This is a genomic window from Citrobacter sp. GW821-FHT02E08, from assembly GCF_059421685.1.
Genome location: NZ_JBWKVL010000012.1, coordinates 57,672 through 158,209, shown reverse-complemented (window position 1 = coordinate 158,209; position 100,538 = coordinate 57,672). Strand labels below are relative to the sequence as shown.

Sequence of the window (100,538 nt, the reverse complement as noted above, 5' to 3'; positions counted from 1 at the left end):
TTCTCTTCAACCGAACCGGCTGTTTGTGTGAAGTGATTCACATCCGCCGTGTCGATGGAGGCGCATTATAGGGAGTTCTCTGGCGCCCGCAACCCTTAAATGACAGAAAAATGACTGACTGCTGCATTCCACAGCAAAATGCCGCCTTATACCCATTTACACACAGAGTTATCCACAATGATGCCGATATTTCCAGCCACAACGACTTACAGAGTCGTGTATCTATGCCGCGGGGACATGTCATTTATCTATACCTGACACACACTCTGCCTTTCCTGCATCCCTACATCTATATAGATGTTCATCACCGTAGCCCCTTTGGGAACAATCAGCTGTTCAACGACAGCAGCGTTAGCGCATCTCCAACACGACGGCTCTATTGAGCCCCCTTAATAGGCCGGTTCTTGCTTTTGGTGCAAATGGTCAATGATCTATTCCCATCACCAATCGTCCCCTGATTTTGCCGACGCGGCAGGAAGGTCGCAGTGAGTGGCAAAGGGTGACAAGAGGTGTGGTGAGAGACGGATATCGATTTGCGCTTGTCGCCCCAGGGTGGGTCTCTTGATCCAACACATCTATATATAGAAGAGCCTGGTGCACTCTAAATGCAAAGAACCCGCCTACAGGGCGGGTTCTTTGCATTCATAGGTATAGGATCAGGTCGGTTTCCGGCCTCTCCCTCCCATTTATTCTGTTCCTGTCGCTGCCGGACATCGCCGGATGCGGTTTTCCCTCTGGTATGGGGCAGTCAGGCTCACCTTTTCCGATAAACGTTGGCCGTTCCGTGGATCTTGTTATTGGTGTTGCCCGAGGTCATCACGAAAATGTCTCCCCCTTTTTCATCTGCTTTTTTAGAAAGCTCAGCTTTCGCCTCAGCCGTACTGGTCGTACCTGATGTGGCGATCTCACCGACGTTGACATACTGATCGGCGACTTTCTCGAAGTCTTTTTGCAGCATCATTTCCGCAGCCTGCGCACTGAAAGAAAAAGCAGCGACTAGCGCTCCAGCAATTATCTTTTTCATATATCCCTCGTCATCACTGGCTATCACACTTAAGCACTTGTGTTTATTTTGAAGAATCAGATGGTCACTCAAAATATGTATGTCTGTTCTCTGTCATAAGTGGAAAGTCATTTACATTACATGTACCCCAAAAGACCTACATCACTCACCACACGCCAGACATCATAACTATATGAACAATTACCGTAATACTGTCAACAATAATAAAATCGCCACATCTGAAATGGATATAACGACTATGCAACTCTTGGGGATGAAAACAGAATAAACGACAACCACATTAATTATCGTTAATATAAAATCCTGCCTCATTGAGAAGAAAAAATTCTGATAAAAAGCAAAAAAGACGTCAGTACATAACGCAGAATCTCTTTCATTGCACATTTCGCCTTATATAACCCTGAACACTTTACTTAAAATAATATTAAGAATAACCCAGCCACACAAAAATATTGAATAGTTTAAGATATTTAAACACTTAACATTTCATCAAAACAGGAATGATGAAAATATGCGAAATCCATCACAAAAAAAAGGCTGTGCCAATCTAGCTTTTCGGAAAATAAACGTTGTTATTGATATCGCATTATATGATTATTGAATACATCGACAGTGTACAGTCAGTAGGAACAGAGAATAGATGGCATGTTCAAAAAACAATTCATTTACAAAAGAAGTGTCCAACCAACTGATCGCATTGATTAATGAAAGACCAGAAGACAAGTTACAGATTGATGATCTTGTTACTATCTCTGGGTTTTCAAAGTTTTACCTGCAATCTTTTTTTAAAGCACACACGGGAATATCGCTTGGACGCTTTATAAAGGATATCTACCTTAATCATTCTGCACTTGAATTAATGAATTCACAGAATACTATTCTAAATATTGCCTTAAATGCAGGATACAGTTCACAGCAATCATTCTGTCGGGCATTCCGCAAAAAATATAAAATAACCCCAGGCGAACTCAGAAAGTCAGGCGTTAAAGCAGAAGATTTTATAACTGAAAACTAAACAGCATCATTGACTATTTTTCCAGTACGATACGCTTGTACTCTGGCCCCATCCGTTCCAATATTCTCCGCAATAATTCATGGTTCCCCTGCTCCTTGCGCAGAGAAATACCTCAAAAATAATGCATAAAAAAAGACCGCACGGGCGGCGGTCAAATGATGTGTTAAGAATAGTAATTGTTTATTTCTCTTTCAGGCACATTTACTCACATTTCATAAACATCATCAACTCAGAAAAAAGAATCCTTTCTCTTACTTGAAGCGCCTTATGAAATATTTACAAAATAGCGTTTAAAAACTCACCATGCAATTCAATTATAATTATTATATTCCATATAGTTAAATCGTTCCGTAATTCTAAACGATTAACTCTAGCGAGACATATTGAATAAGGTATCCTGCTTTCATTACCATTAAGCAAGACATTATCTAAACAAGTAAAATTAACAGAATATTCACGAAAACCGTACTGACTCAAAACAATATCTCGGGATTTATCATCCCGTGAGACATAACCACGCTGTCCCCCTTAGTACTATTCCCCCTAAACCATAACTTAGGGGTGATACGTCAGCGAAAGAAGATGGGTCGAGCTTAGTTTTACCAACCCGACGGAGGGAGGAGGAATAGTATGTTCCTTAATTATTTTGCACTTGGCGTTTTAATCCTGGTGTTCCTGATAATTTTTTACGGTGTCATCATCATTCATGACATTCCTTACGAAATTGCCAAAAAACGTAACCACCCGCATGCCGATGCCATACATGTTGCCGGATGGGTAAGCCTGTTCACGTTACATGTCTTGTGGCCGTTCCTTTGGATTTGGGCCACGTTGTATCGCCCCGACCGTGGATGGGGAATGCAGACTGCACAGCAACCGCAGTATGAAAACCTGCAATTGCGTATTGCTGAGCTTGAACGGCTGGTGAAAAAGCAACAACAACACGCTGACTCTGATAACACTCAAGGCAATTAATTGTGGATTTATTAATTATTCTGACTTACGTGGCTCTGGCCTGGCTGGTCTTTAAAATATTCAAGATTCCTGTCAATAAATGGAGTATCCCAACAGCAGCTCTGGGTGGAATCTTTCTGGTTGGTGCCCTGATTCTATTAATGAACTATAACCACCCTTATACCTTTAAGGCGCAAAAAGCGGTGATATCCGTTCCGATTACGCCACAGGTGACGGGGATTGTTCGTAAGGTCACGGATAAGCCAAACGAACTGATCAAAAAAGGCGAAGTTCTTTTTGAACTGGATCCGACACGCTTCCAGGCCCGCGTTGCGAGACTGGAAGCCGATATTGTCACCGCAATCCATAATGCTGATTCGCTACAGGCGCAGATGGATGAAGCCGTCGCGAATACCGCGACAGCAGCTGCGCAACGCGATCGCTTGTACAAAGATTACCAACGCTATTTGCAAGGCAGTAAGGCGAAGGTGAATCCGTTTTCAGAAAGCGATATTGATCATGCCCGGCAAAGCTACCTCGCTCAGGATGCGGCAGTAAAGTCATCCGTTGCTGAGCAAGCGCAAATCAAAAGCCAGCTTGATAGCCTTCTCAACGGCGAACAATCGCAAGTTGCCAGCCTGCGCGCCCAGCTTGCTGAAGCGAAGTTTGATTTAGAGCAGACCGTTGTCCGTGCGCCGAGCGATGGCTACGCTACTCAAGTGTTGATCCGCCCAGGTACTTTTGCTGCGGCATTACCGCTGCGTCCGGTAATGGTATTTATTCCCAAACAAAAACGGCAGATCGTGGCGCAATTCCGCCAGAACTCATTGTTGCGTTTAAAAGCCGGTGATGAAGCCGAGATCGTGTTCAACTCTTTACCAGGCCAGGTATTCACAGGAAAACTGGCAGGCGTGCTTCCGGCGATTCCAGGCGGTTCGTATCAGGCCCAAGGGACATTGCAATCATTGACAGCCACGCCGGGTACTGAAGGTGTTCTCGCCCTCATTGATCTGAACCCAGATGAGAGTATTGATGCCTTACCGGATGGCATATACGCGCAAGTTGCCGTCTATTCAGATCATTTTTCTCATGTGGCCATTATGCGTAAAGTATTACTGCGTATGACCAGTTGGATGCATTACCTCTATCTGGACCATTAAGCAGTTCATTGTGCCTTGTTGATGTTGGGTAATTATTTCAGGTCGTAGATCATCTACACTGGAAACAAGGCACAATGTTTACAGAACAGACATAATGAAACAACTAAAAATCAGAGATTTAAAAATACTGCTGGATCTTGTTGAAACGAAAAGTTTCAGTCTGTCTGCGAAAAATGCGGGTCTGACCCAGGCCAGCATCAGTAAAAGCATTGCGGCAGTGGAAGAAACGTTAGGCATTAAAATAATTGATCGGGAGAGTCGCCCTGTCAGGCTAACCGCCTTCGGCGAAACGCTATTGCCTCGCATTAGAAAGCACATTATTGAAAATGATGAGCTCTTTGAACTGGTTGAGCATTACAAGAAAGCCCCTACAGGCGAAGTAAACATCTTTTCCCCTTCAGGTATGCAGGCTTATCTTGCAGAAAATATTCTGCCGCCCTTGTTTCAACGATTCCCTGATTTGAACGTAACAATAACAACATCCAATCACTATAAAGCCGACTACTTTAAAGGCGTAAGTTTTAATAATTCCTGCGATATGCTGATTTCGTATTCGCCACCGCATAATCAGAATCTGATCGCCAGAAAAGTAAAACGCATACGGATGGATGTGTTTGCAAGCCCAGAATTCCGTGAACGCCATCCCTTTACTACACCAGAAGAGTTATCCCGGCATCCTTTTATTTTGTTAAGTTCAATGGCGAATAACAGTTATGAAAATATTTTTGAGTTTGCGAATGCAGAGACTGCAGAAGTAAAATCGGTCGCTGTTACAGGAAAACTAAAGTTCGACAATGTTTACACCGCCATCAATTGCTGTCGGAATGGGATGGGGTACATGGTCACGTCCGATTTACTTCTGAAAGATACCAGCGGAATACAGGCCGTCCTGCCTCCAGAATGGGGCATTTATATTGATTGCTATGTCATTTATAGAAGCCGGAAGAACCTGCCGTTCCGTGTACAATCATCGTTAGATTATATTATTGAGCTAATGGCTCAGGAAAATAAGCCGTAACAGCAGCAGGTCGTAATGTCATTAGACACAGGTCTGCTGTGATGAGTGAAGAGTACACTGTCATACTCATGCAAACGCCTTTGCTTTGCGGGAGTCGTCATTCACCGCCAGAGCAAATTTCAAAAAGGTTTCCCCGATCATTTTATCCAGTTCTACCGCGTATTTGGTTGGACGCAAACAACGCCCTTCTCTTTCAAAAAGCGGTACGGGAAAGTAGGAACAAAAGCGTTTGAGCATTATACTCACTGTGGGCGCTGAACAGTTCAACACCACACTGGCATTAAATATCGTCTTATAGCTCATAACCGCAGAAAAGTAGAGTGCAGAATTAAAGTCAATATTTTTCAGATACTCAAAGTCATGTTTTTCAAGCATATCATTATTCTCAATGTTCACTCAATTAGCCTCTCATATAACAACATAAAATATAAGTATTTTAAATGATTGAACAAACAATCATTAGCGCTATGAAGTTATAAAACAAAACTATATACAACCAGATATAGTTAAGTAACGTGGCGATTTATTGCGGAGTCAACATCGATAATAATGAATAACTCCAACACCACAGGTTAATTAAACTATTTTGTAAATTAAAATAGTTAGCGCGTTATTAAATACTGACTTGGAAAATTAATACAAATTCAACTCAGGAGTTGTCCTGATGAATGTTTAAGAGAGTACCAAAACCACAAAAAAGATAAACAATTAAAAGATGCAAAACAGCGAATACTATTATTCCAAAATTGTCATAGAGCCATCGACTTCATCACTCAGTTCCCGTTCCCTGAACCAGAAACAGAACACCAACAGCACCCCAGTGCACTCAAACGAGAGAAAACGTCATCTCCCTATGAAAAGGGGGCTTTTGACAATACGGCACCGTCCCCCCACACCGGCCCTACTTCAGGGAGTCCGACGCTCCTCCTCTGGCAAAATTGATCCAGACACAATTTTGCGAAATAACTCTTGATGCAAAACTTGATCTTTATGATAATCATTCTTGTTATCATTTTCATAACGGACGTGCCTGGTATGCTTAACACTACGGCAGCACAACACATTAAAGACACTACGCCGCTCTCCCCTTCTCGCGCGAAGCGCCAGATAGACAGCAAGATGCTGCTTGGCGAAGAGGGATGGGTGCTGATTGAACATAAAGGTCAACATTACCTGCTGCGCCAGACGCAATCCGGAAAACTGATCCTGACTAAATAAAACATTCTATTTCGCCAGCCACCCAGGTCATCCCAGGCAGCCAGCACTTTTCAATTTCCTCATGGAGAGTTGTTATGTTACGCCTGCAATCTGCCTCTTTGCGCCCATCGCTACTGGCAATCATCATCGCCAGCGCCTTGCCTGGGGCGGCTTACGCAACCACAGACGATATGACCGTCACCGCGACCGGTAATGCACGCAGCGCTTTCGAGGCGCCGATGATGGTCAGCGTTATCGATACGTCCGATCCCGAAAACCAGACCGCCAGCTCGGCCGCCGACCTGCTACGCAGTGTTCCCGGCATCACCCTGAACGGGACGGGGCGCACGAATGGTCAGGATGTTAACCTGCGTGGCTATGACCGCCGCGGTGTGTTGATTCTGGTTGACGGTGTACGTCAGGGAACCGACACCGGGCATCTCAACAGCACGTTCCTCGACCCTGCCTTGATTAAACGTATTGAAGTCGTGCGCGGGCCTTCAGCACTGCTGTACGGCAGCGGCGCGCTGGGTGGCGTCATCGCCTATGAGACGGCCGATGCCAAAGATCTACTCCAGGAAGGGCAAAACAGCGGATTCCGCGTCTTTGGCACAGGCGGCACCGGCGATCACAGTCTGGGAATGGGCGCCAGCGCCTTTGGCCGCACCGATAATCTGGACGGTCTGGTGGCATGGTCCAGCCGCGATCGCGGTGATTTGCGTCAGGGTGATGGTTCTACCGCGCCCAACGATGAGTCCATCAATAATATGCTGGCAAAAGGCGCCTGGCAGATTAACGAGGCGCAGTCGCTGAGCGGCTCACTGCGCTATTACAATAATGCTGCGCAGGAACCAAAAAACCCGCAGACCATTGAAGCCTCAAGCGGCAGTAATCCGATGGTGGACCGTTCGACGATCCAGCGTGATATGCAGATGTCTTATAAACTCGCCCCGCAAGGCAATGACTGGCTGAATGCCGATGTCAGCGCGTACTGGTCTGAAGCCCGCATTAACACGCAGAATATCGACAGCACGGGTGAATTCCGCAAACAGACGACCAAAGGCGGCAAAGTCGAAAACCGCAGCCGTGTTTTCAGCGACTCTTTTGCCTCTCACCTGCTGACATATGGCGGGGAATATTATCGTCAGGAACAACATCCCGGCGGTGCCACGACCGGATTCCCGGAAGCGAAAATCGACTTCAGCTCTGGCTGGTTACAGGATGAAATCACCCTGCGCGACCTGCCCGTTACCCTGTTAGGCGGCACGCGTTATGACAACTACCGTGGTAGCAGCAACGGTTATGATGATGTCGATGCAGACAAATGGTCATCGCGTGCCGGGATGACCGTCAGCCCCACCGACTGGCTGATGCTGTTTGGTTCTTACGCTCAGGCATTTCGCGCGCCGACAATGGGCGAAATGTATAACGACTCCAAACACTTCTCTATCGGCAACTTCTACACTAACTACTGGATACCGAATCCGAATCTGCGCCCGGAAACGAACGAAACGCAGGAATATGGTTTTGGGCTGCGCTTTAACGACCTAATGTTGTCCAACGATGCTCTGGAGTTTAAGGCCAGCTACTTTGATACCAACGCGAAGGATTATATCTCCACATCCGTCGACTTCGCCGCAGCCACCACCATGTCTTATAACGTTCCGAACGCCAAAATCTGGGGCTGGGATGTGATGACAAAATACGCGACTGACCTGTTCAGCCTTGATGTCGCGTACAACCGCACGCGTGGCAAAGATACGGACACCGGCGAATATATCTCCAGCATTAACCCGGACACCGTCACCAGCAAACTCAACGTACCGGTGGCGCAAAGCGGTTTCTCCGTCGGCTGGGTCGGCACCTTTGCCGATCGCTCAACGCATATCAGCAACGAATACAGTAAACAGCCGGGTTATGCCGTGAACGATTTTTACGTCAGCTACCAGGGACAACAAGCGCTGAAAGGCATGACCACCACGCTGGTGCTGGGCAACGCCTTCGATAAAGAGTACTGGTCGCCGCAGGGTATTCCGCAGGACGGTCGTAACGGCAAGATTTTCGTGAGCTATCAATGGTAATCATCGCACCCCGGTTCGCCGGGGCTATTATCTGGAAGGAAGAGACAATGAATCACTACACTCGCTGGCTTGAGCTAAAAGAACAGAACCCGGGGAAATACGCACGTGATATCGCGGGTCTGATGAATATCAGCGAAGCCGAACTGACGTTTGCCCGCGTCGGCCATGACGCCCGAAGACTGCACGGCGACATCCGCGAACTCCTCGCCGCGCTGGAAGCCGTTGGCGAAACAAAAAGTATTTGCCGCAACGAGTACGCAGTGCATGAACAGGTTGGCACCTTCACCAACCAGCATCTGAGCGGCCACGCCGGACTGGTGCTTAACCCGCGCGCGCTCGATCTGCGCCTGTTTCTGAATCAGTGGGCCTGGGTGTTCCATGTCAAGGAAACAAGCGCCCGTGGCGAGCGTCAAAGCATTCAATTCTTTGACTATCAGGGGGATGCCGTACTGAAAGTGTACGCGACCGACAACACGGAAATCCCGGCCTGGAATGACGTTCTGCAGCGTTTTATCACCGAAGAGAACCCGCCGCTGGCGTTGAAAGCGACCGACGCCCCCACCAGCGCGCTACAGACTGAGGCTGGCGCTATTGAAAAAGAGTGGCGCGCGATGACCGACGTTCACCAGTTCTTCACCCTGCTAAAACGCCATAACCTGACCCGTCAGCAGGCGTTTGAACAGGTTGCTGACGATCTGGCCTGTAAGGTGCCGAACAGCGCGCTGGCTGAAATCCTGAACGCTGCTCGCCAGGACGGCAACGAAATCATGGTCTTCGTCGGCAACAAAGGATGCGTGCAAATCTTCACTGGCGCCGTTGAAAAAGTGGTGCCGATGAAGGGCTGGCTGAACATATTTAATCCGACCTTTACGCTGCATCTGCTGGAAGAGAAGATTGCCGAAACCTGGGTAACGCGAAAACCGACCGCTGATGGCCACGTCACCAGCCTTGAGCTTTTTGCGCACGACGGCACGCAAATTGCCCAACTCTACGGTCAACGGAGTGAAGGCGAGCCGGAGCAATCGCAATGGCGCAAGCAGATCGATGCCCTTGCGCCTAAAGGACTGGCGGCATGAAAAAATGGCTCGCCCTGATTGTCGCACTGCCGCTGAGCGCGTTTGCTGCCACGGCAGATAAGATCGTCGCCCTCGGAGGGGATGTGACCGAGATCGTCTATGCGCTCGGGGCGCAGTCCTCGCTTGTCGCCCGCGACAGCACCAGCCAGTGGCCTCCGGAGGCCACTGCCCTGCCGAATGTGGGTTATCTGCGCCAGCTTAATGCCGAGGGACTGCTCGCTATGCGCCCCACGCTTGTGCTGGCCAGCAGCCAGGCGCAGCCTTCGCTGGTGCTCAAACAGCTTGAGCAAAGCAAGGTTCAGGTGATTACCCTACCAGGTCGCAACGATCTCAGCGTCATTGATGAGAAAGTCCAGATCATCGCGAAAGCCACCCACCGGGTTGCGCAAGGCGAGGCTCTGCGAAAAACGTTGCATCAGGAAATCACTGCCCTGCCAACGACACCGCTCAATAAACGCGTGCTGTTTATTCTGAATCACGGCGGGATGAGTGCGATGGCGGCCGGACAGCAAACGGGGGCTGACGCCGCCATTCGCGCGGCGGGATTACAGAACGCCATGCAGGGATTCTCTCGCTACCAGCCGCTTTCTCAGGAAGGGGTTATCGCCAGTCAGCCTGACCTTGTGGTGATACCCCAGGAAGGTCTGGCGGCCCTGGGTGGTGAAGAAAACTTGTGGAAACTGCCCGGACTGGCGCAAACGCCTGCGGGTCGCCATAAGCAGGTGCTGGCTGTCGATGATATGGCGCTGCTCGGCTTTAGCGTGCGTACTCCGCAGGCTATCCAGCAACTACGCAGCAAAGCGGAGTCATTGCCCTGATGCCACGGCATATCACGTTCTCCCTGTATACGCTGGCGCTGATACTGGCGCTGGCGACGGTTCTGGCGAGCGGCTTCGGCGCGCTGCGCCTGCCGGTGAACCTGCTCTGGCGTGAAGGCGATGATGCCTTACGCCAGATTTGGTTGACCATCCGTTTGCCCAGAGTGCTGCTCGCGCTGGTTATCGGCGGTTCGCTGGCGCTGGCAGGCTGCGTCATGCAGGGGCTTTTCCGCAATCCTCTTGCCGACCCCGGCCTGCTTGGGATCAGCAGCGGCGCGGCTCTCGCCGTTGCGCTGTGGGTGGTGCTGCCGTTCACCTTATCTCCGCTGTTGATGCTTTACGCCCCGATGCTGGCGGCGTTCGTTGGAGCATTAGTGGCGACGATCGTTATTTTTCTGCTCAGCCGACAGCATCATGGCTCGCTTTCGCGGCTCCTGCTCGTCGGCATCGCCATCAACGCCTTGTGCGGCGCGGCGGTAGGCGTTCTGTCATGGCTCAGTAACGATGCGCAACTCCGCCAGCTTTCGCTGTGGGGAATGGGGAGTCTCGGTCAGGCGCAGTGGTCAACACTGCTGGCAGTGACCTCTCTGATGCTCCCCACGGTAGTGATCATCTGGCGTCTTGCGGCCACGCTTAATCTCCTGCAACTGGGTGAAGAAGAGGCCCATTATCTGGGGGTCGATGTCCGCACTGTTCAGCGTATTTTACTGGTTTGCAGCGCGTTGCTGGTCGCAGCGGCGGTCGCCATCAGCGGGGTCATTGGGTTTATCGGTCTGGTCGTTCCGCATGTGATTCGCATGTGGTTAAGCGCGGACCACCGGGCGGTGATCCCAGGATCTGTGCTGGCCGGTGCGTTCTTGTTACTCGTTGCCGATACGCTCGCCCGCACGCTGGTTGCCCCGGCAGAAATGCCGGTCGGACTCCTGACCAGCATGTTGGGCGCGCCCTGGTTCCTGTGGCTTATTTTTCGCCGGGGAGGACAGCATGACTGAACGCCTCATTGCCGAAGGGATAAGCTACACAGTCGCCAACAGACCTGTGATTCGTGACGTGTCTCTTAGCCTTGCGCAGGGGGAATTACTGGCGCTTATTGGCCCCAACGGCGCGGGAAAATCAACGCTGCTACGGCTGCTCACAGGCTATATTCCTCCCGCGCGCGGTTGCTGTTTGTTAGCGGACAAACCGCTGGCGCAATGGTCAGCGCAAACCCTTGCGCGCTACCGCGCCGTAATGCTCCAGCAAACGCAGGTGGGTTTCGACTGGCCAGTCGAAACCGTGATTGGGATGGGGCGTATGCCCTGGACACCACAGCCTGAACCGTCGGTGATTCATCAGGTGATGCAGTTGACCGAATGCCTGTCGCTGGCGGGAAGGCGTTATGCCGCGCTGTCCGGCGGCGAGCAACAGCGCGTACAGCTAGCGCGCGCGCTGGCGCAACTGTGGCGCGAAGGCTCACCACGCGGCTGGTTGTTTCTTGATGAACCGACCTCTGCGCTGGATCTGTTTCATCAGCAGCATTTGCTCCGGCTGCTTAAATCGCTCACCCAGCAGGGGCTGCTTCACGTTTGCGTGGTGTTGCACGATCTCAATCTGGCCGCACTGTGGGCGGATCGCATTCTATTGCTACATGAAGGCCGGATCGTTTCTGAAGGTACACCCATCGACGTTCTGCAACGCGAGACACTATCTCGCTGGTACGGTGCCGACGTTCAGGTTGGCCCGCATCCCAGCGCCCCAACGCCCCATGTCTTCCTGACCCCTTAATATGCCCTCCGGGTTCAGGCGGTCGGCCAGCAAATCCCGAGGTTTTACAGGCCGTTAATTATGTTACTCCGGTGCCAGAAAAAACCTGGCGCCTTTGAATTACGCAGCCCATCAGGGATAATACCCTTACGATTCGTGAATCCAGGACTGCGATGAGACACTCCCTGCAACGCCTCGCTGTGCGTAAACGGCCAATGAAACTCGGTACGACGGTGATACTGATGGTCAGCGCCGTGCTGTTCTCCGTGCTGTTGGTTGTCCATCTGATTTACTTCTCACAAATCAGTCAGATGACCCGCGACGCGCTGGCGAATAAAGCGCTGGCGGTGGCGCGGACGTTAGCGGACTCCCCGGAAATTCGCCACGGCCTCGAGAAAAAACCCGAAGAAAGCGGTCTTCAGACGATTGCCGAAGCCGTCAGTAAGCGCAACGATTTGTTGTTTGTCGTAATCACCAATATGCAGAGCATCCGCTACTCGCACCCCGAAGCACAGCGCATCGGCAAACCGTTTAAAGGCGACGACATCCTTTTGGCCCTGCAGGGAAAAGAAAACGTTGCCATCAATCGCGGCTTTCTGGCGAAAGCGCTGCGGGTCTTCACGCCCATCTATGACGAAAACCATAAACAGATCGGCGTCGTCGCCATTGGACTCGAACTCAGTCGGGTCACCGAGCAAATCAACAACAGCCGCGGGAGCATCATCTGGTCAATTCTGTTTGGCGCACTGGTCGGTCTGTTAGGCGCTTACGTGCTGGTCAGGGTGCTAAAACGCATTCTGTTTGGCCTGGAGCCCTACGAGATCTCCACGCTTTTTGAACAGCGTCAGGCCATGCTGCAATCCATGAAAGAGGGGGTGATCGCCGTCGACGGCAATGGCGAAGTGACGCTGATTAACCATGCGGCGCAAGAACTGCTCGCCTACCGCAAATCCCAGGACGATGCGCAGCTCTCCACCCTCAGCCATGCCTGGTCGCAGGTCGTGGATCTCAGCGAAGTGCTTCGCGACGGTAAACCGCGCCGCGACGAAGAGATCACCATCAAAGACAGGTTGCTGTTAATCAACACCGTCCCCGTACGCAGCAATGGAAAAATCATCGGCGCCATCTCAACCTTCAGGGATAAAACCGAAGTTCGCCAGCTCATGCAACGACTGGACGGTATGGTCAACTACGCGGATGCACTCCGTGAACGATCCCACGAATTTATGAACAAATTGCATGTGATTCTGGGATTATTGCATCTGAAGAGTTATAAGCAGCTGGAAGATTATATTCTTAAGACCGCGAATAACTATCAGGAAGAGATCGGCTCACTGCTGGGGAAAATAAAATCACCCGTCATCGCAGGTTTTTTACTCAGTAAGATGAATCGCACATCCGATTTAGGGCACAGTCTGGTGATCAGTAATGAAAGCCAGTTGCCGGAATGCAGCAATGAAGATCAAGTCACTGTGTTGATTACCGTTTTGGGTAATTTGATTGATAACGCGTTGGAGGCGTTCGATCAAACGCCCGGCGGCGAAATCAGCGTATCCTTACATTATCGGCATGGTTTTCTACACTGCGAAGTGAATGATGATGGCCCGGGCATCGAACCCGAGCGGATAGCATACATTTTTGAGAAAGGCGTCTCGTCAAAGGGAACCGAACGTGGTGTCGGTTTATCTTTAGTAAAACAACAGGTTGAAAGTATTGGCGGTCACATTTCCGTCGAGTCAGAACCTGGGATCTTTACACAATTTTATGTACAGTTACCCTGGGATGGGGAAAGGAACCGCGTATGATCAATGTCTTAATTGTCGATGACGACGCAATGGTAGCGGAGCTAAATCGTCGCTATGTTGCGCAAATCCCTGGCTTTCATTGTTGCGGAACCGCCTCTACGCTGGAGAAAGCAAAAGAGATCATCTTCGATGGTGAAGAACCTATTGACCTGATTTTGCTTGATATTTATATGCAAAAGGAAAATGGATTGGATCTGTTGCCGATCCTGCACAGCGCGGGCTACAAATGCGATGTCATTGTTATCTCCTCAGCAGCCGATGCCACGACCATCAAAGACTCCCTCCACTACGGCGTGGTCGATTATCTGATCAAACCGTTTCAGGCTTCCCGCTTTGAAGAGGCGCTGACAGGCTGGCGGCAAAGAAAAGCGGCAATGGAAAAGCATCAGTACTATGAACAGTCAGAACTCGACCAACTCATTCACGGCAGCGCCTCCAGTGAGCAGGATAGCCGACGCCTGCCGAAAGGTCTGACGCCGCAAACCCTGCGCACGCTGTGCCAGTGGATAGACGCCCACCAGGAAATGGAATTTTCCACTGATGAACTGGCAAACGAGGTTAATATATCTCGTGTTTCCTGCCGAAAGTACCTTATTTGGCTGGTCAACTGCCATATTTTGTTTACCAGCATTCATTATGGTGTCACCGGCAGACCGGTTTACCGTTATCGAATTCAGGCTGAGCATTACTCGTTGCTTAAGCAATATTGCCAGTAAAAATAAAAATCAGGCCTGGGATTATTCGTTATATAATCGTAAAAATTATTACAATAATGAAAAATTACCAGGTCTCAGATTTAATTGTCACAATACAAAGCTTGTGCCAGATCAAACCGGGCTGCAATACAGCTTTTAATTCAATATCTTATAATTGATTAACGCCATGTTGTTTTTAATTTCATAAGCGCTAACAAAAGTTATTTAAGTATTATCTAACTTACAGAGTGTGTATTTTTATTAAAAAAGGATTTACCTGAATTAGCTAAACACTTCAGGTAATTTAAAATAAGTAGCAATGGAGAACATGCTACATCTTATGAATACCGTATCGTTTTGTGAGCAGACGACTGATTCTACATTCCCGGATAATAACTCCATACCCCGGAGTGATTGCGATCACATAAATAAAATCCCTTTCTCTTTTAGCTGTGATTTACGTAATAGCGGAAGAGATAACGCGGATGATATGTTATTGAATAACTGGAATAACATACAAAAACGACAACACCAGTCACTGCTCGTCATTAAAAGCCCTGCGCCCCATCGCCAGAGAGTGCTCATCTCTGAAAAGAACTATAATAACTTAAACATTTTTAATAAGTTCCTAAAGGATCCGGCATTGCATTAATCGCAAATGCAGAGGTAACGAATATTTGTCAATTTTTGATATGTGTACAGGAAATCAAAAATTGTCAGTGAGCCATTTAACAAAATTGACTGGTTTTTTCGCGAGGGTAAATAAATGTTATTTAGTATACAACTTCTTATTATATTAGTGTGTCTGTTTTATGGCGCCAGAAAGGGCGGTATCGCGCTGGGTTTGTTAGGCGGTATCGGTCTTGTCATTCTGGTTTTTGTTTTCCATCTTCAGCCGGGTAAACCGCCGGTCGACGTAATGCTGGTTATCATCGCGGTGGTGGCGGCATCGGCGACCTTGCAGGCTTCCGGCGGTCTGGACGTCATGTTGCAGATTGCGGAGAAATTACTGCGCCGCAACCCGAAATATGTCTCCATCCTGGCTCCCTTTGTAACCTGTACGCTGACTATTCTCTGCGGTACGGGCCACGTGGTGTACACCATTCTGCCTATCATTTACGACGTTGCGATTAAGAACAATATTCGCCCGGAACGTCCAATGGCCGCGAGTTCCATCGGTGCGCAGATGGGGATCATTGCCAGCCCGGTTTCCGTTGCGGTGGTATCACTGGTGGCGATGCTGGGTAATGTGACCTTCGAAGGCAAGCATCTGGAATTCCTTGACCTGCTCTCTATCACTATCCCTTCAACGCTGTTGGGTATACTGGCTATCGGTATCTTCAGCTGGTTCCGTGGTAAAGATCTGGATAAAGACGAAGATTTTCAGAAGTTTATTTCCGTTCCGGAAAACCATCATTACGTGTACGGCGATACCGCAACGCTGTTAGACAAAAAACTGCCGAAGAGCAACTGGCTGGCGATGTGGATCTTCCTGGCCTCTATCGCAATCGTGGCTGTACTGGGTGCCTTCTCTGATCTGCGTCCGTCCTTTGGCGGCAAACCGCTGTCCATGGTGCTGGTCATTCAGATGTTTATGCTGCTGACCGGTGCACTCATTATTATCCTGACCAAAACCAATCCTGCTTCCATCTCAAAAAACGAAGTGTTCCGTTCAGGTATGATCGCCATTGTGGCGGTGTACGGTATTGCCTGGATGGCGGAAACCATGTTCGGCGCGCATATGGATGAAATCCAGGGCGTACTGGGTGAGATGGTGAAAGAGTATCCATGGGCCTATGCGATTGTTCTGCTGCTGGTTTCCAAGTTTGTAAACTCTCAGGCAGCAGCGCTGGCGGCTATCGTTCCGGTGGCACTGGCTATCGGCGTCGATCCGGCATATATCGTGGCTTCTGCTCCGGCGTGCTACGGCTATTACATTCTGCCGACCTACCCGAGCGATCTGGCGGCCATTCAATTTGACCGTTCCGGCACCACCCGCATTGGTCGCTTCGTGATCAACCACAGCTTCATTTTACCTGGTTTGATCGGCGTGAGCGTCTCCTGCGTATTTGGCTGGGTCTTCGCTGCCATGTACGGGTTCCTGTAACCACACCTCGCGTGCCGCACCGTTAAGCGCGGCACGCACCTCGAAATAGACAGTGAATGTTACATTCCTGATAAAAACGAACAGGCTGGAAGCAAATGTCAAAAATTGAATTCACTTACCAGGCGCCTTTCCCGATGGGGAAAGACAAAACAGAGTACTATCTGCTGACCTCCGAGCACGTTAGCGTTAGCGACTTCGAAGGAGAGTCGATTCTGAAGGTCGAGCCGCAAGCCCTTACGCTGCTGGCCCAGCAAGCCTTCCATGACGCCTCCTTTATGCTCCGCCCAGCACACCAGCAGCAAGTCGCCTCTATTCTTCACGACCCCGAAGCCAGCGAAAACGATAAATACGTCGCGCTGCAATTCTTAAGAAACTCTGAAATCGCGGCGAAAGGCGTGTTGCCTACCTGCCAGGATACCGGCACCGCGATCATCATGGGTAAAAAAGGCCAGCGTGTCTGGACCGGCGGCGGTGACGAAGCCGCGCTGTCAAAAGGCGTGTATAACACCTATATCGAAGACAACCTGCGCTATTCGCAAAACGCCGCGTTAGATATGTACAAAGAGGTTAATACCGGCAGCAACCTGCCCGCGCAAATCGACCTCTACGCCGTTGACGGCGACGAATACAAATTTCTCTGCATCGCCAAAGGCGGTGGTTCCGCGAACAAAACGTATCTGTATCAGGAAACCAAAGCCCTGCTGACCCCGGGTAAACTGAAAAACTACCTCGTCGACAAAATGCGTACGCTGGGAACTGCGGCCTGCCCGCCATACCATATCGCGTTTGTCATTGGCGGCACCTCTGCGGAAAGCACCCTGAAAACGGTGAAACTCGCCAGCACGCACTACTACGACGAACTGCCGACCGAAGGCAATGCGCACGGCCAGGCGTTCCGCGACATTCAACTGGAGCAGGAACTGTTGAATGAGGCGCAAAAACTCGGCCTCGGCGCCCAGTTTGGCGGTAAATATTTCGCGCACGATATCCGCGTGATCCGTCTGCCGCGTCATGGCGCATCCTGTCCGGTGGGGATGGGCGTCTCCTGTTCCGCAGACCGTAACATCAAAGCCAAAATCAACCGCGACGGTATCTGGATCGAAAAACTGGAACAGAATCCGGGCCAGTATATTCCGGAATCCCTGCGTCAGGCAGGTGAAGGTGAAGTGGTTAACGTTGACCTCAACCGCCCGATGAAAGAGATCCTTGCCCAGCTATCACAGTATCCGGTCTCTACTCGCCTTTCACTGACGGGCACCATCATCGTAGGGCGCGACATTGCCCATGCGAAGCTGAAAGAGCGCATTGACTCAGGAGAAGGTCTGCCGCAGTACATTAAAGATCACCCGATCTACTACGCAGGCCCGGCCAAAACACCGGCTGGCTACCCGTCGGGTTCCCTCGGCCCAACCACCGCTGGCCGTATGGACTCCTACGTCGATCTGCTGCAATCGCACGGCGGCAGCATGATCATGCTGGCGAAAGGTAACCGTAGCCAGCAGGTGACCGACGCCTGCCACAAACACGGCGGCTTCTATCTGGGCAGTATCGGTGGCCCGGCGGCAGTTCTGGCGCAACAGAGCATCAAGCATCTGGAATGCGTCGAATATCCGGAACTGGGTATGGAAGCAATCTGGAAAATCGAAGTAGAAGATTTCCCGGCCTTCATCCTCGTGGATGACAAAGGCAACGATTTCTTCCAGCAGATCGTCAGCAAGCAGTGCGCTAACTGCGCGAAATAACCGTCCCGGCCCGGTTTCCCATCGGGCCGTTTTTTCCTGTGAAATACAGGCGTTGAATTTTTCCTCTTAGCGGTGAATAGTGACCTTTTCCTTTGAGTCACAAAATCATCATGACCCGCACGCTTAATCCCTTGATGTTACAAGCTGGCGCTCTCATTTTAGGGCTGATTCTCCTCTATACCGGCCTCTCTGCCGGGGAGAAACTCACCTGGTTAATGGAAGTCACGCCGGTCATTATTGTCGTCCCGCTGCTGCTGGCAACGGCGAAACGCTACCCGCTGACGCCCCTGCTCTATACGCTCATTTTCTTACACGCCATCATTTTGATGGTCGGCGGTATGTACACCTATGCCAAAGTCCCGATTGGGTTCGACGTTCAGGAGTGGCTGGGGCTCAACCGCAATCCGTACGACAAATTAGGCCATTTCTTCCAGGGGTTAGTCCCTGCGCTAACGGCGCGCGAGATTTTGCTGCGCGGGCAAATTGTCCGTGGCCGTAAGATGCTGGCCTTTCTGGTGTGCTGCGTAGCGCTGGCTATCAGCGCGACCTATGAATTTATCGAATGGTGGGCGGCACTGGCGATGGGTCAGGGGGCAGATGATTTCCTCGGCACCCAGGGCGATCCGTGGGATACCCAGTCAGATATGTTCTGCGCCCTGCTCGGCGCATTAACCACGGTGATACTGCTGGCCGGTTTTCATTGTCGCCAACTACAACGATACGCACTGCTGCCGGACACCTGATCCCGGAATGACATCGCGCTTATCCGGCCTGTACACCGAGGCCGGATAACACGTTCGCACAGCCCTGGCGCAATATCACTATCAGCCAAAAAAATAGTTCACCTGTCGATAAACCACGTAACAAAAACGTTATCATCTCAATTTAATACGTTGTTTATTAAAGTAAAAAAATAAAAGTTGCGCGTTTTTCACTCACTTTACACCCTCGCTTTCTCAGGATAATACTTGCCCGCGTCACATTCATACGGTGTGTCTGCAATCCGCAAATTGCATTACCTCCACAACGGGTAAGAGATGATGAGAGTATTAATTGTTGAAAGTGAGTTTCTGCACCAGGACACCTGGGTCGGCAGCGCCGTCGAACGTCTGGCGGATGCCTTAAGTCAGCAAAATGTCACCGTCATTAAGTCCACGTCTTTCGATGACGGTTACGCCATCCTGTCCGCCAATGAAGCCATTGACTGTCTGATGTTCAGCTACCAAATGGAACAGCAGGATGAACACCAGAATGTCAGGCAATTGATCGGCAAGCTTCACGAACGCCAGCAAAACGTCCCGGTTTTCCTGTTAGGTGACAGGGAAAAAGCGACGGCATCGCTGGGCCGCGACCTGCTGGAGCTTGTCGATGAATTCGCCTGGATTCTGGAAGACACCGCAGACTTTATTGCCGGGCGCGCCATCGCCGCAATGACCCGTTATCGGCAGCAACTCCTGCCGCCGCTGTTCAACGCGCTGATGAACTACAGCGACATCCACGAATACTCCTGGGCAGCGCCTGGCCACCAGGGCGGCGTCGGTTTTACCAAAACGCCGGCAGGCCGTTTTTACCATGATTACTATGGCGAAAATCTGTTCCGTAGCGACATGGGGATCGAACGAACCACACTGGGTTCCTTACTCGACCATACTGGCGCCTTTGGCGAGAGTGAGAAAAATGCAGCTCGCGTCTTTGGCGCCGATCGTTCCTGGTCCGTGGTGGTGGGAACCTCCGGTTCTAACCGCACCATCATGCAGGCCTGCATGACCGACAAGGATGTGGTCGTGCTGGATCGTAACTGCCACAAATCCATCGAACAAGGGCTGATCCTGACCGGCGCAAAACCGGTCTATATGGTGCCGAGTCGCAACCGTTACGGCATTATCGGGCCGATCTATCCGCAAGAAATGCAGCCGGAAACGTTGCAGAAAAAAATCAGCGAAAGCCCGCTGACCAAAGACAAAGCGGGGCAAAAACCGTCCTACAGCGTGGTAACCAACTGCACCTATGACGGTGTGTGCTACAACGCCAAAGAGGCGCAGGAACTGCTGGCGCAAACCACTGACCGCCTGCACTTCGACGAAGCCTGGTACGGTTATGCCCGTTTTAACCCGATTTACGCCGACCACTACGCCATGCGCGGTCAACCGGGCGATCACAGCGGCCCGACCGTTTTCGCCACGCACTCCACCCACAAACTGCTGAATGCGCTCTCTCAGGCCTCTTATATCCACGTACGTGAAGGTCGTGGCGCGATAAACTTCTCCCGCTTTAACCAGGCGTACATGATGCACGCCACCACCTCGCCGCTGTATGCGATTTGCGCCTCCAACGATGTGGCGGTTTCCATGATGGATGGGAACAGCGGCCTGTCGCTGACCCAGGAAGTGATAGAAGAAGCGATCGACTTCCGCCAGGCCATGGCGCGGTTGTACAACGAATTCGCCGCAGACGGGGAGTGGTTCTTTAAACCGTGGAACAAAGAGGTCGTTACCGACCCGACAACCGGAAAAACCTACGACTTTGCTGATGCCCCGAGACAACTGTTAGCCACTGAGCAGGACTGCTGGGTAATGCGACCCGGCGAATCCTGGCACGGCTTTAAGGATCTGCCGGATAACTGGAGCATGCTCGACCCGATAAAAGTCAGCATTCTGGCACCAGGAATGGGCGATGACGGCGAACTGGAAGAGACAGGGGTGCCTGCCGCGCTGGTGACCGCCTGGCTTGGCCGCCATGGGATTGTGCCGACCCGAACCACCGACTTCCAGATTATGTTCCTGTTCTCTATGGGGGTCACCCGTGGCAAATGGGGGACGCTGATCAACACCTTATGCTCTTTCAAACATCATTATGACGCCAACACGCCGCTGGCGCAGGTAATGCCGGAACTGGCACAGAACTATCCTGACACTTACGCGAACATGGGCATTCACGACCTCGGTGACACCATGTTTAGCTGGCTACGTGAAAATAATCCCGGCGCGCGCCTCAATGCCGCTTACTCCGGTCTGCCGGCTGCTGAGATAACGCCGCGCGATGCCTGGGACGCCATCGTCAACAACAACGTTGAAATGGTGGACATTGAAAACCTGCCGGGTCGTATTGCGGCGAACGCCGTCATTCCTTACCCGCCAGGAATCCCGATGCTGCTGTCAGGAGAAAACTTTGGTGATGAAAACAGCCCGCAGGTGAGCTATTTACGCTCGCTGCAATCCTGGGATCATCACTTCCCTGGCTTTGAGCATGAAACCGAAGGAACGGAAATTATTGATGGTGTGTATCACGTCATGTGCGTGAAGGCGTAATGCCACGACACTACCGTCTCTGTTTTGACGTTTGAGGATGACGTGTCTCTGTGGTTCCTGAGTAATGCTGCAAAACAATAACACTGTCATACCTTTTGCGCGGGCCCACCCCGCGCTTTTTTTTGCGCGAAAATCGCCGGGCGCGATGCGTAAAAAATTATGTACACACTAATAATCACCCTGGGTATTGTAATTCTATTCAGGCACGCTATTTTATTGCAGCAATTGATTCATCATACAATTGAAATTATCTCCCGGTATCTCTCTCCTTTGGCGAGATCCGGTATTTTATGTTCATATTCCAGGAGTTCGGGTATGAGAATTTGCAGCAACAAACCTTGCATAGTGGTATTAACTGAGAAAGATGTCTGGCTGAGAGTCAATGGCAAAGAGGCAGTGAATTTAAAGGCAAACCATATGGCGTTGCTTGCCTGCGAAAATAACATTATCGATATTTCGTCTCTCAATAATTCTCTGGTGGTGCACATCAGTCGTGACATCATTAAGGACTATCTGCGTTTTTTAAATAAAGATCTTTCACAGGTCCCGATCTGGCAACGCTCCGCAACGCCTTTACTGACTGCCGTGTGCCTGACGCCGGATGTGTTCCGCGTCGCAGCCGCACACAGTCTGGCGGAATCACAGGATGAGAGTGAAAAAGAACGCACTCGCTCGCTGCTGTTCACCGTGCTATCACGCTTTCTCAACAGCAAAAAATTTATTTCGCTATTAATGCATATGCTGCGCAGCCGCATCAGCGACAGTGTTTATCACCTCATTCAGAGCGATATCCATAAAGACTGGAACCTGAGCATGGTCGCCAGTTGTTTATGTTTAAGCCCGAGTTTGTTAAAGAAAAAGCTCAAAAATGAAAACACAAGTTATAGCCAAATTATCACAACCTGTCGTATGCGTTACGCTTTGAATCAATTACTCATGGACGGAAAAAATATCTCACAGGTTTCTCAACTGTGCGGATATAGCAGTACATCGTACTTTATTTCGGTGTTTAAAGAGTTCTATGGGATGACGCCGCTGCATTATGTCAGCCAGCACCGGGAGCGCCAGATTATTTAATCACCCCCTGATTTACGATGAGCCACAATAATATCAGCATTGGCGATAACCCCGCCCCATAATAAATACGCGGTCTCCTGAGGGCGTATCATACGTCGTACTTTAACGTAGCGATTCACCTTTCCAGGAGATAAACATGTCGACGGATGCTGATGCTCACAAAGTGGGCTTAATCCCCGTCACCCTTATGGTGTCGGGGAACATTATGGGTTCAGGCGTATTCCTGCTTCCTGCAAACCTTGCTTCAACCGGCGGGATTGCAATCTACGGATGGTTGGTGACGATTATCGGTGCACTGGCGCTGTCGATGGTCTACGCCAAAATGTCGTCCTTAGACTCCAGTCCCGGTGGTTCCTACGCTTACGCACGCCGCTGCTTTGGCCCTTTTTTGGGATATCAAACCAACGTGTTGTACTGGCTAGCCTGCTGGATCGGTAACATTGCCATGGTGGTCATTGGCGTTGGTTATCTAAGCTACTTCTTCCCGATCCTGAAAGATCCGCTGGTACTGACGCTCACCTGCGTCGTGGTTCTGTGGATCTTCGTTCTGCTGAACATTGTCGGGCCAAAAATGATCACCCGCGTGCAGGCTGTTGCGACTGTTCTGGCGCTGGTGCCGATCGTAGGCATCGCAGTCTTTGGCTGGTTCTGGTTCCGGGGTGAAACCTATATGGCCGCCTGGAACGTCAGCGGCATGAACACCTTTGGCGCAATTCAAAGTACGTTGAGCGTCACGCTGTGGTCGTTTATTGGGGTAGAAAGCGCCTCCGTTGCGGCAGGTGTAGTGAAAAATCCAAAACGCAATGTCCCCATTGCCACCATTGGCGGGGTGCTGATTGCCGCCGTGTGTTACGTCCTCTCCACCACGGCCATTATGGGGATGATCCCCAACGCCGCCCTGCGTGTTTCAGCCTCGCCTTTCGGTGACGCCGCACGAATGGCGCTGGGGAATACCGCTGGCGCCATTGTCTCCTTCTGCGCGGCGGCGGGCTGTTTAGGCTCTCTGGGCGGCTGGACGCTGCTTGCCGGTCAGACGGCAAAAGCGGCCGCCGACGACGGACTCTTTCCGCCTATTTTCGCCCGCGTGAACAAAGCGGGGACCCCGGTCGCCGGGCTGATTATTGTCGGTATTCTGATGACGATTTTCCAGTTCAGCAGCATGTCCCCCAACGCGGCAAAAGAGTTTGGTCTGGTCTCTTCGGTGTCGGTCATCTTTACGCTGGTGCCGTACCTGTATACCTGCGCCGCCCTGCTGCTGCTGGGCCACGGCCACTTTGGTAAAGCGCGCCCATTCTACCTGCTGGTGACGTTTGTGGCGTTTGTCTACTGCGTCTGGGCGGTGGTCGGTTCCGGCGCGAAAGAGGTGATGTGGTCGTTCGTGACGCTGATGATCATCACCGCGCTGTACGCGCTGAACTACAACCGGATCCACAAAAACCCGTATCCGCTGGATGCACCGGTTAGCCGTAATTAACCTTCGTCGTTCGTTATTGCCCGATGAGGCGTTCATGCCTCATCGGCCACGCAATCACCAACCTTAAATTCTTAAGGTTGGCTTAACTTTACTTTGCGAGGATCTGCGCCACTTAGTTGATGGAACTTCCCTAATGTTAAAGCGCCTTTTTAGAAGACCGACTCTCGGACAAATTTCCTGGCTCCTGCTGTTCTCATTCTATATTTCCATCTGCCTGAACATTGCCTTCTATAAGCAAGTATTGCAGGACTTACCGCTGGACTCCCTGCGCAACGTGCTGGTGTTTTTATCCATGCCGGTGGTTTCCTTCAGCGTGATGAATATTGTGCTGACGCTGGCCTCTTTCCTGTGGCTGAATCGCCCGTTGGCCTGCCTGTTCATTGTGGTTGGCGCGGCGGCGCAATACTTCATCATGACCTACGGCATCATCATCGACCGCTCGATGATTGCCAATATGATGGATACCACGGCGGCGGAAACATTCGCCCTGATAACGCCACAAATGCTACTCATGGTGGGCGTCTGCGGTTTTCTGGCGGCAGTGATAGTCTGCTGGATCAAAATCAAACCGACCACGCCAGCGTTACGCGGTGCGGTGTATCGCGCCGTCAGCGTGTTGATTTCCGTGTTGCTGATTCTGCTGGTCGCCCTCTTTTTCTACAAAGATTACGCGTCGCTGTTTCGCAATAATAAGCAGCTCATCAAAGCACTCAGCCCATCGAGCAGCATTGTCGCAACCTCATCCTGGTATTCACACCAGCGTCTTGCCAATCTGCCGCTGGTGCGTATTGGCGAGGATGCCCATCGCAACCCGCTCATGCTCAAACAACCGCGTAAAAACCTGACCATCCTGATCGTCGGCGAAACGTCACGCGCCGATAACTTCTCGCTGTCGGGTTATTCGCGCCAGACCAATCCGCGGCTGGAAAAAGACAACGTGGTCTATTTCCCCCACACCACCTCCTGCGGTACTGCGACGGCGATTTCCGTACCCTGTATGTTCTCCGGCATGCCGCGAAAACACTATGACGAAGAGCTGGCGCATCATCAGGAAGGGTTGCTGGATATCCTCCAACGTGCGGGCATTAACGTGTTGTGGAACGACAACGACGGCGGCTGTAAGGGCGCGTGTGATCGTGTTCCGCATCAGGATATGACGGTGCTGAATTTGCCGGGGCAGTGTATTGAGGGTGAATGCTATGACGAAGTCCTCTTCCACGGTCTGGAAGAATACATCGACACACTCCAGGGGGATGGCGTCATTGTTCTGCATACCATTGGCAGCCACGGCCCGACCTATTACAACCGTTATCCGCCGCAGTTTCGGAAATTTACCCCCACCTGCGACACCAACGAAATTCAGACCTGTTCACAGCAACAGTTAGTGAACACCTACGATAATACCATCCTGTACATTGACTATATTGTTGATAAAGCGATCAATCTATTGAAATCACATCAGGATAATTTCACCACCAGTCTGGTTTATCTTTCCGACCACGGCGAGTCCCTGGGAGAAAACGGTGTTTATCTCCACGGTCTGCCTTACGCCATTGCCCCAGATACCCAAAAACATGTGCCGATGCTGTTCTGGCTTTCTGATGATTATCAAAAGCGTTATCAGGTTGACCAGACGTGTTTACAAAAACAGGCAAGCTCGCAAGATTTCTCGCAGGACAATCTTTTCTCGACCATGCTGGGATTAACGGGCGTGCAGACGAAGTATTACCAGGCTGCAGATGATATTCTGCACCCCTGCAGGAGGCTAACTTAATGAAAATTCTGATTGTTGAAGACGATACGTTGTTATTGCAGGGACTGATTCTTGCCGCGCAAACAGAAGGATACGCCTGTGACGGCGTCTCTACTGCGCGTGCCGCACAGCATTGTCTGGAGACAGGTCATTACAGTCTGGTGGTTCTGGACCTGGGGTTGCCTGACGAAGACGGACTGCATTTTCTGGCCCGCATCCGACAGAAAAAATACACCCTCCCGGTGCTGATCCTCACCGCCCGCGACACGCTCAACGATCGTGTCTCCGGGCTGGATGTCGGTGCCGATGACTACCTGGTCAAACCGTTCGCGCTGGAAGAGTTGCATGCACGTATTCGGGCGTTGCTACGTCGCCACAATAATCAGGGTGAGAGTGAACTGGTTGTCGGCAATCTGACGCTGAATTTAGGGCGTCGCCAGGTCTGGTTAAGCGGACAAGAACTGATCTTAACGCCGAAAGAGTATGCGTTGCTGTCACGGTTGATGCTCAAAGCAGGCAGCCCGGTGCATCGCGAAATTTTGTACAACGACATTTACAACTGGGACAACGAGCCGTCGACCAATACGCTGGAGGTGCATATTCACAACCTGCGCGACAAAGTGGGGAAATCGCGTATCCGCACCGTTCGGGGATTTGGTTACATGCTGGTTGTCGCTGAGGAAAACTAAGTGAACCTGACGCGTTTTCTGCACAGACCCATGACCCTTCGTCAGCGTCTGATGCTAACCATCGGCCTGATTCTGCTGGTATTTCAGTTGATCAGCACCTTCTGGCTCTGGCACGAAAGCATTGAGCAGATTCAGCTTTTCGAGCAGGCGCTACGCGAGAATCGAAACAATGACCGCCACATCTTGCATGAGATCCGTGAAGCGGTAGCCAGCCTGATCGTCCCCGCCGTGTTTATGGTCAGTCTGGCACTCATCATCTGTTATCAGGCGGTCCGGCGCATTACCCGCCCACTTGCCGACCTGCAAAAAGAGTTGGAAACGCGTACGGCAGATAATCTGACCCCCATCGACATTCACAGCAGCACGATTGAGATCGATGCAGTGGTCACAGCGCTGAATCAGCTGGTCACCCGCTTAACGACCACACTGGAGAATGAACGCCTGTTCACCGCCGATGTCGCCCACGAATTACGAACCCCGCTTTCCGGGGTGCGTCTGCATCTGGAATTGCTCTCCAAAGCGCATAACGTGGATGTCGCACCGTTGGTGGCCCGCCTTGACCAAATGATGGATAGCGTGTCGCAATTGCTGCAACTCGCCCGTGTTGGCCAGTCATTCTCATTGGGAAATTATCAGCATGTGAAGCTGCTGGATGACGTGATCCTGCCCTCTTATGACGAGCTGAGCACCATGCTGGATCAGCGCCAGCAAACGCTGCTGCTGCCAGACAGCGCAGAGGATGTCACGGTACGCGGCGACGCCACGCTGCTGCGTATGTTGCTGCGCAATCTGGTCGAAAACGCACACCGTTACAGCCCGAAAGGGACAACCATTACGATCAGTCTCAACACCGATAACGATGCGATTATGGCCGTTGAAGACGAAGGTCCGGGGATTGATGAAAGTAAATGCGGGAAGCTCAGCGAAGCCTTTGTTCGCATGGACAGTCGGTACGGCGGGATTGGGTTGGGGCTCAGTATTGTCAGTCGCATTACGCAACTGCATCACGGGCAGTTCTTTCTGCAAAACCGTGAAGGCACATCCGGCACGCGCGCCTGGGTCATACTGAATAAAGATCAGTAAGTAGTCACCCAGATGTAGACAAAACTGCTGACGATCATGACGCTGAACACGGTGGTTAAACTTTCGTAAACACGCTTTTTCATCACACTCTCCTCCGGAACGCTGGAGGAGAGTGTGCACAATAGAGATTAAGTGAACCTTAAGTGTTTACCTGTCACTCATCAATACGCGGATGCTGCTGTACCAGACGCGAGCGTTTCGCCTGCAACTCAGCAATTTCCTGATCGATATCTTCGATTTTATGTTCGATATTATCGTGATGCTCGCGCAAAATTTCTTTCGCTTCCTGAATATCCGACGCCGCTGGCGTCGCACCTTTCAGCGGAAGATTGGCGGTCTCTTTCATGGTGATACCGGTCGCAAAGCCAACCAGCGCAATCACCATCAGGTAATAGGCAGGCATCATCAGATTCTGCGAACTTTCTACCAGCCATGCCGCCAGCGTTGGCGTCAGACCAGCAATCAGTACCGAAATATTAAACGCCGCCGCCAGCGCACTGTAACGAATGTGCGTCGGGAACATCGCCGGTAACGTCGCGGCCATCACCCCAATGAAACAGTTGAGGATCACCGCCAGCATCAGCAAACCGGCAAAAATCAGACCGATAACATTACTGTTGATCAGCATAAAGGCCGGGATCGCCAGGGCAAACAGCGCAACGCTCCCCAGGATGATAAACGGACGGCGGCCATAACGGTCACTCAGCAGCCCCATAATCGGCTGTACAAACAGCATCCCGACCATAATGGCGATGATAATCAGCACGCCGTGATCTTCGGAATAGTGCAGGTTATGCGAGAGATAGCTCGGCATGTACGTCAGCAGCATGTAGTAAGTGACGTTGGTTGCAATCACCAGACCAATACAGGTCAGCAGGCTGCGCCAGTGCTTAGTGGCAATCTCTTTAAACGACACTTTCGGGCCGTCCTGCAACCCTTCGCGGTCGCCCTGCTCCAGCTTTTCAACGTGCTGCTGAAACGCCGGGGTCTCTTCCAGCGCATGACGCAAATAGAGACCAATAATCCCTAACGGCAGCGCAATAAAGAACGGAATACGCCAGCCCCAATCCAGGAAGTTTTCCTCGCCGACCACGGTCGAAATCAGAACGACGACCCCCGCGCCAAGCACAAATCCCGCAATGGAACCAAAATCCAGCCAACTGCCCATAAACCCGCGTTTACGGTCGGGCGAATACTCGGCGACAAAAATCGACGCGCCGGTATATTCCCCCCCTACCGAGAACCCCTGCGCCATCTTACACAACAACAGCAGGATGGGTGCCCAAATGCCAATAGAGGCATACGAGGGAATCAACCCGATACAGAAGGTACTGATCGACATAATCACAATGGTGATAGCGAGGATCTTCTGGCGACCGTATTTATCGCCCAACATACCGAAGAACAATCCGCCAAGCGGTCGAATCAGGAAGGGAACGGAGAAGGTGGCAAGCGCGGCAATCATCTGCACGCTGGGGTCGGCCCCTGGAAAGAATACTTTACCTAACGCATAGGCAACAAAGCCATAAACACCAAAATCAAACCACTCCATCGCGTTACCCAGCGACGCTGCGGTTATCGCTTTACGCAATTTACCGTCATCAATGATGGTTACGTCGCGAAGTGTGATCGGTTTTATTTTTTTCCTTTTCAGCATAGCTGTCCTCGTAGACTAAGCCCGTCTCGCTACAGATCGAATTCATTGGCGCAATGCGCTAACGTCACCGTCGAGCGTGGGGTCTGCACAGATGCAGACGTTGTAACAAGCGTAGCAGGTTTACTTCCACTGACCGTTTGAGGCCTGTACAACCGAACCTGTTGACGCCTGATTGGGCGGTTAATGACTTCTTTACCCTACCAGCGTTTAAATGTGTGATCAACTTCACACATATATATTCCCTTCGTCATCAACTGTAAATAAGGTCATTCTCAGTCGATTTTTTGCTTACGGAAAATAGCGTTTATTGACACTCTAACGCGTCGATCACTTGCTTATTAAAATGAAATATCACTGCCGTGATTATTAAGCTGCCAGGCAAAAAACAATCATCTCTTTTCACAAAGCATTCACAGTATTTTTAATATTCCATGGTTTTCGGAAAGGTTTCCATAAAATATGTGATACGGGTAACTAAAACACCGTTTTATTTTGATTGAATCGTAATTCCAGAGAATGCAAGATGACAGCAGACACAACATCTCTGGGGATCGCGACACACAGTTAAAAACCGCATCCGATTTGTGCACGCAAAGAGAAAGAGGCGATCCTTCGCTTCCTTAGCAATATAAGATTTTGAAATTAATATAATTTACTGACTTGTCCGCGCGACAAGTTGTGAGGACGCTTATGAAAATTAAAGCCGCGATTGAACGTATCCCTGGCGGGATGATGCTGGTTCCTCTGGTACTGGGTGCCATCCTGAATACTCTGGCACCCAATACTGGTGCTTATTTCGGTGGTTTTACCAAAGGGATGATTACCGGTACCGTGCCGATTCTGGCGGTATGGTTCTTCTGTATTGGCGCCTCTATTAACTTGCGTGCCACGGGTACCGTGTTACGTAAATCCGGGACGCTGGTGATCACCAAAATCGCCGTAGCATGGGCTGTGGCAATGGTTTGCGCCATGTTTATTCCGGAAAACGGTATTCAAACCGGTTTCTTCGCCGGTCTGTCCGTTCTGGCGATTGTCTCTGCGATGGACATGACCAACGGCGGTCTGTATGCCAGCCTGATGAACCAGTACGGCACCAAAGAAGAGTCTGGTGCCTTCGTTCTGATGTCTCTGGAATCCGGTCCGTTGATGACCATGCTTATCCTGGGTTCTGCGGGTCTGGCATCATTTGAACCCCACCATTTTGTGGGTGCGATCCTGCCGTTCCTGATCGGTTTTGCGCTGGGCAACCTTGATAAAGACTTCCGTGATTTCTTCAGCAAAGCCACGCCAGTACTGATTCCGTTCTTCGGCTTCGCGCTCGGTAACACCATTAACCTGGGCGTCATTATGGACACCGGTCTGCTGGGTATCGTGCTGGGTGTAGCGGTCATTATCATCACCGGTATTCCGCTGATTATCGCTGACCGTGTTATCGGTGGCGGGAACGGTACAGCGGGCGTCGCGGCCTCTTCCGCAGCCGGCGCCGCCGTCGCTAACCCGGTGATTATCGCGCAAATTAACCCGGCATTTGAACCGGTTGCCGCATCGGCCACCGCCCTGGTCGCCGCCAGCGTGATTGTGACCGCGATTCTGGTGCCGATTATCACTGCCCTGTACGCCAAACGCTTCGGTAACGTCCCGGCACAAAGCGTTGCAGAGCAACCGGCTGACTCCTTAAATCACTAAAACCTTCCCGTCCCCTCTGGGCTTACCAGAGGGGACGGCGCAAATATCTCCTCCACCATCGCATGCGCCAGCCGCTGCGCCGAACAGAGTCTCGGCATCCCTAACGCCACATTTTTCCAGCGCTGCGTCACGGACCAGCACACCGGATGTTTATCAGCGTCACACCAGTCTCCAAGCCAGTTCAACAGATCATTATTGTCGTTTGTTCCCTGGGTATTGGGCGTATTGAGCCACTGCGAATAGTAGTGGCGGGTTGTCGGCGCGGCGTGAATGCTGTGCGCCAGTGCGTGACTGGCCATCGCGCGCAAATTATCTTTCAGCATCGATACGACGTCGGCATTAGCCAAACGGCAGGCATCGCCGAAAGCCCCCCACCGTAGCTCCTCAAGCGCCACAAAACAGCGCCCCGGCAATGACCAGCCGTCGTACACTCCGGCTCGCCAGCGGGTAAAAACCTGCTCGCTATGCTCTCCTGCCTGTACCGTCAGCCCGCGTTGGGTCAGCGCTTTTTCTTTGTACGCGCAGCGTCGGGTAAACTCGTCGGACAACGCGTCGAGTTGCTGTCGGATGCCAGGAGTCGCGTATACACGGGGAAGTTCGCTGTGTCGCATCTGCATCAGATGCTGAGCAATACGGGTCAGCGCCAGATGGCCGTGATCAAGCATCCCCGCCAGTTTTTCCACCAGCGTGAAGCGCATCATCAAGTGCTCGCTGCCTCTCCCCGCCATCGCCCACGTACGAAGCTGTGCGTAGGTCAACATCTCTTTCAACAGGCGCTCGCGAAACGACTGCTCTTGCAGCGTGCCGCCAGACCGTTTGAGTTCTTCTCCCTGAACCAGAGAGACCATAAACTTCGGGTGAATGCATTCCAGCATCCGCCCCGGGCCTTCCCGTAACGTATTTGTCATGTCTGCTCAGTCGCAAAAAGGGTTTGGATATCGTCACGCAACAGACGGGAGTCCTCATATATCCACGCCACGGTAGAAAGACTGTGCTGCAATTGCAGGCTCTGCGCCGTCACCGCAGATTCATTCTGTTGTCGCATCGCCAGGCTTTCCCGCAAGCTCTCCTGCAACCCCGACAGACACTGTGAAAAATCAGCAAAGAACGTTGTCATACCTGCCGTGACAGAAGCATCAACCTGAGCCGCCAACACTTTACGGATTTGCTGGCTAAAGTGGCGGACATACTCCTCAAGACTGGAATGCAATGTCGTAAAATGAATGAGGTAACGCACTTTTGTTTCCACATAATCTCTCCCCCCCCAGTTAGGCTGGTTCAGCCAGCGTGAGAAGGTTTCGCGTACGCTTGCGCAAGGCGGATTCTGCGCGTCTTGCAGGTTCTCCTGGCTCATCGCCTCCCTGAACAAAGGTTGGGTATTGAAATTAAGCAGCGCAGCATGAAATGCCGGAAAGCTGATCCGCGCCCGAAAACCGGTATGACTCAGCGCCTCTTTAACCCGCGCTTCAATCGGGCGCATCGCATCCGTAAACACCCGCGCCAGCGTCGATTCGAGTTGCTCAAAGCGTAACGCCAGTTCGCGGCTGACATTCTCCTGCGCCCTTAATAACACGACCTCACAGGACGCCCGGATTTTGCTTAAGACGACCTGCGCCTGACTTTCGTCGTATAACACCAGCGTTTCGCCGACGATTTCGGCTTCGGGTATCGGTGAAAGCGTGTCGCGTTTTGACATCGCCACGATGTTTTCTTCACTGAATAAACGGCTGATGTCGCGTAAAATGACGGCATCCTGCTGGTTCAGCAATGCGTTAGCCGCATCCATCGCCAATGCGACTTCGTGGCGCACTTCATCGCCTACAGACGCCTCGCTCGCCCGTAACTGCTGTAAATCCGCTTCGACCTGGGCGATATTCACCTGCAGCTTTTCCTGCGCAACCGTCAGACCGTTAAAGCGAAAATCGAGATAATCGCGTGTGCTCTGGGCATAATTTAATAACTTATGCGACGCCGAGCGCAGGGCATACAACGAGGCATTGGCATACGCCGCCTGCATCAGCGTTTGCATGGGAAGTGCAAACAGCGAATCCTCCCACAGCAAATCAGCCGCATGGCGAATGTGTTCAGTATCGTCAAGATCGGCCAGCCGCCAGCGCCGACCGAGCGCGGCTTGCGCAAAATCCTGAACCCAGCGTTGTTCCTGAGGATCAGGCAACCGACCGTGTACCGACAGTTCGTGACGCGCCCGATTCGCCAGATATCCCCACATTGAAGAAACCGGATAAATGTGCCCCGGCGTTATACAGCCCTTCATCAACGTGCCGGAAATCATCGCCCGGACTTGTTCTGCATCGTCACTGTTGCGGTCTTTTTGATCGAACTTGTTCACCAGCGCATACAGCGGGACGGATTTGCCCACCGCGGCGATAGCCTGGCGCACCTCTTCATCGGAGATCGACTTCAGTTGGGTGTAGTCCACCACCGCCAGCACCGCAGAAGCGCGGGCCAGTTGTTCGTTGAGCATCGTTTGCAGGTGCGGTTGTCCGGCTTCGTTTGGCCCAGGCGTATCCAGTAAAGTCAGTTGCCCCAGCGCATTCTCCAGCCCCGCCAGATGCACAAACTCAACCTCAATCACCGGGATATGTTCAATGGCGGCGTAGGCGGAAAACGGGAAATCAACCTCCAGCGCTTTCGACAAACGCACCAGATCGTTCAGGCTCTTCAGGCAGTGGAAAATTGGCTGCGCGCCCAGGTAATGACGCTCGAACGCCTCGCCTTGTTCAATGCGCTGGATGAGGTCATCCATGTCTTTGTCGATTTCCAGCGCCAGAGCCAGATGCTGGCGATCGCACGCTTGCAGTCGTTGTTGCAACGTGTGCATCAGGGTATCAATCGGGGCGACATGGGAAAAAAGCAGCACCGGTTCCTGCTGACCCGGGGTGTGACGGATCAACGTCGGCAGCGCGGTCATCGGGCGATTGCGGTTGGGCAACACTTCCGTTCCGACAATCGCGTTAATCGTCGTCGATTTTCCCGCTTTCATGGTGCCAACAATAGCCAGAACCATTTCCAGTCGCGTAATTTTCCGCAACTCATTGTTCAGCATAGCGTGTTGGGCAGCAATGCCACGGGCGCTAAAATGTGGGGGAAGAATACTCTCCCCACTTTTGTCGTTTCCCTCACTCTCCAGCATCGTAGGCGAAAATGCGGCTATTTGCCTCAGATGCGAGAGCGCGAGTAATAACAAACGCTCGGCTTCCTGACTTAATTCATAGATTGTCTGTGTGTGCATAAAAAATCTTTCCTTAACGCAAATTTATATTACTTTTATTTAGCCGTGATTTTTATTATGAATTTTCGGCATATTTAATTACGTATAGAAAATATTAAAAAAATAAACCCCTGAGGGTTATAAGGAATGTATCAACACTTGCTGACCGCTTCTTGCTGACCGTTAACCATAAGAAAGATAAAGAAAGGCGTTCAGTACATGTCACTTAAATTATGATGAACATATAAATTTTCAGACTCAATAGCGTCATTCTTACCTACCTGAATTAGGGGGTAAGATTGCGCTCACTAACAAAAACCGAGGATGTGTTAGTGCCGCTGGATCATTATTATAAGAAGGTTTGCCTCACCTTATCTTAAATAGCAAAACGTAGCAATTTCCCTTAAAAAATCGTCATGACATTTTTTTGCCCTCACCGCGACCTTCAGTCGCGGGGTGGCATATTCTTAAGTTGGGAATAGTCCCGACAACGTTAAGGATTTTATGTATAATTGCGGCCTTTTTCGGCAATCTGCCATTTTTGGGCGCTTTTGCCCCTGCTGACCTTTTGAGGAAATCCACATGTCATTACCCCATTGCCCACAATGCAACTCCGAATACACCTACGAAGATAACGGCATGTTCATCTGCCCGGAATGTGCTCACGAATGGAACGATGCCGAACCGGCTCACGACAGCGATGAGCTGATCGTGAAAGATGCCAACGGCAATCTGCTGGCAGACGGCGACAGCGTCACCGTGGTTAAAGATCTGAAAGTGAAAGGCAGTTCTTCAATGCTGAAGATCGGTACCAAAGTGAAGAACATCCGCCTGGTCGAAGGCGACCATAACATCGATTGCAAAATTGACGGTTTTGGCCCCATGAAGCTGAAATCCGAGTTCGTGAAAAAGAACTGATTTTTGTAAGCCGGATTAGGCGTTTACGCCACCATCCGGCATTTATTGCCCGGTGGCGCTTCGCTTACCGGGCCTACGATAACTACACTTAACTGGCTTCTTTTACCTGAGGTAAACATTATGCCGTTAAGTCCCTACATCTCTTTTGCCGGCAATTGCGCCGACGCCATCGCGTACTACCAACAGACACTGGGCGCAGAACTGCTCTACAAAATCAGCTTCGGTGAAATGCCCAAATCGGCGCAGGACAGCGAGGACGGTTGCCCGTCCGGAATGAAATTCCCCGATAACGCCATTGCCCACGCCAACGTGCGCATTGCGGGTAGCGATATCATGATGAGTGATGCCGTTACATCAGGCAAAGCACACTACTCCGGCTTCACGCTGGTGCTTGATACGCAAAATGTCGAAGAAGGGAAGCGCTGGTTTGACAACCTTGCCGCCAAAGGTCAAATCGAAATGGACTGGCAGGAAACCTTCTGGGCGCACGGATTCGGTAAAGTCACCGATCAGTACGGCGTGCCGTGGATGATTAACGTTGTGAAACAGCAGCAGCCGACCGAGTAACCTGACGGGAGGCTCGCCCTCCCGTTCTGTCATCAATCTCGCCTCAACTCTTCATCATCAAGTCACCAACGCTTAACAAAATTGTCACATTAATCCGCCACGATGGGGCCACTTTTTTAGTGAGGCCGCACCATGCAAACGATGATTCGTGTCGAGAAACTCTCCAAAACGTTCAATCAGCAGCAGGCGCTACACGCCGTTGATATGGACATCGCTTCCGGTGAGATGGTGGCTCTGCTTGGCCCGTCCGGTTCCGGCAAATCCACCCTTTTACGTCACTTAAGCGGTTTGATTACTGGCGATAAATCGCCAGGCAGTCATGTGGAGCTAATGGGGCGTACCGTCCAGCGCGAAGGCCGTCTGGCACGCGACATCCGCAAAAGCCGCGCCCACACGGGTTACATCTTCCAGCAGTTCAATCTGGTGAACCGTCTGACCGTACTCGAGAACGTGCTGATCGGTGCACTCGGCAGCACGCCGTTCTGGCGTACCTGTTTTAGCTGGTTCAGCCTGGAGCAGAAACAGCACGCATTGCAGGCGCTGACCCGCGTCGGGATGGCGCACTTTGCATATCAACGCGTTTCAACACTCTCTGGCGGCCAGCAGCAGCGCGTGGCCATCGCCCGCGCTCTGATGCAGCAGGCGAAGGTCATTCTGGCCGATGAGCCGATCGCCTCGCTGGACCCGGAATCCGCGCGCATCGTGATGGACACCCTGCGCGATATCAATCAGACCGACGGCATCACCGTGGTCGTCACGCTGCATCAGGTGGATTACGCCCTGCGCTACTGCGAACGCATTGTCGCACTGCGCCAGGGACACGTGTTCTATGACGGCAGCAGCCAGCACTTTGATAACGAAAGATTTGACCATCTCTACCGCAGCATGAACCGCGTCGAACAGAGCGCGCAGGCTGCTTAATTTAACTGAAAAGACCAGGCGGATAAGTGAAATAGCCTGGAACAATGTCTAAGTGAGGAACATAGATGAGCTATAAAGCCGTTGCCGCGCTGGCCTTCACCAGCATGTTCAGCATCAGCACCTTGTTAAGCCCGGCTCATGCCGAAGAACAGGAAAAAGCGCTGAACTTTGGCATTATTTCGACCGAATCACAGCAAAACCTGAAGCCCCAGTGGGAACCGTTCCTGAAGGATATGGAAAAGTCGCTGGGCATAAAAGTGAACGCCTTCTTCGCCCCGGACTACGCCGGGATCATCCAGGGGATGCGCTTTAACAAAGTCGATATCGCCTGGTACGGCAACCTTTCGGCGATGGAAGCGGTGGATCGCGCCAACGGTCAGGTCTTTGCCCAGACGGTCGCGGCCGATGGATCGCCCGGCTACTGGAGCGTGCTGATCGTCAACAAAGACAGTCCGATCAATAACCTGAACGATCTGATCGCCAAACGTAAGGATCTGACCTTCGGTAACGGCGATCCCAATTCCACGTCAGGCTTCCTCGTCCCCGGTTATTACGTCTTCGCCAAAAACAACATCGCCGCCAGCGACTTCAAACGCACCGTCAACGCCGGACACGAAACCAACGCGCTGGCCGTCGCCAATAAGCAGGTGGATGTCGCCACCAACAACACCGAAAACCTCGACAAGCTGAAAACCTCCGCGCCGGAAAAGCTGAAAGCGCTGAAGGTGATTTGGAAGTCGCCGCTGATCCCCGGCGATCCGATCGTCTGGCGTAAGAATCTCTCCGAAACCACCAAGGACAAGGTGTACGACTTCTTCATGAATTACGGCAAAACGGCGGAAGAGAAAACCACCCTGGAACATCTGGGCTGGGCGCCGTTCCGCGCCTCCAGCGATCTGCAACTGGTGCCGATTCGCCAGCTGGCGCTGTTTAAAGAGATGCAGGGCGTGAAGGACAACAAAGGACTGAACGAGGAAGAGAAAACCAGCAAAACGTCGGCGCTGAAGGCGCAGCTGGATGACCTCGACCGTCTGACCGCCGCGCTGGGTGCGATGACCAGCGTGAACAAAGCGGTGCAGTAATACGTAGGTCGGTTGTAGGTCGGATAAGGCAAAGCCGCCATCCGGCAAAGGCGTGAATGCCGGATGGCGACGCAAACGCGTCTTATCCGGCCTGGCGCCAACACTCATTTACAGGAAGCAACTATGCAAACCATCACCGTCGCCCCACCCAGGCGTAGCTGGTTCTCGCTGCTGAGCTGGGCCATCCTGCTCGCCGTGCTGGTTGTCTCGTGGAAGGGCGCTGAAATGGCCCCGCTCACGCTGATCGAAGATTCCGGCAATATGGCGACCTTCGCCGCCGACTTCTTCCCGCCGGACTTCAGCCAGTGGCAGGACTATCTCGGCGAAATGGCCGTCACCCTGCAAATCGCCGTCTGGGGTACCGCCCTCGCCGTCGTTCTCTCAATTCCTTTCGGCCTGATGTGCGCCGACAACCTCGTGCCGTGGTGGATTTACCAGCCGATGCGCAGAGCGATGGACGCCTGTCGCGCCATTAACGAAATGGTCTTCGCCATGCTGTTTGTGGTCGCCGTCGGTCTTGGCCCCTTTGCAGGCGTCATGGCGCTGTTTATCCACACCACCGGGGTCCTCTCCAAGCTGCTTTCCGAAGCGGTAGAAGCCATTGAGCCGGGACCGGTAGAAGGCATTCGCGCCACCGGCGCCAACAAGATTGAAGAGATCCTCTACGGCGTTCTGCCCCAGGTGATGCCGCTGCTCATCTCCTATTCGCTGTACCGTTTTGAGTCCAACGTCCGCTCCGCCACGGTGGTCGGAATGGTCGGCGCAGGCGGCATTGGCGTCACGCTGTGGGAGGCGATTCGCGGCTTTCAGTTTCAGCAAACCTGCGCCCTGATGGTGTTGATCATCGTCACCGTCAGCCTGCTGGATTTCCTCTCCCAGCGTTTGCGTAAGCACTTCATCTGATCAGCGAGGCATTGATTGCTATGCACTTGTCTACACATCCGACCAGCTATCCGACGCGTTATCAGGAAATTGCCGCCAGACTTGAGCAGGAGCTTCGTCAACATTACCGCTGCGGTGACTACCTTCCGGCGGAGCATCAGCTTGCCGCCCGCTTTGAGGTGAACCGCCACACCCTACGCCGCGCCATCGACCAACTGGTGGAGAAAGGCTGGGTACAGCGTCGTCAGGGCGTCGGCGTGCTGGTGCTAATGCGCCCGTTCGATTACCCACTCAATGCCCAGGCACGCTTTAGCCAGAATTTGCTGGATCAGGGCAGTCATCCCACCAGCGAAAAGCTGCTGGCGGTGCTGCGCCCGGCCTCCAGCCCGATTGCCGACGCACTGAGCGTCAAAGAGGGCGACAACGTCATCCACCTGCGCACCCTGCGTCGGGTGAACGGCATCGCCCTGTGTCTGATTGACCATTACTTTTCCGACCTCACGCTCTGGCCGCTATTGCAGGATTTTAGCAGCGGTTCGCTGCACGACTATCTGCGCGAGCACGCGGGTCTGGCGCTGCAACGCACGCAAACGCGCATCAGCGCCCGCCGCGCGCAGGCCAAAGAGAGTCGGTGGCTTGAAATCCCCAATATGGCGCCGCTGCTGTGCGTGCGCACCCTGAACCACCGTGAAGGCGAAGCACAGGCAACGGAATACTCCGTCAGCCTGACCCGCGCCGACATGATCGAATTCATCATGGAGCACTGAATGCACTTTGATACCGCTACCCGCCAGCGCTGGATGCGTGCGCTGGCTTACAGCCACGCCGAGGGACTGAACGCGCGCATCAAGGCGCTGATGCTGACGCCGGAATATGAACTGATTCGCGCCCCGGAAACCGGACTGATGCAGATTCAGGCGCGGATGGGCGGCACCGGCAACCGCTTCTTCGCCGGGGATACCACCCTTACCCGCGCGGTGGTGCGTCTTGCCAGCGGCACGCTGGGCTACAGCTACCTGCTGGGACGCAACAAACACCACGCCGAGCAGTGCGCCGTCATCGACGCGCTGCTCCAGGAACAGACGCATTTCCAGAACCTAATGGAAACCTTAATTGCCCCGCTGGAAGCGGAACGCGACGCACAGAGAAACGCTCGCCGTGCCGAGATAAACGCCAGCCGGGTCGACTTCTTCACGCTGGTACGCGGAGATAACGCATGACACGATCGACAGCACTACTGACCGCCTTTCACTCACCTGTTCAGGACGCACAGCAGAGCTTTCGCCGCCTGCTAAAAGCCATGAGCGAACCCGGCGTCATTGTTGCCCTGCATCAACTGAAACACGGCTGGCAGCCGCTGAATCTCGCCACCACCAGCGTGCTGCTGACGCTGGTTGACGGCGACACGCCGGTCTGGCTGTCGCCCGCCGTGAACAACGACATCGCCAGTCAGAATCTGCGCTTTCACACCAGTGCGACCCTGGTGGAACAACCGCAACGGGCGACCTTTGCCGTCGCCGACGAGCGCATCAGCAGCGAGCAGCTTAACGCCCTCTCCGCCGGTTCTGCCGTGGCACCGGAGACCAGCGCCACCCTCATCGTACAGGTCGCCAGCTTAAGCGGCGGACGCATACTGCGTCTTACCGGCGCGGGCATCGCGGAAGAGCGCATGATCGCGCCACAGCTGCCGGACTGTCTGATCCACGAGCTTACTGAGCGCCCGCATCCTTTCCCGCTGGGGGTCGATCTGATCCTCACCTGCGGTGACCGGCTGTTGGCTATTCCACGAACTACCCATGTGGAGGTGTGCTGATGTACGTCGCCGTTAAAGGGGGCGAAAAGGCGATAGCCAACGCCCACGCGCTGCAGGAGAACCGACGTCGCGGCGACAGCACGATTGCCGAACTGAGCGTGGCGCAAATCGAACAGCAGATGAATCTCGCCGTCGACCGGGTGATGACCGAAGGCGGTATCGCTGACCGCGAACTGGCGGCGCTGGCGCTGAAACAGGCCAGCGGCGATAACGTCGAAGCGATCTTCCTGCTGCGCGCTTACCGCACGACTCTGGCGAAGCTGGCGGTCAGCGAGCCGCTGGATACCGCCGGAATGCGCCTGGAACGTCGTATCTCCGCCGTTTACAAGGACATTCCAGGCGGGCAGTTGCTGGGGCCAACCTACGACTACACCCATCGCCTGCTCGATTTTACGCTACTGGCCAATGGTGAAACGCCCCCGCTGCATCCCGCAGAAAATACGCAGGAACCGGCCCCGCACGTCTTTTCACTGCTGGCCAGGCAGGGTCTGGCGAAGCGAGAAGAAGATAACGGTGTTCAACCTGACGATATCACCCGCACGCCGCCGGTTTACCCCTGCTCACGTTCCTCGCGCCTGCAACAGCTGATGCGCGGCGACGAAGGTTACCTGCTGGCGCTGGCCTACTCCACCCAGCGCGGCTACGGACGCAACCACCCGTTTGCCGCCGAGATCCGCAGCGGCTATATCGCGCTGGAAACAGTGCCAGAAGAGCTGGGATTTGCGGTGAACGTCGGCGAATTGCTAATGACCGAATGTGAAATGGTTAACGGCTTTGTCGCGCCGGAGAATGAAGCCCCGCATTTTACCCGCGGTTACGGGCTGGTCTTTGGCATGAGCGAACGCAAAGCGATGGCAATGGCGCTGGTGGACCGCGCTCTACAGGCACCCGACTACGATGAAACGGTCACCGGACCGGCGCAGGACGAGGAGTTCGTACTGGCGCACGCGGATAACGTCGAGGCGGCGGGGTTTGTTTCGCACCTCAAACTTCCCCATTACGTCGATTTTCAGGCCGAACTGGAACTGCTCAAACGCCTGCAACAGGAGGCCGCCCGTGACCACTAACCTCTCCGGCTACAACTTTGCTTATCTGGATGAGCAGACCAAACGGATGATCCGCCGCGCCATTTTGAAAGCGGTGGCGATTCCAGGCTTCCAGGTGCCGTTTGGCGGCCGCGAAATGCCGATGCCTTACGGTTGGGGCACCGGCGGCATCCAGTTGACCGCCAGCGTGATTGGCGAGCCGGACGTGCTGAAGGTGATTGATCAGGGTGCGGATGACACCACCAACGCGGTGTCGATCCGCAACTTCTTCAAACGCGTCACCGGAGTGAACACCACCGAGCGTACGGAAGATGCGACGTTGATCCAGACCCGTCATCGGATCCCGGAAACCCCGCTGACTGAAGATCAGATCATTATCTTTCAGGTGCCGATCCCGGAACCGCTGCGCTTTATCGAACCGCGCGAGACGGAAACCCGCACCATGCACGCGCTGGAAGAGTACGGCGTCATGCAGGTGAAGCTGTATGAAGATATCGCCCGCTTCGGCCACATCGCCACTACTTACGCCTACCCGGTGAAGGTCAACGGGCGCTACGTGATGGACCCGTCGCCAATTCCAAAATTCGATAACCCGAAGATGGACAGGATGCCTGCCCTGCAACTGTTTGGCGCAGGCCGTGAAAAACGCATTTATGCCGTCCCCCCTTACACGCGGGTAGAAAGCCTCGATTTCGACGATCACCCGTTTACCGTTCAGACCTGGGATGAGCCCTGCGCCATCTGCGGTTCGACCCACAGTTATCTCGATGAAGTGGTGCTCGATGACACCGGCAAACGGATGTTTGTCTGTTCCGACACCGACTACTGCCGCCAACAGAGCGAGGCCCTCAGCCAATGACGCAACCGCTGCTTTCGGTTAACAACCTGACCCATCTCTACGCGCCGGGCAAAGGCTTCAGCGATGTCTCTTTTGACCTGTGGCCTGGCGAGGTACTGGGCATTGTCGGGGAGTCTGGTTCCGGCAAAACCACCCTGCTGAAATCAATCTCTTCGCGCCTGACGCCGCAGTCGGGTGAGATTCAGTACCAGAACCGTTCGTTGTACAGCATGCACGAAGCCGACCGTCGCCGCCTGCTGCGCACCGAATGGGGCGTGGTGCATCAGCACCCGTTGGACGGTCTGCGCCGTCAGGTCTCGGCGGGCGGCAATATCGGCGAACGCCTGATGGCGACCGGCGCGCGTCACTACGGCGAGATCCGCGCCACCGCGAAGCGCTGGCTGGAGGAGGTGGAGATCCCCGCCTCACGTATCGACGATCTGCCGACCACCTTTTCCGGCGGCATGCAGCAGCGTCTGCAGATCGCCCGTAACCTCGTCACTCACCCGAAGCTGGTATTTATGGATGAACCCACCGGCGGGCTGGACGTTTCCGTACAGGCCAAACTGCTGGACCTGCTGCGCGGGCTGGTGGTGGAACTGGATCTGGCGGTGGTGATTGTCACCCACGATCTGGGCGTCGCGCGCCTGTTGGCGGACCGTCTGCTGGTGATGAAGCAGGGTCAGGTGGTGGAAAGTGGGTTAACCGACCGTGTGCTCGACGATCCGCATCACCCCTATACCCAGTTGCTGGTGTCGTCGGTTTTACAGAATTAACCGTTGATTGTGTCGGGTGGCGCTGCGCTTACCCGACCTACGAAAAACATGCATTTGTAGGCCGGATAAGGCAAAGCCGCCATCCGGCGATCGGACATCCGGCAATAAGAATCAAGAGGCCAACATGATCCGCGTAGAAAACGTGAGTAAGACCTTCGTGCTCCACCAGCAAAACGGCGTGCGCCTGCCGGTGCTGCAAAGCGCCTCTCTGGAGGTGAAAAAGGGTGAATGCGTGGTGCTGCACGGCCACTCGGGCAGCGGCAAATCCACGCTGTTACGCTCCCTGTACGCTAACTACCTGCCGGATGAAGGGCACATCCACATTCGCCACCGCGGCGAATGGGTGGATCTGGTACAGGCACCCGCCCGTAAGGTGCTGGAAGTTCGCCGTTCAACGATTGGCTGGGTCAGCCAGTTCCTGCGGGTGATCCCACGCGTCTGCGCGCTGGACGTAGTGATGCAACCCTTGTTGGATCTCGGTGTATCACGCGAGGCGTGCGCCGCCAAAGCCGCGAACCTGCTGACCCGTTTGAACGTACCGGAACGGCTGTGGCATCTCGCCCCTTCCACCTTTTCCGGCGGCGAACAGCAGCGCGTCAACATCGCCCGCGGGTTTATTGTCGATTACCCGATTTTGCTGCTTGATGAGCCCACCGCCTCGCTGGACGCCAAAAACAGCGCGGCGGTGGTGGCGCTGATTGAAGAGGCAAAAGCACGCGGCGCGGCGATTGTCGGTATTTTTCACGATAGCGCCGTGCGCGAGCGCGTGGCGGACCGTTTGCACCTGATGGGAGCAACAGCATGATTATCAACAATGTAAAGCTGGTGCTGGAAGATGAAGTCGTGCACGGATCGCTGGAAATGCAGGATGGCGTGATCCGCGCCTTTGCGCAAAGTCAGAGCCGTCTTCCCGAGGCGCTGGACGGCGAAGGCGGCTGGCTACTGCCGGGGCTGATAGAGTTGCATACCGACAATCTCGACAAATTCTTTACCCCGCGTCCGAAGGTGGACTGGCCCGCCCATTCGGCAATGAGCAGTCACGACGCGCTGATGGTCGCCAGCGGCATCACCACCGTGCTGGACGCGGTGGCGATTGGCGATGTGCGCGACGGCGGCGACCGTCTGGAAAACCTGGAGAAGATGATCAACGCGGTGGAAGAGACGCAGAAGCGCGGGGTCAATCGCGCCGAACACCGTCTGCATCTGCGCTGTGAGCTGCCGCATCACTCCACCCTGCCGCTGTTTGAACAGCTGGTGGGTCGTGAACCGGTGACGCTGGTATCACTGATGGATCACTCACCGGGACAACGCCAGTTCGCCAGCCGCGAAAAATACCGCGAATATTATCAGGGCAAATATTCTCTCACCGATGAGCAGATGGCCCGCTATGAAGAGGAACAGCTTCAGCTTGCGGCGCGCTGGTCGCAGCCGAACCGTACCGCCATTGCACAGTTGTGTCGCGAGCGGCATATCGCGCTGGCGAGCCATGATGACGCCACCCACGATCATGTGCGGGAGTCGCATCAACTTGGCAGCGTGATCGCCGAATTTCCCACCACATTCGACGCAGCACTTGCTTCTCGCCAGCATGGAATGAACGTGCTGATGGGCGCACCCAACATCGTGCGCGGCGGTTCGCACTCCGGCAACGTGGCGGCGCATACGCTGGCGGAAATGGGGCTGCTGGATATTCTCTCGTCGGATTACTATCCCGCCAGCCTGCTGGATGCAGCGTTTCGCGTCGCAGAAGACGAAGCCAACCGCTTTACGCTGCCGCAGGCCATTCGGCTGGTCACCCGTAACCCGGCACGGGCGCTGAACCTCGACGATCGCGGCGTGATCGCCGAAGGTAAGCGCGCCGACCTGGTGCTGGCGCACCGCAAAGGCGATCATATTCATATCGACCACGTCTGGCGCCAGGGAAAAAGGGTGTTCTGATTATGGGAAAACTGATCTGGCTGATGGGACCGTCCGGCTCCGGAAAGGACAGCCTGCTGGCGGAACTTCGCCAGCAGGAACCTGCACAACTGCTGGTGGCGCATCGTTATATCACCCGGTCGGCCAACGCCGGGCATGAAAACCATATCGCCCTCAGTGAACACGAGTTTTTTACCCGCGCCGGGCAGAATCTGCTGGCGCTAAGCTGGCACGCCAACGGCTTTTACTACGGCATAGGGGTGGAGATTGACCTTTGGCTACACGCCGGTTTCGACGTGGTTGTCAACGGTTCACGCGCGCATCTGGCGCAAGCGCAGGCACGCTACGGTATATCGCTGCTTCCTGTCTGTTTAGAGGTTTCTTCTGCTATCCTGCGCCAGCGCTTACAGGCTCGCGGGAGAGAAAATGAAACGGAGATCGCCGCTCGCCTCGAACGCGCCGCCCGTTACGCGCCATTAAACTGTCATAAGCTGAATAACGACGGAAGTTTATTGCAGTCCGTCGATGCGTTACTCACGCTGATGGGTCGCAAGGAGAAAATAGATGTTTGACTGTGAACTACGCCATGCCACCCCAGGGGATACCGAGGCCGTCTACGCGCTTATCTGCGAGCTGAAGCAGGCCGAATTTAACCGCCAGGCCTTTAGCGCCGGGTTTGCCGTTAATTTGCAGGATAGCAATCTGCGCTACCAACTGGCGCTGCTCGACGGCCAGGTGGTTGGCATGATTGGTCTGCATTTGCAGTTTCATCTGCATCACGCCAACTGGATTGGCGAAATTCAGGAACTGGTAGTGATGCCGCATGCGCGCGGGGGGAAAGTCGGCAGTCGGCTGCTGGCGTGGGCGGAGGAAGAAGCACGCCAGGCAGGGGCAGAAATGACCGAGCTTTCCACCAGCGTGACGCGTCACAACGCGCACCGTTTTTACCTGCGCGAAGGGTATGAACGGAGCCATTATCGCTTCACCAAAACGTTGTGAGGTAGGCCGGCCGGATAAGACGCTCGCGTCGCCATCCGGCACGATACGACAAGGGGAGTCACGATGAGTTTGACCATCACCTTAACCGGCACCGGCGGCGCACAGCAGGTGCCCGCTTTTGGTTGCGACTGCGCCGCCTGTCGTCGCGCGCGCGTGCAGGCGCACTATCGCCGCCGCCCCTGTAGCGGATCACTCAAATTCAACGACGCGGTAACGCTGCTGGACGCCGGTCTGCACGATCTGATGGATCGCTGGCCTGCCGGATCTTTCCGCCAGTTTCTGCTCACGCACTACCATATGGATCATGTCCAGGGACTGTTTCCACTCCGCTGGGGCGTGGGTGCGACGATCCCGGTATACGGTCCGCCTGACGAGCAGGGCTGTGACGATCTGTTTAAGCACCCAGGGATTCTGGATTTCAGCCACACGGTGAAGCCGTTTGTGGTGTTTGATTTGCAGGGATTACAGGTCACGCCGCTGCCGTTGAATCACTCAAAGCTGACGTTTGGCTATCTGCTGGAAACGGCGCACAGCCGCGTGGCGTGGCTCTCTGACACCGCCGGATTGCCAGACAAAACGCTGAAATTTCTGCTGAACAATCCGCCGCAGGCGATCATTATCGACTGTAGCCACGCACCGCGCGCGGAGCCTGCGCGTAACCACTGTGATTTAAATACCGTCGTGGCACTCAATAACGTCCTCCGCTGCCCACGGGTGATCCTCACCCACATCAGCCACCAGTTCGACCTGTGGCTGATGGAGAACCCGCTGCCGGAAGGCATTGAAGCGGGCTTTGACGGAATGGAGATTGTGCTGGATTAATCACCAGCTCATAGTCTAAAATTCCACCGTTCGCTCTCTCCGTATTATCGCGGCTGCTGAACCCGATCAATCTGAGAGAGAAAAAACAATGGAAACAACCCGTAACCGGGACTGGCGTATTGCGCAAAAGCAACGCAATAAGTCCCGCGATGCTCACACCGCACTGTTACGTTTTCGTGGCGAAAAAAACTGGAAGATGCTCTATACGCGTTCCGACAAAATCCTGCGTGCCGCACAACTGGGGATTGAGTATCCACGCATCACCAACCAACAACTGACAATGCGCGGTCAGGAAGAGTATCTGCTTGCCAATGAACGTTCTTTTCATCTGCAGTCGTAATCAGTGGCGAAGCCCCACGGCGGAACAGGTGTTCCGCCGTTATTCCTCGCTTGCCGTGCGTTCTGCTGGCACCAGCCGAAATGCCAAAAAAACGGTGTCCTACGACCTACTTCACTGGGCCGATGTTATCTGCGTGATGGAGCAAAAACATAAGAACCGGCTGATGGCTGAGTATCGCCGCATCATCGAAAACAAGCCACTGCATGTTCTCGATATCCCCGACGATTACCGCTACATGGATCCCGCGCTGGTCGCTCTGCTCGAAGAGATCGTACCGGAAAAATTAGGAATTGACGGCGAATAGATAACCCGCTGCCGGAAGGCATTGAAGCGGGCTTCGACGGAATGGAGATTGTGCTGGATTAACGCTACTTCATCGTCTCTTCACTTACGCAGACTACTTTCCCTGCAGAGAAAACACGCTGAAGGGGATCCTGTGAACATAAAAACACGCCGTATTATCCATCATGCCTGCTGGTTTACTGTGTTGGGACCGTTTACCGGCGTTCCCCTCACCGTCGCCATCACGGCGCTGTACTTTCGGGATTCGCCGTGGGAATTGCTGTTCGATATCAGCAGAGTGTTACCACAGTTTCTGGTATTAACGTGGCTAATCGGCGCGATCCCGGCGCTGGCGACAGGGGTACTTAGCGCCTGCCTGCCGGACAGAATTTACGACTCACGTTACTGGCGCAGCCTCGCCTGCGCGGCCATCGGCGGCGCGATCTCGTTGGTTTACGAACTCATTCCCCATGCGCTTAGCGCCAGGGCATTATTCACTCATGAGTTTGTGTGGATAGTCTTTTGTACTGGCCTGTTCGCAGGGGGCGCGTTGGGCTTTTTAGTCCCTCACCTCGCCGGGCATGGCAATCGCCTCAGCGCGGTTCAGCCCGAAACCAAAGGGTAAACGCGCACTTTGTATTATCACGAACGCTGACAGAGTGTGTGCCGAAACCGCGAAGGATTAACGGCTACCGGTAGTAGTCCTCTTCCATCCTTCGCTCGTCATCTTCTAGCTGACGACGCTCCTGATCGAGCTGGCGCTGGCGCTCGTCCAGTTGGCGGCGCCGGTCTTCAAACTGACGACGCCTGTCGTCGTATTGCCTGCGGCGATCGTCACTCACCTGCCGTTGCCAGCTGTCATCCCGAGAGTCATCATCATAGCGGCGACCATTATCGGGCTTGTAGGCGTCGCTGATCGCCTGCTGAATATTGCCGATGGCATCATCGATAATGTCGGCATAGGCCAGTGGACTGCCTAAAGTGCACAGACTCAGTAACAGAGCGATAGAGTAACGTTTCATAAGACCAGTCTCGCAGGTGAGCTGGCTTTACGTTAATGAAAGGTAAACGCCGGGAGTAGCGGAGGAATCTCAATTTCGCCAGGACACCGTCGCTGCCATTAACTGGCTAGCCCGCTGTTTGTCCTCTGCAACCAACACGACACCCTGGCATTTTTGATCCGGAGAAATACTCCAGATACGCTCCTCAGGAATACAACCGCCATCATAAATGACCTTACTGCCATCATAGGGCCAGAATGCCCCTTGTTCCGTATCTAACACAAAAACGGAAATCTGATCGGACTCACGGGCGATCTTTTGCCAGAGCATTTTCCCACCATCGTACTGCTCAAAATCACTGATAAGCGTGATGCCGCATCGCAGAATCAGAGCCTCATACAAACGTGTCGCCAACCCTTTATCGCGTTCAATCGGTTCAACACAGATACCTTCCACCTGAAGCACGTTGGTCTCTTCCCAACAGCGTTCAACGGCAACGATATCCTTCCCTAAGGCGTCTTTTCGCTGTAAATCGAGAGCCGCAATGACACGATGGCGGGGAACGCCTTCAAACATTTCAACGTCCGCTTCGATAATGGCCGCTCTTGGCGTCTGAGGGTCATAAATGACGTGCAAAACCCGACCTGAAAGTTCAAATTCTTCCACGACGTTAAAAGAGCGGGCGACAGTCATTGGGCTGTACGTTGTGGGCATCACAATCATCTGTGAGTCACCTTTTGTCAGTACCGGCATAATTCCTTTTATATCCCAATCAGACAGTATTTGCTCAGATTAACATCACCGGTTTTGCTGCCACGCCTGATGAATGCCTAAACTCACCGAAAATTTTGGTTCTCTGAATCACGCGCGCAAACCCAATGTAAGCACCTTCAGAATTCTCAATTCGTCTGCTGTTCTGTTGCCACGTTCGCTGGCGCACTGTCGCTTTTTATCACTGCCTGATGCAGCGCCTGCACAAGCTGTACCCGGGTAAACGGTTTACGCAACAGCGCCACATCCGGCAGTGCAGGATTGTCTGCCGGGCGTAAGTCCTGACCGCTGATCAGCAGCAGCGTCAGATGGGGATAGTGTTTCAGCGCATGATTCACCACATTCGCGCCGCTTAGCCCACCGGGTAGCATTAAGTCACTGATAAAAATGTCAATCTCTGAGGAGGCAGCGAGCATCTGCATCGCCTGCTCGCCGTTGGCGGCTTCCAGCGTCAGATAGCCCAACAAATGCAGCTGCTCGCACAGCGTCTGGCGTACATCGGCCTCATCTTCGAGAACCAGAACCAGTTTATCCGTGCGGGCCACGTCCTCCTCTGCCAACGGTTCCGCAGCGATCGCGACAGGCACAATCGCGCGGGGCAGTTGCAATCTGACTATCGTTCCCTGCCCCGGCGCACTCTCGATTTCCACCCGTCCGCCGGACTAGCGCACAAATCCGTACACCATAGACAGCCCCAGGCCACTGCCGCTGCCCGTCTGTTTGGTAGTGAAGAACGGCTCAAAAACCTGCGCTTTGATCTCCTGCGACATCCCGCAGCCGTGATCCGCAATCTCCAGAATCACCATATCCTCTTTGCGCCCGCTGCTGCGGGTGACTCGCTGATTCCAGGTACGAATTTTGATGGTGCCCATCTGCCCCTCCATCGCATCACGGGCGTTCATCACCAGATTGATGAGGGCATTCTCCAGTTGGCTGACGTCAATCCACGCAGGCCAGGCGGGCGACTGGGCTTCAATGTCCAGCGTCAGGGTCGCGGGCAACGAATGGCGCATCAGTTCGCCAAGATTCTCCAGCAACGTTCTCAACTCCACCGCATGAGGATGCAGGGACTGTTTGCGGGAGAAGGCCAGTAGCCGCTGGGTCAGTAGCGCCCCACGTTCCGCCGCTTTCAACGCCCGCGAAATACGCGCCGCATCCGGCGAGTCGGGGTTAACCAGCTCCAGACTGCCAATGATCACCGCCAGCAGATTGTTAAAGTCATGCGCCAGCCCTCCCGTCAGTTGCCCTACCGCTTTCATTTTTTGGCTGTGCAGCAGCGCTTCCTCCAGCCCTTTACGCTCGATTCTGTCGAGTTCCAGTTGCGTGCTTTTTTCCTTCAATAGACGCGAGGTGTGCTCCAGCGAGGCGGTATTACGGGCAAAAACGTTGAACGCGCGCGCCAGCTCTCCCAGTTCGTCGCGCCGCTGTAAGGCAGGGACGCTGACGTCTGACTCGCCGTGCGCCAGGCGGGTCATTGCCCGAGAGATAGCCGTCAGGTTGGAGCCGAGATTACGGTAAATATACCAGCCCGCAAACCCGGTAATGACAATCGCCAGTAGGGCAAATGTCATGATAAACATGATGATAGACTGCAACTCCTGATGACTTTGCGCCACACGCTGTTCTGAACTGGCCGCCACCTGCGCCACATATTGGTTGATGTCGCTGTTGAGGATCGCCACCAGCGCTTTGATGTGGAACATATGCCAGATGATCGCCAAATCGCTTTGTTCCAGCGCCGCCGAGAGCGGTTCAAGCTGGCGTAACTCCTGATTGAAGTCACTGAGGATGCCGTTGACCAGCGGGCGGGCGTTACGTGTTGGCAACAGAGGCATCACGCCATCCAGCTGCTTGACCACAGAGCGCGGCGTGGGCGTTTCGATGGCCGCCACAATCAGCCTGTCCATCTGAGCAAGCAACACCGCATCCTGCGCCGCATTGATCGTTTGCAAATGCCGCAGATAGCTCAAATTCTGATACAGCGAACTCAGTAGCGCGTTACGCTCAAGATGTCGTCGCTGCCCGCGCTGGAGCATGCCCGCCACGCTGGTTTGCAGTTCGTTGCTGCGCTGAATAATGCGGGCGACCAGGTCCGGCTCCTGCTGCGCCAGCGGGGCAGCAGCCAGTTGTTCCAGCGACTGTTTCAGCGCACGCTGCGTCTCCTGTAAGCGTTCCGCCTCACTTTTATATTCCAGCGCGCCGACCACCTGCGACAGTCGCACTGCCGACGTCGCCACGTTGGCGGTGTCACGCGCCAGATTCATGCTGCCGGTCATGTCATCAACCGTTTGCTGTTGTACCTGCTCCTGGATCTGGCTGGCGTGCCGAAAACCGAGCACCGCCACGCCGCTCACCATCAGCGTGACCGCCACCACCAGCAGGTTAAAGAACAGCAGTCGCCCGCGCGCGCTGGCGAAAAAGTGACGCCCAGGCTGCGGCATATCACGCTCCATGAAGAAAAATATCACTATGACAAATATGAACGGCTTCTGACATTTTGCATTTACTTTCCTGTGATGGACTGCTGATATCGACAACCCCGCAGGAGATCCGCCATGAGCAGGGCACCGGTTCTGGAGATGCGCAATATTGCCAAAGCCTTTGGCAAATTTTACGCACTGAAAGGGGTCGATCTGACGGTATATCCCGGCGAAATCCACGCATTGATGGGTGAAAACGGCGCGGGAAAAAGCACCCTGATGAAGGTGCTTGCCGGGGCGTACAGCGCCACCAGCGGCGAGATCCTGATTGACGGTCAGCCTTTCCATATCAAAGGCCCAAAAGATGCCCTGAGTGCAGGCATTACCCTGATTTATCAGGAGATGCAGCTTGCCCCAAACCTGACCGTCGCGGAGAACATTTTCCTCGGCAGCGAACTGTCGCGCGGCGGACTGGTGCAACGCAAAGAGATGCTCCTGCAGGCGCAGCAGGTTATCGATCGCCTCGGCGCACAGTTTAAAGCCAGCGATAAAGTGATGCGGCTGACCATCGCCGAACAACAGCAGGTGGAAATCGCCCGCGCCCTGCACCGCAACAGCCGAATTCTGGTGATGGATGAACCCACTGCCGCCCTCTCCTCGCGTGAAACCCACCGCCTGTTTGAACTGATCATGCGCCTGCGCGATGAAGGGATGGCGATTATCTATATCAGCCACCGCATGGCGGAAGTGTACGAGCTTTCAGATCGCGTCAGCGTGCTGCGCGATGGACAGTACGTCGGCAGCCTGACCCGCGACAAGCTCAACGCCGCCGAACTGGTACGCATGATGGTGGGTCGGCCACTGAGCGATCTGTTTAACAAAGAGCGCGATATTCCACTCGGAAATGTGCGCCTGAACGTGCATCACCTGACCGACGGCGGCAAAGTGCAGCCGTGCAGTTTACTGGTGCGTTCCGGGGAAATTGTCGGCCTGGCAGGACTGGTCGGCGCCGGGCGCTCGGAACTGGCGCAACTGATTTTTGGCGTGCGCAAAGCCACCGGCGGCATGATTGAAGTGGACGGCGAACCGGTGGTGATCCACTCCCCACGCGAAGCCATCGACTATGGCATCGGTTATCTCACCGAGAACCGCAAAGAACAGGGGCTGTTTTTAGAGCTGGCAGCGGCGGAGAACATCACCATGGCGACGCTGGAGCGTGACGCCACCTGGGGCATGCTCAACCGTAAAAAAGCGCAGACGATCTCCGACGATGCCATTAAGTTGCTCAACATCCGTGTGCCACATGCGCAGGTGCGGGCGGGCGGGCTTTCCGGCGGCAACCAGCAAAAGCTATTGATTTCGCGGTGGGTGGCGATTGGCCCACGCATTTTGATCCTCGATGAACCGACACGCGGCGTGGATGTCGGCGCCAAAAGCGAGATCTATCGCATCATGAATGACATGGCGCGTCAGGGCGTGGCGATCCTGATGATCTCCAGCGAACTGCCGGAGGTCGTCGGCATGAGCGATCGGGTGTACGTCATGCACGAAGGCAGCATTGCCGGAGAGCTGGACGGAAAAAGTATTTCTCAGGAAAACATTATGACGCTGGCCACCGGCGCGAACGACTCCCACCCTCAGGCGAGGCAACCATGAATAATTCACCCACTCCCCAGCAGGTGGCGAAATCCGCCTCCGCCAAAAAAATGCTGATGGGCGATCTGATGCAAACCGTCGGGATCCTGCCCATTCTTATCCTGATTGTTGCCGTGTTTGGCTTTATCGCGCCCAACTTTTTTACCGAGAGCAACCTGCTGAATATTACCCGCCAGGCGTCGATCAACATCGTGTTAGCGGCGGGAATGACCTTCATCATTCTGACCGGCGGTATTGATCTTTCCGTCGGGTCGATTCTTGGCACCACGGCGGTGGCGGCGATGGTGGTTTCACTGATCCCCGAATTCGCCATGCTCTCTGTGCCCGTCGCACTGATGCTCGGTATGCTGCTGGGCTTGTTTAACGGCGCGCTGGTGGCCTTTGCCGGACTGCCGCCGTTTATCGTCACTCTCGGCACCTATACGGCGCTGCGCGGGGCAGCCTACCTGCTGGCGGACGGCACCACGGTGATTAACTCCAATATCAGTTTCGAGTGGATCGGCAACAACTATCTCGGGCCGATTCCGTGGCTGGTGGTGATTGCGCTGGCGGTCATTGTGGTGTGCTGGTTTATTTTGCGCCGCACCACGCTGGGCGTTCATATCTACGCAGTCGGCGGCAATATGCAGGCGGCGCGCTTAACCGGCATCAAAGTGTGGCTGGTGCTGCTGTTTGTGTACGGCATGAGCGGCCTGCTTTCCGGACTTGGCGGGGTGATGAGCGCTTCACGTCTGTACAGCGCCAACGGCAACTTAGGGATGGGTTACGAACTGGACGCCATCGCCGCGGTGATCCTCGGCGGCACCAGTTTTGTCGGCGGGATCGGCACGATCACCGGCACCCTGGTGGGGGCGTTGATCATTGCCACCCTCAACAACGGCATGACGCTGATGGGCGTTTCGTATTTCTGGCAACTGGTGATCAAAGGGGCGGTGATCATCATTGCGGTGCTGATCGATAAATACCGTACCCGACATCATCAAAGTGCATAACACACCTGCCGGCCTTATCCGTCCTACAACCCCGTAGGTCTGATAAGCGTAGCGCCATCAGGCAATGACAACAAAAAGTACCCTACGTGAGGAAAAGACTATGCGTTTGAAGCCATTAGTAACCGCGCTCTGTGCAGGCGCGCTGCTGACCGCAGCACCATTTACGCAGGCCAAAGATCTCAAATCGATCGGCGTGACGGTGGGCGATCTTGCCAACCCGTTCTTTGTACAGATAACCAAAGGCGCGGAGCTGGAAGCCCGCAAGCTGGCGGGTGACGGCGTGAAAGTGACGCTGGTTTCCAGCGGTTACGATCTGGGTCAGCAGGTGTCGCAGATAGACAACTTTATCGCCGCCAAAGTCGACATGATCATCCTTAATGCGGCGGATTCTAAAGGGATCGGCCCGGCGGTGAAGCGGGCAAAAGACGCGGGGATCGTGGTCGTCGCGGTTGACGTCGCGGCGGAAGGCGCTGATGCCACCATTACCTCCAATAACACCCAGGCGGGGGAAATGGCGTGTAAATACATCACCGATCGCCTGAAAGGTAAAGGCAATGTGGTGATCATCAACGGGCCGCCGGTGTCCGCCGTACAGAACCGGGTGGAAGGCTGCCAGACCGAATTCAAAAAACATCCGGATATCAAGGTACTTTCCGATAACCAGAACGCCAAAGGCAGTCGTGAAGGTGGACTGGAAGTGATGACCGCCCTGCTGGCGGCGAATCCGAAGATCGACGGTGTGTTTGCGATTAACGATCCGACGGCGATCGGCGCTGATCTCGCAGCAAAACAGGCGCAACGTAACGAATTCTTTATTGTCGGTGTCGATGGCAGCCCGGATGCCGAAGAGGCGTTGAAGCGTGAGAACTCGCTGTTTGTCGCCACGCCTGCGCAAGATCCGCAGGTTATGGCGGCAAAAGCGGTAGAGATCGGCTATGACATTCTACAGGGGAAACCTGCGCCGAAAGAGCCGGTGCTTATCCCGGTGACGATGATCGATAAGAGCAACGTCACCGGCTATAAGGGTTGGACGGTGAAATAGCGGCAGCGGCCTCTGTCCAGGCCTGATAAGCGCAACGCCATCAGGCCTGGAAGGCGACATCACACAAGGAGAATCCAGTCCATGAAGCGCTCCGAAATAAACGAAATCCTCGGTCATACACGGCAGTTTTTTTCCATGCATGACATCCACCTCCCGCCCTTCGCCAGTTTTGCGCCAACGCAATGGCGACAGCTGGATGCCGACACCTGGCGTGAAGTGTTCGATCTCAAGCTCGGCTGGGATGTGACGGCTTTTGGCGGGGAAAACTTTGCCGCCTTAGGGTTAACGCTGTTTACCCTGCGCAACGGTTCACCCAACGCCTTCCCTTACGAAAAGTGCTACGCCGAAAAAATCATGCATGTGCGGGACGCGCAGATCACGCCGATGCATTTTCACTGGCGCAAGCATGAAGACATCATCAATCGCGGCGGCGGTAATCTGATCGTGGAGTTGTGGAACGCCGACGCCCACGATCAAACAGATAACAGTGCTGTCACGGTGGTGATTGATGGCTGCCGACAAACCCACGCGGCGGGCAGCCAGCTGCGCCTGACGCCCGGAGAGAGCATCTGCCTGAAGCCCGGTCTGTATCACAGCTTTTGGGCAGAGTCTGGCTTCGGCGATGTGCTGGTCGGCGAAGTCTCTTCCGTCAATGACGACGACCACGACAACCACTTCCTGCAGCCACTCGCCCGTTATAACGACATTGAAGAAGATGAACCGGCGCAGCTGGTGCTGTGTAACGAGTATCGACTGTTCCGTTGAACAAGGAGGCTGTTATGCCACTGATTTCTCTTGCTGATGGGCTCGCCCACGCCCGTGAGCATCGCTACGCGTTAGGGGCGTTTAACGTGCTGGACTCCCACTTTTTGCGCGCGCTGTTTGCCGCGGCGAAGCAGGAACGTTCGCCGTTTATCATCAATATTGCCGAAGTACATTTTAAGTATGTCTCGCTGGATTCGCTGGTCGAGATGATTAAATTCGAGGCTGCCCGCCACGACATTCCGGTGGTGCTTAATCTCGACCACGGCCTGCATTTTGAATCGGTGGTGCAGGCGCTACGTCTGGGCTTTAGTTCGGTGATGTTTGACGGCTCGACGCTTGAGTATGAAGAGAACATTCGCCAGACCCGCGAAGTGGTAAAAATGTGCCACGCCGTGGGCGTATCCGTAGAGGCTGAACTGGGGGCCGTCGGCGGTGACGAAGGCGGCGCGCTGTATGGTCATGCCGACGAATCGCTGTTTACCGATCCGCTGCTGGCGCGGGACTTTGTCGACAGAACCGGGATTGACGCCCTCGCGGTCGCCATCGGCAACGCGCACGGTAAATACAAAGGTGAGCCGAAACTCGACTTCCCACGCTTAGATGAGATCCGCCAGCAGGCCGCGATCCCCCTGGTGCTGCACGGCGGTTCCGGCATCAGCGACGCGGATTTTCGTCGCGCCATCGAACTGGGCATTCACAAAATCAACTTCTACACCGGAATGTCTCAGGCAGCGCTGGCCGCCATCGAATCGCGCATGGCGAACCGCCAGCCACTGTACGATGAATTTGCCGAGCTATTGCTGGGCATTGAGGCCGCAATTACCGATACCGTCTCTGAGCAAATGCGCATTTTTGGCAGCGCGGGGCAAGTGTGATGGAACGCAAAGGTATCATCGCTGCGGGCAATATGCTGGTCGATCACGTGCATCAAATAGTGCAGTGGCCGGAGCGCGGCTGGCTGGCGGAAATTAGTCACAGCGAGCGCTCTACGGGCGGCGCACCGCTCAACGTCTTGTTGACGCTGGCAAAAATGCATACCGGTTTGCCTTTGCAGGCGGTGGGGCTTATCGGTCAGGACAGCGACGGCGACTACATTATGGCGATGCTGGAGCAGTATCATGTCAATCGCCAGCACGTGCAGCGCACCACCTTCGCGCCGACCTCAATGTCGCAAGTGATGACCGACCCCAGCGGCCAGCGCACCTTTTTTCACTCGCCTGGCGCGAACCGCCTGCTGGATCTGCCCGCCTTTGATCGGCTCGACAACACGATGAAAATCTTCCATCTCGGTTATCTGCTGCTGCTCGACAGTCTGGATATGCCGGATGGCCAGTACGGTACGCGCAGCGCGCGGCTGTTGGCGCAAATGCGCGAGAATGGGTTTGAAACGTCGCTGGACCTGGTCTCACGCAAGGGCGACCCGCGTTATCAGCCGCTGGTGTTGCCCACGTTGCCTTATCTTGATTATCTGGTGATTAACGAGCTGGAAGCCGGTGAGTTCAGCGGTCTGGAGATTCGTTATCCGGACGGCGGACCGCATATTCCGCACATCGCCAGCATCGCGCGAGAGTTGCTCAACGCGGGCGTTCGACAGCGCGTGGTGATCCACTGCCCGGAAGGGGCGTGGGGGGAAACGCCGGACCAGCCTGGCGTCTGGATACCGTCGCAGAAACTGGCGCAGGAGGAGATCGTCGGCAGCGTTGGCGCAGGCGATGCCTTTTGCGCGGGCTTCCTGTACGGCTGTCATGAGTCATGGTCGCTGGCCGACAGCATTACGCTGGCGCATGCCTGCGCACGGGCTAGCCTGCTGTGTGCGAACGCCATTGACGGCGCCAAAACGCTGGCGGAGTTAAAAGCGGAAATGCCTGCTACTTGATGAATTGTGTAGGTCGGTTCAACAACATTATGCCGCCTTGTCGTGATGCTGAACGTCGGCGGCAAACACATACCCCAGACCGCGTATCGTTTTTATGAGCATCGGCTGATGCGGATTGGCTTCGATTTTGCGGCGCAAACGCATGATTAACACATCGATGGTGCGGTCAAACACCTCGATGCTGTCGCTGTGCGTGAGCGCCAGCAACTGCTCGCGGCTCAGAACCCGACGGGCATTTTGCGCCAACGCCACTAGCAGACTGTACTCCCCTTGCGTCAGATCTATCGATTGCTGCTGCGGATCACGCAACTGGCAACGCCCGGTATCCAGATGCCAGCCGTTAAAAGACAGGCCAGAGATTTGCGTCACGCCGCCTTCGGCTACCGGTACGCCGCCCCGGCGCAACACGGCTTTGACGCGCGCTACCACCACCCGGGGATTGAACGGTTTGCAGATGTAATCATCCGCCCCCATTTCCAGCCCCACCACCACATCAGACTCGCTGCTTATCCCTGTCAACATCACCACGGGCAGCGTCGGTCTGATTTTCTGGACCTGCTGTAACACCCTCAATCCGTTGATGTCGGGCAGCATCATGTCCAGCAGTACCAGCGCAATGTCGGGGCGCTCTTCGACGCAACGTATCGCCTCCTGTCCGGTATGGCAGGCGGTAACCGCAAAAACATGCTCGCTCAACACATCCTGCAGCAGCGCGCAGATTGCGGTGTCATCATCCACGATCAAAACAGCAGGCTTCATCATCCTTCCCCTTTCGTCTCTCACTCAGATGAGTGTGAATGATTCTGCCCGGAGTAACAGAAATTGCGCATGAGGAGATGCTGGAAACATAAGCACCGTCACATTGACTGGCTGTCACATATTTTGCATTCGTCACGTCAAAACTGACGACAGCCTGCTTTTCGTCAGCATTTTGCCCAAAATTTGCCCGTAATATCAGGGAATGCCCACAATAAAAAGATGGCATAAAAGATGCATACTGAAGGCGACAGCGCGTATGCGCGATTTGATTAACTGGAGCGAGACCGATGAAAAAAGTCGTCACGGTTTGCCCGTATTGCGCATCAGGTTGCAAAATCAACCTGGTGGTCGATAACGGCAAAATCGTTCGGGCGGAGGCGGCGCAGGGGAAAACCAATCAGGGTACCTTGTGTCTGAAGGGCTATTATGGCTGGGATTTTATCAATGATACCCAGATCCTGACCCCGCGCCTGAAAACCCCTATGATCCGTCGCCAGCGTGGCGGCAAACTGGAATCCGTGTCCTGGGATGAAGCGCTGAATTACGTTGCTGACCGCCTGAGCGCCATCAAAGCGAAGTATGGCCCGGATGCCATTCAGACTACCGGCTCCTCCCGCGGTACCGGTAATGAAACCAACTATGTAATGCAAAAATTCGCGCGCGCCGTTATTGGTACCAATAACGTTGACTGCTGCGCTCGCGTCTGACACGGCCCATCGGTTGCAGGTCTGCACCAATCGGTCGGTAACGGCGCAATGAGTAATGCTATCAATGAAATTGATAACACAGATTTAGTGTTCATCTTCGGGTATAACCCGGCGGATTCCCACCCTATCGTGGCGAATCACGTGATCAACGCTAAACGTAACGGGGCGAAAATTATCGTCTGCGATCCGCGCAAAATCGAAACCGCGCGTATTGCCGATATGCACGTTGCATTGAAAAACGGCTCGAATATCGCGCTGCTCAATGCGATGGGCCACGTCATTATTGAAGAAAACCTGTACGACCAGGCGTTCGTCGCCTCCCGTACGGAAGGGTTTGAAGAGTATCGTAAGATTGTCGAAGGCTATACGCCGGAGTCCGTCGAAGACATTACTGGCGTTAGCGCACAGGAAATTCGTCAGGCTGCGCGTATGTACGCGACCGCGAAAAACGCGACAATCCTGTGGGGCATGGGTGTCACCCAGTTCTACCAGGGCGTCGAAACCGTGCGTTCACTGACCAGCCTTTCCATGCTGACCGGTAACCTCGGTAAGCCAAGCGTGGGCGTTAACCCGGTTCGTGGCCAGAACAACGTTCAGGGCGCGTGCGACATGGGTGCGCTGCCGGATACCTATCCGGGCTACCAGTACGTGAAGTTCCCGGAAAACCGCGAGAAATTCGCCAAAGCCTGGGGCGTGGAAAGTCTGCCTGCACATACCGGCTATCGCATTAGCGAACTGCCGCACCGTGCGGCGCATGGCGAAGTTCGCGCAGCGTACATTATGGGTGAAGATCCGCTTCAGACCGATGCGGAACTCTCTGCTGTGCGCAAAGGGTTTGAGGATCTGGAACTGGTCATCGTGCAGGACATCTTCATGACCAAAACCGCCGCTGCCGCAGACGTTATTTTGCCGTCTACGTCATGGGGTGAGCATGAAGGCGTCTTCTCTGCCGCTGACCGTGGCTTCCAGCGCTTCTTCAAAGCGGTTGAGCCGAAGTGGGATCTGAAAACAGACTGGCAAATCATCAGTGAAATCGCGACCCGTATGGGTTATCCGATGCACTACAACAACACCCAGGAAATCTGGGATGAGTTGCGCAATCTGTGCCCAGAATTCTACGGTGCCACCTACGAGAAGATGGGCGAACTGGGCTACATCCAGTGGCCATGCCGCGATACGTCGGATGCCGATCAGGGGACCTCTTACCTCTTTAAAGAGAAGTTCGACACCCCGAACGGCCTGGCGCAGTTCTTCACCTGTGACTGGGTAGCGCCTATCGACAAGCTCACCGAAGAGTATCCGATGGTGCTCTCTACGGTGCGTGAAGTCGGCCACTACTCTTGCCGTTCGATGACCGGTAACTGTGCGGCGCTGGCAGCACTGGCGGATGAACCTGGCTATGCGCAAATCAATACCGACGACGCTGAGCGTCTGGGTATTAAAGATGAAGAGCTGGTGTGGGTTAACTCACGCAAGGGCAGAGTCATCACCCGTGCAGCAGTGAGCGATCGTCCGAACAAAGGCGCGATTTACATGACCTACCAGTGGTGGATTGGTGCATGTAATGAACTGGTGACCGAGAACTTAAGCCCGATTACCAAAACGCCGGAGTATAAATACTGTGCCGTCAACATTGAACGCATTGCCGATCAGCGCACTGCCGAACAGTATGTGATTGACGAGTACACCAAGCTGAAAACTCGCCTGCGCGAAAGTGCGATGGGCTAATCGGTTTTCGTTTGATATCCGCCTCAACAGCCTCCTTCTGGAGGCTGTTTTTTTATCTAAAAGATCGCTCTATACTGCCTATTCCGTACCCTAAACATAAAAATAAGATGAAACGACTTTTCGCATTGATGTTAATGATGACATGCGTTGCCCATGCCGAAGAGCCAGAGCCGGGTAGCCAGTATTTGAAGGCCGCCGAATCCGGAGACCGACGTGCGCAATACTATCTCGCAGACAGTTGGTTTAGCTCAGGTAACCTGAGCAAGGCCGAATTCTGGGCGCAAAAATCAGCGGATAACGGTGATGCGGACGCCTGCGCATTACTGGCGCAAATCAAGATAACCAATCCGGTGAGTCTGGATTACCCCGAGGCCAGGACGCTCGCCGAAAAAGCCGTACAGGCAGGGAGTCTGCCGGGCGAAATTACGCTGGCGCGCATTTTGGTCAATACCCAGGCGGGTCACCCCGATTACCCAAAAGCGATTTCACTACTGCAAAACGCCTCTGAAAATCTGGAAAATGACTCTGCCGTCGACGCACAAATGCTGCTCGGGTTGATTTACGCCAACGGTGTGGGGATCCCCGCAGACGATGATAAAGCCACCTGGTACTTCAAGCGTAGCTCCGCGATTTCCCGTACCGGATATTCCGAATACTGGGCCGGAATGATCTTCCTCAACGGTGAACAGGGTTTTATCGAGAAGAATAAACAGAAGGCGCTGCACTGGTTGAATCTGAGCTGTATGGAAGGGTTTGATACCGGCTGCGAAGAGTTTGAAAAGTTAACCAATGGGTGAATCAGATTGCCTGATGGCGACGCTCTCGCGTCTTATCAGGCCTACAAAGGAAGTGTAGGCCGGATAAGCGAAGCGCCATCCGGCAATCAACCCGCAATCAATTATTGATCGGCGGTTTTATCGAATTTGCCCAGCACTTCGCGCTCATACGCCAGCGCTTTTTTACGGTCAAATTTGTGTTCCCACTTGGCAATTACCAGTACCGCCAGCGCATTGCCCACCACGTTCAACGCCGTACGCGCCATGTCGAGGATACGGTCAACACCGGCAATAAACGCCAGACCTTCCAGCGGGATCCCCACGCTACCCAACGTTGCCAGCAGCACCACGAAAGAAACGCCCGGCACGCCGGCAATCCCTTTCGATGTCACCATTAACGTCAGCACCAGCACGATTTCCTGCCACAGCGACAGGTCGATGCCGTACAGTTGCGCGATAAAAATGGCCGCAATACTCTGGTACAACGTTGAGCCATCGAGGTTAAAGGAGTACCCGGTTGGCACCACGAAACTGGTGATCGACGCCGGTGCGCCGTAAGCTTCCATCTTCTCAATGATGCGCGGCAGCACGCTCTCCGAGCTGGCCGTCGAGTATGCCAGAATCAGTTCATCCTTCAGGATACGAATCAGGATCCAGATGCTCAGTCCGCATATCCGCGCCACAATTCCCAGCACCACCAGGGCAAAGAACAGAATCGCGAAGTGAACCAGCAGCACCAGTTTCGCCAGCGGCCACAGCGACGCAAAACCAAAGTTGGCGACGGTGACGGCGATCAATGCAAACACACCGACTGGCGCATAGCGCATCACCATGTGCGTCACTTTGAACATGGTTTCTGAAATGGAGCGGAACACTGCCACCAGCGGTTCGCGGTGCGTTGACGGCAACGATGACAGGCCGAGACCAAACAGTACCGAGAAGAAGATAATCGGCAGCATGTCACCTTTCGCCATCGACGCGATGATGTTGGTCGGCACCAGCGACAAGATGGTGCCCATCAAGCCATGCGCGTGGCTCTGCACCTCTGCCGTCGTGTTCTGATATTTCGAAATATCCGCCGTCGCCAGCTGCGACATATCGATCCCGGAACCGGGCTGGAACACGTTCGCCAGGGTAATCCCAAGGATAATGGCAACCGTCGTGATCACTTCGAAATAGATAATGGTTTTGGCGCCAATACGCCCCAGTTGCTTCGCGTCGCCGACGCCTGCAATACCGACCACAAGGGTAGAAATCACAATTGGCACAACGATCATTTTGATCAGGTGGATAAAGATATCACCCGCCGGAGAGAGCAGGTTTACTACCAGCCATTCGCGGCTGTCACTGTGATAATGCAGATAACTGCCCAGCAGAATGCCCAGCACCATAGCCAGCAAAATTTGCCAGGCCAGGCTGATTTTCATGTTTTTCATAACGACAGACTTCCTCAATGAAGCGCCATTCTACGTGCGCTGACGTGAGAATGGTTACATACTGAAAGGGTATGAATTGTGTTGCGTACGTTTGTAGTGTTTTTTAACGGGCATAATCAGTACCATTTACACGGCATCTTGTGCAACCCTTTAAGAACGAGGCTTTTCGCTAATTTAATGCATAATAATGCGAGTTTATCGCGATAATCATCAATAACCATTTGTTATGAAAAGATTTTTATAGCCATCGTTTTGAATAATACACTTTTGGAATCATTTTAATCTTTTTGTTCATTTGATTATTTTATAAACACCAAAAAAGACCAAAATCACAAAAAAGTGAAATCATTCCTGCTGATTCCGCAACAATTTCGCCATATTAATAGCGTCTATGAGCTGCACGCGGTTAACTCTCGGCGAGTTCAAATCCAGTAATTGTTGCCACAATGAAATGGCTTGTACGTAGTTAGCCTGCATAAACGCATCAGAGGCCAATAACATCAACGCCGTCACTTCCGTCGCATCCAGCGCCAGCGCTTTATCAATCATTTCCCGCGTCGCTGGCGTCATATGCTGCCCGGACTGGTAGTACAACACCGTTGCCAGCGCCGAATAGATCTCCGCGTTTTCGCCCTTCAGGCGCAGTGCCTGACGGTAGGCCAGCAGCGCATTCTGATACGCGTTGCGCCACAGATAATACTCGCCGAGCATCGCCCACTGCTCACTGTCCTGCGGATTCGCACGAATCTTCGCCTGCAACGCCAGCAACTGTTTTTCAGGGGTCTGCTCATCAGCAAAAATGTGTAGCGGGTCCGCCAGCCGCTGCTGCTCCTGGCGCACCGCATGCCATTTAGGGCTAAGCAGATAACCGCCGACGCAGAGCAGCAACACGCCTGCCGCAACGGCAGTCATCACTTTCACCGGCAACGGACGTAATGGTACGCCCATCACCACCGGTTCTTCCAGATCGTGATGTAGCTCACACTGCAAGGGTGTTGCGGCCCCCTCAGACATCTGCTGACTGGCCTGGCGCTGGCTGTGACGCAGCAGTTGTACGCTCACCTGATGCAAACTCATTCGCCCTCCTTTTTGCTCTGGCTGATGCTCGCCCGCCATAACAGGACGCCTGCCAGCAATAACAGAACGCAGGGCAACGCCCACAGCACGATCGTTTGTCCCGTCAACGGTGGGTTATAGAGGACAAATTCGCCGTAACGTTGCGTCATCCAGAGCGTGATCTCCTCTTCGCTTTTCCCTTCTGCCACCATGGTGAAAACCTGGTGGCGCATACTCACCGCAACAGGCGCATTGGATTCCAGCAAGTTTTGATTCTGGCACTGCGGACAACGCAACTGGCTGGCAATAAACAGGGACTTTTCCTGCTGTTGCGGGCTTTCAAAGGCCCAGGTGTCTACAACCTGAGCGTGGCTGGTAAAGGAGGTGAAAAACAGTAAGATAAACGCGATGATAATGCCTGATGGCGCTGCGCTTATCAGGCCTACACGGCGCTCGAATAACGCATTTACGCCGCCATCCGGCAAAAATGGGGTCATCTTAGGCATCGCGTTTTCTCCCTCGCCATCCGCTGAGCAACGCCCCGAACACCATCAACAGCCCACCGCCCCATATCCAGCGAACGCCGGTCTGCACGTACAAACGCATGGCGTAACGGTCCTGCCCGGTTTTTTCGCCGATGACCGCATACCAGTCGTGAAGCAGATTCCAGCGAATACCCGGCTCCATCATCTGCTGGCGACGCGCAGCATAGAAGCGCCGTTCAGGCAGCAGACTGCCAATGCGCGTCTTATCCTGCCACAGCGAAATCAGCGCTTTCTCGGTGGTGTAATTCCCCTTTGCTTCCAGGTCGAGGCGCTCATAACGGAAGGTATAACCCGCCAGCTCAACCTGCTGCCCCGGACTCAGATTAAGACTGACCTCCTGTCGGCTCCCGCTGGAGAAGATGATCCCCGCCGCCACAATCAGTACCCCACTGTGCGCCAGCAGCGCCGGAAGCTGACGGCGCAACGCATCAGCGGGCTGAAACCAGAGCCGCAGCATCACTGCCGCCACCAGGCCACACGCCAGCGCTTCTGCCGCACCGAGCGACCAGCATAGCGCGACCGCCAGCAACCCAATCGCAAAGGGCCATACCCGACGGTGCAGGGAGATGGGCGGCGAACGTTTCCAGAATCCGCCCGCCGAGAGCCCTATCACCACCAGCATCAGCAGACCAAAAGGCAATGTGGCGCGGTTAAAATAGGGGGCGCCAACAGAGAGTCGCCCCCACCCCAACAGGCCGTAGAGCATGGGGTAGAGCGTACCAATGAGCACAATCAGCAGTACCGCGCTAAAAAACAGCAGTGCCGCCAGAATCAGCATTTCGCGCGACCAGAGGGTGAATCGCGCAGCCTGCTGTGTGACCCGCGCCCGCCAGCCGTACAGACCCAGCGATGCCAGACTCAGGGCACAGAAGAGTCCAAACAACGGTACGGCGCGCACGTTATCCAGCGCAAAGGCGTGTACGGAAACCAAAATGCCGGAGCGCACAATCAGCGTGCCCAACAGCGAAAGGATCAGGGTCAGAATGGCCAGCAGCAGCGACCAGTGGCGGAAGATGCCACGCTGACGTGAGACATACAGGCTGTGCAGCAACGCGCTGGCGGAAAGCCAGGGCAATAAGGAGGCGTTTTCCACCGGGTCCCAGAACCACCAGCCGCCCCAGCCCAGTTCGCAATACGCCCACCATGATCCGAGAATGATGCCGAGCGTCAGCGCGCACCAGCCGGGCAACGCCCAACGCCAGCAGACCCAGGCCGTTGCCGCGCTAAAACCGCCACGCAACAGCGACGCTAATGCCACGCCCGCCGCCACCATCAAACCGCCGTAACCAAGATAGAGCAACGGAGGATGAAGAATTAACCCGAGATGTTGCAGCATCGGATTGAGATCGCGTCCTTCGATGGCAGGCGGAAAGAGGCGCACAAACGGATCGGACCACACCACCACGAACAGCAGCAGTAAGGCCGTGATGACTGACAAAATGCTGAGCGTCAGCGGGAACAGAGGATCAGACTGCCTGCGATAACGCCAGGCAAACAGCGCCCCCCAGCCGGAAAGCAGCAGCACCCACAGCAGCAGAGATCCTTCGTGCCCCCCCCACACCGCAGCCAGTTTTAATCCCCACGGCAATAAACGGTAGCTGTGCTGGGCAACGTAAACGACCGAGAAGTCGCTGGTGAGAAAGCAGATAACCAGAATGGAAAACGCGAGCAGTAACAGGACAAACTGCGCCAGCAAGCCCACCGTCGCCAGAGGCATAACACGCTGCCAGCGCAGGCGAATGCCCGAAAGCGTAACAAGCGGGGTCAACACGTTGACCCCGAGACTCAATAGCAGCGCCAGAAACCCGGCTTCAGGAAGGAAGAGATCCAAAAAGCTATGCCACCGTCAGTTGCCCTGCATAAAGAATAAAGAAGCGCAGCAACAACACACCGGTCAGACTGGCGCCGCACACCGCCAGCACGCCATGAAATGTCGAACCGCGATTTGCCCAGGGCTTCAGCAGCATCGGCACAATCAATCCCAATCCCGCCACGCCGAGCCAGAACCACCAGGTCCAGAATCCACCGCCCAAGGCCGCCGACAGCGCGCGCATTTTGCCGTCATCACCCAGCGCCAGCCCGACGAAAAACGCCGCCAGCAGGAAGATCTCCAGCCACACCACCGGGGTTTCCATGCGATGCACAAAGTGCGCTTCGGTGCTGTGCGGATTGCCGCGATGGCGCAAAGCCATGGCAATCAGCGCTACCGCCGCCCCGGAAGAGATCCCCGAGAACAGGAACAGGACCGGCAAAATCGGGTTATTCAGGAACGGATAGGACTTCAGCGCCGAGAGCAGAAAACCGGTATACGCCCCGAGCAGCACCGCCAGAACCAGCATCACCGTTTCAAGCAAACGGTGGAACGGCGTCAGCAGCGTGAGAACCTTTTGTACCAGTCCCAGGCGTGGCAACCAGCGCTGTTGCAGGGCAATCACCTCTTTTTCAAAGATTTTTGCCAGCCACAGGGCAAGCACCACCATATAAAGCTGGAACAGCATGACCCCCATCGACATCACCGAGGTGAAGCTGTAGTGGAACATCAGCTTCCAGAAGGTCCACGGGCGCGTCAGGTGGAAGACAAGGATCAGCAGGCCGAGAATAATCGCGCCCGGCCCCACCACCAGCGTCGTACGCAGCAGCGTGCTGTCCGCCCCGCCCACCTCTGGATGGAAACGCCGCAGCAAAATGGCCAGTGTGACCAGCCCGGCGGAGATCCCAATCAAAAACAGGTAGATGGCAATGGGCCAGTCCCACACCAGCGATTCAAAATGGAAAGCAGAAGCGTGTGTCATTGGCTCACCTCCCCAAATTTAAAGGGAACGCGGTAGACCTTCGGTTTAGTCCCCAACGCCAGCTTGTAGCGGTAGGTCGTTTTCTGCTGCAACAGACGAGAAATATCGCTGTTGGGATCGTCCAGATTGCCAAACGTCAGCGCCTTCGTCGGGCAGGACTCGACGCAGGCGGGCAGCTTGCCCGCTTTCAGATTGGTCTTCCGGCAGAAATCGCACTTATCCGCCGTCTTCGTGACCGGGTGGATAAACCGCACGCGGTACGGACAGGCGGCGATACAGTACTGACAGCCGACGCAGAGATCCGGATCCACATCCACAATGCCGCTGGCGGCATCGCGGAATGAGGCCCCCGTCGGGCAGACGTCAACGCAGGGCGCATGGTCGCAGTGCTGGCACGAGTGACGGAAGAAGCGATACTTCACATCCGGGAATGTGCCCTGCGGCTCGCTACGAATAATCGTCAGACGCGAGACCCCTTCCGGCACCTGATTCACTTCCCGACAGGCATCCATACAGGCGGTACAGCCGATGCACAATGTTTCATCATGCACCATACCGTAACGTACTCCGTTGATGTTCAACGTTTTCGCCACCACGCGTCCAGCCGTTGCGCTCACCGCCACCAGCGCGCCGACGCGGGTGATAAACTGGCGACGGGAGCAACTCATGGATGCTCCTTAAGCAAGGGAACGGACGCCGGATTAAAGTTCGGATTGTTACGCTGATCGCTGTGGCAATCGACGCAAATCTTGACCCGTTCTTTTTCATTTAACGTCTGCATCGTGTCTTGTTTTGGATGCAACGTGTGGCAACTGGCGCACGTCACTTTCGTCACATGGACATCGTGAGGCCAGAACGCTTTTTGCAACTGCTCGGGCAGGTGACAGGACATACAGACGCTGTTCTGCTGCTCGACGTTGTACATCGGCTCGTTAAAGCGCATCACATCCTTCACCCCTTCGCGGTGCTGGGGCGACGGCTGGCCATGACAGTTAGTGCAGGTGACCGGCAGTTTGTTATTTGGGTTAATGGCAGAGGCATGTTTACCATGCATACCTTCGGTGTCCGGCTTGTGGCAGTCCAGGCAAGCGGCATCAGGGCTGCGCTGCTGAGTCACCGTCCAGCGTTGTTCAGACTCCTGCGGCGTTGGCGTGGCGGTCATTCCACTCAGGCTCCAGAACAGACCTGACGCCAGCACCCCAGCAGTTAATAACGAACGTAATACGCTCATATTCACTCCGTTGCATAATGCCTGATGGCGCTACGCTTATCAGGCCTACAAGACTTCCGTAGGCCGGATAAAGCGCTTGCGCTGTCATCCGGCAAATTGAGGTTATTGGCTTAACAGACCGTTTTTACGCGCCTGATCTTCCCATTGCGGAATCACCGTTTTAATGAAGTCCTGCTTCTCGGCGTTGATTTTCTGCACGTCCAGACCAATCGCCTGCTGGGCTTTCTCTTTGGTGGAGATGTCCGGCAGAGGGATTTCATGCGTGATGCCTTTCGTCGCCAACAGACGCACCAGTTTGGTTCGCGCATCCGCGGCTTTGTCCATCGCGCTACCCAGCATCCGCAGGCCTTCATCCGGGGCGTGCATATGAATACCGTGCGAGGCAATCGCCAGATCCCAGCGCCATTGCGCATGGCGGATATCTTCCAGAATCGGCTTCATTTCCGCCTCTGTCGCACCGGCATCCCACGCGGCTTTGGCTTCAAAATGGGCACGAACCAGCTGATCCTCAACCTTGATTTTCAGGTCATGAATCGCCTGTTTACGCTCGGCGACGACTTTTTGCAGCGCGGCTTTGTCTTGCGTATGGCAGTTGGCGCAGGTCTGGGCGAAGTTGTCGAACGGATTGCCAATCTTATGGTCGGTGTAGAGTTTGCCTTCGGCGTTCTGCACTTTCGGCATGTGACAGTCGATACAGGTCACGTTGTTTTTGCCGTGAATGCCCACGCTCCAGGTTTCATACTCCGGGTGCTGCGCTTTCAGCATTGGCGTTTTCGACAGCGAGTTGGTCCAGTCGGAGAAGGCGATCGTGTCGTAGTATTTCTCCATATTTTCAACTTTCACGCCTTCATCCCACGGGAATTTGACGGCTTTATTTTTACCGTCAAAGTAGTATTCCACGTGGCACTGTCCGCAAACCATTGATTGCTGGTCTAAACGGCTGGCCTTATCAAACGGTTTACCAATGGTTTCCATCGCACGTTCAGCATAGGGGCGCGACAGCGTGAGCTCCGGTTTGCCTTTGGCGAAATCTGGCGAGGCGGTGTTATGGCAATCGGCGCAGCCTAAATTGTTCACGATTTCCGGTCCGCCACGCGCCCATTTACCGTGGAAGTAACCGTCTTCACCGTCTTTCTGGATCAGACGCGCCACGTCCGGGCTTTTACAACTCCAGCAGGCCATCGGCAACGGGCCGTCCTCGGCGTTTTTCGGCGCGCCGGTACGCAGGGTTTCGCGAACATCGGTGACCGCATACGCGTGGCCACGCGGTTTGTTGTAATCACGGGAGAAGGGATATCCCGCCCACAGGATCACCAGTCGCGGGTCTTCAGCCAGCGCATCATCACGGGCTGACTGCTCTGAGGTGGCTTTCCAGGAGAGGTATTGATCGGGGTGTTGAGGTGCGAACGTTTCATTCTTCGCTTCAACGGTAACGGTTTTTGCGGGTACGGGCGTCTGTTCAGCGTAAACGGTGGAAATAAATAAAAAAGGCAATATCAGGCTGAAGAAACGGCGTGCGCGTTGTGTAATCCTTGCCATAGAGGTCTCATCCAGATTGCGCCATTGTCTGCAATGGCGGTTCTTTTATTGTTCTCCCATAACAGCAACCGCACGAACACTGTTATGACATTACTCCCCTCTATGTGTAACAAATAACCACACTTAAAATGTTGTTTTTAATCAATTGTAAGTGCATGTTAAATACCACTTTAGAGTTATTAACCTCCTTTATCGCCCACTTCTTTTATCAACTTTCGACACAACGCACACTTTCAAGAAAAAACTTATAACGTCATGTTATAGAAAGAATTAACTCATTTTTGCGAGTTCCCTTCAAAAAACAGTTTGCCGCTAATTTGCACAATTCCGTTATTGCGTGATCTGCCGCGCAAATACTAAACAAAACTGCCAAAGCCCCTATATTTAACGTTTATGAGACATATTATTAACATCTTACAAGGAGAACAAAAGCCATGAGCCAAATCCATAAACACGCTATTCCCGCAAACATTGCGGATCGTTGCCTGATCAATCCGGAGCAGTACGAAGCCAAGTATCAACAGTCAATTAACGATCCCAATACGTTTTGGGGCGAACAGGGCAAAATTCTCGACTGGATCAAACCGTATCAGAAGGTGAAAAACACCTCCTTTGCTCCAGGTAATGTCTCAATTAAATGGTACGAGGACGGCACGCTGAATCTGGCGGCAAACTGCCTTGACCGTCACCTGCAAGAAAACGGCGATCGCACCGCCATCATCTGGGAAGGCGACGACGCCTCACAGAGCAAACACATTACCTATCGCGAACTGCATCGCGGCGTCTGCCGTTTCGCCAACACCCTGCTTGAGCTGGGTATTAAAAAAGGCGACGTTGTGGCCATCTATATGCCGATGGTGCCGGAAGCGGCGGTCGCAATGCTGGCTTGCGCCCGTATCGGCGCCGTGCATTCCGTTATCTTTGGCGGCTTCTCACCGGAAGCCGTTGCCGGGCGCATTATCGACTCCAGCTCACGTCTGGTGATTACCGCCGATGAAGGCGTACGCGCCGGGCGCAGCATCCCTCTGAAAAAGAACGTCGATGACGCGCTGAAAAACCCTAACGTGAAGAGCGTTGAGCATGTGGTGGTTCTGAAGCGCACGGGCGGAAAAATTGACTGGCAGGAAGGTCGTGACCTGTGGTGGGGCGATCTGATTGAGCAGGCCAGCGCCGATCATCAGCCTGTCGAAGTGAACGCCGAAGACCCACTGTTCATCCTCTACACATCCGGTTCCACCGGCAAACCTAAAGGCGTGCTGCATACCACCGGGGGTTATCTGGTGTATGCCGCCACCACGTTCAAATATGTCTTTGACTATCACCCGGGCGATATCTACTGGTGTACCGCCGATGTGGGTTGGGTCACCGGACACAGCTACCTGCTGTACGGCCCGCTGGCCTGCGGCGCGACCACTCTGATGTTTGAAGGTGTACCGAACTGGCCGACCCCTGCGCGGATGTCGCAAGTGGTGGACAAACACCAGGTCAACATTCTCTACACCGCGCCTACCGCTATTCGCGCCCTGATGGCAGAAGGCGATAAGGCCATTGAAGGGACTGACCGCTCTTCCCTGCGTATCCTCGGTTCGGTTGGCGAACCTATCAACCCGGAAGCCTGGGAATGGTACTGGAAGAAGATCGGTAACGAGAAATGCCCGGTGATAGACACCTGGTGGCAGACGGAAACCGGTGGCTTTATGATCACGCCAATGCCGGGCGCTACTGCGTTAAAAGCAGGCTCCGCGACACACCCCTTCTTCGGCGTACAACCTGCGCTGGTAGATAACGAAGGCAATCCGCAGGAAGGCGCAGCCGAAGGCAATCTGGTGATCACCGACTCCTGGCCTGGCCAGGCGCGCACGCTGTTTGGCGATCACGAGCGCTTTGAGCAAACCTACTTCTCTACCTTCAAAAACATGTATTTCAGCGGTGATGGCGCCCGTCGTGACGAAGACGGCTATTACTGGATCACCGGACGCGTCGATGACGTGCTGAACGTTTCCGGTCACCGTCTGGGGACGGCGGAAATCGAGTCAGCGCTGGTGTCGCATCCAAAGATCGCCGAAGCGGCGGTGGTCGGTATTCCGCACAGCATCAAGGGGCAGGCGATTTATGCCTACGTGACGCTGAATCATGGCGAAGAACCGTCACCGGAGCTGTATACCGAAGTGCGTAACTGGGTGCGTAAAGAGATTGGCCCGCTGGCGACACCAGATGTGCTGCACTGGACCGACTCTCTGCCCAAAACCCGTTCAGGCAAGATTATGCGCCGCATTCTGCGCAAGATAGCGGCAGGCGATACCAGCAATCTGGGCGATACCTCAACCCTCGCCGATCCGGGCGTGGTAGAGAAACTGCTCGAAGAGAAGCAGGCCATCGCAATGCCTTCATAAGAAAAATATTCCGGATGGCGACGCATAAGCGTCTTATCCGGCCTACAAATCTGCCCCTACCCTCCCTTCACCGGGAGGGAATTATAAAAACCTCCCCCAAAGGATTTCGTGTTACAGGAAGGCGGCAATCGAGCACATCCCCAGCAGCATAGTTCACTATGTGACTGGGGTGGTTGAGTGCGGCCAACGAACCTGTGGCGCGAAAGACGAAGGGAATACCTCTGGAGACTCTGTGATGAATGACACTATTTATCAGCGGATAGAAGACAGCGCGCGTTTCAGGGAGTTAGTTGAAAAACGGCAACGGTTTGCCACCATTCTGTCGATTATCATGCTGGTGGTTTATATCAGCTTTATCCTTCTGATTGCTTTCGCGCCTGGCTGGCTGGGCACCCCACTGCATGCGGGCACCAGCGTCACCCGGGGTATTCCTATTGGTGTCGGGGTAATTCTTATCTCCTTCATTCTGACCGGTATTTATATCTGGCGAGCGAACAACGAATTCGACCGCCTGAACAACGCGGTACTGCACGAGGTAAAAGCATCATGAAGAGAGTCCTGACGGCGCTTGCCGCCACACTACCTTATGCTGCCAACGCAGCAGATGCGATTAGCGGTGCAGTTCAACGCCAGCCAACCAACTGGCAAGCGATCATCATGTTCCTGATTTTCGTCGTGTTTACGCTCGGTATTACTTACTGGGCCTCTAAACGCGTGCGCTCGCGTAATGACTATTACACGGCTGGCGGCAATATTACCGGCTTCCAGAACGGGCTGGCGATTGCGGGCGATTATATGTCTGCCGCCTCATTCCTTGGGATCTCCGCACTGGTCTTTACCTCCGGCTACGACGGGCTGATCTACTCGCTGGGCTTTTTGGTCGGCTGGCCGATCATTCTGTTCCTGATCGCAGAACGCCTGCGTAATCTGGGACGTTATACCTTTGCGGATGTGGCCTCTTACCGCCTGAAACAAGGGCCGATCCGTATTCTTTCTGCCTGCGGCTCACTGGTCGTCGTGGCGCTGTATCTGATCGCTCAGATGGTCGGCGCCGGTAAATTGATCGAACTGCTGTTCGGTCTGAACTACCACGTTGCGGTGGTGCTGGTCGGCGTACTGATGATGATGTACGTGCTGTTCGGCGGCATGCTGGCAACCACCTGGGTACAGATTATTAAAGCGGTGCTGTTGCTGTTCGGTGCCAGTTTTATGGCCTTTATGGTGATGAAGCACGTCGGCTTTAGCTTCAACAATCTGTTCACCGAAGCCATGGCGGTACACCCGAAAGGCTCTGCCATCATGAGTCCTGGTGGACTGGTGAAAGATCCGATTTCCGCACTTTCGCTGGGGCTGGGTCTGATGTTCGGTACGGCGGGCTTGCCGCACATTCTGATGCGTTTCTTCACGGTCAGCGATGCTCGCGAAGCGCGTAAAAGCGTGTTCTACGCCACCGGTTTTATGGGTTACTTCTACATCCTGACCTTTATCATCGGTTTTGGCGCGATCATGCTGGTCGGTGCTAACCCCGAGTATAAAGACGCTGCGGGCAAGTTGATTGGCGGCAACAACATGGCGGCAGTCCACCTGGCAAACGCAGTGGGCGGCAACCTGTTCCTCGGCTTTATCTCTGCAGTCGCCTTCGCCACCATTCTGGCAGTGGTCGCGGGTCTGACGTTGGCCGGGGCATCAGCGGTTTCTCACGATCTGTACGCCAACGTATTCCGTAAAGGCGCAACCGAACGTGAAGAGTTGCGGGTGTCGAAGATCACCGTACTGGTGCTGGGCGTGATTGCTATCGTGTTGGGCGTGCTGTTTGAAAACCAGAACATCGCCTTCATGGTGGGCCTGGCGTTTGCGATTGCGGCAAGCTGCAACTTCCCGATCATCCTGCTTTCAATGTACTGGTCAAAACTGACCACCCGGGGTGCGATGTTAGGCGGTTGGTTAGGCCTGTTAACCGCCGTGGTGCTGATGGTGCTTGGCCCAACTGTGTGGGTGCAGATCCTCGGTCACGAAAAAGCAGTCTTCCCGTATGAATACCCGGCGTTGTTCTCTATCTCTGCCGCATTCCTCGGGATCTGGTTCTTCTCAGCAACCGATAACTCCGAAGAAGGTAATCGTGAGCGTGAGCAGTTCCGCGCCCAGTTTATCCGTTCCCAGACCGGCCTTGGCGTAGAGCAAGGTCGCGCACATTAATCTCTCCTCCTCCCCGGCCATTATGGCCGGGGATCACATTTTTAGAATTGCGTTCTCCCCCTCTCCTGCAATAGCGATACAGTACCCAAACTGAATTGAAACGCCGTTTTTATTACATCAACACATTAATTCATTTAGTGAAAAGAGGATGCTATGAAAAAATATGCCCTGGTGGGAACCGGTGGGCGTGCGGGACTGTATATCTCGGCGATTGGCGGGCAGTGGCAAGAGAACGCCCGACTGGTCGCCTTTTGCGATACCAACCAAACCCGTATGAACTACGCCAATCAGTTGCTGGAGAAAGAAGGCGCAGTCCCCGCCTCCACCTGGAAAGCCCAGCAGTTTGAAGAGATGATCCGCGAAACCCGCCCGGATATCATTATTGTCACGACAATGGATCGCACACATGACGATTACATCGTCCGGGCGCTGCACGCGGGCTGCGATGTGATCACAGAAAAGCCGATGACCATCGATGAAAAGCGCGCGCTGCGCATCCTTGATGCCATTGAGGAAACCGGCAGGCAAGTACGGGTCGCCTTTAACTATCGCTATGCCCCACACCACAGCAAAGTGCGTGAACTGTTGATGAACGGCACTATCGGCGAGGTTTACTCCGTTCATTTTGAATGGCTGCTGAATACGGAGCACGGGGCCGATTATTTCCGTCGCTGGCACCGTGAAAAACGCAACAGCGGCGGTCTGCTGGTGCATAAATCCACCCACCATTTTGACCTGATGAACTTCTGGCTGGAGAGCTACCCGGAGCGCGTTTATGCCGAAGGCGGCCTACGTTTTTACGGTAAAGAGAACGCCGAACGCCGTGGCGTGACGCAATTTTACCCGCGCGCCCACGGTTACTCACACGCCAAAGATGATCCGTTTGCGCTACAGATGGCAGAAAATCCGCAGCTTAAAGCGCTCTATCTGGATGCCGAACATGAGGACAATTACTTCCGCGATCAAAGCGTGTTCAGCGACGGTATTACCATTGAAGACACCATGTCGGTGCTGGTGAAATACCAGAATCAGGTGCAGCTTACCTACTCACTGAATACGTATTTGCCCTGGGAAGGGTTAAACGTGGTCTTTAACGGCAGTGAAGGGCGCCTGGAGATGAAGATTGTTGAGAAATCTTACGTGAACGCCGGGGGTGAGCGTGAGAATGAGGGCAGTCTTGAGGCTTGCGATATCACCGTTTATCCGATGTTTGACGCACCGTGGAAGGCGGATTTCACACTGGGAGAAGGCGGACATGGGGGCGGTGATAACGCCATGCTGGCAGACCTGTTCGGCGAGCCACAGCATGACCCCCTCCAGCGCGCCGCCGACCACCGCGCCGGGGCGATGTCGATTCTCACAGGCATCGCCGGAAATATCTCTATACAGCAACAGCGTCCGGTGAACTTTACCGAGTTTGAACTGGTTTCGCGATTGAAATAAATCGCGAGCGCCATGCGGTGACAAGCCGCGTGGCGCTTTTCCCTACCCCACGGTAACGCTGCCAACCAGTCTGAGTTTTCCGTCAATCAGCTTAAAAATGTAGGACGACGCGCCATCGCAGTACTCAGAAAGGCCGGGGAGTTGTTTATTGGCGCTGGTCCCCAGATAAAGACGCAAACTCCCCTCTTCGAACTCGCCGCCAGCAACGGTATCGCACGTCCCTTCAACGGTATGCTTTTGCCCATTCTCCTCGTAAAAGAACATCCCATCGTCTTCTGCTGGAAAGTAGTGCCGTTTTTGTTCTTCTTCAGATAACGCATTTATCCTGCGCTCGCCGAGGGTCTGCACATCAGGATTCACCATGATTTCACTGAGCATCTGCAAGCTATCAATGACTTTTGTCGCATTTTTGTCAAAAACGGCCTCGGTGAGTTTTTCCGGTTCCTGCGAATCAATATGAGGGAAAAAGCCCCACGTATCGCCCTCAACCGGAAACACAAAATATGTTTTCAGCGCGGCAACGTCCTTTTCTCGCAGCGCCTGCTGGAACTGTTGCAACTGAACCAACATGCTCTTTTTCTGCTCTGGCGTGGTCGCCCCGCTGACCTCTTTTACATCATCCAACAGGAGTAAAACGGACGTGAAGTGCCAACCAGACTGCAAATACTGGGTTTCCCCCGTTACGATGACCTCTTTATCCAGACTCGGCGCGATGTCGGCGTAAGTGACTTTCGTCTTATCGATGAAAATAAGCTGCACTTCAGGAACCTGTTCGTCTGCGCTGGTGATATTGCATTCAAGAGGCTCGTTAAGCTGCAAAAAATCGTAAGTCAGCGCTTCGTCACCCTCCTCGATGCTTTCGAAATTCGGCGGGCCAGGGTAAGTGTGCTGCACCAGCTTACCCTGCAGGGTAATGTGTTGATTTTCATCAGGACACCAGGCCAAAACGGACTGGCTAAATAAGAGGGCAGACAGCCATAAATACTTCACACTTTGTATCCTTACATCAGCGAGTAGAGTTACCCGCCAGTGTAATGAGTACGCAGAGTAATGAACATTGCCGACAGCAAAATCAGAACATAACTCTGGCAACCAGCGGCGCCGCCAGCACGGTCACAACCCCTGAAAGCATCATAACCAGACTGGCCACAACCCCTTCCTGCTGACCCAGTTCATAGGATCGCGCGGTGCCCGCGCCGTGGGAAGCGGCGCCAAACCCCGCCCCTTTTGCCATCCCTTCACGAATAGAGAGACGCAAAAACAGCGCATCGCCAACCGCCATGCCAAATACCCCGGTGACCACAACAAACAGCGCGACTAAATCCGGTTGCCCACCCAACGGTTCTGCTGCCGCCAGCGCAAAGGGCGTGGTGATGGAACGCACCGCCAGACTGCGCTGGATCTCATCCGGCAATGTAAATAAGCGCGCCAGCCACACGGAACTGGTGATAGCCACCACCGTCGCCGTCACCACGCCTGCGGTCAGCGACATCCAGTGGCGTTTGATAATCGCGATGTTATCGTAAACCGGTACGGCAAACGCAATGGTCGCCGGGCCGAGCAACCACAACAACCAGTGCGATTCGCCAATATAGTTTTGCCAGGAGATATGTCCAAACACCAGCATCAACACCAGGAGCGCAGGAGTGAGTACCAGCGGCATTAACGGCAGTTTACGAAAACGACGGTACAGACGTTTGTTGGCGAAATAGATAACCAACGTGACAGCCAGGCACAGTATGCTTAACTGGAAATTACTCACGGTTTAACCTGCTTAACTCGTAGCGATACACTTTGTCCACCACCCACGCGGTGGTGCCCAACACCATCAGGGTGCTGATGGCGATCACCGCAAAGATTCGCCATCCGTCCACCAGCAGCAGTTGCGTGTAGTTGACGACAGCGACCACCGCCGGAATAAAGAACAGCAGCATTTCGGCCAGCAACCAGTGTGCGCCCGCCCGAACCCATTTGAGCGGAACTACCCGACAGACAATCAACGCCAACATCAACACCATCCCGACCAGATTGGCGGGTAACGGCAGATGCAGCCAGACGACGAGATATTGGGCAAAAACAAATAAACCTGCATACAGCAGTACCTGAACCGGTACCTGGAGTCGTTGCACAACGGCAGGCGTAACGCGGCTTATCGCCACAGCCATGAGGAAATGTCCTGAAAAATAATACGAAGCGCCAGTATAGAGAGCCTCCGCCCTGGACTGAAATGAATTAAACTCATTGCAGGCATAGTCTTAAGGAATAATCATGGATATCAGAACGCTGCGTTATTTTGTCGAGGTGGTGCGCCAGCAAAGTTTCACCCGCGCAGCGGAGAAGTTATTTGTCACCCAGCCTACCATCAGCAAAATGCTGAAGAACCTTGAAGATGAACTCAACTGTACGCTGCTGATCCGCGACGGGCGGCGGCTTTTGCTGACCGATACGGGGCGCGTGGTCTTTGAGCGCGGACTGGCGATTCTCGCAGAGTTCCGCCAACTGGAAGCCGAACTGGGGGATATTAACCATCTCAACAAAGGCGTGTTGCGCCTCGGCATTCCCCCAATGGTGGGCATGTTAATGGCGGGACCAATTAGCCTGTTTCGCCAGCGCTACCCCGGCGTGGAGCTGAAGATTTCAGAGTTTGGCGGCCTGACGGTGCAGCAGGCGGTGAGCAATGGCGAGCTGGATGTCGCCATGACCGCGCTGCCTGTCGAAGAGGAAAGCGGACTGGCAACGTTGCCGCTCTTCAGCCATCCTCTGTGCGTGCTGGTGCCGCGCTCCGGCCAGTGGACGAAGTGCGAGTCGATTTCCCCGGAGGCGTTGGCGGAACACCCATTGCTTATCTACAACGAAGATTTTGCGTTGAGCCGCCAGTTGATGCAGCTTTTTCACCAACATGGCGTGAAGCCGCGTATTGCCGTGCGTAGCGGGCAGTGGGATTTTCTGGCGGCCATGGTGCAGGCGGGCGTTGGCATTGCCATTTTGCCGGAACCGATTTGCCAGCGTCTGGATAAGAACACGCTGCGCTGGCTCCCGCTGGAGAGCGACTTGCGCTGGCAGTTGGGGATGATTTGGCGCGAAGGCGTTTACCTGTCGCATAGCGCCCAGGCATGGTTGAAATGTTGCGAAGGGTTTTGGTTAACGCAGGAACGGCGCATTGCCCGGTAAGCGAAACGCCACCGGGCGCACAGGCTGGATTTGTAGGCCTGATAAGCGCAGCGCCATCAGGCTCGTTCACCTGCACATAAGTCGGCCACTTCACCGGCCCAGTTTTCTGGATACAAACCAAGCCTCACATCACGATGAAACGAGGAAAAAGGCCATTCGCTCACCCGCTTAACCCAGCCATGCTTAATGGGATTGAGATAAATATAATCAATGTGGTGATGGTAATCACGTTCATCCCGGAGGGTGTGTTCCCAGAATCGCGGTTGCCAGACCTGGTTTAAGCGCAGTGTCTTACTGAATCTTTTTTTAATCTCCCGCCAGCGGCAGGAAAAGTCATATTCGTTGTCAGGCAACGTCCAGATACAGTGCATATGCTCGGGCAAGACAACCCAGGCATTGATGTAAAATGGCTTATTTCTTTTAACCGCCCAAATAGCATCGCGAAGCGCAGTGATTTGCGTTGTCAAAAGATGACTTCTGCGATTGCGCAGGTTAACCGTAAAAAACCATGTCCCACCGTTAATATAGTTGCGCCGATAGTCAGACATATTCCCTCCTTTTTTCGCAACATAGAAGGATCAGAGGGAAGCAGCAAGATAGCCAGATTAATTCAGGAATGCGGCTCGCAAAGTGGGTTGCCGGATGGCGGCGCTCGCGCCTTATCCGGCCTACAAAGAGCCCAACAGGTATTGTAGGTCTGATAAGCGCAGCGCCATCAGGCACGATCACCTACGCATCGTTGCCGAATGTGTATGCGCATTGCCCGGTAAGCGAAACGCCACCGGGCAACACGAGGTTTACTGATTTTCGATCAGCAGCGCTTCCAGCAAATCGAGATCGTGCAGCAGTTTCTGCAACGTTTCATTGCTGATTTCGCGCGTGGCGCGCAGGTGATACAACTCGGCGCGTTCGGAGCGTAATGCCGCCAGACGGAATCGCCGCTCAAGGTTTTCTTCCTGCATTGAACTTTCGACATCATTACGTCCATCGGCACGACGGCGCAAATTACCAATCACGCGGGAACTGACCTCCGTCAGCAACTGGTTATCGATGTTCTCTTCGCTATCCGCCGCCAGACGTTCTTCCATTTTCTGGATGGCGACAATCGCCACCTCAGCCGTCGCCGCCCGCGCGATCCGCATCTCTTTCTGCTGCTGAGAGTGGTCGGCCACTTCCAGATGTTGCAGCAGAATCGGCAGCATCACCACACCGACAAACAGCGAGAATAAAATCACCCCTGCGGCCAAAAAGACGAGTTCGTAGCGCGCGGGAAAGACGCTGCCATCAGGCAGCAGCAGCGGGATAGAAAGCACACCCGCCAGGGTGATCGCCCCACGAACACCGGCAAAAGAGGCAATCAGAATCTCACGCGTCGTCCAGGAGCCAAACTCCATTGGTTTTTTCTTCAGGAAACGCTGGCTGAAATTTTTCATCGTCCACAACCAGCCAAATCGTACCAACATCAGCGCCACGTAAATCAGCACAATATCGGTAAACAGCATCCACATTTCAACGTTCGGATCGGCTTCTGCCGCCACCAGCGACGATTCCAGAATGCCCGGCAATTGCAGTCCCAATAGCAGGAAGACCATGCCGTTAAACACAAACTCCAGCATCGCCCAGGTACTGTTAGCACGCAGACGCATCGCCAGCGGCGCGCGGCGCATAACACCAGAGCGGGTGATGGTCATCCCCGCCGCCACCGCCGCCAGAATGCCGGACACGCCAATATGTTCCGCAATCAGGTAGGAGGCAAACGGCAGCAGGAACAGCAGAACGATTTGGGTTGCCGGTTCATCGCCACCCCAGCGGCTCAGGAAGCGCAGAGAGCGACCATAGAGCCAGCTGACCACAAACCCCGCCAGAACCCCACCAGCCGCCACCTTAAAGAACTCTACCGTTGCGCCGCCGATGGTGAACACCATCGTGCCCATCGCCACAGCCACCGCAAACTTCAACGACACCAGGCCGGAGGCGTCATTCATCAACGCTTCGCCTTGCAGGATGCCCATAATTTTTTTCGGGATCCGCCCTTCACCGACAATCCCGGAGAGCGCCACCGCATCGGTCGGCGACAGTACCGCCGCCAGCGCGAAGGCCGGTATCAGCGGAATACCCGGCACCAGCCAGTAGATCATAAAACCAATCCCGACCACCGTGACGATCACTAACGCCAGCGCCAGCCCCAAAATCTCTCGCCCGTGCTCAAGGAATTCGCGGGTCGGCGTCTTCCAGCCATCCGCAAACAGCAGTGGCGGGATAAAGAGAACCAGAAACAGTTCAGGGTCAAATTCCACATGCAAACCAAACGTTGGCCACGCCAGCAACGCGCCAACGGCGATCTGCATGAGAGGGAGAGGGAGTTGAAAGGGCAATACGCGAGTCACTACCCCGGACAGCGAGACCACGAGGGTCATAATGAGTATCGTGAAGAAAATTTCCATGCGATCCCTGTTTGCGATGTTTCTTATGATAAGTACTGAGAGGCGTCGTGCCTCAATTCTATCTTCCTCAGAGTAACGCAAAAGACAACGGGATGTGCTCCGAAAATAAAAACGGGCGGCAAAAGCCACCCGTTTTTAGAGGGTTCGACAGGATTAGATAGCCCAGCCGCCCGCGTAGAATGCGACCAGCGCCACCGCGATCACCACCGTACCGATGTTCAGCTTACGCCATTCGCCAGAGACCAGACGACCGATCACCAGCGTCGCAAAACCGATCATAATGCCGGTCACGATGTTGCAGGTCAGGACGATAAACACCGCCGTGACCAAACCGGCCATCGCATCGACAAAATCAGCAAAGTCGATTTTTCCCACGTTGCTCAGCATCAGCAGGCCGACATACATCAGTGCTGGCGCAGTTGCATAGACCGGCACCAGGTAGGAGAGCGGGGAAAGGAACAGGATGAACAGGAACAACACGCCAACGGTAATGGCCGTCAGACCAGTTTTTCCGCCTGCCGCCGTACCGGCTGCTGATTCAATGTACACCGCAGCCGGAGCCGCACCGACCAGCCCGGAGAATACGCTGCTCAGGGAGTCCGTGGTCAGCGCTTTACCGCCGTCGATAATCTGCCCGTCTTTATCCAGTAGGTTCGCCTGACCGGCGACCGCACGGATTGTGCCTGTGGCATCAAACACCGCCGTCATCACCAACGCCAGTACGCTCGGCAGCACAACAGGGTTCAGCGCGCCCATAATGTCCAGGCTGCCAATCAGCGAGTTACCGTTCTCATCGCTCAGAGACGGCATGGCAAAAATACCGGAGAAATGCACGTTCGGGTCGAAGATCAGGCCAACAACGGAAATACCGATGATGGTGAGCAGAATGCCGCCAGGCACTTTCAGTTTTTCCAGACCGACAATCACCGCCAGACCAATCAGCGACATGATCACCGGGAAGGAGTCAAAATGACCCAGCGCAACCGGCAGGCCGTCCAGCGGGTTCTTAATGACCAGACCCACGCCGTTCGCGGCAATCAACAGCAGGAACAGACCGATACCAATACCCGTACCATGCGCCACACCCTGCGGCAGGTTTCGCAGGATCCAACTACGGATACCCGTTGCGGAGATGACTGTAAACAGGACGCCCATCAGGAACACCGCGCCAAGCGCGACCGGTACGCTGATGTGCTGGCCCAGCACCAGACTAAACGCAGTGAAGGCGGTCAGAGAAATCGCACAACCAATGGCCAGCGGCAGGTTTGCCCACAGACCCATCACAATCGAACCCACACCCGCCACCAGACAGGTCGCCACAAATACGGCAGCTGGCGGGAATCCTGCTTTACCCAGCATCCCCGGAACGACGATCACAGAGTAGACCATCGCCAGAAACGTCGTTAATCCGGCAACCACTTCCTGACGGACGGTACTTCCACGGTGTGAAATTTTAAACCAGGCGTCGAGTGAACCGCCGGTACGCGCTGAAGGCGTAGACATAGAAAACATCCCCTGAGAGTTTATTTTTCGTCGATATGCGTGGTGGACATTCCACTGCCAGCGAAACGTCATCTCCATGTGCTACGTTTGCGACAATAGGGGTGTCGCAAAAAAGCAAACGTTTAGCTCCGCGCATAAAAAACGGGTAGTAAAAAAAAGCAAACGATTATCCAGCGATTCTACGGGGGTTTTCAACCTAACTTTGTCCCTTTTTACGCATTTCTTTTTAGAATGGCGAAGAAACAGACAATCGATGCGCAAACGTTATCGTCAATGCGCAATCTGATAACAATTTTCTCCTGCGCTGTTCATAAATCAACCAGAAAACATCTTACCCGCCGGGGATCTCGAATGCGCCGCCCTGATGAATCGCGCGTTGCCAGGCGGGTCGCGCCTCCACCCGTTTTTTCCAGGCGCTGATGTGCGTCAGGTCCTCAATTCCGCTTCTGGCAAGCAGCGCAAACAGCGGGAAACTCATTTGAATGTCCGCCATGCTGATATGCTCTCCGGCAAACCAGGGGCGTTCCGCCAGATGCGCATCAATATAGCGGGCATGCGTTTCCAGTTGCGGATTGAGCCAGGCTTTTTGCACCCCTTGTCCCAGCACGCCGCCCAGCGTACGCAACCCAAAGGGGACGGGAGGTTTACCGAGGCTCACGAAGACCAACTTCAGCAGTAACATCGGCATCAGCGAACCTTCGGCATAATGAAGCCAGAACCGGTACTGCCTTTTCTGTTCGCTATCAACCGGTTTAAAGTGTCCTGCGCTGTCATAGGTTTCCTGCAAATACTCAAGTATTGCCCCGGATTCGGCGAGGATGGCGCCGTTGTCTTCAACCACCGGGGAATTTACCAAGAGGGTGGATTTTTTTCAGCGCCGGCGGCGCCAGCATCGTCTTTTCACGCTGATACCGAATAATCTGGTACGGCAGCGATAACTCCTCTAATGCCCACAGTACGCGCTGGGATCGGGACTGATTCAAGTGATGTACTGTCAGCATGTTTGCCTCCTGTTTTTCATTCCAATTAACTATAGAAAATTGTCGAAGATGGCGTAAAAATTTCGGCTAAATAATCGGCATAACAGTGGCAAACCTGCGGTCGTGGCATACAATTACAGTATCAACACAGACCGGAACCTCCACCACGTGCTCGACTGAGGGGTGTTGATGTCGGGGGAAACCCTCCCGTGAACCAGCGGGATAGAGTGAAAGACAAAGACCGGAAACAAACTAAAGCGCCCTCCTGTGGCGCTTTAGTTTTGTCCTGTTATGACTGGAGCGCGCGTTTTTGGTCCTGCAAAAACGCGTAAATGACAACCCTGATACGCATCGTGCCAGCGGGTCAACACAAACCGTTTAATCATCTTCCAGCAATCGCGCGCCCGTCCCCTGCTCGCCTAACTGATCGCCAGGGTTACGCAATGGGCAGTCGCTACGTGAAAGACAACCGCAGCCAATACAGCCGTCCAGTTCATCACGCAGCGCCTCCAGCGTGTGGATGCGCCTGTCCAGCTCCTCACGCCATTGCGATGAAAGCTGCCGCCACTCTTTTACACTCAATGTATGGCCTTCCGGCAGTACGCCCAGCGCCTCGCTAATGGTCGCCAGGGGAATGCCAATTCGCTGAGCAATTTTGATGATCGCCACATAACGCAACACATCGCGTTTATATCGTCGCTGATTGCCGCTGTTGCGAATACTGCTGATCAGCCCTTTGCTTTCGTAAAAGTGCAAAGCGGATACCGCCACGCCGCTACGCTTTGCCACCTCGCCCGGCGTCAAAAGGGCTTTAATGCGGGGTAATTTCTTTTCCATAAATCGCTTTACCTCAAGTTAACTTGAGGAATTATACTCGCCCGCAGACAAAACGACGAATTGAACACTGAGAAAGAGGCAGCAATATGTCCCATCAGCAGATTATTCAAACCCTTATTGAATGGATTGATGAACATATCGACCAACCGCTGAACATTGATGTGGTCGCAAAAAAATCAGGTTATTCGAAGTGGTACTTGCAGCGAATGTTCCGAACGGTGATGCGCCAGACGTTAGGCGACTATATTCGCCAGCGTCGGCTCCTGCTGGCCGCCGTTGAACTACGAACGACCGAACGCCCCATTTTTGATATTGCGATGGATCTGGGATATGTGTCGCAACAAACCTTTTCGCGTGTCTTCCGCCGCGAGTTTGATCGCACCCCCAGCGACTATCGCCATAGCCTGTAATATTACTGCTCGTGCTGCATCATGCTCACGAGCGGTCGTTGTAACCATTGCATGAACTCTTGCGGCGGTAGCGCTTTCGCAAAGTGCCATCCCTGACAGTAATGGACACCGCGCTTAAGCAACCAGGTAACCTGCTCTGGTGTTTCCACCCCTTCCGCAATGGTCTTCAGACGCAGGCTTTGCGCCATTTCAATAATATGTTCCGCGATAAGATGGCTGGTACTGTTGGTGGTCAACGTATCGACAAACGATTTGTCGATCTTCAGAATGTCGACATTCAACGAATACAGATTGTGCAGGTTCGAATACCCTGTGCCGAAATCATCAATGGCGACTTCGTAGCCCGCCTGACGAAACGCCTGAATCACCGGCGTCATTTTGGGCACATCAATAAATCCGCGCTCCGTCACTTCCACTTTAATTTGTTGCGCAAGCACCGAATGCTGGCGTGCTTTCTCAGCGATTAACGCAATCAGGCGCGAGGAGTGAAAGTCGGAAGCCGAGAGGTTGATCGAAATATACAGATGGGGATGCCGCGCCAGGAAATGGCCCAAATCATTGAACACCCCTTCGACGACATAATCCGTAAGCTGTTCAATCATGCCCTCTTTTTCTGCCAGTTGGATAAACTCCGTGGGGCTCATGACCTGCCCTTCACATCCCGGCCAGCGTAACAGTGCCTCCGCACCGACGCATTTTTCATTTTTGACATCAATGATCGGCTGGTAATGAACACAGAGTTGACGTTTATCAATCGCACGCTGCAGCAAACGGCGGGGAGAGTGATATTCCCGGCGGGTACGCCACCCCATCAGCAGCAAAATACTGCTACAGATAATGCCTAACGGCAGTGTCAGCGTGGCCTGGTGATACAGATTCTGGTAAAAACGATCGCTTGAAGACGAAACAATCACCGCAATCGGGCGTTTTTCGGAATGCACAATAGTGTAGAAACGATTGTCTTCCTGAAAAACTAATTTATCACGGCGTATCAGCGGGAGTAATTGTTCAACATTGGCCCACTCGCTGACAGAGAAAAATGATTCGGTGACCGTATCGTACACTCCCCAGGCCAGGGACTGATCGTCAGACATCACTTCGCTGTAAGATAACGGATTTATCACCGCCACATAGTTTCCCCTTTGCATATACGTCATTTTATAGCCTGCAAAAAAAGGGGTATCGCGATAGTAATAAATAGCGGTATCAGGTTTTCGTTGATAATTGGCGGAGGGAATAATATAAGGACTGGCGGGTGCCATAACGGTCGAACACAAGAAATGATCGCCCTGGGCATAAATTAGCTCGCTAATATACAAGCGACCACGAATAATATTCAGCATGCGTTGCTGATGCGCAGAAGTGCACGCTTTGCCATGATACTGTTCTGCTGCATCACGCGCTAAATCAGCCTGTAAGATAACCAGCTCTGTTTTATCTAACGCCAGTTGTGCAAAAGAGTGAAGTTGGTTATGCGTTTCTGATACCGCGCGTCCCTGAGCGAACCATAGCGCCAGCATCACGGGGAGCAATGCCACCATGATTGTTCCGAGGAACTTCAGCATCTTGCTGCGCGCACTACGATTCATTTCAGCCCTATTTCCCTGCAGTATATGTGCCTGTCATCATCAAGGCTGGATGTTCTGGCTCAATAATTCGAGTTGCAGGACCAGGCGTAGTGACACGGCACGTAAAAGCGAACCCAGGCACTAACAAAACGCAATGACCGGGGTGAACGAATGCAGCCGTAGCACATGCAACTTGAAGCACGTCGAGTCTATAACAAACAGGTGATTAAATTGCATGAATCTATCAACATTAGCAACAGACTTTTCTTAGTAAAAGTCTGATATTGACGGATGATGATAATATTTTCCCGTAAGGCAAACTTGAAGTTACGCTTATTTTTATTAAGGAATACGCGGCCCGACAAGGATTCGGATTTTTCTTAAATGAATGACATGCGTATTTTTAAAAAATTTCGTTAATTTTTCTGAATGGTTAATTTTACTGAAAATATAAAAGGGTAATAAAGATACATCTTTATTATCCAACGCCTGGCGCTAAATAATTTGAATAACAGCGCATGCAACCTGAAACATGACCACCAGAAATCCTCTCCCATCCTTGTTTACCACATATTTATCGTGGTTATAAAACAGGCAAAAAAGGGCGTCCCACGCTGGCGAATAAATCACTCAATGTGATATAGTTCACAAAACAAATGAAACAAAAACAACGTTTCATTAAGTCTTGTTCTCAAAGCCCGCCGATAACCAGAGTGCGCCACGTCTCCCGTGAACAGCACCGTGCTGTCCAGGGCAGCAGCTACTCTCAGAGGATTTGTTTCATGGCAACCATCACCACTGGCGTGGTTCTTCTCCGCTGGCAATTGCTGAGCGCCGTGCTCATGTTTTTAGCCAGCACGCTGAATATTCAGTTTCGTAAATCAGACGCGATTGGGCTGTCAGTCATCAGTAGCGCTCTTGGCGTGGTCTCCGCCTGTTGGTTTGCAACCGGTCTGCTCGGTATTACTCTGGTGGATATCTCGACCATCTGGAGCAATATCGAATCGGTGATGGTGGAGGTGATGAGCCATACGCCACCCGAGTGGCCGATGGTGTTAGTCTGATATTGAGAAGAGCCTCCTCCGTGGAGGCTTTTTATTAGGCAATAAAAAACCCCCTGTCGAGACAGGGGGTTGCAGAAAACACGTTACCGTATTAACCCATCATTATCAGAACGGGATGTCGTCATCGAAATCCATCGGCGGTTCGTTAGACGGCGCTGGTGCAGACTGCTGCGGACGAGACTGCGCGCCGCCGCTGAACTGATTGCCGCCCTGAGGCTGCTGAGGCTGACCCCAACCACCCTGCTGCTGACCACCTGCACTACCGCCTGCCGGAGCACCGCCGCCCTGACGGCCACCCAGCATCTGCATGGTGCCGCCCACGTTAACCACCACTTCCGTCGTGTATTTTTCTACGCCGGACTGATCGGTCCATTTACGGGTGCGCAGCTGACCTTCAATATAGACCTGAGAACCTTTACGCAGGTATTCGCTGGCCACTTCCGCCAGTTTGCCAAACAGCACAACACGGTGCCATTCGGTCTGCTCTTTCATCTCACCGGTCGCTTTATCACGCCAGGATTCGGAAGTAGCCAGCGTAATGTTGGCAACTGCGCCACCATTCGGCATATAGCGTACTTCCGGGTCCTGGCCCAGATTACCGACGAGAATCACCTTGTTTACGCCTCTGCTGGCCATGATCGTGTCTCCTGAAAAACGTTTCTTAATAAGTGTAAGCGCGGGATTGTAGCATTTCCAATAGCGCTTTTACTACGTTGCGAGGTCGATTCCAGTCAACAACCTCAGCCGGACATTGTTGCACAGGCACCTGCGTTTTGCATTCCAATACTGGATATCCATTCAGGTTTTATTGTGTCATAATTAACCGTTTGTAGTCACCGGTGGCTCCATGCGACCGGGCAAAAAGCGTTTAATCCGGGAAAGGTGAATGGATAAGATCGAAGTTCGGGGCGCCCGCACCCATAATCTCAAAAACATCAACCTCGTCATCCCCCGCGACAAATTAATTGTCGTGACCGGGCTTTCGGGTTCTGGCAAATCCTCGCTCGCTTTCGACACCTTGTATGCCGAGGGGCAGCGTCGTTACGTTGAATCCCTTTCCGCGTATGCGCGTCAGTTTCTGTCGCTGATGGAAAAGCCGGACGTCGACCATATTGAAGGGCTGTCGCCCGCCATCTCAATTGAACAGAAATCGACGTCCCACAACCCGCGCTCCACGGTAGGGACAATTACCGAAATCCACGACTACCTGCGTCTGTTGTTCGCCCGCGTCGGTGAGCCGCGCTGCCCTGACCACGATGTTCCGCTGGCGGCCCAGACCGTCAGCCAGATGGTGGATAACGTGCTGTCGCAGCCAGAGGGAAAGCGCCTGATGCTGCTGGCGCCGGTAATCAAAGAGCGTAAAGGCGAACACACCAAAACGCTGGAAAATCTGGCGAGCCAGGGCTACATCCGCGCCCGTATTGACGGTGAAGTGTGCGATCTTTCCGATCCGCCAAAACTGGAACTGCAAAAGAAACACACCATTGAGGTGGTGATTGACCGCTTCAAAGTCCGCGACGATCTGTCCCAACGCCTGGCCGAATCCTTTGAAACGGCGCTGGATCTTTCCGGCGGTACGGCGGTGGTGGCCGACATGGACGACCCAAAAGCGGAAGAGCTGCTCTTCTCCGCCAACTTCGCCTGTCCGATTTGCGGCTACAGTATGCGTGAACTGGAACCGCGACTGTTTTCATTCAACAACCCGGCGGGCGCCTGCCCGACCTGCGACGGCCTTGGCGTACAACAGTATTTCGACCCCGACCGGGTGATCCAGAATCCCGAGTTGTCGCTGGCGGGCGGTGCTATCCGCGGTTGGGACCGTCGTAACTTCTATTACTTCCAGATGCTGAAGTCGCTGGCTGAGCACTACAAGTTCGACGTGGATGCGCCGTGGGCCAGCCTGAGCGCGAACGTTCACAAAGTCGTGCTGTACGGTTCGGGTAAAGAGAACATTGAATTTAAGTACATGAACGATCGCGGCGATACCTCAGTGCGTCGCCATCCGTTCGAAGGCGTGCTGCACAATATGGAACGACGTTATAAAGAGACGGAATCCAGTGCGGTACGCGAAGAGCTGGCGAAGTTCATCAGCAATCGTCCGTGCACCAGTTGTGAAGGTACGCGCCTGCGTCGTGAAGCACGCCATGTGTTTGTTGAAAATACGCCGCTACCTGCGATTTCCGACATGAGCATCGGCCATGCGATGGATTTCTTCAACAACCTCAAACTCGCCGGTCAGCGTGCGAAAATCGCAGAGAAAATCCTTAAAGAGATCGGCGATCGTCTCAAGTTCCTCGTCAACGTCGGCCTGAATTACCTGACGCTTTCCCGTTCTGCGGAGACGCTCTCCGGCGGCGAAGCGCAGCGTATCCGTTTGGCCAGCCAGATTGGCGCGGGGTTAGTCGGCGTGATGTACGTGCTGGATGAGCCGTCGATTGGTTTGCATCAGCGTGACAATGAACGTCTGCTGGGAACGCTTGTCCATCTGCGTAATCTTGGTAACACCGTTATCGTCGTAGAACACGACGAAGATGCGATTCGCGCCGCTGACCATGTGATCGATATCGGTCCTGGCGCTGGCGTTCATGGTGGTCAGGTGGTCGCAGAAGGCACACTCGACGATATCATGGCGGTTCCTGAATCCCTCACCGGCCAGTACATGAGCGGCAAACGCAAGATTGAAGTGCCCAAACAACGCGTTGCAGCGGATCCGGAGAAAGTGCTGCGACTGACAGGCGCGCGAGGCAACAACCTGAAAGACGTGACGCTGACGCTGCCCGTGGGCCTGTTTACCTGCATTACCGGCGTTTCCGGTTCCGGTAAATCCACCTTGATTAACGACACGTTGTTCCCGATTGCGCAAACGCAGTTGAATGGCGCAACGCTTGCTGAACCCGCGCCGTATCGTGATATTCAGGGTCTTGAACATTTTGATAAGGTCATCGACATCGACCAAAGTCCGATTGGCCGTACACCGCGCTCCAACCCGGCGACCTATACCGGCGTATTTACCCCCGTACGTGAACTGTTTGCCGGTGTACCGGAATCACGCTCGCGCGGTTATACGCCGGGGCGCTTTAGCTTTAACGTGCGTGGCGGGCGCTGCGAAGCCTGTCAGGGCGATGGCGTGATCAAAGTCGAAATGCACTTCCTACCGGATATCTATGTGCCGTGCGATCAGTGCAAAGGCAAACGCTACAACCGCGAAACGCTGGAGATTAAGTACAAAGGCAAGACCATCCACGAAGTGCTGGATATGACTATCGAAGAAGCACGCGAGTTTTTTGATGCCGTTCCGGCGCTGGCGCGTAAGTTGCAAACCCTGATGGATGTCGGTCTGACCTACATTCGTCTCGGTCAGTCAGCAACGACGCTCTCCGGTGGTGAAGCGCAACGCGTGAAACTGGCGCGCGAGTTATCCAAACGCGGTACCGGGCAGACGCTCTATATTCTGGATGAGCCAACAACCGGTCTGCACTTTGCGGATATTCAGCAGTTGCTGGACGTGCTGCATCAGTTGCGCGATCAGGGCAACACCATTGTGGTGATTGAGCACAATCTGGACGTGATCAAGACGGCGGACTGGATAGTCGATTTAGGCCCGGAAGGCGGCAGCGGCGGCGGGGAAATCCTCGTTTCCGGTACGCCAGAAACCGTTGCAGAGTGCGAAGCCTCACACACTGCCCGTTTCCTCAAACCGATGCTGTAGTGGTACCAATGCCGCTTCCTGGTGTGTCAGGAAGCGGCACTCATCGCCCCGAAGTTCAGTGTTATATCAACTGTTTACGTTTCTCGTCAGGTAGGGTGTTCACTGCCTGCTGATAAGAGGCGTCAACCAGGTAATAGATCTGCGAATCCGGCAGAGAGCCATCCAGATATACCGTGCTCCAGTGCGCTTTGTTCAGATGTCGACTGGGACGCACGTCGCTGTGTTGCTGGCGCAACAACTCTGCCAGTTCAGGGCTGGTTTTCAGAGAGACTGCAGGACGTTCTTCCACCTCTTTCACCATCGCGAAGAGGACATCTTCCACTTTAATTTGTGTGGCCTTCCAGTCGCTGTGCACGCTCTGCTCTGCGCCTGTTTTTGCCATGCAATATTGCAGTAACTCCGAATTGGTCATCTTTATTCCCCTTACACGCATGCCGCCCACTGAGAACATCTTTTATTCAGTGTGCAGCAAGTCAGCGAAAGGTAAAAGTGAACAGCTCAATTTTGTTTAAAAAAACAGCAAACCGGCAAGCGCAACGTTCGCCCGCTGTCTTAATATTCTGAGTTGACGATCACTTCTTCACCAAACGCACCTGCCTGCGGCAACGGTTTGTAGGTTGAGTTAGACGCACGCAGAATACGAACGCCACGAATCCCCACATCACGAGCGGCGGTGATATCGTTATCCGAATCGCCGTAGAACATCAGGATATTTTTACTCTGCAACCACTGTGTTTTGGTGTTCTGGCCTGCTTTATCACCCGCGAAAATCACCGGGTTCATCGCCGTTGCCGGAATATGGAAGTTATCGGCCAGCGTTTTGGAGACGGTTTCAGTTTTCGTCTGGCTACGTCCGGTAACAAAGAAGATGCTGTCGCCGCGGCGGACGTGCATGTCAATGAGCTGACGCGCAACCTCTTTCGGAATGCTGAACTCATCCCAGCCATTATTCATCTTCTCCCAGAACGCCGGATTCTTCAGGTAATCCTCACTGTCCGGAGACCAGGTTTTTTTGCCGCGCCAGAAACCAGGGCTGGAAAACAGAACGGTGTCATCAATATCAAATCCGACGGCCATCGGCGGGCGCCCTGTCAGACTGTTTTCAATTTGTGCAACAGAGACCCAGTGAATGGGGGCTTGCTCTGCGAGCTTAGCGACATTGGTTCCGGGGTGTAATGGAGAAGGAGAAGAGGCCAGAGCTTCGGCGGGACCGTTTAGTGTGAACAATAAGCAAACGGCGCTCAATGCCAACGTTATCTTGCGCATATTTTTCCCTAAATAGTCAGCGAGTTATGATTATAAAATTGAGCCTGCGCTCAACAAAACTCTCTGACCATAACCCCGGAGGGGGGTTAAGGGAAGAATTATCTCCGGTTTTGTTATAGAAAAAGAGCATGATCACACCCGCTCCTTAATTTATGTTACTGAATGTAATATTTTCCGATATAACAACCTGTGTGATAAACCACACAGTACCCGATGTATTCTGCTCACTTACTCACACAATGGTACTATTTCATTTCTCATCATCACTGCGTAAGGAATATACTGGTCGCATTTATCATTACTCGTCCGTGGATACTGAATGAGAACACCATGCTCTTTTATTATTAAAAATAGATGGCGCTTTCACATCACAAGTATTTTTCTCCTGTTATTAATGCTGACTATCTCTGTCTTATTTTTGCATATGCGTTTTATGACCTTAGTCGGCACTGATAAAATGCGTTTAGAGATGTACAAGTCAACATTATACTCAACAATAGATCAATATTATATTTTACCTTATATGTTGTCGATGGATAATATAATAAAACAGTCTATGGACCAACCCGATGATAATGTTTCCGAGAGCCTTAATAAGCATGTTGAATACTTCAACACACAATTAAAAACAGCGGCGATATTTATTCTTAATGCGCAAGGTAAAACCATTGCTTCCAGTAACTGGAGGCAACCCGGAAGTTATGTAGGTCAGGACTATAGCTATCGCCCCTACTATAAACAAGCGATGATGGGGCTGAACGGCAGATTCTACGGTATCGGCAGTACAACGAATACCCCAGGATTCTTCCTGTCTACCGGTATCAAGCGCGAGGGAAAAATCGTCGGCGTCGTGGTCGTTAAAATCAGCCTTAATGACATTGAAAACGTATGGGCAGAAGGCCCTGAAAATATCATTGTGAGTGATGAACACAGCATTATATTTTTAAGCTCAAAGTCACAATGGCGAATGAGAACCTTAGAACCATTACCTTCTCAAATAAAAGAAAAATTACAATTAACTCGCCAATATAGTTTAAGCAATATTTTACCTGCCGATTATTATCCATGTTTCACATTTAATGAATTTATTTTCTTAAAAGAGAAAGCAAATCAATTTTGTTTATTACCGCGTTTTTACACTCAGCAAATTTCCATTCCAGAATTTAACTGGAAAATGACCATCATTGTGCCATTAGATAATTTCTACTGGACATGGGCAATTTCACTGGTAATCACCCTCATTTTGTATTTACTGGTACTGGTTATCATCAAATACTGGCGTATGCGTTCGCATGCTCAACAGTTATTAACACAGGCAAATGAAACGCTTGAGATGCAGGTTAAAGAACGTACTTATGCCCTTGAGTCCATGAACCAAAAACTGCTTCAGGAGATGAAAGAACGCAGCCAGGCAGAGCACATTATTCAACTGACACGCAGCGAACTAGCAGAATCCAACAAGCTTGCCGCCTTAGGACAGATGGCAACAGAAATCGCCCATGAGCAAAACCAGCCGTTGGCCGCGATCCATGCCCTGACGGACAACGCCCGCACAATGCTGGCGAAAAAGATGTATTCACAGACAGACCAGAATCTCAAATACATCATTTCCGTTGTCGAACGAATGACTCAGTTAATCTCGGAACTAAAAACCTTCGCCTCCCGCCATCGGGTGCCAAAAGGTTCTGCAGATGTGATTAAAGTGATGTACAGCGCGGTCGCGCTGCTGAATCACAGCATGGAAAAAAATAATCTTGAACGCCGGATTAAAGCACCGTCCAGTCCTCTCTTCGTCGGTTGTGATGAATTAGGTCTTGAGCAGATCTTTAGTAATTTGATAACCAATGCCCTGGACGCAATGGAAGATCAGCAACGTAAACGTCTGGATATATCAATTTATAAGGAAGATCATAAAGTTATCATCACACTGAAAGATAATGGCTGCGGATTTTCACCCCAAATTATTGAGCGAATATTTGAAGCGTTTTTCACCACCAAACGTCGAGGTATTGGGCTCGGTCTCGCTATTGTCAGCGAAATAGTCAGAAACTCAAATGGAACAATCCACGCCAGTAATCATCCGGAAGGTGGTGCGATGATTACTTTATCATGGCCAGAATGGAGAGAAGACAATGGTAAATAATGCAAGCGATATTACCATTATTTATATTGAGGACAGCGATGATGTGCGCTTTGCCTGCGAGCAAACGCTGACCCTCGCAGGTTATCGAGTGATATCTTGTTCTAATGCTGAGCAGAGTTTACCGGTGATTGAGAGTCAAACGAATATTATTGTACTCACTGATGTCAGACTTCCCGGGATATCCGGTTTAGAGTTATTAAACCGTATTATTGAAATCGATGCCAAAATCCCCGTCATTTTAATCACGGGTCATGGCGATGTTGAAATGGCCGTTGAAGCCATGCGCAATGGCGCCTGCGATTTTATTGAAAAACCCTGTAGCTCCGATAAATTGCTCAGCATTATTGCCAGTGCGGTGGAAAAACGCCGACTGGTATTAGAAAACAAGCAATTACTCACCCGTTTGCAACAAGAAAACGGTCCGATTCTGATTGGTCGTAGCCCGCAAATGCAGCAATTGCGAAAAATGATCATGAATGTCGCTGATACAGATGCCGATGTGCTTATTTACGGCGAAACCGGCTGTGGCAAAGAAGTTGTCGCCCGCATGTTGCACCACTGGAGCACCCGCCATAAAGGTCAGTTTGTCGCATTAAACTGTGCAGGATTACCTGAAACCCTCTTCGAGAGTGAAATTTTCGGTCATGAACCCGGCGCGTTTACCGGCGCGCTGAAAAAACGGATTGGGAAAATAGAACACGCTAACGGCGGTACACTCTTTCTGGATGAAATTGAAGGCATGCCACCGGGTATGCAGGTGAAACTATTACGTGTACTGCAAGAACGAACCATTGAGCGACTCGGCGCCAACCAATTAATTCCGGTGAACTGCCGCGTTATCGCCGCGACAAAAGAAGATCTGCTACGCCAGAGTGAAGAAAATAATTTTCGCGCTGACCTTTATTACCGTCTGAATGTGGTGAGCCTGAGTATTCCCCCTCTGCGCCAGCGACGGGAAGATATTCCAGAGTTATTTTACTGGTTCGCCAGTCAGGCTGCGCAAAAATACAATCGCCCCCTGCCCGATATTTCACCGATGCTGCTTGCCTGGCTGCAATCACAAAGTTGGCCAGGCAATGTGCGGGAACTTAAACACAATGCCGAGCGCTTTGTATTAGGATTATTGACCCAGCACCAGTCAGTGCCGATGACCCAGCAAGAAGAACGAGGTCTGACCGCCTGTATTGATGCGTTCGAGAAAAAGCTCATTGAAGATATGCTGCGACAAACAGAAGGCCAGGTCAGTTTGACTGCGCGGCTACTGCAACTGCCGCGCAAGACGTTATATGACAAACTGAATAAGCACCAGATTCAGCCCCAGCTCTACCGGTTAGATTCAACCAGCTAGCGCAGGCGTCTGGGGATGCAGACCCAAATCAATCCCTTTACGGGCGTAGTGTTCCACGACCCATGACCAGAACGCGGCCGGGATCGCAATCGTTTTGCTGTTGCGTTCCCGCGTTTCGGCCTCCGGCATCCCAGGGTAAATGACCGGCCTGCCCCCCGGCTGCGGCCGGGTCGCCAGCAGGTAGTCGGCAAAAAACTGCCCCTTCGCCTCTGCCTGATCGCTGAATTTTGCGGGATCAATGACCAGGGCAAACAGGTGGTTATGCGCGGATCCATCGGCCTGATGATCTTCTGCGATCGTATCCCCACCGGACAAGATCCCCGCCATCATTTCAATCATCAACGCCAGACCAAAGCCTTTATGTTCGCCAAACGGCAGCAGCGCCCCCGATGGCGAGGTAAACAGCACCCCCGGATCGGTGCTGGGATTGCCTTGCGCATCAATCACCTGCCCCGGTGCTGCCTGTTTGCCCTCAACAGACATCACCCGCGCTTTGTTCAACGCCATGCTGCTGGTCGCAAAATCAACCAGCATCGGCGGCCTGCCGTCGTTAAACGGCCAGGCAAAACAGAACGGATTGGTCGTCATGCGGGCCTGCGCTCCCCCCCAGGGAGCGACCAGCGCCGGTCTTCCGGTGACATTGCTCATCGCCAGCATCGCCAGCCCTTTATCGCTCGCCATCTGGCCGAAGTGTCCCATACGCCCTAAATGGTGCGCGTGGCACAAAGTGAGCAGACAAAATCCATGCTCTTTTGCTCGCTCAATGGCCGCATTCATCGCCACTTTTGCCGCGTGCTGGCCAAAACCATTATGGGCATGGTAACGCAGCAGATGGCCTTCGCTGACCAGCGCTTCTGGCCGGGCGTTGGGTGTCACGTCGCCTCTGGCGATGTTCTCAAGATATTTAGGTAATAGCGTGACGCCGTGGCTGGGAAAACCATAACGTTCAGCCTCAATCATGTGTTCAGCGACATCCTGGGCGATATCCGCATCGCAGCCGTTCAACTCAAGTAATCCAGCCGTTAACCAACGGACTTTTTCCAGTGCAATTTGCAGTGACATGGCGTATCTCCTTACATCAGACCCAGAAATTTCCACCAGGTGGCGGCAAAAAACAGCAGTAGCAAATAGCCAATCACCGAGAGCCAAATCCCCACGCGGGTGAACTGGCGCGGCGAGAAGGTATCGGTCCCCAGACACACCATGTTTTGCGGCGCATTAATCGGCAAAATGAAACCAAAACTCACGCTAAAGGCCAGCAGAATGGTCATACCAATAGGGTTAACGCCCAGTTCCGGCGGCAGACTGCTCAACAGGCTGATCAGAATCGGCAACAGCGCGGCGGTTAACGCAGTGGCGCTGGCGAATCCAAGGTGGATGACAATCAGGAACGCGGCGAGAATGGCGAAGATCGCCAGCGGAGGTAACGCGTCCAGACCAAAACCTTGCACGACGTAATTCGCCATCCAGGATGCCGCCTGGGTATCAAGCAGCGTAGAACCGAGGCTGATCCCGATACCAAACATCAGCAACGTCCCCCACTGCACGCGCTTCTCAACTTCTTTCCACTGCATCACACCAATGCCCGGCATCAGCATGACCGCCAGCCCTGCCAGCGTCACGGAGGTCGTGTCGATACTGTGCAGTTTTCCGCCAGTCGACCAGAACACCAGCAGCAACAACGAGATAGCAATCAGACGTTTTTCTTTGCCTGTCGTTGGCCCCAATTCCACCAGCGCTTTTTTAATCGCATCGCTGCCTCCTTCAACCGCTTCCGTTTCCGGCGGCAGCAGTTTTCGGGCCAGGAAGTAGAGGATCACTGACATCGCCAGGCTCCAGGGGGCACCCGCTAACAGCCAGTCGAGCCAGCTGATCGAATGGCCAGCACCAAAGGTTTTATTGATAAAGCCGATGGAAAGCAGGTTCTGCGCGGCGGAAGTCTGGATACCCACGTTCCAGATACTGGTTGCCTGAGCGATAACAATCATCATGGATGCCGCTAGGCGGGAGTGTTTATCGACCTTAAATGCCGCAATAACCCCCATCATAATCGGCACGACACAGGCAGTACGGGCCGTGGCGCTGGGAACCACCAGGCTCAATACGATGGTCACGACAATCGCGCCAATAATAATGCTCCGGCTACTGGCGCCTATTTTTGACATGGTAAATAACGCGATCCGCTTATCCAGACCGGTTATCGTCATTGCCGCTGCAATAAACATCGCCGCCGCGACCAGGGCGAGCGCAGAGTTAGAAAACCCTGAGAGCGTCATTTTCAGGGCTTTCTCTGTTCCCAGAATGGTCTCCGGATGGTTCATATCCGGCGCAAAGCCAACCATAAAAATAATCAACGCCGAAATGACAATCGCGCTGGCGGTATAATCCATCGCTTCGCTTATCCAGACAATGATTGCAAAAACTAAAATCGCAATCATATGTTGCCCGGCGACCGGTAATGAGTCACCTAGCGGCAGGAACATAATAATAAGACCGGCAATAATGGCGAGCAATAAACCGGGGTTAGGAATGATGCTACGCTTTTGCGCAACATTATTAGGGACTGATGACATAATCACCTCAACGTGAAAGATAAAAGACCTGTTTCTCTAATGCAGGTGTTATGCCATCTTTTTAAAATACACTAAGACACTGTTATTCAAGGTATTTGATAAAAATCACTCTCGATAAAATGCGTGAATTTCCGCACAGGTAAAAAAAGGTGAATATAAAACCGCACACATAAAAAAGGGGGCTTATCGCCCCCTGTTACATTGCCGTTAATTACTTAATGGCATTCCATAATGTCTCGCCGATTAATGCTGGGTTTCTTGTCCAGGCCATACCCGCCTGATCAAAGGCACGGAATTTATCTTCGGCACTGCCGCTACCGCCAGAAATAATGGCTCCGGCGTGTCCCATACGTTTTCCTTTCGGTGCAGTAACACCCGCAATATAGCCAATGACCGGTTTGTTCATTTCGTGACGAATAAACTCTGCGGCGCGTTCTTCTGCATTCCCGCCAATTTCGCCAATCATAATGACCGCATCGGTTTGCGGATCATCAGCAAATAAACGTAGCGCATCAATAAAGTTCGTTCCGGGAACCGGATCGCCGCCAATACCAATACAGGTCGACTGGCCTAACCCCAGCGCCGTGGTCTGTGCAACGGCTTCATAGGTTAATGTCCCTGAGCGGGAAATAATGCCGATGCGTCCTGGGCGATGAATATCGCCAGGCATAATACCGATCTTACACGCCCCTGGCGTAATAATGCCCGGGCAGTTCGGGCCGATTAAACGGACATCCGGATGACAATCCAGCAGGCGGCGTACTTTCACCATATCCAGCGTTGGAACGCCTTCGGTGATCA

General features: G+C 53.5%; 90 protein-coding genes and 2 pseudogenes (1 of these 92 only partly in view). 59 read left to right on the top strand and 33 right to left on the bottom strand.

The window, feature by feature from the left end; translation table 11 throughout:
• Positions 1-754: 754 nt before the first annotated feature.
• The gene (gene yahO / locus AC07UY_RS16030; RefSeq protein WP_192613689.1) at positions 755-1,024 is read right to left on the bottom strand and encodes a DUF1471 family periplasmic protein YahO; all 270 of its coding nucleotides are present in this window, start codon (positions 1,022-1,024) and stop codon (positions 755-757) included.
• A gap of 640 nt (positions 1,025-1,664) precedes the next feature.
• On the opposite strand from yahO, the gene AC07UY_RS16025 reads away from it, so the two are divergent.
• From AC07UY_RS16025 to AC07UY_RS16010, 4 genes are all read left to right on the top strand, one after another.
• Complete coding sequence (locus AC07UY_RS16025) at positions 1,665-2,039, top strand: helix-turn-helix transcriptional regulator (protein WP_203359215.1); 375 nt, start codon at positions 1,665-1,667, stop codon at positions 2,037-2,039.
• A 630-nt stretch (positions 2,040-2,669) separates the two neighbouring features.
• Complete coding sequence (locus AC07UY_RS16020) at positions 2,670-3,014, top strand: DUF3302 domain-containing protein (protein ID WP_203359216.1); 345 nt, start codon at positions 2,670-2,672, stop codon at positions 3,012-3,014.
• A gap of 2 nt (positions 3,015-3,016) precedes the next feature.
• Positions 3,017-4,153 carry an HlyD family secretion protein gene (locus AC07UY_RS16015; RefSeq protein WP_203359217.1) on the top strand — a complete coding sequence of 379 codons (1,137 nt, stop codon included), beginning with the start codon at positions 3,017-3,019 and terminating at the stop codon, positions 4,151-4,153.
• Between the two features lie 94 nt (positions 4,154-4,247).
• The gene (locus AC07UY_RS16010; protein WP_494701539.1) at positions 4,248-5,171 is read left to right on the top strand and encodes a LysR family transcriptional regulator; all 924 of its coding nucleotides are present in this window, start codon (positions 4,248-4,250) and stop codon (positions 5,169-5,171) included.
• A 66-nt stretch (positions 5,172-5,237) separates the two neighbouring features.
• On the opposite strand, the gene AC07UY_RS16005 is transcribed toward AC07UY_RS16010, so the two are convergent.
• Positions 5,238-5,546: a LysR family transcriptional regulator gene (locus AC07UY_RS16005; protein WP_203359219.1), complete on the bottom strand. Its 309-nt coding sequence runs from the start codon at positions 5,544-5,546 to the stop codon at positions 5,238-5,240.
• A 660-nt stretch (positions 5,547-6,206) separates the two neighbouring features.
• Here AC07UY_RS16005 and hemP point away from each other — a divergent pair.
• The 17 genes from hemP to pmrB all read left to right on the top strand — a co-directional run bounded on the left by hemP (position 6,207) and on the right by pmrB (position 27,819).
• On the top strand, positions 6,207-6,389 hold the full coding sequence (gene hemP / locus AC07UY_RS16000; RefSeq protein WP_238929175.1) for a hemin uptake protein HemP: 183 nt from the start codon (positions 6,207-6,209) through the stop codon (positions 6,387-6,389).
• A 74-nt stretch (positions 6,390-6,463) separates the two neighbouring features.
• On the top strand, positions 6,464-8,449 hold the full coding sequence (locus AC07UY_RS15995) for a TonB-dependent hemoglobin/transferrin/lactoferrin family receptor (RefSeq protein ID WP_494701538.1): 1,986 nt from the start codon (positions 6,464-6,466) through the stop codon (positions 8,447-8,449).
• A 47-nt stretch (positions 8,450-8,496) separates the two neighbouring features.
• Positions 8,497-9,525, top strand: a complete 1,029-nt coding sequence (chuS, locus tag AC07UY_RS15990; protein ID WP_494660434.1) for a hematinate-forming heme oxygenase ChuS — start codon at positions 8,497-8,499, stop codon at positions 9,523-9,525.
• Positions 9,522-10,343, top strand: coding sequence for a heme/hemin ABC transporter substrate-binding protein (locus AC07UY_RS15985; protein WP_494701537.1), 822 nt, complete (start codon positions 9,522-9,524; stop codon positions 10,341-10,343). The genes chuS and AC07UY_RS15985 overlap by 4 nt, the downstream gene beginning before the upstream one ends.
• On the top strand, positions 10,343-11,335 hold the full coding sequence (locus tag AC07UY_RS15980; RefSeq protein ID WP_276293090.1) for a FecCD family ABC transporter permease: 993 nt from the start codon (positions 10,343-10,345) through the stop codon (positions 11,333-11,335). The genes AC07UY_RS15985 and AC07UY_RS15980 overlap by 1 nt, the downstream gene beginning before the upstream one ends.
• A complete protein-coding gene (locus AC07UY_RS15975; protein WP_494660432.1) occupies positions 11,328-12,107 on the top strand; it encodes a heme ABC transporter ATP-binding protein in 780 nt (259 codons plus the stop codon). Before AC07UY_RS15980 ends, AC07UY_RS15975 begins: the two co-directional genes overlap by 8 nt.
• A 152-nt stretch (positions 12,108-12,259) precedes the next feature.
• Positions 12,260-13,891 carry a sensor histidine kinase gene (locus tag AC07UY_RS15970; RefSeq protein WP_494701536.1) on the top strand — a complete coding sequence of 544 codons (1,632 nt, stop codon included), beginning with the start codon at positions 12,260-12,262 and terminating at the stop codon, positions 13,889-13,891.
• The gene (gene dcuR, locus AC07UY_RS15965) at positions 13,888-14,607 is read left to right on the top strand and encodes a two-component system response regulator DcuR (protein WP_494660430.1); all 720 of its coding nucleotides are present in this window, start codon (positions 13,888-13,890) and stop codon (positions 14,605-14,607) included. Before AC07UY_RS15970 ends, dcuR begins: the two co-directional genes overlap by 4 nt.
• Before the next feature lie 745 nt (positions 14,608-15,352).
• On the top strand, positions 15,353-16,693 hold the full coding sequence (gene dcuB / locus AC07UY_RS15960; RefSeq protein ID WP_203359228.1) for an anaerobic C4-dicarboxylate transporter DcuB: 1,341 nt from the start codon (positions 15,353-15,355) through the stop codon (positions 16,691-16,693).
• Positions 16,694-16,788: 95 nt separating this feature from the next.
• The gene (fumA, locus tag AC07UY_RS15955; RefSeq protein WP_494701535.1) at positions 16,789-18,435 is read left to right on the top strand and encodes a class I fumarate hydratase FumA; all 1,647 of its coding nucleotides are present in this window, start codon (positions 16,789-16,791) and stop codon (positions 18,433-18,435) included.
• Positions 18,436-18,545: 110 nt separating this feature from the next.
• Entirely contained in the window at positions 18,546-19,178 is a 633-nt protein-coding gene (locus AC07UY_RS15950; RefSeq protein WP_494660428.1) for a DUF2238 domain-containing protein, read from the top strand.
• A gap of 297 nt (positions 19,179-19,475) precedes the next feature.
• Positions 19,476-21,743: an arginine decarboxylase gene (gene adiA, locus AC07UY_RS15945; RefSeq protein WP_494660444.1), complete on the top strand. Its 2,268-nt coding sequence runs from the start codon at positions 19,476-19,478 to the stop codon at positions 21,741-21,743.
• Between the two features lie 315 nt (positions 21,744-22,058).
• Positions 22,059-22,820 (top strand): AraC family transcriptional regulator, encoded by a 762-nt coding sequence (locus AC07UY_RS15940; protein ID WP_494701546.1) that lies wholly within the window; start codon positions 22,059-22,061, stop codon positions 22,818-22,820.
• Between the two features lie 136 nt (positions 22,821-22,956).
• A complete protein-coding gene (gene adiC, locus AC07UY_RS15935) occupies positions 22,957-24,294 on the top strand; it encodes an arginine/agmatine antiporter (protein ID WP_490468920.1) in 1,338 nt (445 codons plus the stop codon).
• Positions 24,295-24,427: 133 nt separating this feature from the next.
• Entirely contained in the window at positions 24,428-26,068 is a 1,641-nt protein-coding gene (gene eptA / locus AC07UY_RS15930; protein ID WP_494701534.1) for a phosphoethanolamine transferase EptA, read from the top strand.
• The gene (gene pmrA, locus AC07UY_RS15925; protein WP_203359233.1) at positions 26,068-26,736 is read left to right on the top strand and encodes a two-component system response regulator PmrA; all 669 of its coding nucleotides are present in this window, start codon (positions 26,068-26,070) and stop codon (positions 26,734-26,736) included. The genes eptA and pmrA overlap by 1 nt, the downstream gene beginning before the upstream one ends.
• Positions 26,737-27,819 (top strand): two-component system sensor histidine kinase PmrB, encoded by a 1,083-nt coding sequence (gene pmrB, locus AC07UY_RS15920; protein WP_494701533.1) that lies wholly within the window; start codon positions 26,737-26,739, stop codon positions 27,817-27,819. It abuts the gene before it with no gap.
• Here pmrB and pmrR read toward each other — a convergent pair.
• Positions 27,813-27,902, bottom strand: coding sequence for an LpxT activity modulator PmrR (pmrR, locus tag AC07UY_RS15915; RefSeq protein WP_203359234.1), 90 nt, complete (start codon positions 27,900-27,902; stop codon positions 27,813-27,815). The two genes, pmrB and pmrR, sit on opposite strands and share 7 nt — an antisense overlap.
• Positions 27,903-27,973: 71 nt before the next feature.
• Positions 27,974-29,476, bottom strand: a complete 1,503-nt coding sequence (gene proP / locus AC07UY_RS15910; RefSeq protein ID WP_203359235.1) for a glycine betaine/L-proline transporter ProP — start codon at positions 29,474-29,476, stop codon at positions 27,974-27,976.
• A 690-nt stretch (positions 29,477-30,166) separates the two neighbouring features.
• Here proP and kdgT point away from each other — a divergent pair.
• A complete protein-coding gene (gene kdgT, locus AC07UY_RS15905) occupies positions 30,167-31,162 on the top strand; it encodes a 2-keto-3-deoxygluconate transporter (RefSeq protein ID WP_494660424.1) in 996 nt (331 codons plus the stop codon).
• On the opposite strand, the gene AC07UY_RS15900 is transcribed toward kdgT, so the two are convergent.
• Positions 31,159-32,070 (bottom strand): diguanylate cyclase regulator RdcB family protein, encoded by a 912-nt coding sequence (locus AC07UY_RS15900; RefSeq protein ID WP_494660423.1) that lies wholly within the window; start codon positions 32,068-32,070, stop codon positions 31,159-31,161. The two genes, kdgT and AC07UY_RS15900, sit on opposite strands and share 4 nt — an antisense overlap.
• Positions 32,067-34,415, bottom strand: coding sequence for a clamp-binding protein CrfC (gene crfC, locus AC07UY_RS15895; RefSeq protein WP_494701532.1), 2,349 nt, complete (start codon positions 34,413-34,415; stop codon positions 32,067-32,069). The genes AC07UY_RS15900 and crfC overlap by 4 nt, the downstream gene beginning before the upstream one ends.
• 561 nt (positions 34,416-34,976) lie before the next feature.
• Here crfC and AC07UY_RS15890 point away from each other — a divergent pair.
• The 19 genes from AC07UY_RS15890 (at position 34,977) to cbrB (ending at position 48,222) form a co-directional block, all read left to right on the top strand.
• The gene (locus AC07UY_RS15890) at positions 34,977-35,312 is read left to right on the top strand and encodes a zinc ribbon domain-containing protein YjdM (protein ID WP_096758651.1); all 336 of its coding nucleotides are present in this window, start codon (positions 34,977-34,979) and stop codon (positions 35,310-35,312) included.
• A gap of 120 nt (positions 35,313-35,432) precedes the next feature.
• The gene (gene yjdN, locus AC07UY_RS15885) at positions 35,433-35,879 is read left to right on the top strand and encodes a VOC family metalloprotein YjdN (protein WP_494660421.1); all 447 of its coding nucleotides are present in this window, start codon (positions 35,433-35,435) and stop codon (positions 35,877-35,879) included.
• 132 nt (positions 35,880-36,011) lie between these two features.
• On the top strand, positions 36,012-36,800 hold the full coding sequence (gene phnC / locus AC07UY_RS15880; RefSeq protein WP_494660420.1) for a phosphonate ABC transporter ATP-binding protein: 789 nt from the start codon (positions 36,012-36,014) through the stop codon (positions 36,798-36,800).
• Positions 36,801-36,865: 65 nt separating this feature from the next.
• Complete coding sequence (phnD, locus tag AC07UY_RS15875; RefSeq protein WP_494701531.1) at positions 36,866-37,882, top strand: phosphonate ABC transporter substrate-binding protein; 1,017 nt, start codon at positions 36,866-36,868, stop codon at positions 37,880-37,882.
• Between the two features lie 123 nt (positions 37,883-38,005).
• Entirely contained in the window at positions 38,006-38,785 is a 780-nt protein-coding gene (gene phnE, locus AC07UY_RS15870) for a phosphonate ABC transporter, permease protein PhnE (protein ID WP_494701530.1), read from the top strand.
• Between the two features lie 20 nt (positions 38,786-38,805).
• Positions 38,806-39,531 (top strand): phosphonate metabolism transcriptional regulator PhnF, encoded by a 726-nt coding sequence (gene phnF / locus AC07UY_RS15865; protein ID WP_494701529.1) that lies wholly within the window; start codon positions 38,806-38,808, stop codon positions 39,529-39,531.
• The gene (gene phnG, locus AC07UY_RS15860; RefSeq protein WP_494701528.1) at positions 39,532-39,984 is read left to right on the top strand and encodes a phosphonate C-P lyase system protein PhnG; all 453 of its coding nucleotides are present in this window, start codon (positions 39,532-39,534) and stop codon (positions 39,982-39,984) included.
• Entirely contained in the window at positions 39,981-40,577 is a 597-nt protein-coding gene (gene phnH, locus AC07UY_RS15855; protein ID WP_494701527.1) for a phosphonate C-P lyase system protein PhnH, read from the top strand. Before phnG ends, phnH begins: the two co-directional genes overlap by 4 nt.
• Complete coding sequence (locus AC07UY_RS15850) at positions 40,577-41,644, top strand: carbon-phosphorus lyase complex subunit (RefSeq protein WP_494701526.1); 1,068 nt, start codon at positions 40,577-40,579, stop codon at positions 41,642-41,644. Before phnH ends, AC07UY_RS15850 begins: the two co-directional genes overlap by 1 nt.
• 46 nt (positions 41,645-41,690) lie before the next feature.
• Entirely contained in the window at positions 41,691-42,482 is a 792-nt protein-coding gene (gene phnJ / locus AC07UY_RS15845) for an alpha-D-ribose 1-methylphosphonate 5-phosphate C-P-lyase PhnJ (protein WP_494701545.1), read from the top strand.
• Positions 42,479-43,237 carry a phosphonate C-P lyase system protein PhnK gene (phnK, locus tag AC07UY_RS15840; protein ID WP_494701525.1) on the top strand — a complete coding sequence of 253 codons (759 nt, stop codon included), beginning with the start codon at positions 42,479-42,481 and terminating at the stop codon, positions 43,235-43,237. The genes phnJ and phnK overlap by 4 nt, the downstream gene beginning before the upstream one ends.
• Positions 43,238-43,361: 124 nt before the next feature.
• Positions 43,362-44,042 (top strand): phosphonate C-P lyase system protein PhnL, encoded by a 681-nt coding sequence (gene phnL / locus AC07UY_RS15835; RefSeq protein WP_494701524.1) that lies wholly within the window; start codon positions 43,362-43,364, stop codon positions 44,040-44,042.
• Positions 44,039-45,175 (top strand): alpha-D-ribose 1-methylphosphonate 5-triphosphate diphosphatase, encoded by a 1,137-nt coding sequence (phnM, locus tag AC07UY_RS15830; protein WP_494701523.1) that lies wholly within the window; start codon positions 44,039-44,041, stop codon positions 45,173-45,175. Before phnL ends, phnM begins: the two co-directional genes overlap by 4 nt.
• Entirely contained in the window at positions 45,175-45,726 is a 552-nt protein-coding gene (phnN, locus tag AC07UY_RS15825) for a ribose 1,5-bisphosphokinase (RefSeq protein WP_494660441.1), read from the top strand. Before phnM ends, phnN begins: the two co-directional genes overlap by 1 nt.
• Positions 45,719-46,153, top strand: coding sequence for an aminoalkylphosphonate N-acetyltransferase (phnO, locus tag AC07UY_RS15820; protein ID WP_494660411.1), 435 nt, complete (start codon positions 45,719-45,721; stop codon positions 46,151-46,153). Before phnN ends, phnO begins: the two co-directional genes overlap by 8 nt.
• Before the next feature lie 63 nt (positions 46,154-46,216).
• Positions 46,217-46,975, top strand: a complete 759-nt coding sequence (phnP, locus tag AC07UY_RS15815) for a phosphonate metabolism protein PhnP (protein ID WP_494660410.1) — start codon at positions 46,217-46,219, stop codon at positions 46,973-46,975.
• Between the two features lie 88 nt (positions 46,976-47,063).
• On the top strand, positions 47,064-47,315 hold the full coding sequence (locus AC07UY_RS15810; RefSeq protein ID WP_494701522.1) for a hypothetical protein: 252 nt from the start codon (positions 47,064-47,066) through the stop codon (positions 47,313-47,315).
• The gene (locus tag AC07UY_RS15805; RefSeq protein WP_494701544.1) at positions 47,287-47,619 is read left to right on the top strand and encodes a low molecular weight protein tyrosine phosphatase family protein; all 333 of its coding nucleotides are present in this window, start codon (positions 47,287-47,289) and stop codon (positions 47,617-47,619) included. Before AC07UY_RS15810 ends, AC07UY_RS15805 begins: the two co-directional genes overlap by 29 nt.
• A gap of 132 nt (positions 47,620-47,751) precedes the next feature.
• Positions 47,752-48,222, top strand: coding sequence for an inner membrane protein CbrB (gene cbrB / locus AC07UY_RS15800; protein ID WP_494701521.1), 471 nt, complete (start codon positions 47,752-47,754; stop codon positions 48,220-48,222).
• A 64-nt stretch (positions 48,223-48,286) separates the two neighbouring features.
• Here the strand turns inward: cbrB and yjdP are convergent, their stop codons facing one another.
• The 3 genes and pseudogenes from yjdP to AC07UY_RS15785 form a co-directional block, all read right to left on the bottom strand.
• Positions 48,287-48,619: a DDRRRQL repeat protein YjdP gene (gene yjdP, locus AC07UY_RS15795; RefSeq protein ID WP_494701520.1), complete on the bottom strand. Its 333-nt coding sequence runs from the start codon at positions 48,617-48,619 to the stop codon at positions 48,287-48,289.
• A 69-nt stretch (positions 48,620-48,688) separates the two neighbouring features.
• Positions 48,689-49,321 (bottom strand): GNAT family N-acetyltransferase, encoded by a 633-nt coding sequence (locus AC07UY_RS15790; protein ID WP_494701543.1) that lies wholly within the window; start codon positions 49,319-49,321, stop codon positions 48,689-48,691.
• Between the two features lie 176 nt (positions 49,322-49,497).
• Positions 49,498-51,810 (bottom strand): annotated as a pseudogene (locus tag AC07UY_RS15785) (ATP-binding protein).
• Positions 51,811-51,924: 114 nt separating this feature from the next.
• Between AC07UY_RS15785 and AC07UY_RS15780 the strand changes: the two are divergent.
• The 6 genes from AC07UY_RS15780 to AC07UY_RS15755 all read left to right on the top strand — a co-directional run bounded on the left by AC07UY_RS15780 (position 51,925) and on the right by AC07UY_RS15755 (position 58,120).
• Positions 51,925-53,445, top strand: a complete 1,521-nt coding sequence (locus AC07UY_RS15780; RefSeq protein ID WP_494701519.1) for a sugar ABC transporter ATP-binding protein — start codon at positions 51,925-51,927, stop codon at positions 53,443-53,445.
• Positions 53,442-54,437 (top strand): ABC transporter permease subunit, encoded by a 996-nt coding sequence (locus tag AC07UY_RS15775; RefSeq protein WP_494660405.1) that lies wholly within the window; start codon positions 53,442-53,444, stop codon positions 54,435-54,437. Before AC07UY_RS15780 ends, AC07UY_RS15775 begins: the two co-directional genes overlap by 4 nt.
• Before the next feature lie 100 nt (positions 54,438-54,537).
• Positions 54,538-55,479, top strand: a complete 942-nt coding sequence (locus tag AC07UY_RS15770) for an ABC transporter substrate-binding protein (RefSeq protein WP_494701518.1) — start codon at positions 54,538-54,540, stop codon at positions 55,477-55,479.
• A gap of 81 nt (positions 55,480-55,560) precedes the next feature.
• Complete coding sequence (locus AC07UY_RS15765; RefSeq protein WP_494701517.1) at positions 55,561-56,244, top strand: D-lyxose/D-mannose isomerase; 684 nt, start codon at positions 55,561-55,563, stop codon at positions 56,242-56,244.
• Positions 56,245-56,258: 14 nt separating this feature from the next.
• Complete coding sequence (locus tag AC07UY_RS15760) at positions 56,259-57,119, top strand: ketose 1,6-bisphosphate aldolase (protein WP_301702107.1); 861 nt, start codon at positions 56,259-56,261, stop codon at positions 57,117-57,119.
• Positions 57,116-58,120, top strand: a complete 1,005-nt coding sequence (locus AC07UY_RS15755; protein ID WP_203359261.1) for a carbohydrate kinase family protein — start codon at positions 57,116-57,118, stop codon at positions 58,118-58,120. Before AC07UY_RS15760 ends, AC07UY_RS15755 begins: the two co-directional genes overlap by 4 nt.
• Before the next feature lie 27 nt (positions 58,121-58,147).
• Here AC07UY_RS15755 and AC07UY_RS15750 read toward each other — a convergent pair whose 3' ends face one another.
• Complete coding sequence (locus AC07UY_RS15750; protein ID WP_494701542.1) at positions 58,148-58,879, bottom strand: response regulator transcription factor; 732 nt, start codon at positions 58,877-58,879, stop codon at positions 58,148-58,150.
• Positions 58,880-59,166: 287 nt separating this feature from the next.
• Here AC07UY_RS15750 and fdhF point away from each other — a divergent pair, with 287 nt between their 5' ends.
• Together fdhF and yjcO are read left to right on the top strand one after the other, a co-directional pair.
• Positions 59,167-61,314: a formate dehydrogenase subunit alpha gene (fdhF, locus tag AC07UY_RS15745; protein WP_494701516.1), complete on the top strand. Its 2,148-nt coding sequence runs from the start codon at positions 59,167-59,169 to the stop codon at positions 61,312-61,314.
• Between the two features lie 107 nt (positions 61,315-61,421).
• Entirely contained in the window at positions 61,422-62,111 is a 690-nt protein-coding gene (yjcO, locus tag AC07UY_RS15740; protein ID WP_203359263.1) for a Sel1 family TPR-like repeat protein YjcO, read from the top strand.
• A gap of 101 nt (positions 62,112-62,212) precedes the next feature.
• On the opposite strand, the gene gltP is transcribed toward yjcO, so the two are convergent.
• From gltP to nrfA, 8 genes are all read right to left on the bottom strand, one after another.
• Entirely contained in the window at positions 62,213-63,526 is a 1,314-nt protein-coding gene (gltP, locus tag AC07UY_RS15735; protein ID WP_192613741.1) for a glutamate/aspartate:proton symporter GltP, read from the bottom strand.
• A 345-nt stretch (positions 63,527-63,871) separates the two neighbouring features.
• Positions 63,872-64,474: a heme lyase NrfEFG subunit NrfG gene (gene nrfG / locus AC07UY_RS15730; RefSeq protein ID WP_494701541.1), complete on the bottom strand. Its 603-nt coding sequence runs from the start codon at positions 64,472-64,474 to the stop codon at positions 63,872-63,874.
• Positions 64,475-64,599: 125 nt separating this feature from the next.
• Complete coding sequence (gene nrfF, locus AC07UY_RS15725; protein ID WP_494701515.1) at positions 64,600-65,088, bottom strand: heme lyase NrfEFG subunit NrfF; 489 nt, start codon at positions 65,086-65,088, stop codon at positions 64,600-64,602.
• On the bottom strand, positions 65,081-66,958 hold the full coding sequence (locus tag AC07UY_RS15720; protein WP_494701514.1) for a heme lyase CcmF/NrfE family subunit: 1,878 nt from the start codon (positions 66,956-66,958) through the stop codon (positions 65,081-65,083). The genes nrfF and AC07UY_RS15720 overlap by 8 nt, the downstream gene beginning before the upstream one ends.
• Positions 66,959-66,962: 4 nt before the next feature.
• On the bottom strand, positions 66,963-67,919 hold the full coding sequence (gene nrfD, locus AC07UY_RS15715; protein ID WP_494701513.1) for a cytochrome c nitrite reductase subunit NrfD: 957 nt from the start codon (positions 67,917-67,919) through the stop codon (positions 66,963-66,965).
• On the bottom strand, positions 67,916-68,587 hold the full coding sequence (gene nrfC, locus AC07UY_RS15710; RefSeq protein WP_203359267.1) for a cytochrome c nitrite reductase Fe-S protein: 672 nt from the start codon (positions 68,585-68,587) through the stop codon (positions 67,916-67,918). The genes nrfD and nrfC overlap by 4 nt, the downstream gene beginning before the upstream one ends.
• The gene (gene nrfB, locus AC07UY_RS15705) at positions 68,584-69,150 is read right to left on the bottom strand and encodes a cytochrome c nitrite reductase pentaheme subunit (RefSeq protein WP_494701512.1); all 567 of its coding nucleotides are present in this window, start codon (positions 69,148-69,150) and stop codon (positions 68,584-68,586) included. The genes nrfC and nrfB overlap by 4 nt, the downstream gene beginning before the upstream one ends.
• Before the next feature lie 102 nt (positions 69,151-69,252).
• Positions 69,253-70,689, bottom strand: a complete 1,437-nt coding sequence (gene nrfA, locus AC07UY_RS15700; RefSeq protein ID WP_203359269.1) for an ammonia-forming nitrite reductase cytochrome c552 subunit — start codon at positions 70,687-70,689, stop codon at positions 69,253-69,255.
• Between the two features lie 434 nt (positions 70,690-71,123).
• On the opposite strand from nrfA, the gene acs reads away from it, so the two are divergent.
• The 4 genes from acs (at position 71,124) to AC07UY_RS15680 (ending at position 76,721) form a co-directional block, all read left to right on the top strand.
• On the top strand, positions 71,124-73,082 hold the full coding sequence (gene acs / locus AC07UY_RS15695) for an acetate--CoA ligase (RefSeq protein WP_494660396.1): 1,959 nt from the start codon (positions 71,124-71,126) through the stop codon (positions 73,080-73,082).
• 235 nt (positions 73,083-73,317) lie between these two features.
• Positions 73,318-73,632 (top strand): DUF485 domain-containing protein, encoded by a 315-nt coding sequence (locus AC07UY_RS15690; RefSeq protein ID WP_192613749.1) that lies wholly within the window; start codon positions 73,318-73,320, stop codon positions 73,630-73,632.
• Positions 73,629-75,278, top strand: a complete 1,650-nt coding sequence (actP, locus tag AC07UY_RS15685) for a cation/acetate symporter ActP (protein WP_494660395.1) — start codon at positions 73,629-73,631, stop codon at positions 75,276-75,278. The genes AC07UY_RS15690 and actP overlap by 4 nt, the downstream gene beginning before the upstream one ends.
• A 153-nt stretch (positions 75,279-75,431) precedes the next feature.
• On the top strand, positions 75,432-76,721 hold the full coding sequence (locus AC07UY_RS15680; protein ID WP_494660394.1) for a Gfo/Idh/MocA family protein: 1,290 nt from the start codon (positions 75,432-75,434) through the stop codon (positions 76,719-76,721).
• A 42-nt stretch (positions 76,722-76,763) separates the two neighbouring features.
• Here the strand turns inward: AC07UY_RS15680 and AC07UY_RS15675 are convergent, their stop codons facing one another.
• The 3 genes from AC07UY_RS15675 to AC07UY_RS15665 all read right to left on the bottom strand — a co-directional run bounded on the left by AC07UY_RS15675 (position 76,764) and on the right by AC07UY_RS15665 (position 78,886).
• Positions 76,764-77,711: a hypothetical protein gene (locus AC07UY_RS15675; protein WP_203359273.1), complete on the bottom strand. Its 948-nt coding sequence runs from the start codon at positions 77,709-77,711 to the stop codon at positions 76,764-76,766.
• Between the two features lie 82 nt (positions 77,712-77,793).
• Entirely contained in the window at positions 77,794-78,483 is a 690-nt protein-coding gene (locus tag AC07UY_RS15670) for an LrgB family protein (RefSeq protein WP_203359274.1), read from the bottom strand.
• On the bottom strand, positions 78,476-78,886 hold the full coding sequence (locus AC07UY_RS15665) for a CidA/LrgA family protein (RefSeq protein WP_494660393.1): 411 nt from the start codon (positions 78,884-78,886) through the stop codon (positions 78,476-78,478). The genes AC07UY_RS15670 and AC07UY_RS15665 overlap by 8 nt, the downstream gene beginning before the upstream one ends.
• 103 nt (positions 78,887-78,989) lie before the next feature.
• Between AC07UY_RS15665 and AC07UY_RS15660 the strand changes: the two genes are divergently transcribed.
• Positions 78,990-79,892, top strand: a complete 903-nt coding sequence (locus AC07UY_RS15660) for a LysR family transcriptional regulator (RefSeq protein ID WP_494660392.1) — start codon at positions 78,990-78,992, stop codon at positions 79,890-79,892.
• 56 nt (positions 79,893-79,948) lie between these two features.
• Here the strand turns inward: AC07UY_RS15660 and AC07UY_RS15655 are convergent, their stop codons facing one another.
• The 5 genes and pseudogenes from AC07UY_RS15655 to soxR form a co-directional block, all read right to left on the bottom strand.
• A complete protein-coding gene (locus AC07UY_RS15655) occupies positions 79,949-80,440 on the bottom strand; it encodes an REP-associated tyrosine transposase (RefSeq protein ID WP_494660391.1) in 492 nt (163 codons plus the stop codon).
• Between the two features lie 249 nt (positions 80,441-80,689).
• Positions 80,690-82,336, bottom strand: coding sequence for a Na+/H+ antiporter (locus AC07UY_RS15650; RefSeq protein ID WP_203359276.1), 1,647 nt, complete (start codon positions 82,334-82,336; stop codon positions 80,690-80,692).
• Between the two features lie 153 nt (positions 82,337-82,489).
• A complete protein-coding gene (ghxP, locus tag AC07UY_RS15645) occupies positions 82,490-83,839 on the bottom strand; it encodes a guanine/hypoxanthine transporter GhxP (RefSeq protein WP_494701511.1) in 1,350 nt (449 codons plus the stop codon).
• Positions 83,840-84,170: 331 nt separating this feature from the next.
• A pseudogene (locus AC07UY_RS15640) lies at positions 84,171-84,840 on the bottom strand (glutathione S-transferase family protein).
• A 357-nt stretch (positions 84,841-85,197) separates the two neighbouring features.
• A complete protein-coding gene (gene soxR / locus AC07UY_RS15635) occupies positions 85,198-85,656 on the bottom strand; it encodes a redox-sensitive transcriptional activator SoxR (RefSeq protein WP_203359279.1) in 459 nt (152 codons plus the stop codon).
• Between the two features lie 86 nt (positions 85,657-85,742).
• Between soxR and soxS the strand changes: the two genes are divergently transcribed.
• A complete protein-coding gene (gene soxS, locus AC07UY_RS15630; protein WP_162381798.1) occupies positions 85,743-86,066 on the top strand; it encodes a superoxide response transcriptional regulator SoxS in 324 nt (107 codons plus the stop codon).
• Positions 86,067-86,068: 2 nt separating this feature from the next.
• Here the strand turns inward: soxS and AC07UY_RS15625 are convergent, their stop codons facing one another.
• Complete coding sequence (locus AC07UY_RS15625) at positions 86,069-87,655, bottom strand: EAL domain-containing protein (RefSeq protein ID WP_494660389.1); 1,587 nt, start codon at positions 87,653-87,655, stop codon at positions 86,069-86,071.
• Between the two features lie 761 nt (positions 87,656-88,416).
• On the opposite strand from AC07UY_RS15625, the gene AC07UY_RS15620 reads away from it, so the two are divergent.
• Complete coding sequence (locus tag AC07UY_RS15620) at positions 88,417-88,698, top strand: YjcB family protein (RefSeq protein ID WP_494660388.1); 282 nt, start codon at positions 88,417-88,419, stop codon at positions 88,696-88,698.
• 105 nt (positions 88,699-88,803) lie between these two features.
• Here the strand turns inward: AC07UY_RS15620 and ssb1 are convergent, their stop codons facing one another.
• On the bottom strand, positions 88,804-89,334 hold the full coding sequence (ssb1, locus tag AC07UY_RS15615; RefSeq protein WP_192613760.1) for a single-stranded DNA-binding protein SSB1: 531 nt from the start codon (positions 89,332-89,334) through the stop codon (positions 88,804-88,806).
• A 250-nt stretch (positions 89,335-89,584) separates the two neighbouring features.
• Here ssb1 and uvrA point away from each other — a divergent pair, with 250 nt between their 5' ends.
• On the top strand, positions 89,585-92,407 hold the full coding sequence (uvrA, locus tag AC07UY_RS15610; protein ID WP_276293146.1) for an excinuclease ABC subunit UvrA: 2,823 nt from the start codon (positions 89,585-89,587) through the stop codon (positions 92,405-92,407).
• Between the two features lie 61 nt (positions 92,408-92,468).
• Here the strand turns inward: uvrA and AC07UY_RS15605 are convergent, their stop codons facing one another.
• Positions 92,469-92,819, bottom strand: coding sequence for an MmcQ/YjbR family DNA-binding protein (locus AC07UY_RS15605; RefSeq protein WP_192613762.1), 351 nt, complete (start codon positions 92,817-92,819; stop codon positions 92,469-92,471).
• 140 nt (positions 92,820-92,959) lie between these two features.
• Positions 92,960-93,673 carry an acid phosphatase AphA gene (aphA, locus tag AC07UY_RS15600; protein ID WP_494701510.1) on the bottom strand — a complete coding sequence of 238 codons (714 nt, stop codon included), beginning with the start codon at positions 93,671-93,673 and terminating at the stop codon, positions 92,960-92,962.
• A 319-nt stretch (positions 93,674-93,992) separates the two neighbouring features.
• Here aphA and AC07UY_RS15595 point away from each other — a divergent pair, with 319 nt between their 5' ends.
• Positions 93,993-95,816: a sensor histidine kinase gene (locus AC07UY_RS15595; protein WP_494660387.1), complete on the top strand. Its 1,824-nt coding sequence runs from the start codon at positions 93,993-93,995 to the stop codon at positions 95,814-95,816.
• Positions 95,806-97,164 carry a sigma-54-dependent transcriptional regulator gene (locus AC07UY_RS15590; RefSeq protein ID WP_203359284.1) on the top strand — a complete coding sequence of 453 codons (1,359 nt, stop codon included), beginning with the start codon at positions 95,806-95,808 and terminating at the stop codon, positions 97,162-97,164. Before AC07UY_RS15595 ends, AC07UY_RS15590 begins: the two co-directional genes overlap by 11 nt.
• On the opposite strand, the gene AC07UY_RS15585 is transcribed toward AC07UY_RS15590, so the two are convergent.
• The 3 genes from AC07UY_RS15585 to sucD all read right to left on the bottom strand — a co-directional run.
• The gene (locus AC07UY_RS15585) at positions 97,153-98,226 is read right to left on the bottom strand and encodes an Ldh family oxidoreductase (protein ID WP_203359285.1); all 1,074 of its coding nucleotides are present in this window, start codon (positions 98,224-98,226) and stop codon (positions 97,153-97,155) included. The genes AC07UY_RS15590 and AC07UY_RS15585 overlap by 12 nt on opposite strands.
• A gap of 11 nt (positions 98,227-98,237) precedes the next feature.
• Positions 98,238-99,737: a DASS family sodium-coupled anion symporter gene (locus AC07UY_RS15580; protein WP_494701509.1), complete on the bottom strand. Its 1,500-nt coding sequence runs from the start codon at positions 99,735-99,737 to the stop codon at positions 98,238-98,240.
• Positions 99,738-99,948: 211 nt separating this feature from the next.
• On the bottom strand, positions 99,949-100,538 hold the 3' portion of the coding sequence (gene sucD, locus AC07UY_RS15575; RefSeq protein ID WP_162381770.1) for a succinate--CoA ligase subunit alpha. Its footprint extends 283 nt past the window's final position; the window shows 590 of its 873 coding nt (coding positions 284-873); its start codon lies beyond the right edge, outside the window; its stop codon occupies positions 99,949-99,951.

Bases quoted from the DNA above. Each gene is read 5' to 3' on its own strand.
- phnP (WP_494660410.1), top strand. From the start codon at position 46,217: ATGAGTTTGACCATCACCTTAACCGGCACCGGCGGCGCACAGCAGGTG.
- phnO (WP_494660411.1), top strand. From the start codon at position 45,719: ATGTTTGACTGTGAACTACGCCATGCCACCCCAGGGGATACCGAGGCC.
- gltP (WP_192613741.1), bottom strand. From the start codon at position 63,526: ATGAAAAACATGAAAATCAGCCTGGCCTGGCAAATTTTGCTGGCTATG.
- AC07UY_RS15590 (WP_203359284.1), top strand. From the start codon at position 95,806: ATGGTAAATAATGCAAGCGATATTACCATTATTTATATTGAGGACAGC.
- hemP (WP_238929175.1), top strand. From the start codon at position 6,207: ATGCTTAACACTACGGCAGCACAACACATTAAAGACACTACGCCGCTC.
- AC07UY_RS15775 (WP_494660405.1), top strand. From the start codon at position 53,442: ATGAATAATTCACCCACTCCCCAGCAGGTGGCGAAATCCGCCTCCGCC.
- AC07UY_RS15940 (WP_494701546.1), top strand. From the start codon at position 22,059: ATGAGAATTTGCAGCAACAAACCTTGCATAGTGGTATTAACTGAGAAA.
- AC07UY_RS15770 (WP_494701518.1), top strand. From the start codon at position 54,538: ATGCGTTTGAAGCCATTAGTAACCGCGCTCTGTGCAGGCGCGCTGCTG.
- AC07UY_RS15620 (WP_494660388.1), top strand. From the start codon at position 88,417: ATGGCAACCATCACCACTGGCGTGGTTCTTCTCCGCTGGCAATTGCTG.
- AC07UY_RS15660 (WP_494660392.1), top strand. From the start codon at position 78,990: ATGGATATCAGAACGCTGCGTTATTTTGTCGAGGTGGTGCGCCAGCAA.
- nrfC (WP_203359267.1), bottom strand. From the start codon at position 68,587: ATGAGTTGCTCCCGTCGCCAGTTTATCACCCGCGTCGGCGCGCTGGTG.
- adiA (WP_494660444.1), top strand. From the start codon at position 19,476: ATGAGAGTATTAATTGTTGAAAGTGAGTTTCTGCACCAGGACACCTGG.
- AC07UY_RS15975 (WP_494660432.1), top strand. From the start codon at position 11,328: ATGACTGAACGCCTCATTGCCGAAGGGATAAGCTACACAGTCGCCAAC.
- actP (WP_494660395.1), top strand. From the start codon at position 73,629: ATGAAGAGAGTCCTGACGGCGCTTGCCGCCACACTACCTTATGCTGCC.
- dcuR (WP_494660430.1), top strand. From the start codon at position 13,888: ATGATCAATGTCTTAATTGTCGATGACGACGCAATGGTAGCGGAGCTA.
- AC07UY_RS16005 (WP_203359219.1), bottom strand. From the start codon at position 5,546: ATGCTTGAAAAACATGACTTTGAGTATCTGAAAAATATTGACTTTAAT.
- AC07UY_RS16020 (WP_203359216.1), top strand. From the start codon at position 2,670: ATGTTCCTTAATTATTTTGCACTTGGCGTTTTAATCCTGGTGTTCCTG.
- AC07UY_RS16025 (WP_203359215.1), top strand. From the start codon at position 1,665: ATGGCATGTTCAAAAAACAATTCATTTACAAAAGAAGTGTCCAACCAA.
- aphA (WP_494701510.1), bottom strand. From the start codon at position 93,673: ATGCGCAAGATAACGTTGGCATTGAGCGCCGTTTGCTTATTGTTCACA.
- yjcO (WP_203359263.1), top strand. From the start codon at position 61,422: ATGAAACGACTTTTCGCATTGATGTTAATGATGACATGCGTTGCCCAT.
- fumA (WP_494701535.1), top strand. From the start codon at position 16,789: ATGTCAAAAATTGAATTCACTTACCAGGCGCCTTTCCCGATGGGGAAA.
- AC07UY_RS15655 (WP_494660391.1), bottom strand. From the start codon at position 80,440: ATGTCTGACTATCGGCGCAACTATATTAACGGTGGGACATGGTTTTTT.
- AC07UY_RS15580 (WP_494701509.1), bottom strand. From the start codon at position 99,737: ATGTCATCAGTCCCTAATAATGTTGCGCAAAAGCGTAGCATCATTCCT.
- pmrR (WP_203359234.1), bottom strand. From the start codon at position 27,902: ATGAAAAAGCGTGTTTACGAAAGTTTAACCACCGTGTTCAGCGTCATG.
- crfC (WP_494701532.1), bottom strand. From the start codon at position 34,415: ATGCACACACAGACAATCTATGAATTAAGTCAGGAAGCCGAGCGTTTG.
- phnD (WP_494701531.1), top strand. From the start codon at position 36,866: ATGAGCTATAAAGCCGTTGCCGCGCTGGCCTTCACCAGCATGTTCAGC.
- kdgT (WP_494660424.1), top strand. From the start codon at position 30,167: ATGAAAATTAAAGCCGCGATTGAACGTATCCCTGGCGGGATGATGCTG.
- AC07UY_RS15995 (WP_494701538.1), top strand. From the start codon at position 6,464: ATGTTACGCCTGCAATCTGCCTCTTTGCGCCCATCGCTACTGGCAATC.
- AC07UY_RS15625 (WP_494660389.1), bottom strand. From the start codon at position 87,655: ATGAATCGTAGTGCGCGCAGCAAGATGCTGAAGTTCCTCGGAACAATC.
- AC07UY_RS15780 (WP_494701519.1), top strand. From the start codon at position 51,925: ATGAGCAGGGCACCGGTTCTGGAGATGCGCAATATTGCCAAAGCCTTT.
- soxR (WP_203359279.1), bottom strand. From the start codon at position 85,656: ATGGAAAAGAAATTACCCCGCATTAAAGCCCTTTTGACGCCGGGCGAG.
- phnF (WP_494701529.1), top strand. From the start codon at position 38,806: ATGCACTTGTCTACACATCCGACCAGCTATCCGACGCGTTATCAGGAA.
- AC07UY_RS15605 (WP_192613762.1), bottom strand. From the start codon at position 92,819: ATGACCAATTCGGAGTTACTGCAATATTGCATGGCAAAAACAGGCGCA.
- phnJ (WP_494701545.1), top strand. From the start codon at position 41,691: ATGATCCGCCGCGCCATTTTGAAAGCGGTGGCGATTCCAGGCTTCCAG.
- adiC (WP_490468920.1), top strand. From the start codon at position 22,957: ATGTCGACGGATGCTGATGCTCACAAAGTGGGCTTAATCCCCGTCACC.
- yjdN (WP_494660421.1), top strand. From the start codon at position 35,433: ATGCCGTTAAGTCCCTACATCTCTTTTGCCGGCAATTGCGCCGACGCC.
- phnG (WP_494701528.1), top strand. From the start codon at position 39,532: ATGCACTTTGATACCGCTACCCGCCAGCGCTGGATGCGTGCGCTGGCT.
- AC07UY_RS15750 (WP_494701542.1), bottom strand. From the start codon at position 58,879: ATGAAGCCTGCTGTTTTGATCGTGGATGATGACACCGCAATCTGCGCG.
- AC07UY_RS15595 (WP_494660387.1), top strand. From the start codon at position 93,993: ATGAGAACACCATGCTCTTTTATTATTAAAAATAGATGGCGCTTTCAC.
- AC07UY_RS15680 (WP_494660394.1), top strand. From the start codon at position 75,432: ATGAAAAAATATGCCCTGGTGGGAACCGGTGGGCGTGCGGGACTGTAT.
- AC07UY_RS15790 (WP_494701543.1), bottom strand. From the start codon at position 49,321: ATGATTGTGATGCCCACAACGTACAGCCCAATGACTGTCGCCCGCTCT.
- AC07UY_RS15585 (WP_203359285.1), bottom strand. From the start codon at position 98,226: ATGTCACTGCAAATTGCACTGGAAAAAGTCCGTTGGTTAACGGCTGGA.
- dcuB (WP_203359228.1), top strand. From the start codon at position 15,353: ATGTTATTTAGTATACAACTTCTTATTATATTAGTGTGTCTGTTTTAT.
- phnC (WP_494660420.1), top strand. From the start codon at position 36,012: ATGCAAACGATGATTCGTGTCGAGAAACTCTCCAAAACGTTCAATCAG.
- AC07UY_RS15760 (WP_301702107.1), top strand. From the start codon at position 56,259: ATGCCACTGATTTCTCTTGCTGATGGGCTCGCCCACGCCCGTGAGCAT.
- AC07UY_RS15650 (WP_203359276.1), bottom strand. From the start codon at position 82,336: ATGGAAATTTTCTTCACGATACTCATTATGACCCTCGTGGTCTCGCTG.
- AC07UY_RS15890 (WP_096758651.1), top strand. From the start codon at position 34,977: ATGTCATTACCCCATTGCCCACAATGCAACTCCGAATACACCTACGAA.
- eptA (WP_494701534.1), top strand. From the start codon at position 24,428: ATGTTAAAGCGCCTTTTTAGAAGACCGACTCTCGGACAAATTTCCTGG.
- pmrA (WP_203359233.1), top strand. From the start codon at position 26,068: ATGAAAATTCTGATTGTTGAAGACGATACGTTGTTATTGCAGGGACTG.
- uvrA (WP_276293146.1), top strand. From the start codon at position 89,585: ATGGATAAGATCGAAGTTCGGGGCGCCCGCACCCATAATCTCAAAAAC.
- AC07UY_RS15810 (WP_494701522.1), top strand. From the start codon at position 47,064: ATGGAAACAACCCGTAACCGGGACTGGCGTATTGCGCAAAAGCAACGC.
- nrfB (WP_494701512.1), bottom strand. From the start codon at position 69,150: ATGAGCGTATTACGTTCGTTATTAACTGCTGGGGTGCTGGCGTCAGGT.
- acs (WP_494660396.1), top strand. From the start codon at position 71,124: ATGAGCCAAATCCATAAACACGCTATTCCCGCAAACATTGCGGATCGT.
- phnH (WP_494701527.1), top strand. From the start codon at position 39,981: ATGACACGATCGACAGCACTACTGACCGCCTTTCACTCACCTGTTCAG.
- nrfG (WP_494701541.1), bottom strand. From the start codon at position 64,474: ATGGGCGTACCATTACGTCCGTTGCCGGTGAAAGTGATGACTGCCGTT.
- AC07UY_RS15690 (WP_192613749.1), top strand. From the start codon at position 73,318: ATGAATGACACTATTTATCAGCGGATAGAAGACAGCGCGCGTTTCAGG.
- proP (WP_203359235.1), bottom strand. From the start codon at position 29,476: ATGCTGAAAAGGAAAAAAATAAAACCGATCACACTTCGCGACGTAACC.
- ssb1 (WP_192613760.1), bottom strand. From the start codon at position 89,334: ATGGCCAGCAGAGGCGTAAACAAGGTGATTCTCGTCGGTAATCTGGGC.
- yahO (WP_192613689.1), bottom strand. From the start codon at position 1,024: ATGAAAAAGATAATTGCTGGAGCGCTAGTCGCTGCTTTTTCTTTCAGT.
- AC07UY_RS15900 (WP_494660423.1), bottom strand. From the start codon at position 32,070: ATGACAAATACGTTACGGGAAGGCCCGGGGCGGATGCTGGAATGCATT.
- AC07UY_RS15970 (WP_494701536.1), top strand. From the start codon at position 12,260: ATGAGACACTCCCTGCAACGCCTCGCTGTGCGTAAACGGCCAATGAAA.
- yjdP (WP_494701520.1), bottom strand. From the start codon at position 48,619: ATGAAACGTTACTCTATCGCTCTGTTACTGAGTCTGTGCACTTTAGGC.
- phnK (WP_494701525.1), top strand. From the start codon at position 42,479: ATGACGCAACCGCTGCTTTCGGTTAACAACCTGACCCATCTCTACGCG.
- AC07UY_RS15980 (WP_276293090.1), top strand. From the start codon at position 10,343: ATGCCACGGCATATCACGTTCTCCCTGTATACGCTGGCGCTGATACTG.
- phnE (WP_494701530.1), top strand. From the start codon at position 38,006: ATGCAAACCATCACCGTCGCCCCACCCAGGCGTAGCTGGTTCTCGCTG.
- chuS (WP_494660434.1), top strand. From the start codon at position 8,497: ATGAATCACTACACTCGCTGGCTTGAGCTAAAAGAACAGAACCCGGGG.
- AC07UY_RS16010 (WP_494701539.1), top strand. From the start codon at position 4,248: ATGAAACAACTAAAAATCAGAGATTTAAAAATACTGCTGGATCTTGTT.
- AC07UY_RS15805 (WP_494701544.1), top strand. From the start codon at position 47,287: ATGAACGTTCTTTTCATCTGCAGTCGTAATCAGTGGCGAAGCCCCACG.
- nrfF (WP_494701515.1), bottom strand. From the start codon at position 65,088: ATGCCTAAGATGACCCCATTTTTGCCGGATGGCGGCGTAAATGCGTTA.
- AC07UY_RS15765 (WP_494701517.1), top strand. From the start codon at position 55,561: ATGAAGCGCTCCGAAATAAACGAAATCCTCGGTCATACACGGCAGTTT.
- nrfD (WP_494701513.1), bottom strand. From the start codon at position 67,919: ATGACACACGCTTCTGCTTTCCATTTTGAATCGCTGGTGTGGGACTGG.
- AC07UY_RS15665 (WP_494660393.1), bottom strand. From the start codon at position 78,886: ATGGCTGTGGCGATAAGCCGCGTTACGCCTGCCGTTGTGCAACGACTC.
- AC07UY_RS15950 (WP_494660428.1), top strand. From the start codon at position 18,546: ATGACCCGCACGCTTAATCCCTTGATGTTACAAGCTGGCGCTCTCATT.
- soxS (WP_162381798.1), top strand. From the start codon at position 85,743: ATGTCCCATCAGCAGATTATTCAAACCCTTATTGAATGGATTGATGAA.
- AC07UY_RS15850 (WP_494701526.1), top strand. From the start codon at position 40,577: ATGTACGTCGCCGTTAAAGGGGGCGAAAAGGCGATAGCCAACGCCCAC.
- nrfA (WP_203359269.1), bottom strand. From the start codon at position 70,689: ATGGCAAGGATTACACAACGCGCACGCCGTTTCTTCAGCCTGATATTG.
- phnL (WP_494701524.1), top strand. From the start codon at position 43,362: ATGATCCGCGTAGAAAACGTGAGTAAGACCTTCGTGCTCCACCAGCAA.
- phnM (WP_494701523.1), top strand. From the start codon at position 44,039: ATGATTATCAACAATGTAAAGCTGGTGCTGGAAGATGAAGTCGTGCAC.
- ghxP (WP_494701511.1), bottom strand. From the start codon at position 83,839: ATGTCTACGCCTTCAGCGCGTACCGGCGGTTCACTCGACGCCTGGTTT.
- AC07UY_RS15985 (WP_494701537.1), top strand. From the start codon at position 9,522: ATGAAAAAATGGCTCGCCCTGATTGTCGCACTGCCGCTGAGCGCGTTT.